The sequence below is a fragment of the Aquimarina macrocephali genome (assembly GCF_051627225.1).
GTDB lineage: Bacteria > Bacteroidota > Bacteroidia > Flavobacteriales > Flavobacteriaceae > Aquimarina > Aquimarina macrocephali.
Genome location: NZ_CP151795.1, coordinates 2,826,342 through 2,941,684, shown reverse-complemented (window position 1 = coordinate 2,941,684; position 115,343 = coordinate 2,826,342). Strand labels below are relative to the sequence as shown.

Annotated in this window: 99 protein-coding genes (1 of these 99 only partly in view); 33 read left to right on the top strand and 66 right to left on the bottom strand. The window is 33.6% G+C overall.

The genetic code is table 11. The annotated features are described in order from the left end of the window. Window positions 1-602 carry the 5' portion of a M12 family metallopeptidase gene (locus AAFU52_RS12705; RefSeq protein ID WP_024771548.1) on the bottom strand. It extends 244 nt beyond the left edge of the window, so the window shows 602 of its 846 coding nt (coding positions 1-602); the start codon lies at window positions 600-602; its stop codon lies beyond the left edge, outside the window. Window positions 603-1,333: 731 nt separating this feature from the next. On the opposite strand from AAFU52_RS12705, the gene AAFU52_RS12700 reads away from it, so the two are divergent. The 6 genes from AAFU52_RS12700 to AAFU52_RS12675 all read left to right on the top strand — a co-directional run bounded on the left by AAFU52_RS12700 (window position 1,334) and on the right by AAFU52_RS12675 (window position 7,660). Continuing rightward, window positions 1,334-2,602 carry a hypothetical protein gene (locus AAFU52_RS12700; RefSeq protein WP_438426604.1) on the top strand — a complete coding sequence of 423 codons (1,269 nt, stop codon included), beginning with the start codon at window positions 1,334-1,336 and terminating at the stop codon, window positions 2,600-2,602. A gap of 85 nt (window positions 2,603-2,687) precedes the next feature. After that, the gene (locus AAFU52_RS12695) at window positions 2,688-3,074 is read left to right on the top strand and encodes a hypothetical protein (RefSeq protein WP_438426603.1); all 387 of its coding nucleotides are present in this window, start codon (window positions 2,688-2,690) and stop codon (window positions 3,072-3,074) included. Window positions 3,075-3,568: 494 nt separating this feature from the next. Further along, a complete protein-coding gene (locus AAFU52_RS12690) occupies window positions 3,569-4,828 on the top strand; it encodes a hypothetical protein (protein ID WP_024771551.1) in 1,260 nt (419 codons plus the stop codon). Between the two features lie 66 nt (window positions 4,829-4,894). Further along, window positions 4,895-5,335: a hypothetical protein gene (locus AAFU52_RS12685; RefSeq protein WP_152538606.1), complete on the top strand. Its 441-nt coding sequence runs from the start codon at window positions 4,895-4,897 to the stop codon at window positions 5,333-5,335. Between the two features lie 118 nt (window positions 5,336-5,453). Next, window positions 5,454-6,092 carry a LysE family transporter gene (locus AAFU52_RS12680; protein ID WP_024771553.1) on the top strand — a complete coding sequence of 213 codons (639 nt, stop codon included), beginning with the start codon at window positions 5,454-5,456 and terminating at the stop codon, window positions 6,090-6,092. A gap of 137 nt (window positions 6,093-6,229) precedes the next feature. Then, window positions 6,230-7,660: a pyridoxal phosphate-dependent decarboxylase family protein gene (locus AAFU52_RS12675; RefSeq protein ID WP_035092644.1), complete on the top strand. Its 1,431-nt coding sequence runs from the start codon at window positions 6,230-6,232 to the stop codon at window positions 7,658-7,660. Here the strand turns inward: AAFU52_RS12675 and AAFU52_RS12670 are convergent. Beyond that, the gene (locus AAFU52_RS12670; RefSeq protein ID WP_024771555.1) at window positions 7,657-8,451 is read right to left on the bottom strand and encodes a DUF2797 domain-containing protein; all 795 of its coding nucleotides are present in this window, start codon (window positions 8,449-8,451) and stop codon (window positions 7,657-7,659) included. The genes AAFU52_RS12675 and AAFU52_RS12670 overlap by 4 nt on opposite strands. A 144-nt stretch (window positions 8,452-8,595) precedes the next feature. On the opposite strand from AAFU52_RS12670, the gene AAFU52_RS12665 reads away from it, so the two are divergent. Then, a complete protein-coding gene (locus AAFU52_RS12665) occupies window positions 8,596-10,128 on the top strand; it encodes a GH3 auxin-responsive promoter family protein (RefSeq protein ID WP_024771556.1) in 1,533 nt (510 codons plus the stop codon). Window positions 10,129-10,372: 244 nt separating this feature from the next. Further along, complete coding sequence (locus tag AAFU52_RS12660) at window positions 10,373-10,711, top strand: hypothetical protein (RefSeq protein ID WP_024771557.1); 339 nt, start codon at window positions 10,373-10,375, stop codon at window positions 10,709-10,711. Window positions 10,712-10,806: 95 nt separating this feature from the next. On the opposite strand, the gene clpX is transcribed toward AAFU52_RS12660, so the two are convergent. From clpX to AAFU52_RS12620, 8 genes are all read right to left on the bottom strand, one after another. Next, a complete protein-coding gene (gene clpX, locus AAFU52_RS12655) occupies window positions 10,807-12,039 on the bottom strand; it encodes an ATP-dependent Clp protease ATP-binding subunit ClpX (protein ID WP_438426602.1) in 1,233 nt (410 codons plus the stop codon). 95 nt (window positions 12,040-12,134) lie between these two features. Further along, window positions 12,135-12,809, bottom strand: coding sequence for an ATP-dependent Clp endopeptidase proteolytic subunit ClpP (gene clpP, locus AAFU52_RS12650; RefSeq protein WP_024771559.1), 675 nt, complete (start codon window positions 12,807-12,809; stop codon window positions 12,135-12,137). A gap of 101 nt (window positions 12,810-12,910) precedes the next feature. Further along, window positions 12,911-14,233, bottom strand: coding sequence for a trigger factor (gene tig / locus AAFU52_RS12645; protein WP_438426601.1), 1,323 nt, complete (start codon window positions 14,231-14,233; stop codon window positions 12,911-12,913). Window positions 14,234-14,329: 96 nt separating this feature from the next. After that, on the bottom strand, window positions 14,330-14,677 hold the full coding sequence (locus AAFU52_RS12640) for a phage holin family protein (protein ID WP_024771561.1): 348 nt from the start codon (window positions 14,675-14,677) through the stop codon (window positions 14,330-14,332). An 89-nt stretch (window positions 14,678-14,766) separates the two neighbouring features. Next, window positions 14,767-16,359, bottom strand: a complete 1,593-nt coding sequence (locus AAFU52_RS12635; RefSeq protein WP_438426600.1) for a G-D-S-L family lipolytic protein — start codon at window positions 16,357-16,359, stop codon at window positions 14,767-14,769. Between the two features lie 5 nt (window positions 16,360-16,364). After that, window positions 16,365-17,612: an OmpP1/FadL family transporter gene (locus AAFU52_RS12630; RefSeq protein ID WP_024771563.1), complete on the bottom strand. Its 1,248-nt coding sequence runs from the start codon at window positions 17,610-17,612 to the stop codon at window positions 16,365-16,367. Window positions 17,613-17,893: 281 nt separating this feature from the next. Beyond that, on the bottom strand, window positions 17,894-18,661 hold the full coding sequence (locus AAFU52_RS12625) for an alpha/beta fold hydrolase (protein WP_438426599.1): 768 nt from the start codon (window positions 18,659-18,661) through the stop codon (window positions 17,894-17,896). Window positions 18,662-18,670: 9 nt separating this feature from the next. Then, on the bottom strand, window positions 18,671-19,384 hold the full coding sequence (locus AAFU52_RS12620; RefSeq protein ID WP_024771565.1) for a pyridoxine 5'-phosphate synthase: 714 nt from the start codon (window positions 19,382-19,384) through the stop codon (window positions 18,671-18,673). Between the two features lie 100 nt (window positions 19,385-19,484). On the opposite strand from AAFU52_RS12620, the gene AAFU52_RS12615 reads away from it, so the two are divergent. The 8 genes from AAFU52_RS12615 to murI all read left to right on the top strand — a co-directional run bounded on the left by AAFU52_RS12615 (window position 19,485) and on the right by murI (window position 27,539). Next, a complete protein-coding gene (locus AAFU52_RS12615) occupies window positions 19,485-20,141 on the top strand; it encodes a CBS domain-containing protein (RefSeq protein ID WP_438426598.1) in 657 nt (218 codons plus the stop codon). 41 nt (window positions 20,142-20,182) lie between these two features. Continuing rightward, complete coding sequence (locus tag AAFU52_RS12610; RefSeq protein ID WP_024771567.1) at window positions 20,183-21,067, top strand: NAD kinase; 885 nt, start codon at window positions 20,183-20,185, stop codon at window positions 21,065-21,067. A gap of 99 nt (window positions 21,068-21,166) precedes the next feature. Further along, window positions 21,167-21,844, top strand: a complete 678-nt coding sequence (locus AAFU52_RS12605; protein WP_438426597.1) for a DUF6089 family protein — start codon at window positions 21,167-21,169, stop codon at window positions 21,842-21,844. Between the two features lie 2 nt (window positions 21,845-21,846). Then, window positions 21,847-22,584: an isoprenyl transferase gene (locus AAFU52_RS12600; RefSeq protein ID WP_024771569.1), complete on the top strand. Its 738-nt coding sequence runs from the start codon at window positions 21,847-21,849 to the stop codon at window positions 22,582-22,584. Window positions 22,585-22,588: 4 nt separating this feature from the next. After that, window positions 22,589-25,219 carry a BamA/OMP85 family outer membrane protein gene (locus AAFU52_RS12595; RefSeq protein ID WP_084050467.1) on the top strand — a complete coding sequence of 877 codons (2,631 nt, stop codon included), beginning with the start codon at window positions 22,589-22,591 and terminating at the stop codon, window positions 25,217-25,219. Window positions 25,220-25,254: 35 nt separating this feature from the next. Then, a complete protein-coding gene (locus tag AAFU52_RS12590; protein WP_024771571.1) occupies window positions 25,255-26,100 on the top strand; it encodes an OmpH family outer membrane protein in 846 nt (281 codons plus the stop codon). A 47-nt stretch (window positions 26,101-26,147) separates the two neighbouring features. Next, complete coding sequence (locus tag AAFU52_RS12585) at window positions 26,148-26,657, top strand: OmpH family outer membrane protein (protein ID WP_024771572.1); 510 nt, start codon at window positions 26,148-26,150, stop codon at window positions 26,655-26,657. Between the two features lie 90 nt (window positions 26,658-26,747). Continuing rightward, the gene (gene murI / locus AAFU52_RS12580; protein ID WP_438426636.1) at window positions 26,748-27,539 is read left to right on the top strand and encodes a glutamate racemase; all 792 of its coding nucleotides are present in this window, start codon (window positions 26,748-26,750) and stop codon (window positions 27,537-27,539) included. A 145-nt stretch (window positions 27,540-27,684) separates the two neighbouring features. Here the strand turns inward: murI and AAFU52_RS12575 are convergent, their stop codons facing one another. The 3 genes from AAFU52_RS12575 to AAFU52_RS12565 all read right to left on the bottom strand — a co-directional run bounded on the left by AAFU52_RS12575 (window position 27,685) and on the right by AAFU52_RS12565 (window position 30,961). Further along, window positions 27,685-27,903 (bottom strand): hypothetical protein, encoded by a 219-nt coding sequence (locus AAFU52_RS12575; RefSeq protein ID WP_024771574.1) that lies wholly within the window; start codon window positions 27,901-27,903, stop codon window positions 27,685-27,687. Window positions 27,904-28,018: 115 nt separating this feature from the next. Next, window positions 28,019-28,750 (bottom strand): LytR/AlgR family response regulator transcription factor, encoded by a 732-nt coding sequence (locus AAFU52_RS12570; protein WP_438426596.1) that lies wholly within the window; start codon window positions 28,748-28,750, stop codon window positions 28,019-28,021. Next, entirely contained in the window at window positions 28,751-30,961 is a 2,211-nt protein-coding gene (locus tag AAFU52_RS12565; protein ID WP_438426595.1) for a histidine kinase, read from the bottom strand. Between the two features lie 218 nt (window positions 30,962-31,179). Between AAFU52_RS12565 and AAFU52_RS12560 the strand changes: the two genes are divergently transcribed. Next, a complete protein-coding gene (locus AAFU52_RS12560; RefSeq protein ID WP_024771577.1) occupies window positions 31,180-32,352 on the top strand; it encodes a vWA domain-containing protein in 1,173 nt (390 codons plus the stop codon). Window positions 32,353-32,395: 43 nt separating this feature from the next. Then, complete coding sequence (locus AAFU52_RS12555; protein WP_035092652.1) at window positions 32,396-32,908, top strand: rhodanese-like domain-containing protein; 513 nt, start codon at window positions 32,396-32,398, stop codon at window positions 32,906-32,908. 62 nt (window positions 32,909-32,970) lie between these two features. Here AAFU52_RS12555 and AAFU52_RS12550 read toward each other — a convergent pair whose 3' ends face one another. After that, the gene (locus AAFU52_RS12550; protein ID WP_024771579.1) at window positions 32,971-33,993 is read right to left on the bottom strand and encodes a PorP/SprF family type IX secretion system membrane protein; all 1,023 of its coding nucleotides are present in this window, start codon (window positions 33,991-33,993) and stop codon (window positions 32,971-32,973) included. A gap of 504 nt (window positions 33,994-34,497) precedes the next feature. Between AAFU52_RS12550 and AAFU52_RS12545 the strand changes: the two genes are divergently transcribed. The 10 genes from AAFU52_RS12545 to AAFU52_RS12500 all read left to right on the top strand — a co-directional run bounded on the left by AAFU52_RS12545 (window position 34,498) and on the right by AAFU52_RS12500 (window position 46,846). Then, window positions 34,498-35,409, top strand: a complete 912-nt coding sequence (locus AAFU52_RS12545) for a NifU family protein (RefSeq protein ID WP_438426594.1) — start codon at window positions 34,498-34,500, stop codon at window positions 35,407-35,409. 266 nt (window positions 35,410-35,675) lie between these two features. Further along, window positions 35,676-36,509: an AraC family transcriptional regulator gene (locus AAFU52_RS12540; RefSeq protein ID WP_024771581.1), complete on the top strand. Its 834-nt coding sequence runs from the start codon at window positions 35,676-35,678 to the stop codon at window positions 36,507-36,509. Between the two features lie 200 nt (window positions 36,510-36,709). Then, window positions 36,710-38,008, top strand: a complete 1,299-nt coding sequence (gene glyA / locus AAFU52_RS12535; RefSeq protein ID WP_167549789.1) for a serine hydroxymethyltransferase — start codon at window positions 36,710-36,712, stop codon at window positions 38,006-38,008. A 25-nt stretch (window positions 38,009-38,033) separates the two neighbouring features. After that, window positions 38,034-40,937, top strand: a complete 2,904-nt coding sequence (gene gcvP / locus AAFU52_RS12530) for an aminomethyl-transferring glycine dehydrogenase (RefSeq protein ID WP_438426593.1) — start codon at window positions 38,034-38,036, stop codon at window positions 40,935-40,937. A 1-nt stretch (window position 40,938) separates the two neighbouring features. Continuing rightward, the gene (gene gcvT / locus AAFU52_RS12525; protein ID WP_438426592.1) at window positions 40,939-42,033 is read left to right on the top strand and encodes a glycine cleavage system aminomethyltransferase GcvT; all 1,095 of its coding nucleotides are present in this window, start codon (window positions 40,939-40,941) and stop codon (window positions 42,031-42,033) included. 4 nt (window positions 42,034-42,037) lie between these two features. Next, window positions 42,038-42,421: a glycine cleavage system protein GcvH gene (gcvH, locus tag AAFU52_RS12520; RefSeq protein WP_438426591.1), complete on the top strand. Its 384-nt coding sequence runs from the start codon at window positions 42,038-42,040 to the stop codon at window positions 42,419-42,421. 159 nt (window positions 42,422-42,580) lie between these two features. Next, window positions 42,581-42,781 (top strand): dodecin family protein, encoded by a 201-nt coding sequence (locus AAFU52_RS12515; protein WP_024771586.1) that lies wholly within the window; start codon window positions 42,581-42,583, stop codon window positions 42,779-42,781. A 153-nt stretch (window positions 42,782-42,934) separates the two neighbouring features. Next, window positions 42,935-44,971, top strand: coding sequence for a thioredoxin domain-containing protein (locus tag AAFU52_RS12510; protein ID WP_438426590.1), 2,037 nt, complete (start codon window positions 42,935-42,937; stop codon window positions 44,969-44,971). Between the two features lie 130 nt (window positions 44,972-45,101). Further along, the gene (locus AAFU52_RS12505; RefSeq protein WP_438426589.1) at window positions 45,102-45,809 is read left to right on the top strand and encodes a hypothetical protein; all 708 of its coding nucleotides are present in this window, start codon (window positions 45,102-45,104) and stop codon (window positions 45,807-45,809) included. Window positions 45,810-46,138: 329 nt separating this feature from the next. Continuing rightward, window positions 46,139-46,846, top strand: a complete 708-nt coding sequence (locus AAFU52_RS12500; RefSeq protein WP_438426588.1) for a hypothetical protein — start codon at window positions 46,139-46,141, stop codon at window positions 46,844-46,846. Here the strand turns inward: AAFU52_RS12500 and tsaB are convergent. From tsaB to cyoE, 15 genes are all read right to left on the bottom strand, one after another. Next, entirely contained in the window at window positions 46,800-47,462 is a 663-nt protein-coding gene (gene tsaB, locus AAFU52_RS12495) for a tRNA (adenosine(37)-N6)-threonylcarbamoyltransferase complex dimerization subunit type 1 TsaB (RefSeq protein ID WP_438426587.1), read from the bottom strand. The two genes, AAFU52_RS12500 and tsaB, sit on opposite strands and share 47 nt — an antisense overlap. A 134-nt stretch (window positions 47,463-47,596) precedes the next feature. Continuing rightward, window positions 47,597-48,874 (bottom strand): efflux RND transporter periplasmic adaptor subunit, encoded by a 1,278-nt coding sequence (locus tag AAFU52_RS12490; RefSeq protein ID WP_438426586.1) that lies wholly within the window; start codon window positions 48,872-48,874, stop codon window positions 47,597-47,599. An 80-nt stretch (window positions 48,875-48,954) separates the two neighbouring features. After that, window positions 48,955-50,469: a TolC family protein gene (locus AAFU52_RS12485; RefSeq protein ID WP_438426585.1), complete on the bottom strand. Its 1,515-nt coding sequence runs from the start codon at window positions 50,467-50,469 to the stop codon at window positions 48,955-48,957. Between the two features lie 106 nt (window positions 50,470-50,575). Next, on the bottom strand, window positions 50,576-51,694 hold the full coding sequence (locus AAFU52_RS12480) for an efflux RND transporter periplasmic adaptor subunit (protein ID WP_438426584.1): 1,119 nt from the start codon (window positions 51,692-51,694) through the stop codon (window positions 50,576-50,578). Between the two features lie 30 nt (window positions 51,695-51,724). Then, entirely contained in the window at window positions 51,725-52,987 is a 1,263-nt protein-coding gene (locus tag AAFU52_RS12475) for an ABC transporter permease (protein ID WP_438426583.1), read from the bottom strand. Window positions 52,988-53,004: 17 nt separating this feature from the next. Continuing rightward, window positions 53,005-54,234 carry an ABC transporter permease gene (locus tag AAFU52_RS12470; RefSeq protein ID WP_438426582.1) on the bottom strand — a complete coding sequence of 410 codons (1,230 nt, stop codon included), beginning with the start codon at window positions 54,232-54,234 and terminating at the stop codon, window positions 53,005-53,007. Continuing rightward, entirely contained in the window at window positions 54,227-54,928 is a 702-nt protein-coding gene (locus AAFU52_RS12465) for an ABC transporter ATP-binding protein (RefSeq protein WP_024771596.1), read from the bottom strand. The genes AAFU52_RS12470 and AAFU52_RS12465 overlap by 8 nt, the downstream gene beginning before the upstream one ends. Before the next feature lie 211 nt (window positions 54,929-55,139). Then, window positions 55,140-55,373 carry a hypothetical protein gene (locus AAFU52_RS12460; RefSeq protein ID WP_438426581.1) on the bottom strand — a complete coding sequence of 78 codons (234 nt, stop codon included), beginning with the start codon at window positions 55,371-55,373 and terminating at the stop codon, window positions 55,140-55,142. A 15-nt stretch (window positions 55,374-55,388) separates the two neighbouring features. Further along, window positions 55,389-55,937: a DUF420 domain-containing protein gene (locus tag AAFU52_RS12455; protein WP_438426580.1), complete on the bottom strand. Its 549-nt coding sequence runs from the start codon at window positions 55,935-55,937 to the stop codon at window positions 55,389-55,391. Then, on the bottom strand, window positions 55,930-56,664 hold the full coding sequence (locus tag AAFU52_RS12450; protein ID WP_438426579.1) for an SCO family protein: 735 nt from the start codon (window positions 56,662-56,664) through the stop codon (window positions 55,930-55,932). The genes AAFU52_RS12455 and AAFU52_RS12450 overlap by 8 nt, the downstream gene beginning before the upstream one ends. A gap of 11 nt (window positions 56,665-56,675) precedes the next feature. After that, window positions 56,676-57,329 (bottom strand): hypothetical protein, encoded by a 654-nt coding sequence (locus AAFU52_RS12445; protein ID WP_438426578.1) that lies wholly within the window; start codon window positions 57,327-57,329, stop codon window positions 56,676-56,678. Between the two features lie 190 nt (window positions 57,330-57,519). Beyond that, window positions 57,520-57,879: a cytochrome C oxidase subunit IV family protein gene (locus AAFU52_RS12440; protein ID WP_438426577.1), complete on the bottom strand. Its 360-nt coding sequence runs from the start codon at window positions 57,877-57,879 to the stop codon at window positions 57,520-57,522. Between the two features lie 23 nt (window positions 57,880-57,902). Further along, window positions 57,903-58,886 carry a cytochrome c oxidase subunit 3 gene (locus tag AAFU52_RS12435; RefSeq protein WP_438426576.1) on the bottom strand — a complete coding sequence of 328 codons (984 nt, stop codon included), beginning with the start codon at window positions 58,884-58,886 and terminating at the stop codon, window positions 57,903-57,905. 139 nt (window positions 58,887-59,025) lie between these two features. Next, on the bottom strand, window positions 59,026-59,607 hold the full coding sequence (locus tag AAFU52_RS12430) for a cytochrome c oxidase subunit 3 (RefSeq protein ID WP_438426575.1): 582 nt from the start codon (window positions 59,605-59,607) through the stop codon (window positions 59,026-59,028). Beyond that, a complete protein-coding gene (gene cyoE / locus AAFU52_RS12425; RefSeq protein ID WP_394331064.1) occupies window positions 59,598-60,434 on the bottom strand; it encodes a heme o synthase in 837 nt (278 codons plus the stop codon). The genes AAFU52_RS12430 and cyoE overlap by 10 nt, the downstream gene beginning before the upstream one ends. Window positions 60,435-60,748: 314 nt before the next feature. On the opposite strand from cyoE, the gene AAFU52_RS12420 reads away from it, so the two are divergent. After that, on the top strand, window positions 60,749-61,618 hold the full coding sequence (locus AAFU52_RS12420) for an MBL fold metallo-hydrolase (protein WP_438426574.1): 870 nt from the start codon (window positions 60,749-60,751) through the stop codon (window positions 61,616-61,618). Between the two features lie 50 nt (window positions 61,619-61,668). Here the strand turns inward: AAFU52_RS12420 and AAFU52_RS12415 are convergent, their stop codons facing one another. The 12 genes from AAFU52_RS12415 to AAFU52_RS12360 form a co-directional block, all read right to left on the bottom strand. Then, window positions 61,669-62,412: an energy transducer TonB gene (locus AAFU52_RS12415; RefSeq protein ID WP_024771606.1), complete on the bottom strand. Its 744-nt coding sequence runs from the start codon at window positions 62,410-62,412 to the stop codon at window positions 61,669-61,671. Between the two features lie 110 nt (window positions 62,413-62,522). Further along, window positions 62,523-63,248 (bottom strand): energy transducer TonB, encoded by a 726-nt coding sequence (locus tag AAFU52_RS12410; RefSeq protein WP_024771607.1) that lies wholly within the window; start codon window positions 63,246-63,248, stop codon window positions 62,523-62,525. Between the two features lie 135 nt (window positions 63,249-63,383). Beyond that, the gene (locus AAFU52_RS12405) at window positions 63,384-63,806 is read right to left on the bottom strand and encodes a VanZ family protein (RefSeq protein ID WP_161635309.1); all 423 of its coding nucleotides are present in this window, start codon (window positions 63,804-63,806) and stop codon (window positions 63,384-63,386) included. Continuing rightward, window positions 63,778-64,161 carry a glycine cleavage system protein GcvH gene (gene gcvH, locus AAFU52_RS12400; RefSeq protein WP_024771609.1) on the bottom strand — a complete coding sequence of 128 codons (384 nt, stop codon included), beginning with the start codon at window positions 64,159-64,161 and terminating at the stop codon, window positions 63,778-63,780. Before gcvH (AAFU52_RS12400) ends, AAFU52_RS12405 begins: the two co-directional genes overlap by 29 nt. Before the next feature lie 134 nt (window positions 64,162-64,295). After that, complete coding sequence (gene sprA, locus AAFU52_RS12395) at window positions 64,296-71,402, bottom strand: cell surface protein SprA (RefSeq protein WP_438426573.1); 7,107 nt, start codon at window positions 71,400-71,402, stop codon at window positions 64,296-64,298. A 55-nt stretch (window positions 71,403-71,457) separates the two neighbouring features. Beyond that, entirely contained in the window at window positions 71,458-72,039 is a 582-nt protein-coding gene (gene ruvA, locus AAFU52_RS12390; protein ID WP_024771611.1) for a Holliday junction branch migration protein RuvA, read from the bottom strand. A gap of 363 nt (window positions 72,040-72,402) precedes the next feature. Continuing rightward, on the bottom strand, window positions 72,403-72,840 hold the full coding sequence (locus AAFU52_RS12385) for a hypothetical protein (RefSeq protein ID WP_438426572.1): 438 nt from the start codon (window positions 72,838-72,840) through the stop codon (window positions 72,403-72,405). A 128-nt stretch (window positions 72,841-72,968) separates the two neighbouring features. Next, window positions 72,969-73,310: a hypothetical protein gene (locus tag AAFU52_RS12380; RefSeq protein ID WP_438426571.1), complete on the bottom strand. Its 342-nt coding sequence runs from the start codon at window positions 73,308-73,310 to the stop codon at window positions 72,969-72,971. 360 nt (window positions 73,311-73,670) lie between these two features. After that, on the bottom strand, window positions 73,671-75,980 hold the full coding sequence (locus tag AAFU52_RS12375; RefSeq protein WP_438426570.1) for an NADP-dependent malic enzyme: 2,310 nt from the start codon (window positions 75,978-75,980) through the stop codon (window positions 73,671-73,673). Window positions 75,981-76,185: 205 nt separating this feature from the next. Beyond that, entirely contained in the window at window positions 76,186-78,069 is a 1,884-nt protein-coding gene (locus tag AAFU52_RS12370; protein WP_438426569.1) for a trehalase family glycosidase, read from the bottom strand. Continuing rightward, window positions 78,059-79,279: an MFS transporter gene (locus AAFU52_RS12365; RefSeq protein ID WP_024771617.1), complete on the bottom strand. Its 1,221-nt coding sequence runs from the start codon at window positions 79,277-79,279 to the stop codon at window positions 78,059-78,061. Before AAFU52_RS12365 ends, AAFU52_RS12370 begins: the two co-directional genes overlap by 11 nt. Before the next feature lie 72 nt (window positions 79,280-79,351). Beyond that, entirely contained in the window at window positions 79,352-81,979 is a 2,628-nt protein-coding gene (locus AAFU52_RS12360; RefSeq protein WP_438426568.1) for a TonB-dependent receptor domain-containing protein, read from the bottom strand. 275 nt (window positions 81,980-82,254) lie between these two features. Here AAFU52_RS12360 and AAFU52_RS12355 point away from each other — a divergent pair, with 275 nt between their 5' ends. Continuing rightward, window positions 82,255-83,274 carry a LacI family DNA-binding transcriptional regulator gene (locus AAFU52_RS12355; protein WP_438426567.1) on the top strand — a complete coding sequence of 340 codons (1,020 nt, stop codon included), beginning with the start codon at window positions 82,255-82,257 and terminating at the stop codon, window positions 83,272-83,274. Window positions 83,275-83,281: 7 nt separating this feature from the next. Here the strand turns inward: AAFU52_RS12355 and queG are convergent, their stop codons facing one another. The 10 genes from queG to AAFU52_RS12305 all read right to left on the bottom strand — a co-directional run bounded on the left by queG (window position 83,282) and on the right by AAFU52_RS12305 (window position 88,870). Then, the gene (gene queG, locus AAFU52_RS12350; RefSeq protein WP_438426566.1) at window positions 83,282-84,211 is read right to left on the bottom strand and encodes a tRNA epoxyqueuosine(34) reductase QueG; all 930 of its coding nucleotides are present in this window, start codon (window positions 84,209-84,211) and stop codon (window positions 83,282-83,284) included. Then, entirely contained in the window at window positions 84,212-84,745 is a 534-nt protein-coding gene (locus AAFU52_RS12345) for a mechanosensitive ion channel domain-containing protein (protein ID WP_024771621.1), read from the bottom strand. It abuts the gene before it with no gap. A 66-nt stretch (window positions 84,746-84,811) separates the two neighbouring features. Further along, window positions 84,812-85,234, bottom strand: coding sequence for a hypothetical protein (locus AAFU52_RS12340; RefSeq protein WP_438426565.1), 423 nt, complete (start codon window positions 85,232-85,234; stop codon window positions 84,812-84,814). 169 nt (window positions 85,235-85,403) lie between these two features. Continuing rightward, the gene (locus AAFU52_RS12335) at window positions 85,404-85,553 is read right to left on the bottom strand and encodes a hypothetical protein (RefSeq protein WP_438426564.1); all 150 of its coding nucleotides are present in this window, start codon (window positions 85,551-85,553) and stop codon (window positions 85,404-85,406) included. A gap of 56 nt (window positions 85,554-85,609) precedes the next feature. Then, complete coding sequence (locus AAFU52_RS12330) at window positions 85,610-85,804, bottom strand: hypothetical protein (RefSeq protein WP_074409686.1); 195 nt, start codon at window positions 85,802-85,804, stop codon at window positions 85,610-85,612. A 194-nt stretch (window positions 85,805-85,998) separates the two neighbouring features. Further along, a complete protein-coding gene (locus tag AAFU52_RS12325; protein ID WP_438426563.1) occupies window positions 85,999-86,286 on the bottom strand; it encodes a hypothetical protein in 288 nt (95 codons plus the stop codon). A gap of 114 nt (window positions 86,287-86,400) precedes the next feature. Beyond that, window positions 86,401-86,712 (bottom strand): hypothetical protein, encoded by a 312-nt coding sequence (locus tag AAFU52_RS12320; RefSeq protein ID WP_024771625.1) that lies wholly within the window; start codon window positions 86,710-86,712, stop codon window positions 86,401-86,403. A 194-nt stretch (window positions 86,713-86,906) separates the two neighbouring features. After that, window positions 86,907-88,367, bottom strand: a complete 1,461-nt coding sequence (locus AAFU52_RS12315; RefSeq protein ID WP_438426562.1) for a hypothetical protein — start codon at window positions 88,365-88,367, stop codon at window positions 86,907-86,909. Window positions 88,368-88,377: 10 nt separating this feature from the next. After that, window positions 88,378-88,656 (bottom strand): hypothetical protein, encoded by a 279-nt coding sequence (locus AAFU52_RS12310; protein WP_024771627.1) that lies wholly within the window; start codon window positions 88,654-88,656, stop codon window positions 88,378-88,380. Window positions 88,657-88,660: 4 nt separating this feature from the next. Continuing rightward, window positions 88,661-88,870 (bottom strand): hypothetical protein, encoded by a 210-nt coding sequence (locus AAFU52_RS12305; protein ID WP_024771628.1) that lies wholly within the window; start codon window positions 88,868-88,870, stop codon window positions 88,661-88,663. Between the two features lie 113 nt (window positions 88,871-88,983). Between AAFU52_RS12305 and AAFU52_RS12300 the strand changes: the two genes are divergently transcribed. After that, window positions 88,984-89,535 (top strand): RNA polymerase sigma factor, encoded by a 552-nt coding sequence (locus tag AAFU52_RS12300; protein WP_024771629.1) that lies wholly within the window; start codon window positions 88,984-88,986, stop codon window positions 89,533-89,535. Beyond that, the gene (locus AAFU52_RS12295) at window positions 89,532-90,248 is read left to right on the top strand and encodes a tetratricopeptide repeat protein (protein WP_438426561.1); all 717 of its coding nucleotides are present in this window, start codon (window positions 89,532-89,534) and stop codon (window positions 90,246-90,248) included. The genes AAFU52_RS12300 and AAFU52_RS12295 overlap by 4 nt, the downstream gene beginning before the upstream one ends. Here the strand turns inward: AAFU52_RS12295 and AAFU52_RS12290 are convergent. The 12 genes from AAFU52_RS12290 to AAFU52_RS12235 all read right to left on the bottom strand — a co-directional run bounded on the left by AAFU52_RS12290 (window position 90,228) and on the right by AAFU52_RS12235 (window position 109,840). Next, window positions 90,228-93,293, bottom strand: coding sequence for a CHAT domain-containing protein (locus AAFU52_RS12290; RefSeq protein WP_438426560.1), 3,066 nt, complete (start codon window positions 93,291-93,293; stop codon window positions 90,228-90,230). The genes AAFU52_RS12295 and AAFU52_RS12290 overlap by 21 nt on opposite strands. 83 nt (window positions 93,294-93,376) lie before the next feature. After that, window positions 93,377-94,711 (bottom strand): cytochrome P450, encoded by a 1,335-nt coding sequence (locus AAFU52_RS12285; protein WP_438426559.1) that lies wholly within the window; start codon window positions 94,709-94,711, stop codon window positions 93,377-93,379. Between the two features lie 20 nt (window positions 94,712-94,731). Next, window positions 94,732-96,744, bottom strand: coding sequence for an amidohydrolase family protein (locus AAFU52_RS12280; RefSeq protein WP_438426558.1), 2,013 nt, complete (start codon window positions 96,742-96,744; stop codon window positions 94,732-94,734). 31 nt (window positions 96,745-96,775) lie between these two features. Beyond that, a complete protein-coding gene (gene ruvB / locus AAFU52_RS12275; protein WP_024771634.1) occupies window positions 96,776-97,798 on the bottom strand; it encodes a Holliday junction branch migration DNA helicase RuvB in 1,023 nt (340 codons plus the stop codon). Window positions 97,799-98,023: 225 nt separating this feature from the next. Next, complete coding sequence (locus AAFU52_RS12270) at window positions 98,024-99,841, bottom strand: cytochrome c oxidase subunit I (protein ID WP_024771635.1); 1,818 nt, start codon at window positions 99,839-99,841, stop codon at window positions 98,024-98,026. Between the two features lie 43 nt (window positions 99,842-99,884). Beyond that, the gene (locus AAFU52_RS12265; RefSeq protein ID WP_024771636.1) at window positions 99,885-100,958 is read right to left on the bottom strand and encodes a cytochrome c oxidase subunit II; all 1,074 of its coding nucleotides are present in this window, start codon (window positions 100,956-100,958) and stop codon (window positions 99,885-99,887) included. Between the two features lie 33 nt (window positions 100,959-100,991). Further along, window positions 100,992-102,323, bottom strand: a complete 1,332-nt coding sequence (locus tag AAFU52_RS12260) for a quinol:cytochrome C oxidoreductase (RefSeq protein WP_438426557.1) — start codon at window positions 102,321-102,323, stop codon at window positions 100,992-100,994. Window positions 102,324-102,364: 41 nt separating this feature from the next. Further along, on the bottom strand, window positions 102,365-103,018 hold the full coding sequence (locus AAFU52_RS12255; RefSeq protein WP_024771638.1) for a c-type cytochrome: 654 nt from the start codon (window positions 103,016-103,018) through the stop codon (window positions 102,365-102,367). 5 nt (window positions 103,019-103,023) lie between these two features. Next, window positions 103,024-103,563: a DUF3341 domain-containing protein gene (locus AAFU52_RS12250; RefSeq protein WP_024771639.1), complete on the bottom strand. Its 540-nt coding sequence runs from the start codon at window positions 103,561-103,563 to the stop codon at window positions 103,024-103,026. 4 nt (window positions 103,564-103,567) lie between these two features. Then, the gene (gene nrfD, locus AAFU52_RS12245; protein WP_024771640.1) at window positions 103,568-105,301 is read right to left on the bottom strand and encodes an NrfD/PsrC family molybdoenzyme membrane anchor subunit; all 1,734 of its coding nucleotides are present in this window, start codon (window positions 105,299-105,301) and stop codon (window positions 103,568-103,570) included. 34 nt (window positions 105,302-105,335) lie between these two features. Further along, a complete protein-coding gene (locus tag AAFU52_RS12240; protein ID WP_024771641.1) occupies window positions 105,336-108,461 on the bottom strand; it encodes a TAT-variant-translocated molybdopterin oxidoreductase in 3,126 nt (1,041 codons plus the stop codon). A 59-nt stretch (window positions 108,462-108,520) separates the two neighbouring features. After that, entirely contained in the window at window positions 108,521-109,840 is a 1,320-nt protein-coding gene (locus AAFU52_RS12235) for a c-type cytochrome (protein WP_024771642.1), read from the bottom strand. A 222-nt stretch (window positions 109,841-110,062) separates the two neighbouring features. On the opposite strand from AAFU52_RS12235, the gene AAFU52_RS12230 reads away from it, so the two are divergent. Beyond that, window positions 110,063-110,518 carry an SPOR domain-containing protein gene (locus AAFU52_RS12230; protein WP_241461427.1) on the top strand — a complete coding sequence of 152 codons (456 nt, stop codon included), beginning with the start codon at window positions 110,063-110,065 and terminating at the stop codon, window positions 110,516-110,518. Window positions 110,519-110,595: 77 nt separating this feature from the next. Here AAFU52_RS12230 and infB read toward each other — a convergent pair whose 3' ends face one another. The 3 genes from infB to rimP are packed head-to-tail and all read right to left on the bottom strand — an operon-like array spanning window position 110,596 to window position 115,207. Then, on the bottom strand, window positions 110,596-113,415 hold the full coding sequence (gene infB / locus AAFU52_RS12225; RefSeq protein WP_024771644.1) for a translation initiation factor IF-2: 2,820 nt from the start codon (window positions 113,413-113,415) through the stop codon (window positions 110,596-110,598). Between the two features lie 43 nt (window positions 113,416-113,458). Beyond that, window positions 113,459-114,691: a transcription termination factor NusA gene (nusA, locus tag AAFU52_RS12220; protein ID WP_024771645.1), complete on the bottom strand. Its 1,233-nt coding sequence runs from the start codon at window positions 114,689-114,691 to the stop codon at window positions 113,459-113,461. Window positions 114,692-114,706: 15 nt separating this feature from the next. Then, window positions 114,707-115,207, bottom strand: a complete 501-nt coding sequence (gene rimP, locus AAFU52_RS12215; protein ID WP_241461428.1) for a ribosome assembly cofactor RimP — start codon at window positions 115,205-115,207, stop codon at window positions 114,707-114,709. Window positions 115,208-115,343: the final 136 nt, after the last annotated feature.

Here is a 115,343-nt window from a genome sequence, read left to right as displayed (position 1 = left end):
TTGTCTCTTTCTTGTCTTGCTTGTTCATGAAGAAAACCAAGCGTATGACCTATTTCATGAGTAACAAGGTTGGCACCGACATTATGACCTAATTTTACAACTCCTCCACCTAAATTGAACCCAATAGATGCCGCACCGCAAGTTGAACATACATCCGAAGATTGTGTGAAAGTTACATAACCGAACAACTCATTGGTTCTTTTTTTAAACTTTATATTAGTTTTCCTACTCCATCTTTTCATCGCCGATAGTATATTAATACGTAACTTAAGACTTAAGTTACTACTTAGGGCAAAAACAACAGTGTTGTTTGGCCATTTTCTAACAGGATCTAGTAATGTTAATTTTTGATCCACAATTTGAGGAGTGTCTGATACGTGTTCTTCAGAAAGAATGATATCATCATGGTAAAGGTATTCTCCGTTACCCATGTCTTTGACAGTAACTAAATCTCCATCAAAATACTTTTCAATCAATTTTCTATTAGATGTTGTTACGTCTTCGGTTACACTTTCTTCTACGCTCTCTTTTTGACAAGAAGCGAAAAGTAAAACTGTGCTCAGTGCGAGAGTTTTAAATGACCTGATTTTTTTTGTGTTCATGATTGTGTGAAATTAAGTTTGTTTTAAAAAATTATTTAAACCCGGATTATTCAATAGGATTCAATTCATTAATGTAATTCATTGATTTTTAAATAGTTTTCTATTACATGAAACAGGTTGAAATACCATAAATACTGATGTTTTTTTAATTTCTGTATAGCATCATTATGGTAAAATTGAAAAGTATAGGGAAACGGTAGTATTCGCGATATTTCAAAGATGTAATAGATTTTTATTATAAAGCAACAGATACTAGAGTGAATAAAAAACCTCCCCCCTACTACCTTATTTACCCAACAGACCCGAAGGAAAACTTATCTTCCTCCCTTTCTGGCATTTTTGTAAAACTATAATACTATTGACACTATATTGTCCTGATTCTTTGAATAATCAAAAAATTAGGACAACCTTGTAACGGGTTCACGACAAGTTTCCCTTTAACCCGAATTATACATTAGAACTTCGTTATGAGATTTGAAAGTACCATAAAATATGACACATTTTCTTAGTCTTAGCATAGCATCCCTAGGGTTACACTGAAAAATGTAGTGCAATGGTATATTTTGAATACATTGCTACGAAACTTTTCAAAATAGAGTTTCACTGATAAAAACATAATCTTGGATGCAATACGCCTGTTAAAGATACGTTAACAATTTAGTAATCTTATACCTACAATATAAGTATACATATAGTTATAATTTTACTGTAAAACTAAATCCCCCATAGTTATGAAATTGAAGAGTATCCCCATAATTCTTTTTTGTTCCCTTTCCTTTTTATCATTCTCGCAAGCAGAAATTAATGACAATCAAATGCAATGGATTAAAGGGTGGACAAATTTTGAACCTAATCAAAGAGAGTACCCAGAACCAGATGAAATACTTCCTAATATTATTGATAGTAACTCTTATTTAAAAAATGATGTAACTTACCTAATGTCGGGAAATGTCTATGTAATTAATAATTCCACTTTAACGATACAAGAAGGAACCATAATCAGATGCGATGTCGAAAATGCTGCTAGCTTAGTAATAACCAAAGGTTCTAAATTAATTGCAAGAGGTTCAAAAGGGTTTCCAATTGTATTTACATCAAATAAAGCCCAAAAATCCAGAAAAGCCGGAGATTGGGGTGGTATTATAATTGCCGGATCCGGCACAATTAATTCTCCTGCTGTATCCAAAATGATAGAAGGAAATTTTCTACCTCAATATTCTTCATATGGAGGAACACAGGAAAATGAATTAACAACTATGATGTCTTATGTTCGAATTGAATATGCAGGAAAAAAAATTAATCAATCCAAGGAACTAAATGGATTATCACTTTATGCTTTAGGAAATGGTTCCATCATAAACAACGTCATGATTAGTTACTCGGCTGATGATTCTTTCGAATGTTTTGGAGGTAATGTGAACATGTCTAACCTAATCTCTTATAAAGCAAAAGATGATGATTATGATTTTACCTTAGGTTATACTGGTGAATTAAACAATATCCTTGCAATTAGACATCCCTATATTAGTGATATTAGTGGTTCTTATGTTATCGAAGCAGATGGATATGATAAAAAAGAAGGTTTCATCGACCTAGAAGCATTATCAAACATACATATCAAAAATGCAACTCTGGTAAACTTAGCTAACCAAAACAATTATCAGCATACTACAGCTGCAATTTCGTCTAAGAATTTAGCTAAACTGAACCTTACCGACATGCGTATATCTGGTTTTGCTAATGTTGTAAAATTTGATAAAACATACAAATCCTATTCAGATCTTCAAAAGTATTTCTCATTAGAAAATAGCATTTTTAATGTACATAGTAAATCAGTTCTCACACAATATGACTCTGCTATAAATACTGATCAATTGCTAAAATATAACATGTATACAAATCATTTTAAAAGTGCTGCTGATCTATTTACTGATCCTTTTGATGAAAAAAAACCAATATTTACATTAAAGGATTCAGAAAATTATACTGTAATGCAGTAAATTTGAATATATGCACTTAAAATCATCACAATAATGAAATTATTTAGTACCGCTTTCTTTGTATTTTTTATCATGAACCTTAATTATGCTCAAACAAGAAAGAATGTTTTTTTTTGAGCAAAAGGCACTAACCAAAAAATTCCACACTATAGATGAATTAGAAGACCTAAAAAAAGGTGAACTTGTTAAATTGTATACAGATCGTATTAATGAGATAATAACCGTTCTCCCCTATTTAGCCCTTACTAATGAGGCTGGTACTAAATTGTCTGATATTGGTATTAAAGAAAGTTCAGACCACTTAAAGTCACTTAATAAGCACCATACAATGACTACAGACATGATCGAAAGTAACCAAGGCTTAATTTCAGAATTTATCCCCTATGCAGATACAGAAAAGATTATTTGGGGTATTTTATATTTTGAAGAAGTAATTAAAAAAGTTAGAATAGGTGCTAATGGAAATTTTTAACCAAGTATATTAGTACATATCCCTATCCATATAATTAAATCAGCTTATTAGTTAATAATAAGCTGATTTTTTTACAAATAAGTAGGTTTTCAAAATGCTTTTTTACTTACAAATCATACTTATTACATGTAATATGTCGTCATTTTCCGTTCTTAAATATCACATTCTAGGGAAAAACAACTTACAAATAGTTCCCTAAAATGGGGGGAAATGCCCCTTTTTTAACAAAAAATGAATTTACCAAACAAAATTGTTTAATATTTACAAAAATCCAATAAACATTAGTTAATTTTTTGACTATCAACACGATAGAAAAATCATTATGTAGGAATTTTACTCATAATATTTTCATAATTTAAGTTAAAATAACGACTAACGTACAAAGTCTACGGTAAACACGTAACCAATTTTATTAAAACTCTTCTATCTTAGTAGTCCCAAAATCGGGAGAAAGAAATTTCTTCCAAAAAAGTTTAACCCCAAAATAAACTATTATGAAAAAAAGATGTTTTCTATTAACAGCTTTTATCCTACTATTAACTTCTAATCTAGCTATTGCACAAGATTTTAATGAAAATAATGACAGATGGACCAAAGGATGGACAAATTTTACACCAAATAAAACTGACTATCCAGAAGCTGAAGAGAAACTACCTAATATTATAATGGATCACACTTATTTAAGAAATGATATTGTTTATTCGATGTCTGGTGATGTATATGTAACGAATGGTGCATCTTTAACTATTCAAGAAGGAACAATTATACGGTGTGATCATGAAAACCCTGCAAACCTTATTATTTCTAAAGGGTCAAAATTGGTTGCAGCAGGATCCAAAGCTTATCCTATTGTTTTTACATCTAGCAAAGCTGCTAAATCCCGAAATAGCGGTGATTGGGGAGGTATAATTATTGCTGGATCAGGAAAAGTGAATACTGTTTCGGGTAACGGTATACTTGAAGGAGATTTCAACCCTCAGTATTCTGTTTATGGCGGAAATAACATAAATGAAGAAACAACAATACTAAGGTATGTAAGAATCGAATTTTCTGGAAACAAAGGATCTAATGGATTATCTCTATATGGACTAGGAACTTCTTCTATAGTAAAAGATATTATGGTGAGTTATTCTGGTCAGGATTCTTATAATATCCACGGAGGAAAAAATAATATTCAAAATCTGGTTTCTCTTAAGGCGCAAGACGATGATTATCAAATTTCTGAAGGTTTTAGAGGAACAATTAAGAATGTTCTTGCTATAAGACACCCGTACATTAACAGTCCACAAGGGTCATATGCTATCGAAATAGATGGATACAATAAAGAACTTGGATACATTAAACCAGACGCTATAACAGATGTTACTATTGCAAATGCAACTCTTGTTAATCTGTCTGACAAAACCAATTACCAGCATACAACTGCAGCTATTTCTACATCTAATTCGGCAATAACATATATACATAATTCTAAAATATCTGGTTTCTCTGATGTTGTTAAGTTTGATAAATCATATACATCTTTAGCTGTTATACAAAAAGCATTTATGATGGATAATAGTTTTTTCAACATTCATGGTAAAGGTATAACCACTGGCAATGCAACAATTAACGGAGCCTTAGATATTCTAAAGTACAATAGATTTACCGAAAGCTTTGTCGGTGTAAATGATTTATTTAGTGATCCAAAAAGCTCTATTGTGCCTAAATTTCAATTAAAAAAATCATTAAACAATTATATGGTGATGCAATAATAAAATAGCTTGCGCTTGATTTTACTATACAAGATCAATCCAAATCAAATGTATATCACAAACACTATGTCAAAAATATTAACAAGCTTAATCTTCTTTCTTGCAGCAAGTACAATTCTTGCACAACAAGCAAATGAAGCTATATTCTTTACACAAAGGAGTCAGACTAATAAATTTCACACTATTAGTGATCTGCAAGCTCTAAAGAAAGGTCAACTCGTAAAGTTATATCAAGATCGAGTCGAGGAAATCATAACCATACTCCCATTTCTATCACTTACCAATGAACCTGGTGTAAGACTAAGTGATATTGGTATTAAGGAAGATTCTCGACATCTCAAAATCCTCAGAAATAATAACGAGTCTACACGAAAAAACTTAGAAGTCACCAAAGAAACGATAGAAGAGTTGGTTCCGTATGCTGATACAGAAAAAATTATCTGGACAATCCTTTACTATGAAGAAGTCATAAAAAAAATGAGAATAGGAGTTAACGGAAATTTTTAAAAATTAAATTAGTAATGTGTTTAAATTATCATATTTACTTAGGGTTAGAAGCGACAATTGTCGCTTCTATTTTTTTATTTAATTGTAAGATTAACGGATTTATAACTACTAAGATTTTATGACATTATCTGTACTATATCTCTTATTAGGAACCGTTACAGCAGTAATAGGTGCACTTCCTCTTGGAGCTGTTAATCTGGCAGTTATTCATACCTCTGTAAAAGAGAATATTAAAAACGCATCCTACATAGCACTAGCTGCAGGGATTGGAGAAGTTTTACTAGCCCTTTTTGCGCTGCACTGCAGTATGGAATTATCCATTTTTTTTCAAGAAAATCAATGGATTCAAATCGTGTTCATTATACTCTTCTTCTCTATTGGAATGTATTTCTTACTTTTCAAGAAGAAAATAAATCCCAAACATAAATCTAACAAGCTAAAGCTATCCAATTCTAAATTCCTTACCGGTTTTTCTTTGGCAATATTAAATCCTCCAGTAATTATTTACTGGGTTTTAGCTATTTCACTGGTGAACAAATATATTTTCAAACTCACAGTTCAAAACCCACTCACCTCTCTTTTTCTTTTCTTTCTGGGAATCTACTTAGGGAAAATAGGAACATTATATTTTTATGGTCGATGGGGAAATAAAATTGCACAACAACCAGGAGATTCAAAAGCTAAGCTTTCTAGGATTATAGGCATAGTCTTGGTGGTTATTTCTATTTTCCAGGGCATCAATTTTTTGGCCGAATAAAGAAGTAACCTCCTATAGCAAAATACCATTTTTTAATCCATTTGTACAAGTAATTATCCATTAAGTGTTTTTATATTTGTCGGCAATTCTGATAAAATTATATTGCTGTGAATAAAGACGATTTCAACTCTAAATTAATGTTGCCAAAAGAAGAAATGCAACGTTATGGGTATAAGATTATAGATCATATTGTAGACCATTTTGAGACTCAAAACTCAAAAAAACCTGTAACCATTGCTTCAAGAGAAGAAATGGATTCGTTATTAACAGAAGATTTACCTGATCACCCCACTCCTGCAAATGAAGTTCTGGATTTTGTAATGGATCAAGTCATTCCAAACAGTAGTATTGTATCTCACCCAAAATCATACTCTTTTGTACCTGGACCAAGTAACTACATAAGTGCAATGGCTGATACTATTGCGACTGGTTTCAACATATTCTCTGGTGGTTGGGCAGCATCTCCGGCAGCAGCAGAATTAGAAATAGTAGTTATGAACTGGTTGCTTAAGATTTTTGGATTTCCAACAAAAAAGGGAGGGGGGATATTTACAAGTGGCGGTTCGATGGCAAATCTTACTGCATTGGTAACAGCCAGAAGGATAAAATGTGGTCAAGATTTTTCCAAAGCTATAATCTACTTATCAGATCAAGCTCACTCTTCAAATATAAAAGCGATTAAGGTAATTGGCTTTAAAAAGGAGCAGATCAGACTTATCCCTACTGATCTAGAATTTAAAGTTTCTTTAAACAAATTAAAAAATGTAATTGCCAAAGATCGTCTTGAAGGATATCAACCGTTTTGCATAATTGCTTCTGCAGGAACTACCAACACAGGAACTGTAGATCCTATGGATGAAATTGCAAATATCTGTGAGGAAGAAAATTTATGGATGCATGTCGATGGAGCTTATGGAGGTGCGGCAATTTTAGCTGATAAAGGAAAAAAACTTTTAAAAGGTATCGAAAGAGCAGACTCATTAACTGTAGATCCACATAAGTGGTTTTTTCAACCTTATGAGATGGGTTGTTTATTGGTTAAAGATCATAACTGGTTAAGCGGCACATTTAGTGAGAAACCAGAATACTTAAGAGATATAGAAGGTAATGAATCTGAAATTAATTTTTATGATCACGGTATTCAATTAACTCGACGTTTTCGTGCATTAAAATTTTATATGTCATTGAAGACATTTGGCCTAGAATCTTTTAGAAAAGCTATACAATACAACATAGACCTTGCAGAACAGACCGAGGATATCTTACGAAAAAGCACATATTGGGAAATTACATCACCAGCGACATTAGCCATAATTAACTTTAGATATCATCCTATTGGTCATCAGCTTTCTGAAGAAGAATTAGATCGTATCAATCAGAATATTTCTAAAAAAATAGTCGATTCCAGAGAGGCAATACTGGTAACTACAGTTTTACAAGGTCAGATCGTACTTAGAATGTGCCTCATAAATCCAAGAACAACTATTAATGATATTAAAAGTACGTTACAACAGTGTGAAATCTACGGAAAAGAAGAATTGGCTATAATTGCAAAAGAAACATGCTAGGCTATTGTTAAACTAACCACATACCCTTCGTTATTTCTCACATTAAAGACTGTATTATCTTCAAAAATAAGATATTGCCCTTTAATTCCTTTTAGCACACCAGAATATTCTGGTGTTTTCGTCAGGTTAAGGCTTTTTAATGCATTGGGATATTGAAGCACAGGAAAATGAAGTTGAGTTTCTTTTCCATTTTCAATAAAATACTCTTTTACTTCATCAGGGATAAAATCCTTTAGCTTGTCTTTAAAAGAGATCAAGTCTTCATCTGTTATTTCATTCTTAAGCATGGTACGCCAATTTGTTTTATCAGCAACCTTTTCTTTTAAAGCTACCTCGGTAATACCAGCCAAATACCGATTAGGAACCTCTACAATTTCTATAGCCTCATGCGCTCCCTGATCTATCCACCTTGTAGGTACCTGGGATTTTCTGGTTACTCCCACCTTAACATTACTAGAATTAGCCAGATACACAATATGTGGCTGAAGCTGTGCCTTTTTCTCAAATTCTAAATCTCTATCTTCAATATCTAAATGTGCAGTACTTAATTCTGGGCGCATTACCCAATCTCCGACTTGAGGTTGGTTATAAAAGTCATCATAACAATATCCTTGTCTAAATATTTTTTTATTTTCACCACAGGCAAGACATTGATATCTTACAAATTCTATTCGTATTTTTTTATCCAATAACTGATTCATATGGATAAAATCGGATTCGAAAACCAGATAATATTGAATAGGGTCATTAATTTCTGTTTGCATTTTTGTTAGTACTCCCTGATATTGCATAAAATTTCGTTATATAATAATCTAATAAGAAGAATGTGATTATTTTTATTATTTTAGTTTCTAATTGACAACAACAAAAATAATGTATTCCAATTTTATATCAGAATTGATGTACTTTATTTTTACCTAAATATACATTAAAAAATGCCAATCCCATTAGTTAATTCTATAGCCAGCTGGTTCTTAAAAAAGCGCTTTCATCAAATGGAGCTTTTTCTTAAGTACCCCAATGAGGTTCAGCTTGAGTTACTGCATGTGCTATTAGAAACAGCTAAGAATACAGAATTTGGGAAAAGCTATGATTTTGCAACCATAAGCAATTATGAAACTTTTAAAGAACGTGTACCTATACGATCTTATGAGGATTATGAATCAGTAATCGAAAGAAGTCGTTTGGGAGAACACAATATTTTTTGGCCTACTCCTATCAAGTGGTTTGCAAAATCTAGCGGTACTACCAGTTCAAAAAGTAAATTTATCCCTGTTAGTGAGGAATCACTAGAAGATTGTCATTTTGCAGCTGGTAAAGATCTCTTATGTATGTATCTTAATAATAATGAGGAATCAAAACTTTTTACCGGTAAAAGCCTTAGGTTAGGAGGTAGCAAAGAATTGTATAAAGAAAACGGAACTTCTTTTGGAGATTTATCCGCAATAATCATTGATAACATGCCCTTTTGGGCAGAGTTTAGCTCTACTCCTAGTAACGAAGTGTCATTAATGAGTGATTGGGAGTATAAAATGAAAGCTATTGTTAATGAGACTATTCAGGAAAATGTAACTAGCTTAGCAGGTGTTCCTTCGTGGATGTTGGTTTTACTTAATCAAGTGCTGGAAATTACAGGAAATGAGAATATCTTCGAAATCTGGAATAATCTCGAAGTGTATTTTCATGGTGGGGTAAGCTTTGAGCCATACAAAGATCAATACAGTAAAATTTTACCTAGAAACTCTTTTAAATATTATGAAATATATAATGCTTCTGAAGGCTTCTTTGCTATACAGGATCATAATAATTCTTCTGAGTTATTATTAATGTTAGATTATGGGATATTTTATGAATTCATACCTATGAATACATATGGTACCAAAACTGAAAAGGTGATCCCATTAAGCGAAGTAGAAGTTGGAAAAAATTATGCTATTATCATTACGACTAATGCTGGATTATGGCGTTATAAAATTGGAGATACTATTCGCTTTACCTCTATAGATCCATATAGAATTAAGGTATCAGGAAGAACCAAGCATCACATTAATGTCTTTGGAGAAGAGCTTATTATCGAAAATGCAGAAGAAGCTCTTAGAAAGACAACCAAAACCACTAATAGTGAGATTGTAGATTACACCGTGGCTCCAATTTTTATGAAAGGACGAGAAAAAGGCGCACATGAGTGGATCATTGAATTTAAAAAGCATCCCGAAGACATTAAAGAATTTATTCATATTCTAGATCAAAACCTGCAACAGGTAAACAGTGATTATGAAGCCAAGAGATACAACAATACAACTCTTAATATTCTTCATGTACGTATTGCAAGACAAAACCTATTCTATGATTGGCTGAAAAAGAATGACAAACTGGGAGGACAACATAAAATCCCAAGGTTATCCAATGAGCGAATCTATATTGAAGAATTAATTGCTTTAAATAGTGTAGGTTCTTATTCTCCCTGATTAAGAAACAGTTAAACCTATCAAAATCAGTCTTTTTTCTATGAAAACCTCAAATAAAAACGCAAATAATTACGGTTAAACCGTAAAATAACTATGTAAGAATTGTCGTTTTTAACAAAATTATCAGTATTTCATCGTCCAAAAAAAGCGTTTGATCTAAAAAATATCAAATCATTTTTTAGGCTCTTATTTTCATATTAAATTTGTCCTCAGATAGTTATTAAATATATCAAAGCCCCAAAATATGAAAACTACGATATCTTGCATTACTTTATTATTTCTGGCCATAGGAATTAACGCACAAGAAATCAAAACCAAAAATCATATTACTACAGCCAATGAAACGGCTGCTGTAACTTCAAAGGAGACTACTACAGATATTTCTTCTTCAACTAGGGCTTTAAAAACAGAAAACACATTAGAAGAAGACACATGTTACAGTGAAATTTCTAAAGCAACATTTTACGAAGCTTTAATTCGTCAAAATGGTTTAGAAATATATCTTAACAACAGTGATCTTGTATTAAAAAACACAGAAGATATTATTACTAATAATAAGGAACGAATATCATATTCAGAATAATTATATCATCAACTAATCAACCAACAAAAAACACCTTTATAAATTTATAAAGGTGTTTTTTATATATAAAAAGTTTTTCTATATTTTTCTTCTACTTAAGAGACTGCTTTAAGCTTTTTAATTGTAGATTTATTTAGCTTCTTTTCGGCATAATCTTTAGTTACTCTAAACTCTGTTTCTTCGCTTTCTGGCAGTTCGAACATTGCATCTGTTAAAATTGCTTCACAAAGTGATCTAAGACCTCTTGCTCCTAATCTGTATTCCAGAGCCTTTTCTACAATATACTCTAATGCACCATCAGTAATTGAAAAACCAATATTATCCATTTCAAACAACTTCTTATATTGCTTTATAATAGCATTTTTAGGAACTGTTAAAATAGACCTAAGGGTTTCTTCATCCAGAGGATTCATATAAGAAAGTACAGGAAGCCTACCAATAATCTCAGGAATCAATCCAAAATCTTTTAAATCTCTTGGAATAATATACTGTAACAGATTATCTTTCTCAATAGCGTCTTCACTTTTAGAAGCACTATATCCAACCGCTTGCATATTTAATCGTTTCTGGATCATTTTTTCGATCCCATCAAAGGCACCACCTGCAATAAAAAGAATATTTTCGGTATCTACTTCTATAAATTTTTGATCCGGATGTTTACGCCCACCTTTTGGCGGAACATTTACTACAGTACCTTCTAGCAACTTAAGTAAAGCTTGTTGAACTCCTTCTCCAGAAACATCTCTGGTAATACTAGGATTATCACTTTTACGAGCTATTTTATCAATCTCATCAATGAATACGATACCTCGCTGTGCTTTTTCAAGATTATAATCTGCAGCCTGAAGTAATCGTGTAAGAATACTTTCTACATCTTCACCCACATAACCTGCTTCGGTAAGTACAGTTGCATCTACAATAGCCAATGGAACGTTAAGCATTTTAGCAATGGTTTTAGCCATTAATGTTTTACCCGTACCCGTTTGACCCACCATAATGATATTACTCTTTTGAATCTCAATATCATCTTCTGTTTGTGGTTGCAATAAGCGCTTATAATGATTATATACTGCAACAGACATTACTTTTTTTGTAAACTCCTGTCCTATTACATATTCATCCAAAAAATTCTTGATAGCCATAGGCTTTCGTAACATTAATTCGTTACTAAGCTCACCTGTTTCTTCATCTTTAGCTTCTTCTACTACAATTCCATGTGCCTGAACAATACACCTATCGCAAATATGGGCATCTAACCCTGCAATAAGCAAATTGGTTTCGGGCTTCTTTCTTCCGCAAAAAGAGCATTCTAAGTCTTCCTTAGCCATAGTTATTTAATTTCATTTTCATAAAAACTTCTCTTGTTTTCGTATATGCATACAAGTATAAGGGAAAAATCCCCTTATTAACAAGAAAAATCACATCATTCTCTAGTCAAAATCTCATCAATCATTCCATACTCCAGAGCTTTATCTGCTTTCATCCAATAATCTCTATCGCTATCCTCATACACTTTATCGTAGGTTTGTCCGGAGTGTTTGGCAATAATTTTATATAATTCTTCTTTTAATATCAAAATCTCACGTGCAGTGATTTCTATATCACTTGCTTGTCCTTGGGCACCACCTAATGGCTGATGAATCATTACGCGACTATGAGGTAATCCAGAACGTTTTCCTTTTTGCCCTGCACATAATAACACAGCTCCCATAGATGCAGCCATACCTGTACATATAGTAGCTACGTCTGGCTTGATAAATTGCATTGTATCATAAATACCAAGGCCTGCATAGACACTTCCTCCTGGAGAGTTAATATAAATCTGAATATCTTTAGAAGAATCTACACTTTCGAGAAATAACAATTGAGCCTGAACAATATTAGCCACCTGATCATTAATCCCGGTTCCTAAAAATATAATACGATCCATCATTAACCTCGAAAAAACATCAAAAATAGCAATATTCATTTGACGTTCTTCTATGATATTAGGAGTCATCCCGTTTGGATACATACTACTAACGATCTGGCCATAATAGTTACTATTAATACCATGATGCTTTGTAGCGTATTTTTCGAATTCTTTTCCGTAATCCATATTTCTTTTTCTGAAATTTTTATTGATAAAAAGGGCGTTAACCTAAAGATAGTTTAACGCCCTAAATATAAGTATAATTCCTTAGTAAATTACAACATTAATTATTTGTAAACTTCTTTTATGAATTCATCAAAGCTAACCTCTTTTATCTTTAGCTTTGCATTTTCTTTATAATAATTAAGCAACTTTTTACTCATCAATTGCTCAGAGATTCTCTTAACCTCTTCTTGATTTGATAATATTCTTGCTGCAATATCCTCTAGCTCTTTATCTTCTGGAGAATTTTGCCCAAATTGAGCCATCTGACCTTTAATCAAATCTTTTGCAAAATCTTTTAATTCTTCAAAAGTTACCTGAAGGTTATTATCACTAATTATTTTACCTTCGATTAATTGATAACGTAATCCTTTTTCACTTTTTTCAAACTCATCCTTTGCTTCATCTTCTGTTAAAGGCTGCTCACCAGTTGCTCTAATCCATTTCTGTAAAAACGTATTAGGAAGGTCAAATGTAGTATTCTCTAAAACGTTTTCAGTAATAGCATTAAGCAGTTGTTGTTCTGATTGTTGCTCGAACTGGCGCTCGGCATCTTCTTTTATTTTTTCTCTCAGATCAGTAACCGATTTTATAACACCAGCGCCATATAGCTTATCAAACAACTCTTGGTCTAAATCTGCAAGCTCCTGAGTATTTATTTCTGAAACTGTAAAGGTTACTTCTATATTAAGATCATGTGCTTCATCATGATTTATTTTTAAAGCACTTATCAAATCATGATCATCGGCAAATAATCCTTTTGTTTTTAACTTGATAACATCACCTATCTTTGCTCCCATAAATTTATCAAGGTTCTTTTTACCTTTAATTTTATCTAGGGAAACAGTAAATGGATTATCTATTTCTTTTTCTTCATTAGCAAAAGAACCAGCTACCAAATCATCTTTCTCTACAGCATCCTTAGGTGTAAGTTTACCATATTGCTTTTGGATAGTTTTGATCTGATTATCGATCATCTCATCGTTTGCTACAATTTTGTAGTGAGTGATAGCTTTTTTGCCATTAAGGTTCACTTCGAATTTTGGAGCTAATCCAAGTTCGAATTCGAAAGAGTAATTATCAGTATCCCAGTCAAAATTTTCCTGTTCTTTAGGCAAAGGATTTCCTAATACATCAAGTTTTTCCTCTGTAAGATATTTATTTAATGCATCTTGTAACAGTTTATTTACCTCATCTACCAAAACTGCTTTTCCATATTGTTTTTTAACAAGCCCCATAGGAACGTGACCTTTTCTAAAACCAGGAATGTTAGCATTTTTACGATAATCACTAAGGATTTTTTCAACCTTATCACTATAATCTTCTTTAGCGATATCTACGGTTACCACTGCATTTAATTCGTCTAATTGCTCTTTTGAAATATTCATTATCTCTACGTTTACTACTAAAAATTGGCTTGCAAAAGTAATACTTTTTTACATCACAACAAACTTTTAACTCCTTGAAAAACAGTAAGCGTTACATTAATTCTTATCTTTCTTCAAAATAGAATGTAGTATTGATTGAAACACAGATAACAAGACACTAAAGATCAGTGCCCACAACCATCCATTTACACTAAAACCAGCTATAAAATAATCTGCCAATAAAATAATTGCTGCATTAATAACTAAAAGAAACAATCCCAAAGTAAGTATTGTGGCTGGTAGCGTTAAAATAACCAGTAAAGGCTTTACAATTGTATTTAAAATTGCCAAAACAACTGCAACTATTAATGCACTAACATAGTTATCGACTCCTACTCCCGGGAGGATTTTAGCTAAAACAAGTACCGCTAAAGCACTTAAAATAAGTTTAAGTAAAAAATTCATACCTCAAATATAAACTTTATCTTATTCAATAAAAAAAACCTGCTGAAAAAACAGCAGGCTTTTATCTAAACATTGTTTAGTATATTTTCTTAGTTAACATCATTGTTTAAGGTAACAGTACCATAATCCGCAGGATTAACCCTTGGCAAAGTAGAACCATAAGTAGCTTTAATAGCATCCAATGTCCCATTTGTTATCAAAGCATGAGCTCTTGGCGTTGGGTGCACCCCATCTAATGAGAACCCTCCTCCACTAACAAATTCTGATGTAATCACTCCTCCATCAATAGAAATACCTCCATTTGCAGCTTGCGCCAAATCGGCTGCTGCATCATAGAACGCCAACCCTTTTGCTGTTGCAAGACCTGCAATAGTAGCATTAAATCCAGTACGAGCATTTTCTATAGCTGTCTGTTCTGCTGGGATTAACACGTATTTATCTTCCAAAGGAAAACTAACACCATTAACCGATAATTGTCCTGCATCTTCTTGGGACAAACCTAAACCTACCAATTCTGCAAATCTGGCTTCATTAAGTTTCCCTATAATACTTGAACTGGTAAGCACTAACAAATCATCTGCAGTAGCTTGTCTTGCCTGACCGTACTGTGCTCCAAAAAGAGCTGCTTTTAACGCTCCAAATGTAGGAGTTAAAGCTGCAGTCAATTGTGCCGTTTTATCCTCGAGCGATTCATCTTTAATTACCACAGCACTTGCTCCGGTAGTAGAAAATTCTATTGCTCTTTCTGGAACACCAATACCTGCAAATGCAAGGTTTAATCCTGCATAGGTTGCATTAAGAGTAGGTATTTGTGGTCCGAAATCAGGATTCAAAGGACTTAATGGCGCATAAGGAACAGTTGTGAAAAATGGTATAGAAGTTACACTTGGTAAATTCAACAACACTCCTTTTGCTCCTTTTGCAGTAAGTGCATCAATTAATTGACTATATACACCTGCAAATACAGTAGTATTTGTAATATCATTTGAACCATATGAAGTTGGATCAAGATTAGGCACTTCATTATTATCTGCTCCTACACCACCAGAAGTAGCATAGCTAAGTATATCATTATTTCCGATCCATAAACTAAAAAACGTAGGATTCTGTGCTACAGCATCTCCTATTACTGTTGCTGTTGCCGAAGAAGCAAATCTTGCATAATAAGGATTTGCCAAACCACCTGCTACCCCAGCTACATTACCATATCCTGGTGCAGCCAAATGAAAACTTTTTGCTCCGGGAACTCCCATATTATTAAAAGAACCGTTTAAACTACTAGATATCTCGGTAGTAGGTGCGGCTCCTGTATACACAGAAGGACCAACAGGCTTACCATCTGCATCAAAAACTAGCACAAATCTATTGTCTAAAATCTGAGTTCCTCCTAGTAATGCTCCTCCTGTATTATCCGACATTAATGGTTGTGTAAAATCACCACCACCTGCAAATGCAAATTGCTTGGATAATATATTAGGATATGAATTTTCTTGTCCTGTTATATATAATGCTCCGTCGGCAAAACCAGCCGTAAGTGAATTTCCTAATGCCACATAAGTACTAAAATCAGCTTCTCCACTTTTATACGTTCCGGCTTCATCAATCGGATTATCAAATTCTGGCTCACATGCTATTATTCCTAATGCAAGAATTGCTAAGTATTTTATATTTTTCCTCATCATCTTTATTACATTTTATAAGTTAAACCAAGTCCAGGAGCAAATGCGCTGGATTTATATGTTCCTCCAAAAGATTCTCTACCACCAGTCGAGTTTGTACCAAAATCATAAGAAGCATCCACCTCTTCAAATCTTAAATAAAAGAATGAAGCATCAATAGCTAGCTTAGGTGTTACAGCAAAACTCAAACCACCAGTGAATCCATCAGAGTCATTACGAGGCGTTTCTGGAGCAAAATAACCTGGTTGCACTGGAGTTTCATCACGATAATACCCTGCTCTTAAGGTAATTTTATTAGTCGCCTGATACTGCAATCCAAGTCGGTATACTGAAGAATTTTTATAATTACGTGGGTTTACTGAATTAGAACCATTACCAAAAGTAAGATCTAATGATTCATATACATCCCAGAATTGTCTGTTATAATCAAATGCAAATACCCATTTCTCATATTCGTATGAAAGTCCTACAGTAAGCTCTGCTGGTAATGGTAGCTCTGCATTAAAAGTTGTAGTTCCATTAGCCGGTGCTGCAGGAGAATTTGGGAAATTCGAAAAAGTAGCTTCTCCTCCTTCAACTTCCATAATAATCTCACTACGATAGTTAAACCCTATATGAAAATCTTCGGTAGGATTAAACATTGCTCCTATACTCCATCCCCAATTAGTAACTCCAGAATCATCAACCGTAATATTGGAACGATTACCTTCTAAATCGGTTGTTGTTCTACTGGCATTACGATTAAAATTCACAGAACCCGTAACATAAATAGGTCCACCACCAATACTAAAATAATCAGAAATCTTAAACGATACTACTGGCTGTATATAGATTGCCGCTAATTCAATATTATTAACCAAATGAGAACCTGCCCAATCAGTCGGCCATTCTACTTCACTACCAAAAGGAGTATATACTCCCAAACCAATAGACATCCAATCATTTACCTTATAAGAACCATATAAATTAAGAGGAGTACCCACAGAACTATCAGTTTCTGAAGAAGTACCTAATCCTTGGTTTTGATATATTACATCTGTAAAAATCCCACTTACACCAACACTTACGTTTAATTTATTTTCTAAGTACACAAGACCCGCAGGATTAAAGAATACCAACTCAGCACTACTTACCACAGCTACACCAGTATGCCCCATGGCAATCGCTCTTTGTCCTTGCACACTAACTCTATATCCGCCTGCATACGTAACCAAAGTTACCGAGACGAACAGAATAAATAATAAAAGTTTTCTCATAATTAATTAGTATTGTTTGTTATGTTAGAATGAACTTGTCTACTTTTTTGTTTGTGAGTAAAAAATTTTGGCAGTTAATCTAGAACAAAAGGTTTTTTAAGGGCTTCACCAAGACATATTATGGTAAAGACACAAAAATTTAGAGGCCAAAATGTAAAATTCGTAGGTAAACAAAAAGTTTAGATAAGTTCTACATTAAAATTTGATTTTCCAAATTTAATAGAAAATACCAATTATCCAACGAAATCATCAAAATATTATGCATACATAGCATTTTTTCTCTATTTTTTAATGAATTCTAACACTTCTTCCAAAAAATTCGTCGGGTTTTCGGCATGTAACCAGTGACCTGCGTTTGAAATTTCCCCGATTACCGAATTAGGGAATTGTTTTTTTATTCTGGCTTCATCTTCTTCCAAAATATAATTAGATCTTTCTCCTCTAAGAAAAAGAGCACGTCCAGAATAACTATATTGTTCCGGAAGTTCTACTCCTATTTCATAAGCATTTTCAATCAATGCTTTTAAATTTATTCGCAATCCGAGCACCCCTTTATCTATCCAGTACAAATTTTTAAGAAGGAACATTCTTACTCCTGCATCAGGCACATATGCACTTAACTCCTGATCCACTTCTCCTCTGGATTTTAAAACTTCAAAATCTAAAGCACTTAATCCATCCAAAATATCCTGATGATGCAATGGATAATATTTTGGTCCTATATCGGCTATAATTAGATGATCAATCAAATCAGGATATTTTGATGCAAAAAGCATTACCGTCTTCCCTCCCATGGAGTGTCCCAAAACATTACAGTTTTGCAAATGATGTTCTTCACAATACGTTGCTAAATCATCTGCAAGTATATCATAACTAAACTCATTACTATGAGGACTTCTTCCATGGTTTCGTTGATCTACCAAATGAACCTGAAATCCTTGTTCAGAGATTTTCTTTCCGAGTGTTTTCCAATTATCTCCCATCCCTAAAAATCCATGAAGGATTATAAAAGGTTGCCCTTCTCCAAAAACATTTGCATGTAACTTCATATCTACAATTTATTTTAATCGATGCAAATACATATTAACTACATTTTCTAATCCCAGATATATAGATTCACTTATTAAAGCATGCCCAATAGAAACTTCAAGAAGTCCAGGGATATTTTCTTTAAAAAATTTGATGTTATCTAAAGAGAGGTCATGACCTGCATTTACTCCAACCCCAAGGTCTATTGCTTGTTGAGCACAAACCGAGTAAGGCTGTATCGCTTTCAAGTTTCCTTTAGCATATTCTGAAGCAAATTCTTCAGTATACAATTCAATTCTATCTGCTCCCGTAATTGCAGCACCTTCTATTATCTCAGAAACGGGGTCTACAAATATTGAGGTTCTAATATCATTACGTTTAAACTCAGATATTACTTCTTTTAAAAAACCTTCATGTTTTTTTGTATCCCAGCCCGCATTACTTGTTATAGCATCCACTGCATCAGGCACCAAAGTAACCTGTGTTGGTTTAACAGCCAATACTAACTCTATAAACTTAGGGATTGGGTTTCCTTCTATATTATACTCTGTACTTACAATTGGCTTCAGATCATATGCGTCCTGATATCGTATATGTCTCTCATCTGGTCTTGGATGTATTGTAATTCCTTCTCCCCCAAAATTCTGGATATCGGTAGCTACTTGTATTAAATTCGGAGTATTTCCTCCTCTTGAATTACGTAAAGTTGCAATTTTATTAACGTTAACACTTAACTTTGTCATAGTTTTTGATGTCTTTTACTAAAAAAGCAAAAATACAAAGTTGAGAACGCCTTGATTGTATATTTTTTGATTATTTTGCATAATATAGCCCCCAAAAGTTATGAAAACGAATTTATACATAGTTAATGAAATAGAACCTCTTGATGTATCTGTCAAAGTAACAGAGGCACAATTGCTATTCAATGAACTTACTTATACCCATTTTCCAGTTATAAAACAGAATATATATCTAGGATGTATCTCTGAAGCAGATATCCGATGTTTTGAAACCGACAAAACTTTGGATACATATCAATACGCCCTTGAAGGATTTTATGTAAGAAAAGATGATAACTGGTTGGATATTCTAGAATCTTTTGCACAGAATAATTCTAATATTATGCCAGTACTTGATGACAACAATAGTTATATAGGCTTTTTTGAACTTGGTGATATTATAAACCTTTTTAATGAAACCCCGTTTCTTAGTGAGCCTGGTAATATTTTAATAGTAGAAAAAGGTGTTCTGGATTATTCTTTTAGTGAAATTTCACAAATTGTAGAATCTAATAATGCCAAAGTGTTGGGGTTATTTATATCTAATATGGAAAATGATGTTGCACAGATAACATTAAAAATTAGTGATAGTGACATTAACAATATCGTACAAACATTTAGAAGATATAGCTATAATATTGTTTCAAAACATCAAGATGATACATTTTTGACAAACCTTAAAGAAAGATCCCAATATTTAGCAAAATACCTTAATATTTAGAACAGTTTACCTAATCCAATACTAACACAAATCAAATTATAATGAAGATCGGTATATACGGCCAGTTCTATCATAAAAATTCGGGAATCTACATCCAACAGTTATTAGAAACTCTTGACAAAAATGGTGTAGAAGTTGTAATTGAGAAAAATTTTCTCGAATTGATAAATCTTCATGATGAAATAGATAAAACATATTCTCATTTTAGCACTTTTGAGGAACTAGATACATCTTATGATCTTTTTTTTAGTATCGGAGGGGATGGTACTATTCTCAAAACGATCACCTATGTTCGAGATTTAGGAATCCCTATTGCGGGTATCAATACTGGAAGACTAGGTTTTTTGGCAACCATTCAAAAAGAAGAAATTAAAGATACTATAGCACTCATCCTTGACAAAAAATTTTATATTTCTTCAAGAAGTCTCGTAACGATAGAAACTTTACCAGCAACTGAAGAATTCGGAGTATTAAATTTTGCTATGAATGAGATCGCAGTAAGTCGAAGAAATACAACCTCTATGATTACTGTACATACAAGTCTTAACAATGAATTCCTTACTTCATATTGGGCAGATGGCTTAATTGTTTCTACCCCTACCGGCTCTACAGGATATTCATTAAGTTGCGGTGGCCCAGTAATGATGCCTGATGCAGAAAGCATGGTACTCACTCCTATTGCTCCGCATAATCTTAATGCAAGACCTCTTGTTATACCAGATAGTCAAGAAATCAAATTACAAGTTTCGGGAAGAGAAGACACCTATTTGATTTCTTTAGACTCAAGAATACATACACTACCAAATGAAGCTACAGTAGTTATTAAAAAAGCTCCTTTCAAAATCAACATGGTAGTTCTTCAAGATGATAGTTTTCTAAAAACGTTGCGTAAAAAGATGCTTTGGGGGGAAGATAAACGCAATTGAACAATAAAATGTGCTAAAAAGTGTTTTTTATTCATACTATTTTACTCAAATTCTTGTGTACTAAAGTTAATTGTTATATTTGCAAACTTTTGAAAATCTATGAGATACTTAGCATCACTTATAATTGTTGTATTTTTTATACAACCAATCGCATCACAAACTTACGAGGTAGGTTTGATGGCCGGAGGAGCTAACTATATAGGAGATGTAGGATCTACATACTATATTTCGCCTAATAATGTTGCTTTTGGAGCTATCGGAAAATGGAATCGAAGTAAACGACATGCTTTTAGAGCTTCATTTTTATATGCCAAACTCAATGCTAATGATGATAAAGGAGATGACAGAAGAAAACAAAGAGGATTAAGTTTTAGTAATTCTGTAAAAGAAATATCGCTAGGAATGGAATTTAATTTCTGGGATTGGTATCTTTACGACGGAGAATCCCAATTTACCCCTTATCTATATACAGGAATCACCACATTTAATTATGGTGCATTAGCTGTTGATGCGAATAATCAAATCGACGCGTATGCCGATAAATGGAGTTTCGCAATCCCTATGGTTTTAGGGATTAAAAAAACATTAGGTGAAAATTTTGTATTTGGCGCAGAAATAGGTGCTCGATACACGTTTACTGATAACCTTGATGGCAGTAATCCTGATGATAGATTTGGAACAGGATTTGGTAATTTAAATAACAATGACTGGTATGTATTTACAGGTATAACACTATCGTATACCTGGGGTAGAATACCGTGTTTTTGTGCTTTCTAAAAATGATTGATAAAAAACAATTAAACACTAATATCCCACAGCACGTTGCCATTATTATGGATGGTAATGGGCGATGGGCCAAAAAGAAAGGTCTATTTAGAGCCGTTGGTCACGAAAACGGAACTAAAGCTGTTAAAGAAGCTGTAGAAAGCAGTGCCGAAATAGGCATTAAGTATCTTACACTTTATGCTTTTTCTACAGAAAACTGGAATAGACCAAAACTTGAAGTAGATACCTTAATGAAACTTTTGGTAAGTTCATTAAAAAAGGAAATCAAAACACTTCAGGACAATAATATTAAACTTAATGCTATTGGAAATTTGCAGTCGCTTCCCAAAAAAGCGAGAGTAGAACTTTTAGAAGTTATCGAAAAGACCAAATCCAATACACATATGACGCTTACTCTGGCTCTGAGTTATGGAAGCAGAGAAGAGCTTATAAAAACTATCCAAGAAATAAGTATTAAAGTTAAAAATGGTGTAATTTCGCCACATCTTATAAATGAATCAGTCATTAATGAGCATTTGTACACAAAAGACCTGCCTGATGTGGACTTATTGATACGTACCAGTGGGGAACAACGTATCAGTAATTTTTTACTATGGCAAATTGCGTATGCAGAATTATATTTTACAGAAATTTTATGGCCAGACTTTAAAAAAGCCGATTTATTCGAGGCCATATTCAATTATCAAAAAAGAGAAAGAAGATTTGGAAAAACTAGTGAGCAGCTCAGTTAAAGAAATGACAAAAAAACTACCTATTACGTATTTTACGTTACTCGCCTTATTAATATCAACATCACTTTCTGCACAAAATTTACCTGGTGCTAACGGGAAAGAATACATTATTGGAGATATTAAAGTTACCGGGATTACCAGTTACAATGAAAACACAGTAATTACTTTTACTGGCCTTAGAAAAGGAGAGCGTGTTTTTCTTCCGGGAGATCGGATAAGTAAAGTCATTAAGAAATTGTGGGATCTCGAATTATTTAGCGATATTAACTTTTACATTAGTAATGTAGAAGGAGACGTTGCTGATCTCGAAATTAACATACAAGAAGTACCTGAGTTAAACGAAGCCCGTATTCAAGGAATTAAAAAGCGTAAATCCGAAGAGTTAATTAAAGACAATGGATTAACCAAAGGTGCAAAGGTTACAGAAAACCTCATAACTACAACTCGTAATTTTATTACTAATAAGTATAAAAAAGACGGATTCCTAAACACTAAAGTTGTTGTTAACACCATTCCTATTAAAGACACAGTTGCAAGCAACAAGGTAAATATGGTTGTTCTGATCGACAAAGGAGATCGGGTTAAGGTTGATAAAATCAATATAGAAGGAAACGAGCAACTTTCTGATGCTAAGGTGCGTAGAGCAATGAAAAACACCAAGCGTAAGAAATTTTTAAGATTCTGGAAACGATCAAAATATATCCGAGCAGATTACGAGGAGGATAAAGATAATATCATTACTAAATATAAAGAAAAAGGATATCGAGATGCTCGTATCACCTCTGATAGTTTGATTATAGAAGATGATAATAGTGTATCGCTTAACCTTAATCTTGAAGAAGGTAATAAGTATTATTTTGGTAATATTACATTTCTAGGTAATAGCGTATATACCGACAGAGAATTAGCTCGACAGCTCGTTATTAAAAAGGGAGATGTGTATAATGGCGTTCTTCTAGAAAAACAAATTGCAGATAATAGTAAGCCAGATGCAAATGATCTTACCAATTTATATCAAAATAATGGGTATTTATTTTCTTCTATTGATGCAGTAGAAACAAAAGTATACAATGACACTCTTGATTTTGAAATCAGAGTACGTGAAGGAAAATTAACCTATTTTGATCATATTACCGTTACCGGAAACGATAAAACAAATGATCATGTAATTTATAGAACACTTAGAACCAGACCAGGTCAACGTTACAGTAAGGATCTTGTAGTACGAACCGTTCGTGAATTGGGGCAATTAGGATTTTTTGATCCAGAACAACTAGAACCTCAATTTCAAAATGCAAATCCTCAAGCTGGAACTATAGATATTAATTATCCTGTAGTAGAAAAAGGATCCAGTCAAATTGAGCTTCAAGGTGGTTTTGGAGGAGGTGGTTTTGTAGGAACTCTGGGACTAGCTTTTAGTAACTTCTCAATACGTAATATTTTTAACAAAGAATCTTACAGTCCTCTACCAATGGGAGATGGTCAAACTCTTAGAATCAGAGCTCAGGCCAGTAGATTTTTTCAAACCTATAGCCTTTCTTTTGTAGAACCATGGCTGGGAGGAAAAAGACCATATCAGCTCTCTACATCATTCTCTCACACCATTCAGTTCTTGCTTAACAATAGAACGCGTAAAGTAGATAGAGACAGTAAATTCCTTATTACCGGTGGATCAATAGGAATAGCCAAAAGGTTAAATTGGCCCGATAATTACTTTACATTATCTCAAGCCATCAGTGTAAGACATTATAATCTTAAAAACTATAACACCCGATTATTTACTTTTGGTAATGGATCTTCTAATGATTTATCCTATACCATTGGTATCAATAGAAATAATACAACTGTAAACCCAATTTTTCCAACGGGTGGATCAGAATTTAATCTTGTTGCCAAACTTTCTGTACCCTACTCTCTTTTTGATGGGGTAGATTACGGTGAATTAGCAGATCGTAGAGATTCTTTAGAAGAAGAAAGAAGTAATCTCGATAACACAAATTCGAGAGATCTTGTAAGAAGTGCAGAAATAGGCACTGAGATTGGAGAAATCGATCAGGAGCGTTTTAAATGGCTAGAATACTATAAACTTAAATTTGATGGTACCTGGTATACAAGTTTAGTTAATATAGGGAAAAAACCCCTAGTTTTAAAGACAAAAGCAGAATATGGTTTTTTAGGTGCATATAATAATAATAGAGGTAATATTCCTTTTGAACGTTTTTTCCTGGGAGGAGATGGATTAGGGGCTACAAGTCTTGATGGTCGTGAAGTTGTTTCATTAAGAGGATACCCAAATCAATCTATTACACCTCAAAGTAGAACTAATAATCAAGATTTTGATGCCGATGGGGCAACAATTTATAACAAATATTCGTTAGAGCTTCGTTATCCTATAACACTAAAACCCGCAGCATCAATATATGTGCTAGGATTTTTGGAAGGTGGAGCTTCCTATGATAGCTTTAAAAGTTTCAACCCTTTCCAATTAAGTCGTTCTGCTGGAGCAGGTTTACGTATCTTTATGCCAGCATTTGGGTTATTAGGTATAGATTTTGGGTATGGTTTTGATCCTATTCCGGGAACAAATCAGGCTAATGGATGGGAAACCCATTTTATTATAGGACAACAATTTTAGTTTTGGCACGATTATTTCTATATACACACAAAGTTATGAAAACAAAGGGTCTTTTACTAGTTGCAGCAGTCAGTTGGCTATTTTTCACAAACGCAGTACATGCACAGAAAGGTATTAGGATTGGCTATATTGATATGGGCTATATTCTGGAAAACGTTCCAGAATACAACGAAGCTTCTTCTGAACTCGAAACCAAAGTACAAAAATGGAAAGTTGAAATAGAAGCTGAACTCAAAGAAGTTGAAGAAATGCGTAAAGATCTTAATAATGAAAGAGTCTTGCTTACCAAAGAACTAATTGAAGAAAGAGAGGAAGATATCTTTTTTAAAGAAAAAGAGATATTAGAATATCAACAAAAACGATTTGGTCCAAATGGAGATCTTTTTATTCAGAAAAAAAGATTAGTTCAACCAGTACAGGATCAAGTTTTTGTAGCTGTCCAGGAGATTGCAAAAAACAAAAAGTATGATTTTGTTTTTGATAAATCAGCAGATCTTGTGATGCTCTATTCTGCAGATCGATTCGATATAAGTGATCAGGTATTGCTAAGAATAAACAGAGCTTCAAAAAGAAAACAGCTCAATAGCAAAAAAGACAAGAAAGCTCTGGAAAGAGCCGAAAAAAGAAATGTAGAACAAGAAACAGAAATATCAGATAGAGACAGAGCAGCTCAAAAAAGATTATCAGAAAGAGAGCTACTTCTTAAAGAACGTAAAATCCAAAGAGATTCTATAAGAGCTGCAAAAAAGAAAGAGTTTGAAGCAAGAAGAGCAAGATTATTAGAACTACAAAAAAGAAAAAAAGATTCTATTAATGCTTTAAAAACTCAAAAAGAAAATCTGAAAAATAATGATTCATCGTCTGGTTCTGACAATGATTAAAAAATTAATTTTTATAAATTTATAACACCTTTTAATATTACTTACAAATGAAACAATTTAGAACATTACTAGTAGCTATTGCACTTATCATAGGAACCTCAAGTTTTATGAATGCTCAATCTAAAGTAGCGCATATCGCGTCGCAAGAGCTAGTAGAAGCAATGCCTGCTTTTAAAGCTGCAAAAAGTGAGATCGAAAAATTGAACAAGACCTATGATGCAGAAATTAGAAATATGGTGTTAGAATTACAAAACACTATCAAAAAATATTCTCAGGAAGCTGAAACTAAAACTGACGAGGAGAACTTAAAAAGACAGCAAGAAGTACAGGCTACAGAGAAAAGTATTAACGATTATAGAACAAATGCGCTTCAGGATCTTCAGAAAAAAGAAATCGAACTAATGAAGCCTATCTATGAACAAGCACGTACATCTATCCAAAAGGTAGCAAGAGCACAAGGTTTTCAATATGTATTAGATTCTACTACAGGAACCGGAGTAATTATGGCTGATGGTAAAAACCTAATGGCAGATGTAAAAAAAGACTTAGGTATCTAACAGTTTTACTTTAAACTTTAAATAAAAATAAAAAAAACAGTGAGATGTCATCTCACTGTTTTTTTTATTTTTGGGATAAACTATTATGTAATTATGCAAGATCAACCTATTGGCATATTTGACTCAGGTGTTGGTGGAACAACAATCTGGAAAGAAATCGCCTCTCTATTGCCTAATGAGGACACTATCTTTCTGGCTGATAGTAAATATGCTCCTTATGGTAAACGTAGTAAAGAAGAGATTACCGCATTAAGCATTAAAAACACCGAAAAACTCCTTGATTTAAATTGTAAGATCATTGTGGTTGCATGTAATACTGCGACTACAAATGCCATAAAAACGCTACGATCCACTTACAACATACCAATTATTGGTATTGAGCCAGCTATAAAACCGGCAGCTATTAATACCAAAACAAAAAAAGCAGGTGTACTTGCTACAAAAGGTACTTTATCTAGTGAGTTATTTGTCAAAACATCAGATCTGTACACTCAAAATATTGAAGTCATTGAAGTCATTGGCACTGGACTGGTGGAGCTTATTGAAAAGGGCAAGATAGATACGGATGAAATGTATTCATTGCTTCATTCTTATATTACCCCTATGCTTAACAAAAATATAGATCATTTAGTCCTTGGATGTACACATTACCCCTACTTAATCCCACTTCTAAAAAAAATGCTTTCCGACGAGATTATAATTATTGATTCGGGAGAAGCGGTTGCACGACAAACTAAAGCTGTATTGATTGCAAATAATCTTTTAAATCCAAACCCCAAAATAGGCAAACATACTTTATATACTAATGGTAATGTAGACATACTAAAGAATATATTGCATGAAAATACGATTACGTATACTGCTAAAACTTTAGACTTTTAATTTTTATAAGACATAAACTTAAAAAAGATTGTCTAAAAAATAATGTTCTTCATTTTTATAAGACATAAAGCAACAAATTAGTTCTCAAAAAGACAATAAATAGATTACTTCTAGACAATCTCCATTTCTTTAACTTAAAAGAGGATTAGCAGTAAATAGGTCCGCTAATTCCACCACCACCAGTACCGCCACCGCCAGTGCCTCCACAATTATTAGTGTAACACGTTTGCCCCGGTTGATTACCTTGTCCAGCACAACTGTGTAATGATGGATTACCTGTTCCTCCAATAATAGCTTTAGAGGCTAGGTTAGAAATTTTAATTTTTTCTAGAGACAGTTTTTTTAACGATTCTCTTTTTTTCATTATCTTAAGTTTTTGTAGTTAATAATACCGGATATTACAAATTACAACAACTAACGCTTGTTTTCTTAGCGTCTTTTAACAAAAAAAAAGAGAATTTCATAATTATGGACTATGATTATTTAAAATAATTCAATAATGTTCCTTTTTTAGAAGAAGACACAGCCAATTCTTTGCCCGAAGCAAGTACAACGCTCCCTCCTTTCCCCTTCCGATATCGCGTTATTTTACTCACATTCACCAAATAGCTTTTATGAGTTCTTACAAATCCGTGAGTATTTAGGGATTCTTCAAAATATTTCAGCGTTTTGCTTACTAGTTTCTGACCTTTATCCAAGTAAATTTTGGTATAGTTATCGTCAGCTTCGCAATATAGAATATCACAAATCTGTAGAACTTCAAAACCATCTTGCTGCGGGATCGTGATTTTACCTTCTACCGTAGTTACTTTAGGAACTAAAACAGTGTCCAAAAGAGCGGCTTCGCGTTGCTTGATATAGCTTACATGATCAACGGCTTTGATAAGGTTATCAATTGCAATAGGCTTTAACAGGTAATAGGTTGCCTGAGCATTTAAGGCATCTACCGCATAATGATCATAGGCAGTTACAAAAACAATTTCGAATGCGCGATCAGGCACTTGCTCCAATAAATCAAATGCATTACCGTAAGGCATTTCTACATCCAAAAACAACATATCAGGAGTATGAGATTCTAGCAGGACTAATGTTTCTTTTACACTGGCAGCTTCTCCCAAAATAGTAACCGAAGGGCAATATTTCCCTAAATAATTTCTAAGTATGGCTCGGCTATTAGCTTCATCATCTACTATGATTGCAGTTAAGTTCATTTACTTGTCTTTCTTAAGAATTAATTTTACCTGGGTTCCTTCTGTATTATCTTCTAGGTCTGATATAAAAACATCTACCTTATCTTTATACATTTTATTAAGGATTGCAATTCTCTTTTTGATATTGCCCATCCCTCTGGATTTTTGAAGTTTTTGATTTTGCGTTTTCAATTCTTTAGACTTTTTACGCCCTATTCCATCATCAGTAATTATAATTTCAATACTCTCTGATGTTTCTTTTTGAAAACGTATGGATAACAAGCCCTTTTCTGTTTTATATCGTAGCCCATGCCATACAGCATTTTCTACATATGGTTGCAATAACATAGGAGGAATCATATATTCATTAATGTCGATTTCTGGATCAACCTCAACCGTATATTCAAATTTATCCTGAAACCTAAAATGCTCTAACTGCACGTATAACCTTAAAAGTTCTATTTCTTTTTCTAGAGGAATAAAATCCTCTTCACTATTCTCTAAAACAGCTCTCATCAATAACGAAAAATCAGTAAGGTATCGATTTGCGGTTCTTTCATCACTCGTAGCTATAAATGTATTTACAGAATTTAAAGCATTAAAAATAAAATGAGGATTCATTTGGGAGCGTAGTGATTTTAATGCTAAAAGGTTATTTGCATACCGTTGTTGCTTCATATTACGATACATTAAATACGCAGCAAGAAGTAATAAAACTGTTAACCCTATTAAAAAATAGATTACAATTTGTTGTCGTATACTTTGTTGATTTGCTATTTCTTGAGAAGCAAATGCCAATTCATATTTTGCCTCATTTAGCTCTCTGTCTTTCTCTAGCGTGGTAATCCTATTTGCTCTCTGCGCTAACTCTCTACTAAAACGAGCTGCTTGTGATATCTCCTGATCTTTTTGTATATATAACTTATCGATGATGACTTCATATTCTTCAAAGGCATCTGAAGCTTTTTTTAATTCTCCTTTTTCCCGATAGACTTCTCCCAGTTTTCGGGTGGCATCTTTTTGAACAATTAGATCATTTTTTGATTCTGCTTCCTTAATACTTTCTTTCAGATATGGAATAGCTTCATCATATTCTTCTTGCGCAGCAAAGGCACTAGCAATTTTATAATTCTGTACCTGAGTAGTTAAAGAATTATCTTCTGCCGTTGGACCTTCATTTTCATTAGTTTCCTCGATCTCTTCGATATCCTCGAGTGCTTCTTTTCTTAATTGTATTTCTTTACCGTAGCTATTACTCTTATTATAAAAATCTGCTGCAGCCGATCTTTGCCGTGCCGATGTCTTTTTATCCTTTTGTTGTGCTAACTGTACCGAATTATCCAAATACTCCTCAGCATCTCTAATGTTTCCTTCCTCCTGTAACACTTCGGCTAGCTTAGAATTTAATAAGATCACTCTATCATCCAGTTTTTTTCTCTGGCTTATAGAAAGAGCTTTATTATAATTGGTAATAGCATCAGGGTAATTTTGTAGTCCTTTATAACTATCTCCTAAACCTTCATAGACAATAGCTCTTTGAGTATTATTTAATCTAGATTGCTGTAACTGGTCAAAAGTATTTAAAGCCGCCTGATAATTTTTACCTTCTAATCGTGCATTAGCCAATTTAATTTTTACATCAGTGCTATATTTATTTTTAAGACTCATGAGATAATTACTTTCAGCAAGATCGGGTTGTTTCCAATACTTATAAATATCTGCTAATGACTCAAACAATTCGGCTTTTTTATCATCTGACGAAGGATCATCATCTCGTATAGTCTCTAAAGCATTAGTGATATATTCTATACTTGTAGCAGCATCCTTTTTTAAAGTACTTTTTGCTGCTTTTAGATTTTTCTTATACCGAGACTCGCTTTTTTGTTTTGAAACCGATGGTGATTTAGCCTCCCGAGGATTATCATGTACTTCAATATCAATTTTTTGACCATCTTTGATCGTATATCGAATTGTATTAAAACTATCATGAGTAATTACAAGTTCGTCTCCAACACGGGCTTCTATTTTAAAATTACCAAAAATATCAGTTGTTACCGTTCCTTTCCCTAGTACAGTTACGTCTACATCTCTAACTGCTTTTCGAGTACTCTTTTCTTTCACAGAACCTTTGATACTCATTGATTCTGATCGCGCCCTTCTAGCACCATCTTGTCCCAAAACCAATACAGGCAGGAACCAAAGAAATACTATTATCAAACCAATCTTCTTCATTATATACTATTAAAACAAGGTAAACTTAATCCATTTAAGTGGGATAATAAAATTCGGATCTTTTGATTATACTGTTTTACAGCAGCTTTTTAGCAGAAAAAAGAAACTTCCCTAATTAAAAGGGTAAGTTCCCTCATTCACTTTCTCTAATCCCTCATTTTAGATTTTTAGTCAAAAAAGTTAGCTATAGTTTTATCCAAAATTAAAAAAGGGAAACTATGAAGACATTTTTTACATGGAGTATATTATGTTTACTTGTTACTATTTCTTGTAACGCAAATAATAAATCGAACTCCGATCTCGCATTTCAAAAAGAAAAAAACCACCTGATACAGACTACTAAAACTGATCCGAATACGCGTAACATACAAGTAGCTTTACTATTAGACACCAGTAATAGTATGGACGGTCTTATTGACCAGGCTAAGGCTCAATTATGGGAAATCGTAAACGAACTTTCGTATGCTAAATGCGGACATAACAAAATAAAGTTGGAAATAGCGTTATATGAATATGGTAATGATGGATTACCATCTCAAGAAGGTTTTATTAGACAGGTATTACCGTTTTCTGATGATTTGGATGAGATATCAAAAGAACTTTTTGCACTTACTACCAATGGAGGAAACGAATATTGTGGCAAGGTGATCAATACTTCAATTAACCAATTAGGTTGGAAAAAAAATAATGATCACTTAAAATTAATTTTCATAGCGGGTAATGAACCGTTTACTCAAGGTCCTGTGGATTATAAAGATGCAGCTACAGATGCATTAGAAAAAGACATTACAATTAACACTATTTTTTGTGGTAATTACCGACAAGGTATCGAGACGAGGTGGAAACACGGAGCAGATATCACAACCGGAGAATATAGCGCCATAGATCATAATCGTGAAACCATACATATTGCAACACCATATGATGATATTATTCTCGAGCTCAATCATAAACTAAATAGCACGTATATCTATTATGGCCATCAAGGAGCTCAAAAAAGACAATTGCAAGCCGAACAAGATAGTAACGCAAGATCTTATAGCTCTGCTAATGCTGTAAGCCGAACCGTTAGTAAGAGCTCTGGTTTCTATAAAAACAAAAGCTGGGATTTAATTGATGCTGCAGAAGACGAGGCTTTTGAAGTAGAAAAAGTAGCTAAGGACGAATTACCAAAAGAGCTTAAAGGAAAATCTAAAGCCGAGTTAAAGCAATATATCGCAGAAAAAAGTACAGCACGTAAAGAGATACAACAAAAGATTAAAGAGTTAAATAAAAAGCGTGTATTATATATTAAAGACAACAGTAAAAAAGATGATACAAATCTCGAAGCTGCTTTACTAAATGCAATCAAAAAGCAGGGAAGAAAAAAATCTTTCTCCTGGGAAGAATAAATTCTAAAATAATAATGCATTCAAAGAAAAATAAATATTCAAGATGAAAACAGTTATTAAAATAATCATACTAATTCTAATACCCATATCCATGCAGGCGCAGCAACAAAAGAAGTTATCAAAATCGAATGTTGATTATGAATCTTTTCTGGAAATATCTGAAGAAATTTTAGAATATAGGAAAGAACGATTAATCCCTCTGGAAACTTTTCTAAAGTATATGACAGATGAGAACACTATTTTATTAGATACTCGCTCTGAAAGTGCTTACAAACAAAAACATCTTAGAGGTGCTACCCACATCAATTTTTCTGATTTTACAGAAGGCAAACTGGCAAAGAAAATACCTTCTAAAGAAACTCGAATTTTGATTTACTGCAATAACAATATTGATGGAGATTCTATTAATTTTGCTTCTAAAAAGGCTCCTTTGGCATTAAACATCCCAACATTCATAAACCTCTATGGATATGGTTATAAAAATGTATACGAATTATCCTCTTTGGTTCCTATAAAAGATCAAAGACTACAATTCGATGGTACTTTTACCAAATAAAAATAGAAATGCCTGCAGATTTGCAGGCATTTCTATTTTAAGTAATATTTTTTATGCTTTGATTAGTTTTTTGAATTAACGGCAGGACAATTACAGTTCCATCTTTCTTTACGTTTTCCAAAATCGTATCCAAGAGTAATTTGGTGAAAACCTCCATTACTAACGACTACCGAGTTTAATTGATAACTATAGGTATACCCAGCCATCCATTTTTTATAATTAATTCCTAAAAATGGGGTTATGTATTGCAGTTGCTGGCTCTCTATCGAAGTACCATCCTGAGAAAACTCTGCTCCATCCAGACTACGTCTGTAAGATATCCCTCCCCATAAAGTACTGGAGCTAAAATCCCGGTACACTTTTAAATTAGCATCAATAGTACTTTCTTGAGTTTCATCTGTAGCTTGATACATGATAGATGGCTCTAAACTCCAAGGAGTAGCGCCAATGCCAAATAAATATCCTAAAGAAAAGATATATCTACGTTGATTATTAGATTCTCGTATTGGTGTATCATTATCAAAAATATCACGAACAGTTGGTAATATATTTTTAACAGTAATATGAGCATACCACTCTAAAAAGTTATAGGATAATCCTACATCTACATTATAATATACATCTTTTTGTACTCTATCCAGAATTACAGGATCAGGATCAAAAGGATCATCAAGACCTCTTAAATCTACATTAGATTGTATTAAGCCGGCACTAAGACCAAAAGATAACATGTTTAAATCTGTTCTATCTCTAGAAAACAAAAGATGGTAAGCATATGTTAAATACAGTCCTGTTTGAGAAAACCTTCCATTTTCATCCCTATATACAATTCCTCCTAAACCAGATTTCTCACCAGTTCTAAAATTAATATTTAAAGTCTGTAAATTAGGAGCATTATTCACATCAAACCATTGCTTTCTAGCGGTAAGTCTAATTTTATTAGCGTTTGATGCACCAGCCATTGCAGGATGTATCAAGTACAAATTATCAGAAAGATAATCAGAGTATACAGGAATACCTTCTTGCGAAAAGACAAATGGAGATACTAGTACAAATACTACTACATAGAATGTTTTTAAGTTCATTTGAGCACTATCATTTTAGGGGCTAAAATAGAATTTGTGAATTCAATCTAAACTATTAAAAACAGTTTATATTGTGAGGCTTCACCTTAATTTTTAAAATAAATCATTGTATTTCAATTGTTCCAAAGATATAAATTTTTGTCAGAATACAAGATTTATACTTTTTGATGCCAAAATAAATCAAAGAATTCACAATCTCTCGCACGTTGTTATTTTTAACTCATTGATAGACATTAGAAAAAATCTTTGACCATAATATTTTACACAAACACAATTACATTCATACAATATAACAATGTCTAACTTAGATTTTGTGATGAATTATTTTAGCAGGTAATTTTATCATTCTTTATATTTCTACAAGTATTACTAATGCAATAAAAAGAACCAAAATCATACACTTTCTTTATTTACATTTATTCAAGATTAGTTAAAAATTGTTAGCATTACAAATACACTACTAATATCGTGTTGCTTTTTAGTAAATTTGCAAAAAAATAGCGCATGGAAAAGAATTTTGAAATAAAAATAGAAACCACTTCAAATCCAGGTATTGTTAAGTTTGAAGCCAATTACTTTCTAACACAGCATACCAGTTATGAGTTTGAGAATATAGATCAAGCCAAAAATGCTCCTCTTGCACAACAGTTGTTTTATTTACCATTTGTAAAAAGAGTTTTTATTGCACAAAATTTTGTTGCTATAGATAAGTATGATATTGTAGAATGGTCCGATGTGCAAGAAGAAGTTGCCCAACAGATCAAAGATTATCTCAATAGCAGTCAGCCTATTGTTATTGAAACCGAAGATGAAACCACAAAAAAAGTCCCTATTACTATCTATGCAGAGAGCACACCTAATCCTGCTGTGTTAAAATTTGTAGCTAATAAAAAATTAGTTACTTCGGGACATGAATTTAAAAATATCGATGATGCCGGTGAAGCCCCTTTGGCACAAGAATTATTTCATTTTCCATTTGTTAAAGAAGTATACATTGATGAGAATTATATTTCTATAGGTAAATATGATATGGCAGACTGGAATGATATCACTACAGAGGTCAGAGATTTTATACGTAATTATCTGGAGCAAGGGAAAGAAGTTTTAACTGCCAATGCGGCTGCTACAAAAGGAGAAGTAGAAAAACAATCTGATTTAGATTTTGAAAACCTCGATGATGTTTCAAAAGATATTGTAAATATTATTGAAGAATACATAAAACCAGCTGTAGCCAGTGATGGAGGTAATATATTATTTGATTCTTATGATCCAAAGAGCAAAGGTGTAAAAGTTGTTTTACAAGGTGCTTGTAGTGGGTGCCCTTCTTCTACTTTTACATTAAAAAACGGAATCGAAAACATGTTGAAAGAAATGCTAAAAGATAAAGTAGAGTATGTAGAGGCTATAAATGGTTAATACTGTTCATAAAAAACCTTAAACATAGTCTTTTATCTATTCTCTATCATATTAAATTATCCATATACTAATACCAAAACACCTAATCATACACTTTTTAATACATTTCAAACTATTGATTATAGATAATTTATAAAACCGACATATATTAGCTACTTAAAAGAAGTACAAACTATTTTTATTAGTGTAAGTTAAGAATCATCCCACGAAAATATTTTTTGGGTTTTGAATGATGAAAAAATCACTCAAAGTCAATTATTGATATAATGTATGACAAAAACAAACATAATAATGTCCAGCATTTTATAAATAACGCTCTCGATAATTTAGAGTTATTTAAAGGATCATTTACATCTCATCAATTTAAACCTCATTTTCATGAAAGTTATACTATAATTTTTATGGATTACGGTATTGGTGATTATTCTAACGATTCTTCTAATTTCATTTTATCCACTGGCTCAATCCTTGTTTTCAATCCCTATGAAGTACACACAGGGAAACCCGTGAATAATTCTCCATGGAACTTTCTTACTATGTATGTTCCAATTGGAATCATGAAAAAGGCTATGGACACTCTAAATCTGCCTATAGAGTTACCTGTTTTCAAAGAAAACATTATAAACAATAAGGTATTATTCAAAAAAGGAAAAGCCGTATTTCCGAATTTGATTTACAATCAACATAATCCAAAGTCCGAATGTTTACTCATGGACTTTCTTAAAGAGCTTATCCAAAGGTATGCGTATACTGAAATAAATAATGAACCAATTTCAGAAAAACTTATTGTTGCACGGCAAATCAAAGAATATTTACACGACCATTATCTAGAAGAAGTTTCGACACATGATCTTTCTAACTTAACAGGCATTTCAGAATACGGATTGATCAAATCTTTTAAAAAACAATATCAGCTACCTCCGCATCAATATTTAGTAAATCTTAGAATAGAAAAAGCTAAAAAACTACTAACAGAAAGATTATCTGCAACAGAAGTTGCCTACCAGTCTGGTTTTTTTGACCAAAGCCATTTTACCAGGCATTTTAAAAAAATAATAGGTATTACCCCTAAACAATTTGCCAATAAGGTTATTACTTAAAACATTTCCTTACAGACTACAAAGCACCATTCTATCTCTGTTTTCACTTTATAAAATCGATACAAATATTCGGTTGCAATTTTGTACTATTTTTTCAATTTTATTCTTCACAATTTGCATCCGTAAATTTTTGATTCATAAAATCTTATACGTCAAAAAAATACAGTAACCAAAATCCGATGCTCAATATTGGATGTAATATGCTAAAAAAAGAAAATATGGTACAAGATATTCAGGACAATGAGATAAAAAACCTTATCGCAGAAGAAACAGAACGTCAAGAACATGGAATAGAACTAATTGCCTCAGAAAACTTTACATCTAAGCAGGTTATGGCGGCCATGGGTTCTTCTCTAACCAATAAATATGCAGAAGGGCTTCCTGGAAAAAGATATTATGGCGGTTGTGAAGTAGTCGATAAGGTAGAGACACTTGCCATAGATAGAGCTGCAAAACTCTTTGGAGCAGAATGGGTAAATGTACAACCGCATTCTGGAGCACAAGCAAACGCAGCTGTAATGCTAGGCTGTCTTAATCCTGGTGATAAAATACTAGGTTTTGATCTATCACATGGAGGTCATCTTACTCATGGATCACCGGTTAACTTTTCTGGTAAACTTTATCAACCAAGTTTCTATGGAGTAGAACAAGAAACAGGTCTTATCAACTGGGATACCGTTGCAGAAACAGCAGAAAGAGAAAAGCCTAAATTAATTGTTTGTGGAGCATCTGCCTATAGTCGTGATTGGGATTATGAAAGATTAAGAGCTATTGCAGATCAGACAGGAGCTTTATTATTGGCCGACATCTCTCATCCGGCAGGATTAATTGCTAAAGGTTTACTAAATGACCCTATAAAACATTGTCATATTGTAACAACCACAACACACAAAACATTGAGAGGCCCAAGAGGAGGAATGATCATGATGGGGCAAGATTTTGAAAATCCATGGGGTCACGCTACCAAAAAAGGAGTAATCAAAATGATGTCTAATGTTTTAGATATGGCTGTTTTCCCTGGAACTCAAGGAGGACCATTAGAACACGTAATCGCAGCAAAGGCAGTTGCATTTGGCGAAGCGCTTACAGATGACTACAAAGTATATGTAGAACAAGTAGCAAAAAATGCCAAAGCAATGTGTGCCGCTTTAATAGAAAGAGGGTATGATATTATCTCTAACGGAACCGATAACCATATGGCTCTTATTGATCTGCGATCAAAAGACATCACAGGAAAGTTAGCAGAAAACACTTTAATAAAAGCAGATATTACAATTAATAAAAACATGGTGCCTTTTGATGATAAATCACCATTTGTAACATCTGGTATGCGATTAGGAACATCAGCTATTACTACCAGAGGAATGAAAGAAAATGATATGTATACCATGGTTGGTTTTATAGATGAAGTATTATCAAACCATGATAATGATGCTAAGATTTCATCTATCAAAACAGAAGTAAATAACTGGATGAAAAAATTTCCATTGTATAAATAAAAACAATCTAGCGGATAGTTATATTATGAAAGATCTAAGTACACTTAAACAAGAATTCCTGCCAAGACATATAGGTCCGGGTAAAAAGGAAATTGATCAAATGCTAAACGTGATTGGTGTTTCATCATTAACACAGTTAATTGATGAAACGGTTCCAAAAAACATTCGTTCTACAAAACCATTAGCATTACCAACAGCTCAAACAGAATTGGAGTTCCTTACCAACTTCAAATCTATGATGGAAAACAATAAAGTATTCCGTTCATTTATAGGAATGGGATATCACGACTGTATTGTACCACCAGTTATTCAGCGAAATATTCTTGAGAATCCAGCTTGGTATACTGCGTACACACCGTATCAGGCAGAGATAGCACAAGGTAGATTAGAAGCCTTGATCAATTATCAAACCATGATTACAGATCTTACAGGAATGGAACTAGCCAATGCTTCTCTTTTGGATGAAGCTACGGCTGCAGCAGAAGCCATGACACTTCTATATCGTGTAAAAAGCAGAGCAAAAAAACAAGCCAGTACATTTTTTATTGATAAAAAAACATTTCCGCATACCATAGAGCTTATTATAGGTCGTGCAGAACCTATTGGTATTAATGTAATTGTTGGAGATATCGCTGAACTTGACATCTCAAATCCAGATCTTTTTGGACTTCTTATCCAATATCCAGATAGTGATGGCGCAATTACAGATCCAACGTCTTACATTACTGAAGCACAAAAGCATGAAGTAAAAATTGCTGTAGCATCAGATCTAATGGCATTAACACATATTACTGCACCAGGCGAAATGGGAGTAGATGTAGTTGTAGGTACTTCACAAAGATTTGGAGTACCCTTAGGATATGGAGGGCCACATGCTGCTTATTTTGCTACAAAAGAAATATATAAACGTCATATTCCTGGTAGGATTATTGGAGTAACAGAAGATAGCCATGGTCGTCCTGCATATCGAATGGCACTACAAACCAGAGAGCAACACATTAAACGAGAAAAAGCTACCTCAAATATCTGTACCGCACAGGTATTACTTGCTGTAATGGCTGGTATGTATGCTGTGTATCACGGGAAAGATGGTCTATCTCAGATCGCTAATAAAATCCATTTATCAACGGCTAAACTTAATCAGGAATTAGAAAAACTTGGATATACGCAAACTAACACTCATTTTTTTGACACTTTAAAGATTAAAGTTGAGGACAAAGAAAGTATTAAAAAATTAGCACTGGATAAAGAAATTAATTTCAGATATTTTGATGATAATCATATTGGGATATCACTACATGAGAAGACTACATTAGCAGATCTACAGGACATCATCGAAATCTTTGCTGCTGCAAAGAGTAAAGCTGTGAAAATAACAGATTGGAAAATTGATACAACTGTAATCCCTGCTTCTTTACAAAGAAAATCTTCTTATTTAGAACACCCTGTATTTAATTCTTACCAGGCAGAGCATGAAATGCTTAGATATCTAAAAAGGTTAGAAAATAAAGATCTCTCATTAGTACATTCTATGATTGCCTTAGGTTCATGTACCATGAAACTTAATGCAACTACAGAGATGATGCCTTTATCTTGGGGTGAATTAGCTAACATTCATCCTTTTGTACCTACAAATCAAGCAAAAGGGTATCATCAAATGTTTGAACATTTGGCCTCATGGTTGGCAGAAATCACTGGTTTATACACCACCTCTCTACAACCAAATAGTGGAGCCCAGGGAGAACTTGCTGGTTTAATGGTTATAAAAGCATATTATGCAGATAAAAACCAAACCCATAGAAATATAACTCTTATCCCATCCTCTGCACATGGTACCAATCCAGCAACAGCAACTATGGCGGGTCAACAAGTAGTTATTGTATCCTGTAGAAAAAATGGGGATATAGATATTGATGACTTGCGTGCTAAAGCCGAAAAGCATAAGGATAATTTAATGGCATTAATGGTTACCTACCCTTCTACTCATGGTGTTTTTGAAGAAAACATCAAAGAAGCTTGTGAGATTATTCATGATAATGGAGGAAAAGTATACCTGGATGGAGCAAATCTAAACGCTCAATTAGGATTAACAAGTCCTGGAATTATCGGTGGAGATGTATGTCACCTTAACCTTCATAAAACCTTTTGTATTCCACACGGTGGTGGTGGACCAGGAATGGGTCCAATTGCAGTAAGTAAAGAACTTGCTCCATTTATACCTGGTAACGCTGTGGTAAAAAACGCAGGAGGAGAAAAAGCTATCGCAGCTATCTCTGCAGCACCTTGGGGTAGTGCAAGTATTCTTTCTATCTCCTATGCATATATTGCATTAATGGGAGGCGAAGGATTGACCTCTGCGACAGAAATGGCAATTCTAAATGCTAACTACATAAAAGAAAAACTTGTTGATCATTACCCTATCCTATTTACCGGAGAAAACGGGCGTAATGCCCATGAGCTTATTATCGATTGTAGAGCATTTAAAGAAGAAGATATTGCCGTAACTGATATTGCAAAAAGACTTATGGATTATGGGTTTCATGCACCAACAGTATCTTTTCCTGTTGCGGGAACCATTATGATAGAGCCTACAGAAAGTGAAACTGTAGAAGAGCTCGATCGTTTTATTGATGCTATGATTAGTATCAGAAGTGAAATAAAAGAAATAGCAAACGGAACTGCCTCTAGAGAGCAAAATGTATTAAAAAATGCACCTCATACAATGGAGTTTATCGCTCAGGATAATTGGGATATGCCGTATTCCCGAACCAAAGCCGCTTTTCCGCTATCTCATATAAAAAGTAATAAATTCTGGCCTAGTGTAGGTCGTGTAAATGATGCTCATGGAGACAGAAATTTAATGTGCAGCTGTCTACCTGTTTCGGCTTTTGAAGAAGATACTAAGAATACAGAAATAACTATAAACTAATATGGAAACAGAACTAATAAGTATAGCTCTCGAAGCTAAACATCAGGAATTGGGAGCAAAAATGGTCCCATTTGCAGGATATTTAATGCCACTTCAATATACCTCTGTAGTACAAGAACACAAAACCGTAAGAGAAGGTGTTGGTATATTTGATGTATCGCATATGGGTGAATTTATCCTTAGAGGCCCTAAAGCGTTAGATTTAATTCAGAAAATAAGTAGTAATGATGCTACCAAATTAAATATTGGAAGTGCCCAGTATTCTTGTATGCCTAATGATAAAGGCGGTGTTGTTGATGATCTTATTATCTATAAACTAGACGATCAAGAATATCTATTGGTAGTTAATGCCTCTAACATTGATAAGGATTGGAACTGGATAAAAAGTCATAACACAGATAATGTAGAAATGATTGATCGTTCTAATGAGATGTCACTTTTTGCTGTACAAGGCCCACTTGCAAGTCAGGTATTACAAAAACTTACCAAAGTAACTCTTGCTGATATCCCATACTACACTTTTGTTATGGGCGAAATTGCAGGAATACAAGATGTAATTATTTCTGCTACAGGATATACAGGTGCAGGAGGTTTTGAGCTTTATGTGCCTAATTCTGGAGCCGAACAACTTTGGGATGCAATTCTCGAAACCGGAAAAGAAGATAACATTCAACCTATCGGACTTGGAGCAAGAGATACATTACGATTAGAAATGGGATTCTGTTTGTACGGAAACGATATTGATGATACCACCTCTCCATTAGAAGCAGGATTAGGTTGGATTACAAAATTTACTAAACCTTTTATCAATTCTGAAGCCTTACAACAACAAAAAACAGAAGGGATTACCAAAAGATTAGTTGGTTTTGAAATGATAGAAAAAGGTATCCCTAGAGCTGGATATACAATATATAATGAAAATGATGAACTTATCGGAAAAGTAACTTCCGGAAGTCAATCACCTATATTAGAAAAAGGAATAGGACTTGGCTATGTAACGGTTCCCCACGCTAAAGCAGACAGCCCTATTTTTATCGAAATTCGAAATAAGCGTATCAAAGCAGTAGTTAAAAAAACACCCTTCATAAAAAAATAAAACTATGAATATACCAGAAGAATTAAAGTATAGTAAAGATCACGAATGGATCAGAATAGAGAACAATATTGCACATATAGGTATTACCGATTTTGCACAAGGTGAGCTAGGAGATATCGTTTATGTAGAACTCGAATCTGTGGATGAAGAACTTAATGAAGGAGAAGTAATGGGATCTATTGAAGCGGTTAAGACTGTTTCTGATATTTTTATGCCCATTTCAGGTACTGTTATCGAAGTTAATGAAGAGCTGGAGTCAAATCCAGAAATGGTAAATTCTGATCCTTATACCAATGGCTGGCTTGCAAAAATAGAGATCTCTAATCCAAATGAAATTGATGCTTTACTAAATGCTGATGGATATAAAAAATTGATAGGTGCAGAATAATAGTCTTCTATCAAAAATTTAATTGGTATGCTTTTAAACGATAAATTGATAATTATATCGAAAAATCATATAAAAGAATACATGCTATTTTTTCCGAAAAGCAACTGTTTATTGTATCTTAGAGACTCTTTTAAAAAATTAATTTAAAAACTCATAAAAATGGCAATTATTAAAGTTATTGAAGTTCTAGCGAATTCTGAAAAAAGCTGGGAAGATGCAACCAAAAATGCAGTGAAACAAGCTAGCAAATCGGTAAAAAATATTAAATCGGCATATATAGTTGACCAAAGCGTAGTGGTCAAAAATGATGACGTATCCGAATTTAGAGTGAACTTAAAAATCTCTTTTGAAGTAAAATAATAATTTTATTTCTTCTTTATAAAAAGCATCCTGAATTATTCAGGATGCTTTTTATATTTTTATACATTACTAAAATCGACTCTGGTGAAATATTCATATCTCATTATACTATCGTTATTGTTCACAACGTGTACAAGTCAAAACAAATCTTCTATGGAACAACATGCCTATACTAATGACCTTATTCATGAAACCAGTCCATACCTCTTGCAACATGCACACAATCCCGTGAATTGGAAACCTTGGGGAGAAGAAGCACTACAACAAGCTAAAAAAGAAAACAAGCTTATCATTGTAAGTATAGGATACGCAGCTTGTCATTGGTGTCATGTTATGGAACATGAAAGTTTTGAAGACCCAAAAGTAGCAGAAGTCATGAATGCCAACTATATAAATATTAAAGTAGATCGTGAAGAACGACCAGACATAGACCAGGTATATATGAGTGCTGTGCAATTAATGACCGGTAGTGGTGGTTGGCCTCTTAATATGGTTATATTACCCGACGGAAGACCTGTTTGGGGAGGTACTTATTTCCCTAAAGGAAATTGGGTTGATGCATTAAAGCAAATTTCAAACTTATATGAAAAACAACCCGATAAGTTAATAGAATATGCCGAAAAACTGGAACAAGGAATTAAAGCTGTAGACCTCATCGAGGTAAATACTAATGCTCTTAATTTTGACAAAGAATTTATAGCATCTTCTGTAAAAGAATGGAGTTCTCATTTTGACCATCAAAAAGGGGGTACAAAACGAGTCCCAAAATTTATGATGCCAAATAATTATCATTTCCTTCTTCGATATGCCTATCAAACCAAAGACGAAACACTATTAGATTTTGTAAAAAACACCTTGATAAAAATATCATATGGCGGGGTATATGATCATGTTGGGGGAGGATTTTCCCGATACTCTACTGATGGGAAATGGCATGTTCCTCATTTCGAGAAAATGTTATATGATAATGCGCAATTGGTAAGTCTGTATTCTGACGCTTTTTTGGTCACCAACGATCCCTGGTTTAAGGATGTGGTATATGAAACTCTGGATTTTATATCAAGAGAACTCACCAATAAAGAAGGTGCCTTTTATTCATCTCTGGATGCAGATAGCAAAACTCTGGATGGAGAATTAGAAGAAGGAGCTTTTTATGTATGGACCAAAGAAGAACTAAAAAAAATAGTCCCAGATGGTGACTATCCTCTCTTTGCTGATTATTACAATATAAATTCATACGGTTTCTGGGAAAAAGAAAACTATGTTCTAATTAGAAAGGATACTCATCAAAAGTTTTGTGATAAAAATAATATCGACAGCAAAGTCTTGATTAAAAAGATCTCTCAATGGAAACAAATTTTACTTCATGAACGTGAAAAACGCTCTCGACCACGATTAGATGATAAAACCTTAACCTCCTGGAATGCTTTAATGTTAAAAGGTTACCTGGATGCTTATAGAGTTTTTGGAGAGAAAAAGTTTTTGGATGCTGCCTTAAAAAATGCAAATTTTATCAAAACTACTCAGTTAAAAACTGATACCTCTTTATTTCATAACTACAAAAACGGTAAAAGTACCATTAATGGGTATTTAGAAGATTATGCATTAGTTATTGAAGCCTTTATAGCTTTATACCAAAACACATTTGATCCCGAATGGCTAGAGATATCAGAACAACTTACACAATATACTTTAAGTCACTTTTTTAATGAAAATAAAAATATATTCTATTTCACTTCTGATCAAGATCCAAAACTCATTACGCGTACTATAGAGTATAGTGATAATGTAATCCCGGCATCCAATTCGATTATGGCTAAGAACTTGTTTCTACTATCTCATTATTATGATCGTTCTAATTACAAAGAAATAAGTGAACAAATGTTACATAATATTAAACCGCAAATCAAATCTTATGCATCAGGATACTCTAATTGGTTAGATCTTATGCTTAATTTTTCTTTTGACTTTTATGAATTGGTTATTATAGGTAAAGAAGCAAAAATCAAATTAAAAGAAGTAAATCAAATTTATATTCCGAATAAGCTAATGGCAGGGGGTACATCAGATTCTAATACAGCCTTATTAAAAAACAGATTTGTTAAAGACAAAACTTTGTTTTATTTATGCGTAAATAATTCATGTAAATATCCGGTTGAAGAATTTAAAAACATTTTACCTTTAGAGTAAATATCCTTGGAAGAAAACCCACAAGGGATTCAACTGAAATCAATACTGAATTTCAAAATTAAATTGGCGTGGTTTTTGAGCCAAATTTGTATAACATGATATTTCAACACTAATCCAAAATTCACATATTATGAAAAAAATAATCTTATTTTTTATAGCTTCCATATTTGTATTTACTGTTAATGCTCAAATAGGAACTGGTCATGGGGATTTCTTAACTCCTTTATTCGAAATACACAAGGGTATTAAAAACTCTAAAAACCCAAATGATATTCATAATAAAACAAAAGGATCTCCATATGAAAATGAAAAGTTTGAATTAGGAGAAATTGTACATACGAATTCTAAACAAAAAATTCAAAAATTATTTTTGCGATATAATGTATTTGATGATCAAATAGAAGTAAGTAAAACCTCAGAAGTTTCTGAATTACATGGTCTTCTTAAGAGTGAACATATATATGCTCGTATTAATAATAAAGAATATCATTATAAGAAGTACAAAGATTTAAACAACCAAACAAAGAAAGGGTATTTAGTCAAACTAAAAGGTAATGCCAAAATCAGTTTATACAAATTACTTGTAAAAAAATATACCAAAGCCAAAATTGCAAATACTTCATACCATAAAAATACTCCTGCAAAATTTACAGATCAACAGGCCTATTATATAGAAATAAACGAAAAATTATTCCCTGTTAGTTCAAGTAAAAAGAAAACGGCAAGTATCTTTCCTGAAAATCAAAAAGAAGTAAAAGATTTTATTAGTAAAGAAAATTTAAGTTTAAAGAAAGAAAAGGATTTGGCTAAATTAATAAGTTTCTATAGCACATTATAAAACCTTTTTTAAGTAATGTGTCCATAAAACACTTAATCATTTTTTCATTTTGAGTCATTCAATAAACGTCAAAAAAGTGTATTTCATAGATTTTTTAAACACATTAAACCATAGACGAACAACAAGTTAGTAATCTAAATCCTACAATTTTTACGGTTTTACCGTAAAAATTGTATGTGAATTATCTGTTAAAATTGCAATTTTATTCCTAATAATTTAATGCTTCATGTGTTTGAATTATGAAATTCGTAAAAATTTGATCAAAAAAGCTTAATATTTGTATTTAAAGTGTTATTTCTTTAAGTTTATCACACCTAAATCGAAAAACTATGAGAAGAATATTACTTTTTTTATGCTTAACAGCATCGTCGGCATTATTTGCTCAATTACCCCGAAATTTACTTACACCTACTACCAGAGTTTCTTTATATGATGAATATGATGGTAGTATTTATATGAAGAGTCGTTATAAAGAATCAAGTGTTATTGATGAAAAATCAGGAACTTTTGATGCTAAACTTAAGTATAACATTTATTCTGATGCTCTTGAATATAATTCACAATCTAAATTATACGAAGTGGTTAAAAGCCCAACTATTCATGCTCGAATTGATGGTGATTATTTCTATTACTGTGAATTCAAAAATCAACGAGGAAGCAATAGAGATGGCTACTATGTATTAGTAGAATTAACCGATAGGTATCGTATTTATAAAAAATTTACACTCAAGGTAAAAGATCCCGAAAAAACAGGTCCAATAATTAGTGGTCCTTCTGACCCAGGAACACTTAGAATGCTTACCTCCTATTATCTGGAAGAATCGGGTGTTATCATGGAATTACCTATGAACAAAAAAGAAATGCTTGCAGCATTTAATGATAAACAAAACGAGTTAAAAACGTATTTAAAAAAGGAAAAAATTCGTTTGAGAAAAGAAGAAGATTTAATTCGACTTGTTGCTAGATATAATGCTCTAAAAAGCTCTGACTCTAGCCCGTCACAAAGTCTTTTAAGTAATACGGATCGAGGTAACTAACATCTTCGAAATCTTTTTTCAAAAATTTAGGATAACTTAACATTGCCATCTCATTTGCAGATGGCAATTTGTTTTGTATAAATACAGCATTAACATCGCTACAAATAGCTGAAAATTTCTCAACACCATTACCTATAAAATATACTTTTTTCTCCTGCAAATACGCTTCAAAAGAGGTGTCAATAAGAATCTCTGCTTCTGTCTTTCTTATTTCTTCATAAGTATTAGTAAATACACCAGAATACACTTCCATTCTTCGAGCATCAAGCATAGGGATAATATAGCTGTCTTTTTCCTGTGATACCTGTAGTGCTAGCGAGTGAAGAGTAGGAACAGATAGTAATGGTATATCTAATGCATAGGACAAACCTTTTGCTGCAGACACCCCTATTCTTAATCCCGTATATGATCCAGGCCCCTTGCTAACTGAAACGGCAGAGAGGTCCTTTGGAGTCAATCCAGCTTCTTTGATAACTTTATCTATAAAATTATGCAATCGTTCTGCATGAGAATATGTACTATCATAATCCTCTATTAATCCAATCACCTCTTCGCCATTAGCTAAAGCTACAGAACAATTGGTTGTTGAAGTTTCTATACAAAGGATATAAGCCATTTATCAAAAATTTAGGCAAAGATAATCTAATTAGACAAAATTGTTTATCTAATTAGATGTGTCCTTTACTAAATATTATACTGAAGTTTTAACTGATAAATATTTTGATTAGTATCTAACTTTTGATGGTATTTTTATTTGGTAGATTTTTTCTCTTTCTCGGTAGTTACCTTATCTCCTGTTTTAAGTATTTTGGTAACTACATTATAAGGCCCTGTTATAACTTCATCTCCCTCTTTCAATCCGCTAGTTATTTCGATATTACTATCATCCTGGATACCCGTTTTTATCACTCTTAATTTTGCTGTTTCGCCATTCTTAACGAACACACATTCGAATTTTTTATTGGTATCTGATGAAATTTTATCCTTAGATGAAATTTCTTTTATAGCAGAAGTATCGTTTTTAATTACTATTGAGCTTATAGGAACTCCTATTACATCCTTTCTTTTATCGGTAATAACATCTACTGTAGCTGTCATACCCGGTCTAAACGGAGAATAGTTTTCGGGTTTACCTTCTGTTAAATCAGTATACGATTCTTCCAGAATTCGAACTTTCACTCTAAAATTAGTTACCTGATCTGCACTTACAGCATTTTCTGCAGAGTTAGCAATTTCTGTAACGATTCCTTTAAATTGTTTCTTTAGATAAGCATCTACTTCAACAATAGTAGAGTCTGCGATTGAAACTTTAACGATATCATTTTCATTCACATCTACTTCTACTTCCATATTACTAAGGTCAGCAACACGTACAATCTCTGTACCTGCCATTTGTTGAGTACCTACTACTCTTTCTCCAAGTTCTACAGACAACTTAGAAATTGTACCAGTCATCGGGGCATATATCGTAGTTCTGCTTAAATTATCTTTGGCTTCATTAACAGTCGCCTGAGCACTTCTTACATTATAATATGCCGATTGTTTAGCAGCTTCTGCTCCTTCATATGCCGAGATTGATCTATCCCAATCTGCTTTAGAAATCACTCCTTTATCAAACAATGCTTTATTACGATCATAGCTTAGTTTTGATTCCTTTAAACTAGCTTCAGCTTGTCTTAATCCTGCTCTTACATTTTCTAATGCCGCTTGAGATCTGTTTAATCCAGATTGAATAATATCTGGATTTATACGAACCAAAAGATCTCCTTTTTGAACTTGTTGACCTTCTTTGATTGGCAAGTCGATAATCTCTCCTGATACTTCTGAAGAAAGTTTAACCTCTACTTCGGGTTGTATTTTGCCAGTAGCTGAAACAGTTTCTACAATATCAATTTTCTCAATTTTGGTAACTGATACTTCTTTAAAGTTTCCGCTTTCGCCAAACCATCCTGCTTTTTTACCATAAACGAGTAGTATGATCACAACAGCAACTATACCTAAAATGAAGAGTAATTTTTTTTTATTCATGACGTACTTTAACGTTAATTCTATTCTATGAAAATACAATCTTTTTCTATATAGTAGCCAAAAAATCGAATGCTACTATTCTATAATTTTATATCAGCGATCTTTATTCCGAAATAAAGTTCTAGCACTTTTAATTTAAAAATATAATCAAATTTATTTTGTACTTCCTGGCTCTGTGCATTTTCTAACCTAAATTTTGATTGACTAAAATCAAATGCATTAGTTAGTCCTACATCATAACGATCTTTTGCATATTCATATGCTCTTTCCTGAGCCTTTACAGAAACCTGAGCAGCCTCATATGCCTCTGCAGCTCCTTTTGCATCAAGATATGCCTGGTATACGTTACTATCCAAATCCAATTCTGCCTGTTCTAATTGAAATTCTGTACGCTTTACATTAACCTTATTTCTTTTTACAGCATTCCTTGCAGAAAACCCATTGAAAATTGGTACTTGAAGAGATAATCCATAAGAAATCCCATCATTGGTATACAACTGATCAATATATGATGCAGCATTCTGTTCTACAAGAAGTAGATTAGGACTCTGAGTAATAACATTCTGCCCTGTTGCTTCTACAACACCAATACTCTGAGTTGATACAGGATTATTCTCATCCAAAATACGTGCAAAAGATTTAGCTCCTGATTCTCTTGTATTATAATTAAAAGAACCGTTTAATGTAGGATAGTATGCTCCTCTTGCAATTTCAAGGTCTTTTTCTGCTATAAGTTTATTCTGCTCGGCAATCTGTACTTCGTATCTTGATTCTCTGGCTTGAGCAATCACTTGATCAATAGGTTTATCTAACATCTCTGATCCGGGAACCAGATACTCTTGTTCTATAATATCAAAATCTTCGTAATTTTTAATTAGCAACCGTTGCGCTAATCCAATTAATGCAATCTGCACAGCATTTTCTGCCTGCACAATTCTAGTTAATTCATCTGCCGAAGTTGCTTCAATTTCGAGAAGATCACCCTGAGGCAACACTCCTGCTTCTACAAGATCTTTAGTACGTTGTAATTGTTCTAAGGTGATCTCGTGCTGTTTCTCTACTACTTTTAAAGATTCTTTGTTTAAAAGCACCTGTAAATAACTATTTGCAACAAATAACGCGATATCATCTTTAGATTTGCCAAGATTATATTGACTTAGTAGTTTATTAAGTTTAGCTCTTTGAAATCTTTTTATATTTCTTAAACCACCAAATATGGTTATTCCAGCACTTACATTATAATTAGAACTTCTAAATGTCTGTGTTTTATTTTCGTTTGTAATAGGATCTGTTGATAAACCAGAACTCCAAAAGTTAGAAGCAGATGCATTTAATGAAGGTAGAAAATTTCCTATAGCATCAATTCTATCAATTTCTGTTGCCTCTACATCTAATGCTGATTGCTTTATCGCAATATTATTTTCTAAAGCATATTCTACACATTCGCGTAATGTCCACTTCTTTTCTTGTGCCTGAGTTTCTAGCACTCCAAAAAACGTAATACATAAAATTAAAATTCTAACTCTCATAAGTTTAAAATCTATAGTGTTCTTTTGTGACGAGAACTTGCCTAAATCTTTTACTATTATTTTCATACTATGGTATAGGTATATATTTGATTGATGTTGTTACAGATTATTTAAAAAAATATTTTTAATTACCTAACTACTATCAAAAATACTATTTTAAAACATGCTGGTTTTAGCCTTTTTCATCTTCTTTTTTAATTGGCTCTGTTTTATTCCAAACTTTAATATCATCTTCTTCGGTTATTCCTGATAGGATTTCAACATTAATACCATCAGAAATACCAATCTCAACATCTTTTCTTTCAAACTTCTGATCTCCTGTTTGCACTTCTACATAAGGGTCTTCTGTTTCTTTATCAAATTGTAAAAGTGCTTCTTTTACAGCGAGAATATCATTCTTTGTTTCCAAAACAATTGAAGCATTTGCGCTATACCCTGCTCTTATAAAATATGACTTATCCAGAAAAACTTCACCTTCGATTTTAAACTGAACTGCTCCTTGTTCCTCATCTCCTTTTGGTGCAATGAATTTTAGTTTTGCATCAAATTCTTTATCTCGAATTGCTCCCAGACTAACTTTTAGAGGCATATCAATTTTTAACTTATTCACTTCTGCTTCATCTACTTTTCCTTCAAAAATCATTTTGTTCAAATCTGCAATTGTAGCAATTGTGGTTCCATCGTTAAAGTTATTACTTTCGATCACCTGATCTCCTTCTTTAACAGGAATCTCAAGGATTGTTCCTGATACAGTTGCACGTATATTAGTATTAGCTGTAGAAGAACCTCCTGCAGAACCCAATCGTATGATCTGAAGATCGCTCCGAGCATTTGAAAGGTCTTGTTTTGCCTGACTATACCTTAGATCTATATTGTTAAAATCCTGACTAGAGATTACTCCTTTATCAAAAAGTGCTTTATTTCTATCGTACTCTACCTTAGAGTTATTTAGAACAATTTGTGCATTTTTAACACGTCCTCTGGCACTGTTTAAGGATTGTTCATTAGGCACTACTTTTACTTTAGCTATTAAATCTCCGGTTTTTATTGCTGCTCCTTCTTCAACATAAATCTTTTCTATAATTCCAGAGATCTGGGGTTTGATTGCCACTTCATCCTCAGGAACTACTTTTCCTGTTGCTACTGTTTTTTCTTCAATAGAAGTTTTAAACGCTTTTTCTGTAGTAAATACAATCGGTGATTTGCTATTAGAATCTAGAAGGTACTTACCTGAAAAACCAAGTAAGGCCACGAAAATTACAACTAGTAAAATTTTAAAAAACTTTTTCATTTTGATTGATGATTATTCTGGTTATTTATTTTATTCTTCTCTTAATGCCTCTATTGGCTTTATGCTTACTGCTTTTTGCGCTGGAATAAGTCCTATTAGCGTTCCTAACAACACTATTGACAATAATGCTCCTGCTACCGCAAAGAAATCGACTGTAGGATTTAAAATGGGCACATTATCATTATTACCAATTGCAGTATTAATACCCCAAAGTAACAGTGTACCAAAAATAAAACCTAATAATCCTGCTATAAAAGTAAGCAATACAGACTCTAACATGATTTGCCCTCTTACTTCTGCTGGTGTCGCCCCCAATGCTCTACGCACTCCAATCTCTCTTGTACGCTCTTTAACTGTTATTAAAAGAACATTACCTATTGCAATTACTCCGGCAATAAGTGTAGCTATTCCTACTATATAAGTAATTAAACGCATGCCGGCCAGGAATCCATTAATTTTTGCCACTTCTTCGCCTAAATTAAAACTCCCAAAAGCCTGTGTATCATCTGGATGCACATTATGCATTCTCTTAAGCGTAGTTTTTATTGTAGCTTCTGTATTTACTATATTCTTATCTGGTTTGGCAGTAATCACCATCCAGGATATATTTTCACCTTGGTTAAAAATTGTTTGAAACGTTGTGAATGGCAGGAAAATAGAATCGTCTCCTTCAAATCCAGATTGAGTAGGTTTATACACTCCTATTACTTTGAAATAAATTCCATTTATTCTCACAAAATCCCCTACCGCTTCTTCATCTTTATCATAGAATTGCTTATAGATATCTTCACCAATAACACAGACTTTACGTTCATATTTTATATCTTCTTCATTAATAAATCTTCCACCATCAAATATTTTTTTCTTTGATACTTTGTCGATCGTTGGATAATCACCAAATACCTTAAATGCTCCCGACTTAGACCCTTTTACAAATTGCCCGGGTGGAGTTCCCCATTGACCAGTAACGTTACGAGGAGCGATATACTCAATATCATCAACCTGAGATTCTAATGTTTCTACATCATTTAATGTGAGTTGCATTCGTCTCCCTCTTTTAAAACCTTCGTTAGGTATACTGGTTTGTTGCCCCCAAACAAACATCGTGTTGGTTGCAAAATCATTAAACTGACTTCTAAAACTATTATCCAAGCCCTTAGCCATTCCCAAAAGAAACACAAATAAAAACACTCCCCAGGTTACCCCGATAACTGTGATTATGGTTCTTATTTTATTCTTACGAATAGCTCCATAAATTTCTTGCCAGGTATCTCTTTCAAATATAAATTTCATACCAATTCGATTTTTAGTTATTCATCTCTCAACGCAATTATAGGCTTTATTCTTGCTGCTCTTCTTGCTGGAATATATCCTGCTAAAAGACCAAAAAATATCAATATTATTGTTGCAATCATAATAATACCTGTGTCAACTTTAGGGTTAAGAATAAAGAACTCTTCCAGGTTATTACCTATAAGTTTTAATGCCAGAATCCCCAAAATTAATCCAAGATATCCTGCAACTGATGTTATCAGAACTGATTCTTGGAGTACCATAGCTATGATAGATTTTGGCGACGCTCCCAGTGCTTTTCTGATTCCTAATTCTTTGGTACGTTCTTTAACACTAAATGTCATGATATTACCGATACCAATAATCCCAGAGATTAGAGTACCTATACCCACAACAAATATGATCATATAAATACCTCCAAGAATAACCATGGTTTCTTTTATGTCTTCTGCAAAACTTCGCACCCTGATTGCGCTTTGATCGTCTGGTGCTACTTTAAATTTTTCTTTGAAATCTTCTTCAATTTTTTTAGAAAATGCAATAGCCTGCTCGGTACTCATAGCCATATTATAAGATAGGTTTATCTGGTTAATATGATCATTATTTCCATAGAGTAATTGAACAGTTTTATATGGCATATAGATTATTCGCTCTTCATTATCACCGCCACTATCTTGAAAAACTCCAATTATTTTATAGGCTATCCCATCTACATTTAGCATTTTACCTAAGGCCTTTTCATTTTTAAAAAGATCTTTCTCTACCAATCTACCAATAACAATGTTCTTGGTACGCTCATTAACATCTGATTCATTAAGATATCGTCCATTCATCATTATGGTTTTCTCAAGATATTGATGATCTGGGTGTACTGCTCTTATGCTATAGCTACCAGATTCTTTTTTATATTTTGCAGAACCATTTCTATATATTCTTGGGGTAGCAAACTCAACCTTGCCTATATAATTACTTTTTATAAATTCGAAATCTTCATTTTTAAACTGAATTCTTCTATTTTCCTGAAAGCCTTTATATGCTTTTGATGTGTTTCCTCCACGAATGAATATGATATTTTGAGCGTCATCGACAAAACTGCTTAAAAAACTATTGAGAAGACCATTACCCAGCCCTAATAGAATGGTAAAGATCAGGATTCCTAAAGCCACCGTAAACCCAGAAAGGAATGTACGTAGTTTATTTTTCCCTATGGCTTCAAATATTTCACCCCATCTATCTCTATCAAACATATTGAGATGCTCTAACTTGTTCTACTTCTTTATCTTCAACAATAACACCATCTTTAAGGTGTACTATACGTTTACACATATCAGCAATATCCGGCTCATGAGTCACTACTAATATTGTTTTACCTTCATCATTAATATTCTGAATGATATCCATTACTTCATAGGATGTCTTACTATCCAAAGCTCCTGTGGGCTCATCTGCCAATAACACTTTAGGATCTGCAGCTAATGCTCTGGCAATTGCTACACGTTGTTTTTGTCCTCCGGAAAGTTCACTTGGTAAGTGCGTTGCCCATTCTGCCAACCCTACTTTGCTAAGATAATCCATTGCTGTATCAATTCTTTCTTTTCGCTTTTTGCGTTGGTAGTACAATGGTAGAGCAACATTTTCTAAAGCTGTCTTGTAATTAATCAAATTAAAGGATTGAAAAACAAATCCTAAAAATTTGTTACGATACTGTGCTGCTTTAGTTTCGTTTAATCCTTTGATAGGAACCTCATCTAAAAAATAGCTTCCGCTATCGGCCTCATCTAACATTCCTAAGATATTTAACAATGTAGATTTTCCAGAACCCGAAGACCCCATTATAGCGACCAACTCGCCCTCTTTTACATTAAAATCTATTCCTTTGAGTACATGAAGCGAATTGCTTCCCATTTGGTAAGATTTATGTAAGTCTTTTATTTCAATCATAATACTGGATTAAGATTTGTAAGGCAAAATACCTTAGTAAAACTGAGACCACTAGCCTAAAAATACTATATAGTATTAGATCAATCTTACAGTTTTCCCCTGAAGACTTATTGATTGGTTAGTGTCGTCTTGTTACATAAGACTAACTAGATGGTATTTTTGTTACAGCTTTTCTTGTTATGAAAATGTTAAAAAATTAAGAACTCTTTAATTAAGGCTTCTTTGTAGTTGTCAATTTTCTTTTATTTCTATAAATAAAATACCCCACAACTCCTATTAAGATATATGGTACAACCATTAGATATACAATACCATTATTGATCCCTTTTGCTGTTTCCTGCCCTTCTTCGTTCTCCAAAACCGCTCTGCACATTGCACATTGTGCCTCTACCGGGGTGGTAAATATCAAAAAAAGAATTAGTATGTAAAAAACTTTTATTCGCATAAATATGTATTCAAACTAAACATAATATGGTGATATCATAAAATATACAATCACTCCTGTAACAGCTACATATAACCAAATCGGAAATGTAATTCTCGCAATTTTTTTATGCCTATCAAACTTTTTTGCCAATGCTCTTACATAAGCAATCAACACAAAAGGAATAACGACAACAGACAGGATTATATGAGTGATTAAAATAAAATAGTATATGTATCGTATCATCCCTTCTCCTCCAAATCGAGTAGAATCACTAGTCATATGATACGCGATATACATAAGTAAAAACAATACCGAGCATAAAATAGCTGTTTTCATGAGCTTCTCATGCAATGTAATATTCTTATTTTTTATTGCCCACAAAGCAGCTAGTAAAACCACAGCAGTTAAACCATTAATCGTAGCATATATTGGTGGTAAAAAAGTAAGAGGTTTCACATCAAATCCAAGTTTTCTCAGATTAACCCCAAATAATGCAGCTACTGCAAGAGGAATAAAAACCGATAAAACTACAATCCACTTATTGTATTTTTTTTCTACATCTGATTGGTTGTTGTTACTCATTCTTATTTAATAGTTTCTTTATATCTTCTAATAGAATAGTTATTTGCTCTTCTTCACCATTTTCATCTACTTTTTCCTTTACTCCAATTGTTCCTCTATAGTAAATAATTGGATTGCCTGCTGCATCGTACCTAGATCTTATATATCCTTCCTGATCAATTAAAGCAAAGTAGCCGTTATGTTCAAATCCACCCGGTACATCGGGATTCTCTGCTGCATAAATATTGAATCCAGCATTGGCCAACTCATAGATATCTTCTCTATCTCCTGTCAAAAAATGCCAGTCAGGATCTGTTACTTTATACTTCTCTGCATACTTCTTAAGTCTTTTTGGGGTATCAAACTTAGGATTGATCGTAAAAGAAGCTACTCCAAAGTTTTCATCGTCTTTTAATTTATTTTGCAGATACACCAAATTTTTATTCATCTTAGGACAAATAGTTGGGCAACTGGTAAAGAAAAATTCTGCTATATATACTTTACCCTTATAATCATGATTAGTAATTAGAATACTATCCTGATCTAAGAATGCAAACTCAGGAACTTTTTTTGGTGTTCCGTTAAGTTTTATATAACTAAGTTTTTCATTAGCAACAGGATTACTAGCACTCATCCTATCGTTTTTAACAATCGAAGTGCTTTTAATTCTATTTATAATCTTTGGTATAAAAATGATTCCAAAAATTAATATGATAAACGATATCCCGATGTATGAATTTTTTTTCATGGGTTTATTCTTTATTTCTCTTTACGATCTGCTTTATATTTTTTTAAAGCTAAACGATACTCTGCAAGAATCACTTTTACATCATCACTCATGACATTTGATAAATCCGCAACAGAACTTGCATCATAACCATATACTTTTGATTCGTTTTCTTTCAAATTACCGTCTCTCCCTCTTAGTCCTCCATTTTTGTCAATTATATACACATACTGCGTAGCGAAATTATCATCTAATTGATGTGGCACTTCTAAACTCTTAAACAAGGCTTTTATGCTTTCTGGGGTACCAAAAATAAAGTTCCACTCAGAAACATCGGTAATATCATCTAATTCATCCAACAGTTTCTTTGCAGCATTCTCGCTACCGTAAGGTAAAACCATCACAAATTGAAAGTCCCGAAATCCATAATTTTTTTTATAAATCTTTTGATTTAGGTTGAAGGCATTTCCCTGTTTGTTATGAATATCTTTACCCAAGAAACCCAGTACGGTAATCTTATCAGAAAAACTAACTTCTTTTTTGGATAAAGGCTCAAAATTTTTAAGATCCTCTATAGATTCATTAAGTACAGGGAGTTTAGCGAAATTATGTACTCCAGAAGCAAAAAATAAATAAGCCACAAGTGGTAATACAAATAAGATTCCTAAGACAAGAAATTTTTTCATTTGACAAGTATCAAATAGTTATAAAATCGATATCTAATACTGTTTATCATTTCAATTTACCAGAAAAGAAAATTCAAACAACAAATAGTATAAATTTTTGAAATAAGTTTAAAACAATTGTGCAAAAATAAAAAAAGACGGCTTAACAAACCGTCTTTTTACAATGCTTTTAACTTATATACCTAAAGGATTAAAAGTCCCAGCTTTTATGCCCTGCTTTAAAAACTTCATATACATAATCTCCTTCTGTAAGCAGGATAAATATTAAATAACAAATTAAGAAAATTCCTGTCCAAACTACTGCTCTTCTTAAGCCTTTAGTTTCACCCTCCATATGCATAAATGCCCAGGTGATATAATATGCTTTGTAAATTGTAAGAATAATAAAAATCCAATTTAATAGTTTCATACTAATTAAAGTGGTTTCTATTAAAAACGCAGGTTTTATAATCCCAAATATTACTTCTACTATTGTAACAACAGATAATAGAATAAATACTTTCCAGATTCTTCCTATATTCGATTCGTGATGTGCTGTATCGTGTGCCATGCTGTATAACTACTAAATTTTTATTAAACCAGGTAAAAGAATGTAAATACAAATACCCATACCAAATCTACAAAGTGCCAGTATAAACCAACCTTTTCTACCATTTCATAATTCTTTCTCCTTTCATAAGTACCAAGAATTACATTGATAAAAATAATGATATTAATAACGACTCCAGAAAACACGTGAAAACCGTGAAAACCAGTAATAAAGAAGAAGAAGTTAGCAAATAATGGAGTACCATATTCATTATGTACAAGATTTGCTCCTTCTACTATACCAATGGCATCTGCCTGTATTCTTTTTAAAGACTCTGTTCTTGATAAGATTGTTTTCTCTCCTTTTTCTGTTAGCGTTTGGGTTCTTACCAAAAGATCTTTTCTTTTTGCAAAACCTGTTCTTATTTCTTCGATAGTATAGGTAGGAAGAGTTCCTTCCTTTTTGTACCAGATTCCATTTTTTCGCTCATGCTGAGTCCTATCCTTATGGGTATCGATAATTGCGATATCTTTTAGACCTACTCTATGTCCTTCTCCATCCACAAATTGCAAAATTTGTCCTCCTTTGGTTTCTACTGCACCGTATTCTCCTTTGATAAAATTTTTCCACTCCCAGGCTTGTGACCCTACGAATATTGCTCCACCAATTATAGTCAGGAACATATAAAAAATCACCTTTTTCTTTTTCATATGATGTCCAGCATCTACGGCTAACACCATAGTTACCGAAGAAAAAATCAGAATAAAAGTCATCAAAGCCACATAATACATTGGAGCATCTACCCCATGTAAGAATGGAAAGTGATTAAATACTTGGTCAGCTATTGGCCATGAATCTATAAACTTAAATCTTGAAAAGCCATAAGAGGCTAAAAAACCAGAGAATGTAAGTGCATCCGAAAGGATAAAAAACCACATCATCATCTTACCATAACTTACCTTGAGTGGTTGATTGCCACCTCCCCAGGTTTTATCTTCAGTACCTGTTTTAGTAACAGTTGTTTCCATATAAAGAATTTGGTATTGTTAAATTTTCCACAAAAATAATCAATTTTATCATTTCACCTGCTCAAATTTATTTTTTAATTGTCACAGATGCTTTTCTTTAAAACAATCTCTTTTATAGTATTAAATCAATGATCTAAGATCATTTAACGAAATACAAAAACAAAAAGAGATAAACCCACAGGAAATCAACAAAATGCCAGTACATAGCACCTAGTTCTAAACCAAGAGTTTGACCTGTTTTATATTTTTGTTTAAAATGATTATAAATTACAACTAAAAGCACTAATATCCCTCCAATGATATGTGCTAGGTGTGTTACTACAATGATAAACATAAATGTAGTAACGATATTAGATGTCGGACCTGTAAAATGATATCCTTGTCTAATAATATCGCTAAACCCTTCAAACTGCAAGAATATAAATATAATTCCTAATGCAAGTGTAGAGAGTAGTAATAATGTAGCTAAGCCTCTATTATTTTTCTCAATCGCAGTTTTCACAAAGTAAAATGTAACGCTACTTGCTACTATTATCAATATACTATATATAAATGCATTTGGAAAAACAAGATCTATCCCCCAGTCTTTCCTACTTTTACTCACAACATAAGCACTAGTAAGTCCTGCAAACACCATTGCCATACTGATCATAGCAAACCACATCATGGTTTTTTTGGATCTATTAACTTTTTCTTGTGTTGTTCCTTGTGTTAAATCCATATTCTAACAAATTTATCTACTACATAAATGACTTGTAATAACGTTATATACAAAACACTCATTAGCATTAATTGTTTTGCTGTTTTAGCATCTCTAACCTTATATAATCGAACTGCAGATCTAATTAAAATTATTCCTAAAAACAGAATGATTACTCCTGACACCGGAGTAAGATAAAGTTTACCAGTAACTCCAAAAACAGGTATTAAAGAGGTTACCACAGTCCATAATGTATAAATAATAACCTGCACAGCAGTGCCTTGATCTCTTTTACCTGTCGGAAGCATAAAAAATCCTCCTTTTTTATAGTCATCAAACAAAAACCATCCTATAGCCCAAAAATGTGGAAACTGCCAAAAGAATTGAATCATAAACAATGTTCCTGGCTCTATTCCAAAATTATTTGTTGCTGCCACCCAGCCTAACATAAAAGGAATTGCTCCGGGAATAGCACCAACAAAAACAGACAATGGTGTTTTTGTTTTTAATGGAGTATATAAACTTACATATATAAATATAGAAATCGCTCCAAACATAGCCGTTTGAGGATTAATCGTATAAAGCACAGATATTCCTGCAATTGTAAAAAATGTAGCAATTGCAAAAGCCGTATTAACAGACATTCTTCCAGACGGAATCGGTCTATTTTTAGTACGATCCATCAGCTTATCTAAATTTCTTTCTATAATCTGATTATACGCGTTTGAGGCCCCTACCATAAAATAACCTCCTACAGCGAGAAGAATCAGAGTATTCCAGGAAACTGTTTCTACACCTAACAAATATCCGGCAACAGAAGAAAAAACCACACTTAATGCCAGACGCATCTTTGTAATTTCTTTAAAATCCTGAACAATCGAGGTTTTTATAGTATTCGTTTGGGTCACGCTCAAATTTTGCACGTTTTCTAAATAGCTTTTTTAAAAGTGGTGCAAAGATATATCTTAAAAGCATTTTAGACAACTTATAACTACTTATAATTCACCTTTTAACAACTTCCCTCACAACAAACAAACAATTCTAAGAGCTGATCAAAATTTCTTTTTACAGAACATTTTGATAATCACCCCAATAGCCAAGAGTAATTTTTGTGCTTTATTAACGACAAATCATCATAAAAAACCACATAAAATCATCTCTAATGAAAAAATTACTGATTCTCGCAGCCTTTACACTTTTCTTTGCAGCCAATGCACAAGATAAAGAAGTCAAAATCACGGTTGATCCATTGTCTGATAATATTTATATGCTAACTGGTCAGGGAGGTAATATTGGTGTTTTCAAAAACGAAAAAGGATTGTTTATCATTGATGATCAATTTGCAAGATTATCAGATAAAATTCTCACCAATCTAAAAACAATAAGCGACCAACCGGTTACTATGGTAATCAACACACATTATCATGGGGATCATACCGGCGGGAATGAAAATATGGCGAATAGAGGCGCTACGATCTTTGCTCAAAAAAATGTAAGATCCAGAATGGAAAAAGGACAAAAGGAAAAAGGAAGCATTGTTCCGCTATCGTTACCAGTAATTACATTTAACGAAGGGTTGCAATTATATTTCAAAGATGAAAACGTAAAAGCGTTTCATGTACACAATGCTCATACCGATGGAGATGCTCTTATCTATTTTGCAAATGGAAATGTACTACATATGGGAGATACCTTTTTTAATGGACGTTATCCCTATATAGATTTAAAATCTGGCGGAAGCATTAAGGGATACATAAAAGCATCAGAAAAGGCATTACTTATCGCAAACGATGCCACTAAAATCATTCCCGGACATGGGAAATTGGCAACGAAAAAAGATTTGGAAATGTTTTTGAAAATGCTAAAAGAAATCACCAGTACTATTCAAAAAGAAATCGATGCTGAGAAATCTGAAAAAGATATTACAAAGAACACCTCGCTTACGGCGACTTATGATGCAAAAGGATATGGTGATGGATTTATTAACTCAGAACGTATGCGAAAAACGATTTACACTAGTCTCACCAAATAAAAAGAATCCATTAAAAAAAGCCTGCTAATATAATCAGCAGGCTTTTATCTTTAGTTCTGTATTTTAAAAACAATCGGCAACTGATACTTCACAGTTACAGCTCTACCTCTTTGTTTACCAGGTGTCATCTGTGGGAACAAGTTAATCACTCTTTGCGCTTCTTTTTTTAATTTTGGATGCGCTGCTCTAACCCGGATGTTCTTAATCATCCCATCGTCATCAACATCAAACTGAGTATAGATTCGTTGCACTCCTGTTAAACCATATTTTTCTCCTAATTCTGTATTAAATTTTCTGGAAACGATTTTTCTAATTTTTTCAGAAAAACAAGCCGCCTTTTCTTTATTGGTCCCTAACATTTCACATCCAGGAAATACAGGAACAGATTCTACTTTTATAAAATCAAAAAACGGAGGATCTTCAACTACAGGCTCTACATCCTTAATTGTACTAGGATCAAATGGCTTAGATTCAATTGGTTCATTTTTGAACACCTTATCTGCATCTGTTATTTCAGTATCATTATCAATGACTTTAAATTCTTCTGGAACAACAGCTGGCTTTGTATACTTTCTGGCAACTTCTTTTGGCCTGGGCTCTTCATAAATTTTGTAAACCCCATCCCAATCTACATCGGGCTCTTCAATTGTAAGGTCAATATCGCTATCATTAACTATTGGTGTAGCGGTATACACCTCAAACATTACATAGGTAAATAAAAGACTTGCTATAAGTCCAATCTGAAAATTCACCAATGTACTTTTTCGTACATTAGCATCGTGCTTGTTACTCATAATATTTAGTTTTAACGTTACAATTAATCTAAATCAACAAGCATACCAAAAAAAAGAATCCCGTCTACATATTGTGACGGGATTCTGATATTTTATAAGGTATTTTCTTTTTAGTCCTGTACCTGAAAAACTATTGGTAGAGAATACAGTACACCTACTGCTTTTCCTCTTTGTTTTCCTGGAGTCATTTTAGGTAATAACTTAACAACTCTTTGTGCTTCTTTTTGTAATCTTGGGTGTGGAGCTCTTGCTTGAACACCAACAATATTACCACTTCTATCAATTTTAAATCTCACATAGATTCTATTAACACCCGAAAGACCTAATTCACTACCAATCTCTGTATTAAATTTACGGTTAATAAACTTCTTAACCTTATCACTCATACATTTCTTTTTAGCTGCATTATTTCCTGCTTTCTCACAACCAGGAAAAATCGGCACATTCTCGATAACTGCAAATGGTACATCAGCAATTACTTCTTCTTCATCTGCATCTTCAATTTCTTCTACCTCAACGATCTCTTCTTCCTGATTCGTTTCTGTAGACTCAATAATAGTCTCCTCTACTTCTTCTTCATCCTCTACTACATCAATAATTTCTGGTGCTGGTGGAGGTGGTGGAGGTGGTGGAGGTGTGTTCAGGTTTTGAGTAATTGGCACATCTTCTTCTTCCAATTCATCAAGATTAACCTGGCCTATATCTATATTGGTTCTATCGTAGGTTTTCCACTCTATTCCCTGCCATGTTATAAAAAGAACTAAAATAAGTCCTAATTGAAGGAATAAGATACTTTTCTTAGTTAAATCTGATTTTGGATTTTTCTTTGGTTCCATATTATATAATCGTTATAGGATTGCTAAAATAGCTAATTTCTTTTGTAATTTCCAACTAAAGATCAAAATGTAAAACAAAAAATAAGTTTTTTAACTTTTATGTTATCTACTTTTCAGTGATAACACAGCTGTTATCTATCTGATTTCCTGTTTATTTTGTTTAAATCTTAGTAATTTACTTTTAAACACTACAAAAACAAATACTGCAAAAATTGTACCACTTGTGTTTGCAACTACATCATACCAATCAGAACTACGATATGTTGTTAAAAGTGCTTGTAATACTTCCATCAGGACACCATATAGGATACATATAACCGAAGTAATAATTAAACTCTGTTTTAAATTTTTATTCAATTTTTCAGAAAAAAAGAAAAACAAAGCCCATGCTATAGTTAAGGTAAAATATGCAATAAAATGACCTATTTTATCACTCCCTTCTATCGTAAATGCAACTGGATTAATAAATTTTGCCAGTGACGCCCACGTCACCAGAGAGGTTAATACTACAACCAGGACAAAAAGGGTCTTATGCCCCAACAACCTCTTTATATTCATCTGCAGACAGCAATAGATCGTCAATTTGAGAAACATCAGATATTTTAACCTTTACCATCCAACCCGCTCCATATGGGTCACTATTTACCAATTCTGGTTCACTTTCTAAAGCTTCATTAAATTCGATAATTTCGCCTGCCATTGGTAAGAATAGATCTGATACCGTTTTTACTGCCTCTACGGTACCAAAAACTTCTTGCTCTTCTAATTCTTCGCCAACTGTTTCTACTTCTACATAAACAATATCACCTAATTCGCTTTGCGCAAAATCAGTAATACCAATAGTTGCAATATCGCCTTCAATTTTGATCCATTCGTGATCTTTGGTATATTTTAAATCTACAGGAGTATTCATTTCAAAAAAATTTATGAGTTGTTAATATTATGATGACGAAAATAAATCTATTTTATTAAATTTTGAGAAAACCTGATAAAAAATTATCAAAAAACAATAATACACCACTTTAAACAAAAAGTAATTGGAAAATCTTAATTACCAAAATTATATCTTAATGTAAATCCTCCTCGAATTGTTGTCTGAGGAAATGCGGTAGAAATAGAATACTTAGAAAAGGTGTGATCATAAAATAATAACGCTGTTAAGTTTTTACTTAACGCATAATCTGTAGTAAACTTTATTCCATAAATATCTTGTCCTGCCGTTACCTGGGTATTCTCTAAGTCAAGATATCTAATCAGTGTTTCATTTTGACGTAGTGATAAATCAGCCCTTAGATTAAGGTCACTTTTTATTACTTTTTTTCTTCCTGCTATTTTAGTAGCAAACGTAATGTCTTTTACCCTATACCCAAGCCCAATGATATATTCATTTCCTTGAATTTCGGTAAGTAGATTGTTGTCAAAGCTTAATGACAACGCTCTATCTTTTTTCCATTCTGCAAGGATTTTGATCGAGTTTCTCATTTCCATATCCAATCGAACAAGTGGACTAAACTGTTCGGTTAAATTAACATTAGAATACAATTCTGGGTTTCTATAGTTATCTGCCTCATCAAATTCATTGCCTCCTCTAAATTCTAGATTGGTTTGAAATTGATTAATAGTATAATTAGCTCGATACCCATGGGCTACAGAAAATCTTTTAAAGCGTTTCTTAAACCATTTTAAGTTCATTAAACCTGTATATTTTATATCCCAATTAGGTAATGGAATATCTCTAAAAGCTCCTTTTTTAACTTTTTCTGGATTCCCTCCTGTATAAGCAGCCAAGAATGCCGGTAGTAAAACTGCTTGATTTGTTCTTCCGTAGCCATCAGGAAAGCCATCTCCATCACTATCAACATTTGGATTATTTCCTCTCTCTACTGCTAATCGTCTGGCAATAATCAATCTGTTTTCTCTAAACTTATCAAATGCCTCTGATGAAAACTCATCGCTCTTCTTAAATGCAGTCCTGATCAATACTGTCGAAATTGTAAAATTACCAAAGGTATTTCCGGTAAGAGATTGATACGGATTATCATCAAAAATACTACCATCAGAATTTGTGTTTACCCGATAATTTTCGGTAAAGGTTTCAGAAGAATTTCTATTGGCACTAATATCAATTTTAAGCCCTTTTAACAATCCCAGAGAAGCTTGTATATTAAGTTGCTGTCCTTCTACCTCCTGATATTGTTGGTTAAATTCTTGATATAACGTAAGCCACCCATTACGTGCAGCAAGGTCCCGAATATCAGATTGGCTACCAAAAGTAAATCCAACCGTAGGCTTAAGAGTACCTACAAACCCTGGAGATCTGGTATAACCGGGCAGGAAAATACCATTATCTTGTTGGTAATTCACATTTATTTTTTTCACTGCAGTAACTAATCCAATAAGTGTATTATATGCCTTATCACCTACGCTTAATTTACTTCTACCTCTTTTGGGTTTATTTTTTTGTGGACTCTCTGGTGCTCGAGCTCCTTCCTTTTTATCTTTCGAATCTTTATCGTTCTTTTTTACACTTTTTCTTCCGGGTTTCACTTTGGTTAATCCTGCATATTTATACAATGTATTCATATCCAATGAACCGTTTAACGTATGCACATTAGCATTCTGAACTGTATTTCCTAAATCCGGAATACCTTCTAAAGTTTTTAAAGCTTCACTTCCTTTCACCCATTGGAAATCTGCATTATAGGCATATGTTGCGCGTATAAATTTTAACACTGGTATTTTCTTAAAAGGAACTTCATAATTAACCTGAAGTTGTTGACTATGAGTATTAGGATCTCCTATATCAAAAAAGCCACTCCATACATCTATAGTATTATCAACTTCATTATTTTCATCAATAAAGTTTTTAACAATACGATTATTAGCAGAAGTGAAATTAAAATTCAAAGACTTAGTCAAATTATAGTTGACTCCATATTGCCAATCAAACAGGAAATTACGTTGATATAATGTCGGCAACCTGATATCGTCTGGTCCTAAAGTAATATCTCTAAAAACCTGTTCATTATATTGTCTATTGATATTAGAGTTTACCGAGATACTCGTAGGAAGTAAGTTTACATTAAAATCCTTAATCAAGTCAAAATATTTACTCTTGCCTAAGAACTTAACTTTCTTAAAAGGCTCTACCTCTTTTGGCTGAAAACTAAAATCATAGGTTCCTCCTAGTCTTACATTTTGATCTAGTGATTTTTCTATCTCAAAATCACGATGATCTGTTTGATTATATGTCCCTGAGAATGCAAAGTTTTCTACATCATAAGGCATTGGTTTACCATCCCCTGTTCTCTCTTTACGTAATCCGATAACATTAAAACTTTGCCTTTTTGTATACTCTGTTGATTGTTTTTCTATACGTTCTTTCTCGGCAGGATCAGTTTCGCGATCTAATCGATCCTGAAGTTCTATATCCTGAAATTCGGGATCAAACTGCGGAGTAATTAACTCTTCTCCACGGCTATAATTAAATGGCACTTGCATTCCCCATTTTTTGGGTAATAATTGCCCTAAATTAACATTGGTAGTTACATCATATTGCTTAAGATCCTCTCTACTTCGCTCATTAGGTCCTTGTTCAATCCCTCCGAATCCAATAGTACTAATTCTTCCTGAGGCACTAACATTTGCAAAATCTGCAATATTAGCATCCAAGCTACCTACAGCAGCCCAACCACCTCTATTTTTAAGATCACTTAGGCGCATTTCATTATACCAAACTGTTCCCGATTGATCACTACCACTATCATTTTTGATACCCACCATCATCACTCGTACATCTCCAAAATTAGGATTACCCTTAATTCCTACTCTAAGATTATTAGGACCTGTAAAGAAATTAAGATCATTTGCACTAAGAGCATCATCTCCTAATACATTAGATTTTATTTGCTGAAGAAATTCTAAAGGAAGGCTTAATCGATTATTTTCTGGCCACGCTCCATTCTGACTACTATCGTTTCGATCAGAAACGGTTAAAGGTAATTCGATCTCGTAGAAATTATTGGTAAAATCATTACCCATTCTAATAAAAGCTTTTAGATCTCCATCCTGAATTGGGATTGCCGGTTCAGGAAGCGACTCTGCATGCAAAAACATTTCAAGATTCTCATATTGACGCATATCAACATTGAAGTTCTTATACACTCCACGGGCATCACCAGATTGCAGGTCATTTACTGTAAGCGCCAATGATCGCTCATCGTCTCTTATAATATTATTATTGTTATTTAACTGCTCTCTCACAACTCCGGGTGGCGTCACATAATTTGCGGTCTCCTCAGAACTTACCGAGGTCACAATTACATCACTGTTACCTGTTACATTAAGACCACTTGTTGGGTCATTTACAGTATTACCTTCTACAACATATCTTCTATAATCACCTCTTACCAAATCAAGACTACCAAATCGTAACAAAGTTGGTTCTGCAAAACCAGTAAGATACATCCTCATAAATCGAATAGATCTAAAATCACTAATATTTATAGCTCTATCTGGATTATAAATAGGCACCTTAAAGCGTACCCATCTAGTATTTATTTGACCTCCCAGTACATTAACCGGAATATCTCTAACATCAGATATGTAACCAGTCCCATTATCATTACCCACTCCCATACCTCTAAAAATTGGAATCTCATACTCAAAATAACTATTAATCGTATTCATCGTATTATCCCTATTTACATCTTCTGCTGTAGGGAAAGTGGTATTTCCTCGATCATCATTAGACACATTGGTAGGTGAATTACCTTCTGTACCATTATAACCGTCATATCGTTGTTGAATAGTTCCTCCTGCCTGAAGGAAATAGGTATAATTATCTCCTGAAGGATCATCTAAAGATTGGAATGCGGCATATTCTGGTTTTTGTTTTTCATCCTGATCTCCCAAACCATCAAATCCAGCATCCTGATCTATTCTGTCCGGACCATCAGAATCAAAAGCATAGATCAAGGATTGATTTACAGGAACTCTAGCATAGTCTGTATCTACTGCACTGCCAATACCTCCTTTAGGCAATCCATTTTCATATTGCTTTCTACCATCTTTAAGTACATCTTCACTAATATTACCTAAATTAAATACAATGGTACCTCCTGGGTTATCTACATCATCATATTCGAAAGGATCCATTAACCAAAACTCAATAAACTCTACATTAGACTGTTCAAAATTAGTAGATGTTAATTGCCTGGTAATTCCTCCAAAATTATTTCTGGAATCAGGTTGCGGTAACGAACTCCCGGGAGCATATGCAGGATTAAAATTATATTGTCCTCTTTGTCCTGGTCTATAATTAAGATCCAGTGTAAACAATGCCAAGGTTTGCCCTTGTGAGATATCTGTCTCTGGAAAAATTTCATTAATAAATACTCTTCTGGTAGCATTAGAAGCCAAATCTTGCTCAGATACTCCACTTGGTCTTCCATTACTGTAAAAGATCGGGTCAATAGAATACCAAGACAATTTTGCTCTTTGATATCCCGATTGTATACCATCAACAACAATATCACTAGCAGGATTACTAGGGTCACCAAAACCAACAGGTATACTAGAGAGTTCCCACGACAATGGTGAACTTACATCTATTCTGGTTTGTGCTCCTTCAAAATCATCTATATATGTGGTTACTTTACCGTCAAAATTAGCTCCTCTTGGCGCCCCTGCAATCAGGTAGGCCCCTTCTGCTCTAACAGAAACATTCGAGGGTACATCTGTATCGATATTAGGGAGTTTATTCACCATCCTGGTTAAGAAAGGAACTTCTGTAGAATATGCTACATTAAACCCTAATATTGTATTATTAATAGGCTCAAAATCATAATTAGATTTTTGAGTAATTGGTCTTTCATTCAGATTTAAATAGGTTCCTCCTATAATAAAGTCGTCACTAAATTTATGTTCTATATTTAGTCCTGTAAAACGTTTTGTTTGTTGACCAAAGACAGCATTATTCTCGGTAGAAACCTGAATAGGTGTATTCGAAGACAGTAATGCTTCATCCAGAATATTTACTCTTCCCAATTGATAATTCACTGTATAATCCACTCCTTCCTGCAAAGTTCTTCCTCCCGCAGTAACAGTTACAGAACCTTGAGGAACATTAAATGCTCCCAGAGGAATTCCATCCTGACCAGAAGATTTGTATCTTCCTTTTAATTGAAAGTAATTTTTATCAGCAGATTGCTGTCCCGCAACAATCTTAGTCTGTGTATATAAATCGCGAAATACGTATTGCGCCTGATTTGGGTTATACGAATTAGGATTAGTATAATCTGCTCCAACGGGTCCATTATCAAGTTTATCGAAGAGATGCTCTCCAAATGGTTCTATAGTAGTAAAAATAATACGGCCATTTTGTGAATCAATAGTGACCCCTGGCACATAATCGAAAAAACCATCTCCTCCTTGCACCGGATCATTATTAGGATTAAGACGATCCAGATTAAAAACTTTGAGCAGTGTTGTCTGCTCTACATCACTCGGTAATGCAACCGACGATCCTTCTGCTGCAGTAATATAATTTACCGGAGAAGGATTTGAGTATAAAATATTTAATCTAAAATCATTTTGTTCTAGTCTAAATGCTCCTGTACTATAGATGTTCTTCATCATCAGGTCCCATATTGGTAATGTCACATTAACAATAGGACTTTTAAGCATCTTAACGACTAAACTTTGACTTGAACCTGCGTCTACAGTACCCCCGGTATTATCACCTACAGTTGCATCTACTCCATCATTTGCAAATTCACCAACCTGAAAAACTTCTCCATTTCTGGTATATTGATATGCAATTGCCAAAACCTCATCATTATTCAGCTTTTGATTTAAAGAGATATATCCTAATTGGGGATTAAGCGTATATTCACTTTGATTTAATTTTCTTGCATTTTCTAAAATTGCGTAATCAAATCCTTCATTAAAACTGGCTATCGCACCAACAAATCCTTGTTGCACAGTAGATACTTGTCGTACTGCTTCGGTAACCGGTCCTCCCGGACCAATAGTTGTTGGATCCAGATCGTTATTACCGTTATCAGGAAAAGCTCCTGCACCTGTATTAAATAAAGAAGCTGGTATTGTAAAATTACCGGTATCTGGTGCTTCCCCTATATCCTGAAGCGCAACAATATTACGCGCATTGGTCAAGGTTTGTGCACTTGTTGCTCTATTCGTTACCCATACTTCGATCCTTGTTATCTGTATATTATTATTAATAAAAGGATAACTAGCCAAAGAATTATTATATGTATCTCTAAAATAATGTGATAAAAAGAAATGTCGATTTTCGTCATAATCCAACGCAAAAAGCTCAAAGTCTTCTACCGTTCCTCCTCCTTCTACATTTACAGATCTTGTCTCAGAACGTTGTTCAGAATACACTCCAGTAACAGTGGTTCGCCCAAATTGCAATCCCATTTTAACTCCAAAAAGACTTTGTGCTCCCTGTATCAATGTACTATTTAATGGCATGCTCACATTACCTACCTCGATACTTTGGATAATATCATCTTCTGTAGGCGTGTATTCTAATTTTAATTGATTCTGAAAATCGAAAGTAGATTCTGTATCATAATTGGCTGTTACCTGTAGCCTTGTTCCTATTTTACCCAGTAAACTTAAACTGATTCTTTGATCAAAGTCGAATGTAAAATTACTTCGGTTACGAGGAGAAAAAGCAGGATTATCTTGTTTTGTATAGAGTAATCCTAAATCTATTTCTACAGATCCCTGTGGAACAATTTCAATTTCATTTCCGCCGAAAATAGATTCGAAGAAATTAGAATTGACATAAAAAATAGGAAGTAAATTCTTTCGTTTCTCTTCACTACCGTCTTTTTTACCACTGAAAGCTTCAATCTTTTCTTTAAAATAAGCTCTTCGTTGTTCTTCCTCTACTAAAGCTTCATATTCTGATGGAGTTAAGAAAAGAGGATATCGTACATTAAAGTCCCCGAGTTTCTCCCGATAGATATATCGATTCGTAATCGGATCGTATTCATACTTGGTTACAATACTATTTGGATCTGGTAAAGATAATGCTCCCAAAGAAAATGTAGTACTTGTAGAGTCTCGAACGGTTTGATTGTCCTGCCCCTGTAACACCCCACTATAAAGTGCTATCAAACATACTAATATCCTAAAAAAATCAACGCGTAAGTAATTCGAAAAACTCAATGTTTTATAAATTTTTTAGTGCCTGTTTAATAATATTTTCAACTGTTTCTTTGGGGCTTTGTTTTAGAACTTTATCAATAGCTTTTTCTGCAATTTTTCGATTAAATCCTAGGGTTTCTAATGCAGATAACGCTTCATCTTTATTAGTATTGCTTTGTGACACTGAAACTTCGTCTATATTATATACTTTAAGGATTTTATCCTTTAGATCTATAATAACACGTTGGGCAGTTTTGGCTCCGATTCCTTTAATAGATTGAATTGTAGCTACGTCATTAGAAGCTATTGCTTCTTTAATTTGATCGGGGTGTAATGAGGATAACATGGTTCTGGCTGTACTTGCTCCTATTCCCGAAACCGAGATTAAAAGCCTGAAAATTTCTCTTTCTGATTTTTCGGCAAAACCAAATAAGGTATGAGAATCTTCTTTTACCTGCAGATGTGTATATAACTGTAGCACTTCTCCTTCGGGAATTAAAGAAAAAGTATGTAATGAAATATGTAATAAATACCCTACTCCACCACAATCTATTACTACATCAGTTGGATTTTTTTCAACAAGCCTCCCCTTGATATGTGTGATCATTTGTTAAGTTAATGTACTCTTTTTGAGTTTTTATACTGCAAAAATAAATCCTGATCTTCATCAGGGGTCAGTTTTTTCTCTAATCTTATTTTTTTAGTAGCATTGTTAGTGCTATCAAAAAAAAACACTTTATCAGAGCATAAAATCATAATTATTATTGCTTGAATATTAAAATTCAAGAAGAGCTGAGTGTTAAGCAACCAAATGTAATAAAATTCTGCTACATACACGGGATAAAAAAGGCCCTTTAAAAATGGTATCCTTTTTATTACACTTACCACTTACTCTACTCTGCATAGAAAACATTTCTGCTGTATTATAGCTCGATAATTAGGATTTAAGGTGCAAATCCGAACCATCAGGTTAATTTAAAGGCTCACCGCACCATATAGCTTTTGGATATTTTTCTTCAATATTTATGCAATAAAAAGAGTTCCTATTATCCATTAAAATAAAGTCTTTTTCCTTTCGATTAACTGCTTTTAGAAACATAAAGGATGTTTTTATTTGTTTATTTTCTAAAATAATATCTTCTAACCTAACTAAATTAAATTCCTCATTTTCAAGAACTATGGTTTTTATTTCTTCCAAGCTAAGGTAAATTATTTTTACACCTTCAATTGTTAAGTCATTTCCGCTTCCCCAAATTAATAATTGATTTTTAACTATCATTACATCATTGTCTTTATTCTTTTGAACAAAGCTTTTAATAAAGGCTTTTTCAATTGATAAACGTTCTTGAGCACCGCAGCTATTTATATTAATAAATATTAAAATCATTGTGAATGATAAAATTTTCATGAACATTATTTTTTAGGTAGTTTAACAAAATTTGATTGTGGAATAATTGCTTGGACACCCGATGGCACGGATTTTGGTAATTAAACTTTGTAATGCTTTTTCTCAAAAGCACTAGCAGCTACATTACCTTACCCTAGTAATCTTTCCGCCTCTTTTATATTGGGTTCATTTGCTAATTTTAGAACACTAGCCATCACCTCTAACCAATGCCCTTTATCATGACTATTATGAAATGAAGCTCCATAAAGTGAAGCAATAGGAGGACAAGAAGGGATTTCTTTTGCTTTTGCAATTTCAGAAAAAATTATTGCTAAATTTTCCTTATTCAACTCTAAAGATTGAAACTTTTCTGGTAAAATACCTATAGTACAAAATAGGGTTAAGCATAAATTTGACAATGCTCTATAGTCAATATTGCTTGGTAGAGATTGATTTAAATAAGAAAAAAAAGCTTTTAAATCATCGTCCATAATTATATTTAACAAGTTGTTTATTTACCCCGCTAGTGGCATCAATGTTTTATTAACCCAAATAAATATCCATCGCTATCAATCTCTAACTCGATGGCGCAGATTTGCAATCCGTGCTTTTAAAACTTCAGAATAAATTTAAAACAACAATTTCTAATTCACGATCTAAATCTGCATAATTTCTTGCAGAACTAAAAATATAATCCTCTGGATTTAAAACAATCTTATCTATAACTGGTTATTAATAATTTACGATATCAAAAAACAGCCACATTATAAGTGGCTGTTTTCATATTTTGGTATGTTTCACGGATTACAAATCCGCGCCATCGGGTTTACTTGGTGTTACCAATCAACCGTTTAAACAACATCGGGCATTAATGATAATTGCAAATCTCTTTTTTCTTTCTGCTGAGCATCAATAACAGCAACTGCTGCCATATTAATCATTTCTTCTACACTTGCTCCTAACTGAAGGATATGAACTGGTTTATTCATCCCCATCATAATGGGTCCTATAGATTCTGCATTATTAATTTCACTTAATAATTTGTAATTACTATTGGCCGAATCTAAATTAGGGAACACCAATGTATTCACTTTTTGCCCATTAAGCTTAGAGAATGGAAATTTGTCCTTTCTCATTTTTCTGTTTAATGCAAAGTTCATTTGCAGTCCGCCATCTACAACAAGATTAGGATAATACCTATGCAAATATGCTACTGCATCCTGCACTTTTGAAGCGGTAGGGTGTTTTGATGATCCAAAATTAGAATATGAAACCATCGCAATCACAGGCTTAACTCCAAACATCTCTACTGTTCTTGCGGTCATTTGCGCTATTTTTGCCAATTCTTTTGAAGAAGGCTCGATATTAATAGAGGTATCACTTATAAACAATGGACCTTTATCGGTCATCATTACATTCATGGTTGCAATACGAGTTGCTCCTTTGGCAAGTCCTATCAAATCCATCATGGGTTTAACTACAGTTGGATAACTTCTGGAATATCCAGAAAGCAATGCATCAGCATCTCCTTCATTAACCATCATTGCAGCAAAATAGTTACGCTCCCGCATTAATTTTTCTGCATCATAGAGGGTAATTCCTTTACGTTTATTGGTTTCCCAATATTGTTTGGCATATCTGTTTTTACGATCACACTCTTCATCTGCCTTAGGATCAATGATATCAATACCTGTAGGATCAAAATCAATCTCTTTCATCAATTCGAGTATGATATCTTTACGTCCTAATAAAATCGGAAAAGCAATACGTTCTTCTTTAACTGTCTGAGCGGCTTTTAATACATCCAGATGATCTGCCTCTGCAAAAACAACACGTTTAGGGTTTGTTTTTGCTCTGTCTAGTAATAATCGTACTAATTTATTATCATTACCCATTCGCTCCAGTAGTTCATCTTCATACTTTTCCCAATCGGTAATGACTTCTGTTGCTACACCACTCTCGATAGCTGCTTTGGCTACCGCAGGAGGCACTTTTGCAATAAGTCTTGGATCAAAAGGTTTAGGGATGATATAGTCTTTACCAAAATTAAGACGTGTTTCTCCATATGCTATATTTACTTGCTCTGGAACAGGTTCTTTGGCTAACTCGGCTAATGCTTTTACAGCGGCCATTTTCATTTCTTCATTAATAGCTGTAGCTCTTACATCCAGCGCTCCTCTAAAAATAAAAGGAAATCCCAATACATTATTTACCTGATTAGGATGATCACTTCTTCCTGTAGCCATGATCACATCTTTACGAGCTTTAATTGCCAGATCATATTTTATTTCGGGATCAGGATTTGCCATTGCAAAAACAACAGGGTTATCTGCCATAGTTACCAACATATCCGGAGTTACCAAATTAGCCATCGACAAACCTATAAATACATCTGCATCTCGCATTGCATCTTCTAAGTCATTTAGATCACGATCTGTGGCAAATTCTGCTTTTTCGGGAGTAAGACTCTCCCGGTCTTTACGAATTACACCTTTACTATCGGTCATGACGATATTTTCGGCTTTGGCACCAAAAGCTTTATACAATCTTGTACAAGATACTGCTGCAGCACCGGCACCACTAACCACAATTCTTACTTCTTCAATGTTTTTATTTGCAATTTCTAATGCATTTAATAACGCAGCGGCAGAAATTATGGCTGTACCATGTTGATCATCATGCATTACCGGGATATCCAGTTCTTCTTTTAATCGTCTTTCGATCTCGAAGGCTTCTGGAGCTTTAATATCTTCAAGGTTTATTCCCCCAAATGTTGGAGCAATATTTTTAACTGTTTCGATAAAAGCATCTACATCTTTGGTATCTACTTCGATATCAAACACATCAATATCGGCAAATATCTTAAACAATAACCCTTTTCCTTCCATTACAGGTTTTGAAGCTTCTGGACCAATATCTCCTAATCCTAATACCGCAGTACCATTTGATATTACAGCAACCAGATTTCCTTTTGCTGTATATTTATAAACATCTGCTTTATTTTTTTCGATTTCCAAACAAGGCTCTGCAACACCAGGAGAATATGCTAAAGACAAATCTCTTTGAGTTGCATATTTTTTAGTAGGAACGACTTTAATTTTACCCGGGGTAGGCTTGGCATGATATACTAATGCCTCTCTTCTTTTACTTTCGATACTCATACTAAATCAAGATATATGTGCTAATAAAAATAAAGATCAAAATACCATAACTACGTAATTTGCGGTTATGGTATTTTGATACTAATATATATACAAAGGTACAAGTCTGTATGAGATGCGGAAATTAATATAAAGGAATCTTTGCGAAAAATCAGAATTGAGAAAAAACACCCTGCATTTAACAATCTTATTAAAGATTTATCAATTAATTATTGATTTTACTGAATATTTCATCAGGATCCACAAGTTGATTTAATTTATACTTATATTCAATAGGCAAAAGGCTTAACCCTAGTTGATAGGAAGCATTCATCCATCCAAAACCACCATCGGGAACATATTTAAAATCAGACCCTACATTACCATACTCTACATTTACCTTATAAGTACCATTAACAACATCAAACTTTTCAGGAATAATACCATTATAATCTGCTGCATTTTTAGTGATCATCCATAGCCATCGATATATAAGCTCTTCTGCCAGATCCTGATACCCATAATTAAGTAATCCTTTCCAGATTATCATTTGATGTGGTGCCCACCCAAACGGGTAGTCCCATTGTCGTTGTGGTGCATCTTCTGGAACATCATGAAGTGAAGCTTTAGAGCTTCCGGTAATCCCGAATTTATATTTTAGCTTAGGTAATAAGTACGCTATGATACTTTTTGCCTGATCAGCTGTACATATTTTTGCCCATAATGGATAAAACCCGGTTGCTGATTCAAAATGGGTTTTCTTTTTTTCTAACAGATTATAATCAAAATAACTTCCTGTTTCTTCATCCCACAGGTATTGATTCATTAGTGCTATTCGTTTGGATGCAACATCATCCCAATACTCTGATCGCAATTTTCTGTCTTCATATACAAATACATTATTAAAAAAATTCTTGATGATATATGCCAGATCTTTTTCATACTTATATACTAATGTATTAAGATCTACAGTAGTTAGATCGGCACATATCCCCTCTAATCTATATGTGGTATCATGACCACTTTCTCTTACACTTCGATCATGCAAAAAATATTGATCAAGTTCTTCACTATCAATCTCTCTTTGCAGGTATTTTTTTCTAAATTCTTCGATGGATTGCGAATCGTCATTCTTATATTTATGTAATATGTAATCATAATGTCCCTCTTCTACTTCTGCTGTTATACCTATCCCCTCTGCATAAAACCTGTTCAATCCATTTGACGCTAATCTTTTTCCTGATTGCATCCAAACAGTTTCATATTCATAAATAGCTGTCCTTACACATTCCTCTAGCCAGGAGATGGGTGTTTGATCTCTATATTTTTCATAATATTCTACAACCATAGATGTATAAAAGGGAGGTTGAGTTCTTGTTAGATAATAACTTCTATTGGCATTTAGAATTTTACCATAATTCTTGATTTGATATGTGAAATTATCTATCATTCCTTTAGAAAGTTCTTTTCTGGCATCCAGCAAAAGACCTATATTTATAAAATAGCTATCCCATCCATACATTTCATTAAATCTTCCTCCCGGAACCAAAAACGGAACAGCTTCTTTTTTATGATTAGTAGTGGTTAATGCTAATCCTAAAATCCCAGGCTTATCATTTATGGATCGCACAAATTCTGGCGTTATTTTTTCGGGAAGAGTCTCCAGTATAATATGATCTATTTCTTTTGTAACTTCTTGATAATAAGAATAGGCTTCTTTATCATAAAAAGGAACATATAACCGTTTCTCTTTTATATCACGTTTATCATCAGACAGAATTTTTTCAATACCACTTCGATCCAGTTTTCTGGTCAACCGATCCCAATAGTGCTCTTTTATCATTTTAGAGATTCTAATGCTTGGTTGCTGTTTTATCTCTGTTAAAGAAATTTCTATAATCCCTTCCTGGTTTTCTTTTGCCAACTCTAATTCCTGAAGCAAATTAGACAGGTGATAGGTTCCCCGAATAGTATAAACTTCGTTACTAATGGTATGTATTTTAAATTCTTTTGGACCCTGATCATCAATGGTAATCTTCTTGTCTTTATCGGTATCTTCTTGTTGAAGTAAACTGTGTAAGACATCTTTTTTATATATTTTAATCAACATTATTTCTTGTTAATTTGTGTAATACCAGCAATGTCAATAACAGTAAAATCATTGGTATTATCGTATAATAAAATGCTTGTTGGGCACCAACATTTTTAAATAACCAGCCTACTATTGTAGATCCTGTAGTGCCTCCTAAAGCAGAAAAAACTACAATAAGACCAGTCATAGAACTATGCAGTTTTTTGGGTAAAGCACTTAATACAGCAGAGTTTATTAAAGGATATATAGGAGCAATACATAATCCAATAAGTGGAAACGCATATCCAATCCATGGTATGTCTGTAATCTTCTGGATCTCTTGCACCTCAACATTAAGGGTTTTTGGTAAAATAAAAACTACCATAAGTATTGCTAATCCTATACATACGGTAAGAATATAAACCCAAGGTATTCGTTTTGATAAAATTCCTGCACCTATCCTTCCTATAGCCAGTGATATTGCAAAAACGCTAGACATCATAATGCTTACATTAGGAGGAAGTTGTAACACCCTTTTATAAAATGTAGGTAACCATGTCATCACTCCTTGTTCTACCATCACAAATAGAAAGGCACTACCAACAAATACGATGACCAGCATTTTGGTACATAAAAGCATCATTTGCCTGATATCGTCTAATAGATTTACACCCGGAATTTCATTTCCTTCCTCAAATCTGGTAAAGAACAGCAATAGAAATGACACAAAAATCAATGCTGCCAAAAGCCAATACACCCGTAACCATGCATCTGGATCATTATCATTATTAAATCCGGGAAACAGAAAATAAGCCGTAGCGATCCCTATCATAAAAACCCCTTCTATAGTACTCATTAAACTATTGTGGGCTCTTTTGGTTTCTGTAATTATCCCTATTAATGTATATACCGAAACTTTAACTAAGGCAAAGGATACTCCTATTGCAGCAAAAAGAAGTTTTGCAGACCAGAAAGAATTACCATAGTACATCCCCAAACACCCAATAAAAGAAATCAGTAACCCTGATAATATTGCTTTCTTATATCCTATTCTTGGTAAAAAAGAAGCTATTAAAAATGAAACCAATGCTATCGGTAAATCTTTAAACCATTCTAAAGTACTTGCCTCGATCTCATCAACATGGTAATTTTCCAGAGATTTTAAGATCACTATTCCTACGCTATTAAGGAGAATAGCAAAAATAAAATAGTTGATAAACAAGGATATTTTTATAGATATATTCTTCATTAAAAATAGTCGTGACTGGTTATTAATTTAAAACTGCCCGAGCAATACGAGCAGTTTTTTGGCTCCAAACAATTAAAAATCTATTGCTACAGATAATCTATACGCTCGACCCAAAATTGGCCGCGCCAGAAACACATCATCATTAGCATTAGTTGTTCCTCTTGGGTTACCTTCTGTTAATCCTATTTCATTAAACAGATTAGAAGCATCAAACCCAAAACGTAAGTTTTTTATCTTGTAATACGCTCCAGCATTAAAAACATTAAAAGCAGGAAGTTCTGTGGTATTAGCTTCATCCTGATATTTTTTTCCAAAATAAGACCATTGCGTATATAACCCCAGGTCTTTAATAATTTCTACCTGTGGTCTCAATGTAAAATATACATTAGGGATTCTTCTGGCACTGTTTCCTTCATAATTAAAAGTTGTACCATCTGCATTAGCTCCAGAAAAATTATCATACTCTGGTTTTTGAACTGTAATATTAGCTTCTACTGCAAAAGCTTTGTATTTAGCATTAGCTTCAAGCTCTACTCCTATATTATTTACATCGGCAAATTTATTTTCTGAAGTACCATCTGCCAAAATATCTGTAAAGGCAATATTATCCATATTCATATAGAAAAAGTTAGCATAAATACCTATGTTAGAAGAAGAATACTTAAATCCTAATTCTGACTGATCGACCTCGGTAACTTCGATAGCACTAAGATCAGATGCATTGTCATAGTAAGATTCTTCTATTGGTGATCTAAATCCATGACTATGTCTTGCGTAGATTGCCATGTTATCACTAAGCTTGTAATTTAATGCGGTAGTATATGATAATTCGTCTACATCATAATTCCAATATGTATATGGATTACCATCTACAACAGTAAGGGCATCATCGGCAGTATTATCAGGCAGTAAGCCTAAATCTGTCGAAAAAAAACGTGCATTATCACGATATCCAGAATATTTATCATCGTCGTAGCGAAGTCCAAAATTAGCAGTTAGATTATCCGTAAAATTAACTTCTGCATCTATATAAAGAGCATTTAATCTTCCTTTGGTTTGTGCATCTCTTTCTAACCAGGTAATTCTTTCTATTCCGTTATAGGTTCTGGAAATTCCTGTACTGGTATCTACCAAGTTTACCAATCTTGGATTATCCGATACATCAACCAGATAATTACTCCAGTTCCAATATTGGTTTGATTTCCAATTAGAATAATAATATCCCAGGGTGACATTTATTTTTTCGAAATTAAATGAAAATGCCAGATTGTTTGCAAAGTTAGACATGTCTTTATCGATTGCCCAGTGATCTGCACGCATTACCAATGTATTTGGGTTCAAAGCTGCGCCTGTATCTACATATGTGTACTCGGCATTTGCTGCATCGGTGAGTGGAAACTGAGTTGTTCCTGTAGCAAAATCGGCTTGTGTATTTGGCCCTCCGGTACTAAAAATTGCATTATAATTTAGATCAATGCTTGTATTTCTAAATGTATTTTTTACCGAAACCACATCAGAAATATGATATTTAAGCTCTCCTCCTATGGCATCTACATTGGGGTGGACACCATCTTCTAAATCTCTTTCAAAAAAACCTCCTCCTATTTGGGGCACTCGAAGTCTGCTAAAATTTCTTGATGCTAATGTTCCGTAATTAGCATCGAAACCTTCGAATTCTTCTGGATTTCCATTGCTGTCTCCACGTAGTGGTATTGGTAGTAAGAATAGGTTTCTATCATCCAGTTTTTTATAATGTATTCTGGCATAACCTCCATCAAATTTATAGGTAAGATTAAATTTCATCTGCCCTCCTTTGTTCGCTTCAAATCCCGGGTCCCTAATTCCCTGATCTACTCTATAAAATCCTCCTATATTAAAAAGCAATTTATCCTCGATAATTGCTCCTCCAATATTGAGATCAGTTCTAAAAAGCCCATAATCTCCTACAGTCATTTTGGCTCTTCCTATTAGTTCATTTTGACCTGTTTTAGAGATAAAATTGATAATTCCACCAGGTGAATTTGTAGCAAAAACAGAGGCAGATCCTCCTCGAATAGCTTCCATTCTTTTAACAGTTTCATCTAACCTATACCAGTTATCTGCATTGGCAAATTGTAAAGCTCCATCTTCAAAAACGGGAAGTCCATCTTCCTGAATCTGAACAAATTCATATGCTCCAGCGGATGGAATCCCTCTGGCAAAAAGATTATTTCCTACCTCTCCTCCTGAAGTTTCGACAACAAACCCAGGGACTGATTGTAGTAGATCGGCAGTACTCTGCGGAGCTTTTTGCTCTATTTCTTTGACTCCCATTGTGGTTATTGCTACACTGGATTCTAATTTTGTTCGTGGATTAGAAGATCCGGTTACTACAATCTCATCTAATGAAAGTAGATCTTCTTCTAAAACAATATCTCTAACGATGTTATCTGCCATAACAATCTCCTCTCTTACGGTCTTAAATCCCACCGAAGAAATTATCAAAACATAAGTAGCATTGGTTTCTAGATTATTAATTATATATTCTCCATCAAAATCTGATGTTGCTCCTCTATTGGTTCCTTCCAGCACTATATTAACCCCAATTACCGGAATGCCCTTATTATCTTTAATTGTTCCTGATACGCTTTTTCCTCCTTGAGCAATGGAATCCCCTATCCCGAAAACTAAGAAGAGAATAATACATAGTCTTGTTCTCATAATTTTTTAAGTATTTAGTTCCCTGCAATTTCATAAAACCTTAATGATAATTTACTTTTTCTTTAAGGTTCATGGGCTTCGAAATCGTTTTCGACACAATCGAAAACGATTTCGAAAGAACTATTCATTTAGGGTAAAAAGCCCATCTAAAAGTACTTTTCTCATTCATTTTGTCCTTTTTCACTAACAAGAGAGGCTTTTCAAATTTTTATATTTTATTAATCTAATTGTATTTTAGCTTAAATTGTATATTTAATAAATATAACATTTAGTCTATGAAAGTTACTACTCTAAAAGATATTGCTAATGAATTAGGAATTTCTGTAGCAACTGTATCTAAGGCTCTAAAAGATTATACAGATGTAAATAAAGACACTAAGAAAAAGGTTCTTCGGACTGCCAGAAAATTGAATTACTCACCTAATCAATTAGCTGTAAACCTAAGAACTAAGCAAACAAAAACAATTGGTGTTATCATCCCGACCACAGTACATCATTTTTTTTCTAAAGTAATAGATGGTATCATTGAAGAAGCAGAAAAAAAAGGGTATCTGGTTATCATTCTCCAATCTAGTGAGAAGCTATTTCTTGAAAAACTACAAGTAAATTTATTAATTGATAAACGAGTAGATGGTATTTTAATGTCTTTATCTAATAAGACTAACGAATTCGTTCATTTAAAAAAAGTACTGAGTCGAAATATTCCTTTGGTCCTTTTTGATAAAATAGAACCTTCTATATCTTGTTCTAAAGTGCGGATCGACGATAAAAAAGCTGCATACGAGGCTGTTTCATATCTTATTTCCAAAGGATATAAAAAGATTTCACATTTCAGAGGGGATCTTAATCCAAAAATTTCTAACGATCGTTTTGAGGGGTATAAAGAAGCATTAGAAGATCATGGGATCACATATGATGCTTCATTGGTATATCTGTGTAATAACAATACAGATTTTGAAGATGGATATAACAATGCAAAGAAGCTAATACAGGAAAATCCCGAGGTCGATTCTATCTTTACAATAACCGATCTTGTGGCAATTGGTGCAATAAAATATTTTAATGAGAATAACATCAAAATCCCCAGTGATATAGCGGTTTTTGGATTTAGTAACTGGTTTATGTCTTCTGTCGTTTCTCCTACATTAACAACAGTACATCAACCTGCACATCAAATGGGAGTAGTTGCCACCGAGATTTTGTTAAATGAAATTGAACTAAACAAAGAGAATATTCCTAGTCTTCATAAAGAAGTCATTCTACCTACCAAGCTTATTTTTAGAGAGTCGTGTTAACCGTTTTTTAATCCCCAAATAAAAAATCAATATTTCTTTTCAACCCCGAGAATTTGGTTCTTTTTACTGCAGATTTCTGAAACACTTTTGAAAATACTTCTTGTGTAATTTCTTCCCAATCTTTTTTTGACATCTCTAACAGTTCTGGTTTCGGGTTAAAAAGTGGTTCATTATGTGGTTTAGAAAAACGGTTCCACGGGCATACATCCTGACACACATCGCAACCAAACATCCAATCATCAAATTGATTTTTATAGCTATTAGGAATCTCTTCCTTAAGCTCTATCGTAAAATAAGATATACATTTACTGCCGTCTACCACATAAGGTTCTACAATTGCCTGTGTAGGACAAGCATCGATACATGCTGTACACGTACCACAGTGGTCTGTAACAGGAGTATCGTATTCTAAATCAAGATCTATGATTAGCTCTGCAATAAAATAAAAAGAACCTACTTGCTGTGTCAACAAGTTACTATTTTTACCAATCCAACCCAATCCACTTTTTGCTGCCCAGGCTTTATCTAATACTGGTGCAGAATCTACAAAAGCTCGTCCTTGTACATCACCAATTTCTTCCTCAATAAAATGTAATAACTGCTTCAGTTTATCTTTAATCACAAAATGATAATCAGTACCATAAGCATATTTAGATAGCTTAGGAGCTTCTGAATCTTTTTGTTTTTCTGAAGGAAAATAATTGAGCAGTAATGATATTACACTTTTTGAATCATCAACCAATTTAGTGGGGTCCAGACGTTTATCAAAATGATTTTCCATATACTGCATTTCGCCGTGCATATTCTGGTTGAGCCATTTTTCTAAACGCGGAGCTTCCTGTTCCAGAAATTCTGCTTTAGAAATTCCGCACGACAGAAAACCCAAGCGTTTTGCCTCGGATTTGATACATTGAGTGTATTTGGTTTTAGAATTCAATTACACTTCTTCTTTATGGTCAATTTGTTTTTCTGGGTACTTATTCATGATTTGGATTCCTTTCTGTATCACAAGAGATGTAGGCAAAGTTATGTTTTCGCCTCGATCTGTAACCATAAAAAGATAAAATCCTGTAATATCTTTCACTTCTCCGGTCCAATCAAAATCTTTATCCAAAACCCGTATCCTATCTCCTATCCTAACCGGGTGACTAAAAAATAAAATAATGCTTGCGGTAAGATTAGATAAGATTGACCATTGTGCAAAAAAAGCAATCCCCAATACTGCTAAAACCGAAGAAATAAAAACACTAAATTGTTTAAGTTCTACTCCCCAGATAATCACTAAAGCTGTCCCTGCAATAAGGTAATGAAGTAGGTTAGACAGGTTACGTATTAGTTTTCTTCTATCGGCATTTATAGATTTTAATTTTGCGAACTTTTTGATTACTCTTTTTGTAATTAATAACACAAAAAATAATAGTATCAATACTATTATGGACAATAAAATTTCATTTCTAAAAGCGATCATCATTTAGTTTATTAGCGTATTGCATATTTGTTCTAGCAAAAATACGCAAAGAAGTTGTTTAAACTTTTTTCAATTTGCTCTTTTAAATACAAAATCATCATTTCCTCCATCAGTAAGTGTAAGTATATCACCTTGTAATTTATATGAAAATATATCCTTTGGGGGAGGAAAAGTTCCTTTTATTAATTTTATGGTGTCATCTGTAATTTCTTCACTGCCTCCACTTACACATAATTTAGTCCCGTTTTGAACAACTACCATCGAATTTATATTCACAGTGGTCTCTTTATCAAATTTTAGCGTTGTTGCACTTGTATCGCAACCTATCAGAACACCCTCTATGTTTTGATTATAGCCTTGTTCTGTTGTACTTTCTAAAATCCATGTACCAATAATAGTATTATTATTTGGATTTGGATTTGGATCATCATCGTCTGAGCACGATGATATCACAATTGCCAATATGGCAAGTACAAAAATCTGTTTTCTCATAATTAATTATATATTAAATAGTTATCCTATTTCTACTAACATTTTAATACTAAAAAAAGTATTAGCTAGCACGTTTATTATTATTTATCTCAAAAAACCAGAATACCTATTTTGGCAATCTGGTTTTCTTTGATCTATGACTTAGTAATATTTATAATTTTAGCATGGTCTAATATGGGTTTCTACAAATCTCTGCACATTCTCTTGCCGATAAACCGGCGCACAGTATTTGTTTACAGTTATTGATCCTTCCTGCAAAGATTGTTTTTTGAGCAATTTTACTAAGAACCATAACCCCATTTAGTTTAAGAATTTTCATGATTTTTATTATTTTAAATTAGTATTCTATGAACATTTAAAGACATCCAGGGACAACTACCTGCATGGCACTTGTACTTTAACCCATCTACAATATCTTCCGGTTAATGGCGGAAAGCCAACTGTATCACATAACCATTTCCATTGCCAACACGTAAGTATGGGATCAGGAAGGTTTATGTCTCCGCCACCTATTGATTTTTGTGCAGTTTTGCTTAGGGTTTTAATTCCTTCTATTTTTAAATTTTTCATATCGTTATTTTAAAAATTTAATCTACCAGTTCCTCTTTCTCCTGCAGAATACGTATCCCATCCCCAGAAAAATGTGTTATCCAACCATCGATTTGGGTAGGATCTTAAATAAGTACTTCCTGTAGCAGAAACTGTTTGATATGATGGGTACGCATAGATATCATAATTTGTTATAAACCATCCATCTGTTCCTTTTAATGAAATTTTGGCGGATTCTTATTCATATATTCTGCAACTTCTTCTTCAAATCTTGCATCAGCATCTTCTCTACTTATATCGGCGCTATAACTTCGATGCAATATTGGAATTACAACTTCCGCATTTTCTTCAATTCTAGTATCACTTTTACCTGTTTTGCTCATAAAGCCTTCGGTATTATTTGAAATTTCGGGAACAACCTCTTGTTCCTTCTCACAAGAAGCAATTGCTACTATGCAAAATACCCCTACTACATACATTTTTAGATTTGTTAGTCTTTTCATTTTATTTAATAATTAGTTTTTTGCCTACTCTATTCACTTTTCGGCTACCGTGTTTACTTAAATCCAGATTATGCTACTCAAAAAATGGTTTTAGAAAGTATACTTCAGTTGTATTCAGAATCTAATTTCAGGAGAGTTTTGGGCCACTCCTCCTCCATCAACATAATAGGTCACATTAGTATCCTTTTTTACTTTTATTTGCATTCTTGCCCTAGTCAATGACCATTTACCAACTTGAAGTTTTTTGTAGGTTCTTCCGTCTAACTTTTGTTTCTGTCTATCTTTTCCAAACCAGCCAACACCATATCTAACTTTAATTGAAGCATCGTTTGGGGCTTTAAAAAAAGCAACTCCATTGGCATTAAAAAAGCTTTCCATAGTTTTCCATTTCCCCTTTTTTACAAATTTTTCCCTAATCGTGGCCATAACTTATTATATATTTTATTTTCTTGCTTACTCTATACACTTTTCAGCTTACGTGTTATCTAATACCAATTATTTTAAAGCTTTAATTCTGAGCTATTAATAGTTCTATTTTTATATTGCATAAGGGCATATATCTCCATATCCATAAGAATATGGGATCATTGATTACGTTAAATTTTATGTGAGAAGTTAGGTTATGCAATATTCACGGTAATTTGATAATCTTCTAGATTCGAAGTGACAACACTATTAGTACTTCTTTTACCTGAAGGAAATGTAGCATTTACAATCCCAATCTTATCATTCTCAATATCACCTCCTTCTAACAAATCTGTTCCTAGCTTTAAAAACCCTTTTCTAATCCCTTCTCCTGCTGTTTTTCTTTCCTGAGAATTTAAGCTAGACGAACTCGCTACTTTTGAAGACAATCCTACAGATTTACCAAGAATATCATGAATAGGATCAGCTTCATATCCATTAGTTGATATTTTAACTTGTTGTGTTTTGTGTAAATGAAGAACTACCTTGTGATTTAATGTGCGTTTTCCTTTATCCATACTTTCAAACAATCTCCATCGCCCATTAATACCAACATACAGATACCATTCATCCTTCTTTTTAAAAATTATTCCATCAGGATCTTTATCCTTCTTAAAAACAGCTTCTGGTACTGCAACAGTTACTTTTTTAATATTCTTAGCATCTATTCCTTTGGGATCCGACCATCCTCCACTAATTATTACTCCGTAATTTTCTGATGGAATATTTTTTCCTTTCAGTGGAATCGTCACTCTTAACAATTTTGGATCATCACTTGGAAAAGGAGTAATTATTGGATTAATAGCACTAGCAATCATTTTCTTTACTTTGAATTTTGGGATTGAAGAATCTGATGGTTTTGGCGGCAGGTAGAGATCAAAAGTATAATTTTGATCATTAATCTTTTGGTTGATATATCCCCCCTTTTTATTTATGTAAACGATTGCTTGATTAGCTCTGGACAATCCTTTATTTCCCGAAAAAAGATCCGTCTCTTCCCGAAAAGAAACTACTGCTTTTGGAGGGTGAATTTCGGACCTGTGTTTTCCATTTTTAGGATGCCCACAGTCATAGATCCATCTCCCAGTAATTTGTATACGATCACCAGGCATGGGTAGTGACCATAACGGAACAAATTTAGAATCCCATTCACATTCCATTACGGCAATCTGATCTTTAGCATTATACTTACCATTTGCCGGGCTATTCAGATAAAAAAACTGCTTATCAGTTTTTACAAAATAATTCCAGTCATAACTATGATGCCATGGTTTAAGAGGAAAATCTGTACCTGATATTCTGCTCTGTGTCAAAACACCTTTTATCGTTCGTATTTGGGCACCGGTTCTCGAGTCTCTTTTAGCTGCAGAAACCCAAGAAGGAACAACTTCTCCAAATTCTTTTGTTAAGATCTTTGGTAATATCACAAGCTTTAACGAATTGCTCTTCCTACACCCACAACCAAACCCATTTCCATCATTCTTTGAAGAAAATACCGAATGTGCTTTTTTTATAGATGTTGGTAAGCCAAAATGCATTTCATGATTTTGTTTTATACTAATCACAGGAAATGAAATGCCTTGCTCTCGGTAAATATTTCTTATACTTAATGTCATAATCTATCTTTTAAGGTTCTAGGTTTTTCACTCTTGTTTCCAGATCTTTTAATTTATCCAACACATCAAGGTTTCCAATCATCAGCCTTTTGTGTACTATAAAACTTGATGTTTTAGAATCGAAAGTGGCGAGCAGATTGTTTGCAGACCCAAAGATTTCTATTTTTGTCCCTTGCAATTTTACTTTACTATTCGTTAAAACAATATCTGCCGGTTGTTGAATTGGTTGAAATACTTCACCTACTACTACCGGATTGATTTTTATCGCAGGTTTTGTCACTTTTGCCATAATGCTAATTGTTTTTGGTTATTGCGTTACTAATTATTTTTACTTTATTGATTACATATCCCACAAAATACCAGGTTGCCAAAAATGCAATACACTCAAAAGCAAAGCTTCCTAATTTGTAAAAAGATTCTGCTATTAATAGTGATATCCCAAGTGAGGGAATGAATTCAAGAGTAATTTCCTTAAGCGTTAGTTTTTTTAAAATGCGATTCATAATTCTTAACTTTTATATGTTTTATACTCTTTATGGAAGAAAAAAACCGAATCTTAACATCTATAGGAAGAAAAATGTTTTTTTATACCTTAGAGGAATAGAAATCATACCCGGTGGATCAATCCCTTATTGACATTTTAATTCATAGTAATCCTAAGGAAATAAGTAAATTATATTATTTACACAGGAGCGCTTTTTTTAATTTTGGAAAAAAATATGGTGTAGACCAAGACTCCATGGCCGATATCTATCAAGATGCATTTGTAGTACTTAGAAAGCAAGCAATACAAGGAAAATTGGAGGTTGTGAACAGCTCTTTAAAAACCTATTTATTTGGTATCGGTAAACGAATGATTTTCAACCATTATAAACAGCATAAAAATACAGTTTCATTAGAACCAAAACTTCATATTACCAACGATAACATCGAAAAAATCACATTTGATGAACCTGTCGAGCTTTCTGTAGAGCAAAGACTTTTACAGACTTTTTTTAATAAATTAGGAAAACGATGCAAAGAGATGTTAATATTATTCTATTATCGAGGACTAACAGTAGAGGAGATTGCCGAAAAAGAAGGATATGATAATACTAATGTAGTGAGTAGTCAAAAATCCCGATGTATTAAGCAATTAAGAGCAATGATTAATCCCCCTAAACAATGAAACCCCAGGATCTCATATCAAAATACATTCAAGGTACCTTAACAATTGAGGAACAACAGGAATTTGACACACTATTAAGTGTTGATCAAAATTTCAGAGATGAAGTACTGTTTCATACTAATCTTAAAAAAGTAGTAGAACATAAGGATGATGATGATTTTAGACATTTGCTTTCTGGCCTTGAGTCTAATGTTAAGAAAAAAAATAAATTAAAATGGTGGTCTATAGCAGCTTCCATTCTTGTACTATTAGGAACAGTCTATTTTTGGAACACCCAAAAACCAGTGTCAAATGAAGAGTTGTTTGCTACTTATTTTGAGCCGTATAGAAATATTCTTCAACCTGTAGTAAGAGGTGATGATCACAAAAACATAACATCTCTAGCTTTTAATGCTTATGAAAATGGTAATTTTAAAAAAGCTCTTGACGCATTCAATACAATATTAGAAACTGAAGAAAATGACACTCTTCAATTTTATAAAGCAAATACCTTGTTAAAACTAAATGAGACTAAAAAAGCAATTATAATTTTGGAAGAACGAAGTGAAATTAAAAACTCGTTTAGCGAAAAAAACCATTGGTATCTGGCCATGGCATATCTAAAAGTTGATCAACTTAACAAAGTCAAAGAACAATTAGAATTATTAATAAAGATTCCTGACAGTGAATATAAAAAGGAAGAAGCTAAAGAACTACTCAAAAAACTTAATTAGTTTTTTTCTAAAAATAAAAACCGGAACCAAGACCAATATCGTCATCCACCAGCGTAAAAAACCTTGCTCCAAAGATTCTGTATTACCCGAAACCACAAATCCGGCCCAATAAAAAGGGTGTTTTAATGCGTTATCTCTTACACTACCGAGATACTGAAGTTTTGCTCGTTGCAATGCTCTGTCTTTAGCATATCCTTTTTTTAAATTTTTATAAAAATAGTTCATTATCACCGAGGTTTCTTTATCCGGCACTTTCCATAAGCTCATTACTGTGCTTTTTGCTCCTGCATAATGAAAAGCTCTTGACATACTCATCACGCCTTCACCTTTTTCCAATTTTCCGAATCCTGTATTACAAGCACTAAGCACAATCATTTCTGAAGGAATTGATAATCCATAAATATCAGATGCCATTAAAATATTCTTATTACCATTTTCAGAAAATATAAGCTTATTCAACATTGCATTTTTTTTATCAATCTCTGCATGAGTGGCCAAATGTATTATTGAAGAATTAGTAGCATTAGCAACAAAATTTTTAACAGAAGCCTCTTCGCCCAAAAATGCTTTACCTTTCATGATTTTCGAAATACTTCTAACTTCGGTATCGCTTGAGGCAAAGGAATTATTATTTTTATATTTCGGTGCAAAACCACTCCATTTCATTTCTTTTGTAGTTTTTAATGACCTCTCGGTTAATGCTTTCAATACTGTTGCAGAACCTGCATAACTTATAGCATACTCTTCAAGCATATATCCTTTTCCATTATGCAAAACCTCAAATGGAACATAATTAAGTATGTTATCTGTTACCAGTATCAGAGTTTCTTTCAGATTCAAATTTTTCAGCAAAGCTGTAAATATTCGTTCAGAATTTTCTTTGACGTTTTGTTGGTTAAGTATTTGCTTTCTAAATTCCGTAATTGATTTAGTCAAGCCTTTTATTATTGGTAACTTCTTAAAGTCAATAGTATCATCATTTATGATAAAAATGTATAGGTTTTTCTCTCCAGCAAAATACTCAATCAAAGTTGTATTTGTATCCAAATATTCCTTTTGTAACTGCGAGACTTTGATCGTGTGATCAGCATATTTTAGCTGATAATATCTAGGATATTCTCTTTCAATTTTATGCAATAAATCCTCAAGCTTCATACTATACTTCAATCGTAAACTCATAGTAGAATCTATCTCGAATGAATGTGTTTGAGTATGTAGTGCTGTTCTAATAGAGGACAATTTTCTTTTCAACATATTCTCCCGTTGTAATAGTGAATCAGGGACTCCAGCAATTTTTTTAAACTGTTTATCTTTTATTCCTGTTACCAATGCACTATTTCTATTAATTTCTGAAAATTGGAATGCTTTTTCCAAATATTTCTTTTGTTGAGTATTTTGAAACAAAACATAGCAAATCTCGATTGCTTTATCAAAATAATCTGGATTTTTACGTCCTACATTTATCAAGGATCTATCAGTAGTATATTGCTTTTTGATTTTACGAATATTTTGGATCATCAAATCCATGTTTTTATACGATTGCTGAACTGATGTTATTGTTTTTGAATTCGTATATTGGGTTAAAGCAATGCAATTATTAAGATGTATCGCTTCTACTATCAATAAAGGAAAATCATGCTCTCCTTTAGTATACAAGGCAAGATGTTTTTGAATTATTGCAAAGGCTTTTTTATGATTTCCTTGTTTAAACAAAGCTTCTGCTAATAATAGTTCACTTTTTAAGACATACCTATGATTTTTATAAAAGTGATTCGAAAAATTAATGAATGTCTTTCCGTAGAAATCTATTGCTTTTCTGTAATTCTTTTGCTTCATATGCATATCGCCCAAACCCTGGTAACACTCTGCTTCCTGAAACTTAGAATCCATTTTTTCACTTCTCCGTAATGCTTCTTTATAATATTTTTCGGCTTCTACATACTCAGCAAGCTTCACGTAAGTATCAGCAATTGATGTTAGATTCTGTATTGGAAACCAATTATATACTCCATAAGATTTTTCTCTAATTTGTAATGCTTTCTTATCAAAATCTAAAGATATTCTATACTCTCCTTTTAACTTTAAATATCTAACATACCAAGCTTGTATATTTGCAGTATTAAGATGATTCTCTCCATAAATGATCATTGCCTTTTTTAAAGCTTTATCGATATACTCTTCTGCTTTTTCTAAATCATTTTTCTTAGAATAAATACCACTAATAGCGGTATAAATATCTGTAATAAAACCTACTTCTTCGCCTTGGTTTCTAAGATCATATGCAGCTGATTTTTGATAAAACTCTATAGCTTTATCGTAATCTCCCAAGGCCTCATTTACAACCCCTATATTAAACGTTGTTATTGCCAGGTCATATAAATTAGCCTTGTTTTCTAACTTAAGCTGATATGCTTTATTATAATAATTATATGCTTTACTAAAATCTCCTTTCAATAAATAGGCACTTCCCAAATTATTCAATAATTCTGCTCTATTTAGACCTGAAATCGAATACTCAGAAAAACTTAATGTTTTCTTTATCAATTGTACCGCTTCATCAAATCGACCAATAGTCCATAAAATGTTACTTCGTACAGTATATGTTCTTACAAGATTATATTTAGGTAAAGTTGATTTCTTTAATTGGTCCTTTAAAATTTCATCACTTATCTGTAATGCTTTTGTAGTCAAACCATCTTTTCTATACACTACAGCCTTTGTGTTCATTAACTCACCCCATAGACTGTCGTTTTTTATTGTTGAAGATGTATAGTTTTGAATAGAAACATTAATTGTTTTTAATGCTGAAGAAAAATTGTTTTTATAAATTTCAATATTAGAAATATACAATTGTGATTTTAGATAGTTTTTAATATCATCTTTCTCTAAAAAATAGCTTGAAGCAAGCTTAAAATGAAGTAATGCTTCTTTATAATTATAATGAGTATAAGCCGCAACTCCTTTTTGATATGCTCCATCTTCTTGTAGCGAAAAGGCGGATGAGCTTATCAAAAAACATAAATGAAAGATCAGTAATTTCTTCATTTAATACGTCATTAAATAATCAAATTGGTATAAAGTAAAAGTTTAGCTTAAATATAAAACTAAAGATGTAAACTACAATATACTTATCTGTCGACAAATGTAAGCATTGCGTTTTCGGGCTTTAAGGTAATCAATGGTTTAATATCGACTTTATGAAGATCAGTACTTATTTTATACTTCCTTACCAAAGTACTTATAGCCAAAATCATTTCATACATCGCAAAATTGTTACCAATACACATTCTGGGTCCTGATCCAAAAGGGAAATACCAATCAGAATATTCTTTTTTATCTATGTCGGGATGAAATCGATCGGGGTCAAATGCAGAAGGGTTTTTCCAAAAACTTTTATGTCTGTGGATTTCAAAAAAGGAAACCAAGATAGTCGTTCCTTTTTTTAGTTTTAAATCCTGATAATTATCATCTTCTATAGCCACACGATCCGAAAAATAAGCTGGTGGGTATAACCGCATTGCTTCTTCAATACACTGTTTTGTATATCGAAATTTTGCTATCTGTTCCATTGGTTGTAAATCATCTGGAGTTTCAGAAACCTCTTTATACACTTGTTCCTGAATCTCGGGATGAAGTGCCAGCAATACAGCAGTAAAGGTTAAAGCGTTAGATGTAGTTTCATGACCCGCCACAAACAGAATTAGAATTTCATCTATCAACTGTTCATTACCCATCACACTACCATCATCATATTTGGATGTTAATAACATATCCAACAGATCATTATATACTTTATCCGAGTTTCTTCTTTCTTCTATAATCGTATTAAGAATATCTCTGGCTTCCTGGGTCAATTTAAAGGTATTCTTAATTTTTCCACTCAGGTAAAACCACCATCTTTTATAGGGTTGCCGTATTTCTTTAACCAAAGATTTCTGGGCTGCTTCAGTTATATATTGCAATCGTGAAATGGTATCCCCCTGGGTATCTGTATAACCAAATAATGATTTTGCAACTACTTTAAAGGCCAAATCACTCATTACAGGAAAAATATCAATCTCTTTGTTAGAGGGTATCCTCAAGAATTCTTCTTGAATTACTTCTTTGATTGTGTTTATCAAGGATTCCAGCCTTTTTTTATGAAAAGCAGGTTGAATTAAACGTCTTTGTTTTAACCATTTTTCTCCTGTAGAAGTTAATAATCCTTCTCCTACATATTTGGCCAGATCTTTTGTTTGTAATGCAGATTTAGTGTATCGTCTATGTTGTTTTTGCAGCATATGTTTGGCAAAACCAGCATCGCGAGTAAAAATAACAGTTTTACCAAGTCCTAATTGGACTTTAAAAGCGTCTCCATGTTTTTCAAAATTTTCATGATGAAAAGGAAGTGGATTTTTAAGAATACGACTTGCATTATTAAGGACTCTAAAAAAAGAAACTATGGGAATTCGTCTATCTAGCATGTGAATTTTTTACCTCTTATTTATTTAAAATGTTTCACTCCAATAGCTTTATATAATTTTGCAGGATTATAAATATTTCCATTTTTTATGGTAAGCTCTACCTTTCTGATATCACTAATATCATTAACTGGATTGCCATCGACCAATATTAGATCAGCTAATTTACCTTCTTCAATCGATCCTAAATTATCATTTACTCCTGCTATTTTTGCAGAATTCAAAGTTGCTATTTTTAAAACTTCAGAGGTTGGAATTCCTGCTTTTACATAATTTTCCATTTCAGCATGAAGTCCAAATCCAGCCATTGAATCTGTTCCTGGCACAATCGTAACTCCATTATCATAAAGTTGTTTTACAATGCCTAGTAATTTATCATAAGAAGCCTTATATTGATCTTTTTTCCCATCAGGAATAGGAAGTCCTCCAGAATAATATCCTCTTTGAACACTTAGTGGTAATCTGTCCAAAATTTTAGCAAAAGAAGGATCTGCTTCTCCTGCTTTTACGGTAAACATGCCATCAAAAATAGAAACTGTTGGGTCTATCACTATATTTTTTTCTTTAAGTAACCTTATAAAATCCTTAAACTTTTTTGATTCAAAATCTAATTTATAATTATGCTCTGCTACCATTGAAAATCGAAGCGGTTGTCTAGTATCAATCGTATCTGAAAGAAAATTCAAAGCCAACATATTGACATGTTGAATTTCATCATACCCACTCTTTATAGCCTGCTCCGCAATCATAAAAGCCGGAATATGTCCACTCACTCTCATCCCCAGTTCATGTGCTTTATCAGCCAATGGTTTTACCCATTCTGGGGGGATAGAGCTATATAATTTAATTTGTGCATACCCTTTGTCATGGTAGTCAGAAATTGCTTGTATTCCTTCTTCAAGAGTATTTATAATTGAGCCTGTAGGTCCTGCATATGGTCCTGCTTTATCAATAAACCCGCTCATCACTAATATTCTTGGACCAACCAATTTATTTACATCAAAATTTTCCTTTAACTCTGGTAAATCCGAAGAATTGCCTAAATCTCTAACCGAAGTTACTCCTGCTGCCAATTGCATCACCCCATCAGTCTCACTAATATGTGTATGCATATCAAACAATCCTGGTAATAACGTTTTATTAGTTCCATCAATAACCATTGTATCATCTCTTTCTGTAATTACGGTAGTTGAAACTTGTTCAATTTTGTTTCCGTTAACCACAATAAATCGATTAGGTTCTATTTTTCCGGTTTTAGAATTAAACACCCCTACATTTTTGATCAATATTTTTTTGGAAGGAGTTTCAAATAATGATGGAGATAAGTTTTTTAAATATTCTTCTTCTTTTTGTTTTTGAATTGGTTGTAATTGCTTTGCAATACTGTCATATCCTTTTTGAATACACGTAAACCAAGGTGAAACATATCCAAAAAATCTGTCGTTTTTATCAATCCAGGTGTATGAAGGTGTAAAAGATTGCCCTGTAAATTCTACCAACCTAAGTTCTGTTGAATCATTTATTTTGTGGTTATCAATATTGGTTATTTTTATTGAACCACTTGGTAATAGATTTACTTCTTTATTTTCTGAAGAAAGTAACTTTTTGATAAGTAAATCTGTTATTCCGAAAGAACCATTTATTGCTGAAAAGAACGAGTTATTATCAAATCTGGCTTCACCTTGCTCTGAACTACTTTTCCATTTTGCAGTTCCTTCTTTAACTTCAAAAATCTCCGAAACAGTATCTTTTAGATAATTATGTCCATAAATCTCATGATTTATTATTACATCATTATCATTAAGAATAACTTTTTCATTAATATGAGGTCCTCTTCCCCTGTCATTAAATTCATATACATAATGGTATACTCCATCTTTTCCTTGAAAACTTTTTTGATATCCCGCAAGTTTATCACCCATGTAGATATTATATTCTAAGCTCTCATATACTTTTACAGTTTTTTTTGTTTCTTTTTGACACGAAATTATGGCCATCGATAAAACAACTATTACAAATTTTAATGAAGTGTTCATTACTAATGCGTTTATGTTCGATAAAAAATTATTAAAATAACCCTCCTTGAATTCCTCCTTTTACTCTTCCCAGGTGTTTATATGCTGCTTCTGTTACTTCTCTACCTCGTGGTGTACGCATAATAAATCCTTGCTGAATCAGGAAGGGCTCGTATACTTCTTCTATAGTCTCTGGGCTTTCACTAACTGCAGTTGCTATAGTAGTTAATCCTACCGGGCCTCCTTTAAATTTATCAATCAAAGTCAATAAAATTTTATTATCCATCTCATCCAAACCGTGAGCGTCTACATTGAGTGCTTTTAAGGCAAATTTTGAGATTTCAATATCTATCTTTCCGTTTCCTTTAATTTGTGCAAAATCACGCACTCTACGCAATAAAGCATTAGCTATTCTAGGTGTTCCTCTACTCCTACCTGCTATTTCGATAGCAGCTTCCATAGAAATGGGTACATTAAGTATATGGGCACTACGCTGCACTATGGTAGACAAGAGTTCTGTCGTATAATATTGTAATCGCGACTGAATCCCAAAACGAGCTCTCATAGGTGCCGTTAATAATCCTGAACGTGTTGTTGCTCCAACCAGAGTAAATGGATTCAAATTAATTTGAACTGTACGTGCATTAGGACCACTCTCGATCATAATATCGATCTTATAGTCTTCCATTGCAGAATACAAATATTCTTCTACTATAGGGCTTAATCTGTGAATTTCGTCTATAAACAATACATCTCTATCGTCAAGATTCGTTAATAACCCCGCCAGATCTCCGGGTTTATCCAAAACCGGGCCCGAAGTAACTTTAATTCCTACTCCTAATTCATTGGCAAGAATATGGGCTAATGTGGTTTTACCTAAACCAGGAGGGCCATGAAAAAGGGTATGATCAAGAGCTTCATCTCTTAAATTTGCTGCTTGAACAAAAATCTTTAAATTTTCAAGAACCTGATCCTGACCAGCAAAATCATCAAAGGCAAGAGGTCTTAATGCTCTTTCTATATCCAGGTCTTCGCTAGAAAAGTTTTCGTTTGTTGGATCAAGGTTTTCGTTCATTTATAAAGTCTCTTTATCATTGATCCGATAGCTTTATATCGGTATTAATTATACTACGACTATTTAATCCGGGTTTAATTGATAACACCAGAGTGTCATTAACAAATATAGTAAAAAGAGCTCCCGATTAACTTCGAATATCCGTTAATTAATAGGAATAGATCAGAAAAGAAAAAGCCTTTTCACAAAAATGAAAAGGCTCGTTATATCTTTTAAACATACATATTAATGATGCATTTCTTCTTCTCCTTCTTGTAATGGAATAGTCTGAGAAACAAAATCTTGTCCTGCAATTACATATTCACCATTTTCATTTGTCTTACTATAATCATAAGGCCATCTGTGTACATGAGGAATATCTCCTGGCCAGTTACCATGCATATGCTCCACTGGTGTAGTCCATTCTAAAGTATTCGATTTCCATGGATTCTGAACTGCTTTCTTTCCGTAGAAAATAGAACTGATAAAATTATATAAGAACACTAATTGTCCTACAGCTGCTAAAAAAGCAAAAATTGTAATCAATACATTAGTATCTGTTAAGTCATCAAAATATGGAAAATTAGAATTGGTATAGTAACGTCTTGGTAATCCAGCCATTCCTACAAAGTGCATTGGAAAAAATACTCCATATGCTCCGATAGCAGTGATCCAGAAATGCACATATCCTAAGTTCTTATTCATCATCTTACCATACATCTTAGGGAACCAATGGTATACTCCTGCGAATAATCCATATAGTGCTGAAATACCCATCACCAGGTGAAAGTGTGCTACTACAAAATAAGTATCATGAACATTAATATCTAATGTACTATCTCCAAGGATAATTCCTGTAAGACCTCCTGTAATAAATGTTGATACTAATCCTATTGAGAATAACATTGCGGGATTAAACTGCAGGTTACCTTTCCATAGGGTGGTAATATAATTAAATGCTTTTACTGCTGAAGGGATAGCAATCAATAAGGTTGTAAATGTAAATACAGAGCCTAAGAAAGGATTCATACCAGATACAAACATATGGTGACCCCAAACAATTGTAGATAGGAATGCAATTGCTAAAATAGAAGCAACCATCGCACGATATCCAAATATAGGTTTACGGGCATTTGTAGCTATAATCTCTGAGGTAATACCTAAAGCAGGTAGTAATACAATATATACTTCTGGATGTCCTAAGAACCAGAATAAATGTTCAAAAAGAACCGGAGAACCTCCTTGGTTATGTAGTACTTCTCCTTGTATATATATATCACTTAAATAGAAAGAAGTACCAAAACTTCTATCCATAATTAACAATAATGCTGCTGATAATAATACCGGAAACGAAACAATACCAATAATAGCTGTTACAAAGAACGCCCAGATTGTCAAAGGCAAACGTGTCATTGACATTCCTTTGGTTCGTAAGTTGATTACCGTTACTACATAATTCAAAGAACCAAGTAAAGAAGAAGCAATGAATATCGCCATAGAAACTAACCATAGTGTCATCCCTGTTCCAGAACCTCCTATAGCTTGTGGCAATGCACTTAAAGGAGGATAAATTGTCCATCCTGCTGATGCGGGTCCTGCTTCTGCAAATAATGACAATACCATGATAACACTACTTAGAAAGAATAACCAGTATGATATCATATTTAAGAATCCAGAAGCCATATCACGAGCTCCAATCTGTAATGGAATAAGAAGGTTACTAAATGTACCACTCAATCCTGCTGTTAGTACAAAAAATACCATTATAGTACCATGTATTGTAACCAAAGCCAGATAAATCCCCGGATCCATAACTCCATCCTCGCCAAATTTACCTAATAGAATTTCATAAATGGTAAACTGGTGGTCTGGCCATGCCAATTGCATTCTAAATAATAAAGACATTGCAATACCAATAATACCCATAATCAAACCAGTAATCAAGTACTGCTTAGAGATCATCTTGTGATCCTGACTAAAAATATATTTGGTAATAAATGTTTCTTTATGATGTCCGTGATCGTCGTGATCGTGATCGTGGTTATCTCCTTGAGTTACTGACATAACGCTATTTCTTTTTAATATAATATATTAATTTTCTTCTTTCTTAGTTGCTTGCTTGAGCTGATAATTGCTCTCCAAAGGTAGGTTGTGTTTTTAACCATGCCTTATAATCTTCTTCGGATTCTACTATAATCTTCATTTGCATATTATAATGTGATACTCCACATATCTTATTACACAACAGGTAGTATTCGAATGTATATTCTTCTAAAGCTTCATCTCCAGCAGCTACTAATTTCTTGCTTTTTTCTCTTCTTATTTTATTAATTGTAGCTACTTTTTCTACCATAAACTCGCTATCTCTCATTTCGTCAGAAGTAACCGTTGGTGTATAAGCAAACTCTGTTATCATACCTGGCACAACATTCATCTGCGCTCTAAAAAATGGCATGTAAGCAGAATGCAATACATCCTGGGAACGCATTTTAAAAATAACCTTTCTATTTACAGGTAAATGTAATTCGTTAGTTATTTTATCATCCTTTCCGTAGGTATCAGAAACATCAAGACCCAAGGTATTAATTCCTTCTATATAACGAACATTAGCTTTACCTAATTCGTTATCCTCACCAGAATATCGAGCACGCCAGTCAAATTGATATGCATACAGCTCAACTATTAATGGGTCTCCATCTTCTTCATCAATATTCATGATATCGGTCCATGTAAACAGTCCATATATAATTAGTCCTGCAAGTACAATAACTGGTATAATAGTCCAGATAAATTCTAATTTATCATTATCTGCAAAGAATAATGCTTTATTTTCTTTTTTACCTCGATACTTATAAGAAAAGAAATGTAACAATCCTTGTGTAAGAATCTGTACAATCATGATCAATACCATCGAGATTAACATCAATCTATCATAATCAACACCGTGCTCAGAAGCTGATTCTGGCAGGAAGTATGAGTCATATTGCACAAAACAATATATGGTAAGCAGGTAAAGGAATATTACAAATGCAAGCATAAGCTTACCTTGCAAATTATTGTCTTTGTCGTTGGCTACTTGAGAATTATCAGTTTTAGCTTGAGACAACTTCAATATCTTTGACATTTGCCACAACGTGATTCCAAAAAGTGCTATAACTACTAAGGTTAAGAATACAGTCATTTTTATCTATCTTCTTTTTTTACAATTCAAATTTTAATAATGGAAATGTTTACTTTCCTCTATATAAGGGTTTCCTTTAGGCAATAATGGTGCTTTGGTTAATGCTCTAAACACTACGAATAAGAATAGCCCTAAAAACAATAACACAGCACTTATTTCACTAATACCTATAAACCAGGATTCGCCAACTGTTGCAGGCATTACCATATTATAAACATCAATATAGTGACCACAAAGAATAACGATACCTGCCATTACTACAAACCAGTTTACTCGTTTAAAATCACTATTCATTAATACCAATATTGGGAAAATAAAGTTCATTACTAACATCCCAAAAAACGGAAGGTTATAATCTTCTATACGAGTAATAAAATACGTTACCTCTTCTGGTATATTAGAGTACCATATCAACATAAACTGAGAGAACCAAAGGTATGTCCAGAAAATACTGATACCAAACATAAACTTAGCTAAATCATGAATATGACTATTATTTACAAATTCTAAATACCCTTTAGATTTTAAGTAAATACTTATTAAAGCGATCGTAGTAATACCCGAAACAAATAAACTTGCAAATACATACCATCCAAATAAGGTACTGAACCAGTGTGGATCAAAACTCATAATCCAATCCCAAGATGCCATAGATTCTGTATAGATAAAAAATACTAAGAAACCTGCAGATATCTTAAAGCTCTTTTTATACCACTTATTTCCTTCTGTATCTTCATCCTGCTTTCTTGAATATTTAACAGCAAAATGACGATATAATAACCAACCTCCCATAAAGATAGCAGCTCTGATAATGAATCCCCAACCATTCAACCAGCTAGATTTTCCTTGAATTAATGCATCATGAGCTACAACTTCTGGATCTGCCCATACAAACAAATGATTAATATGGAATCCTGATAATGCTAAGATTATGAAAAGGATAATTCCTCCTGGCACCAAATATGCTGTTATCGCTTCCATTACTCTAAAAAGTACTGGGGACCATCCCGATTGAGATGCAAATTGTATTGCATAAAATGCTAATACTCCCAGTGCAATCATAAAAAAGAAAAATGCTGCTACATATAATGAAGCCCAGGGTTTATTTTGTAATTGATGTAATATATGTTCATAATGTGCATCTCCACCATGAGCATCTTCTTCTCCGTGTCCTTGATTACCATGACCACTCTCTGCTACTTGGGATTCACCATGACCACCTCCATGAGCGTCGTGCGCTGCCATCATTTCTTTTACCTCTTCTACAGATCCAGGTCTTTGTCCAAATCCAACAATAAGACCTACAAGACCTACAACCATAAGGATGACAGAAAATAATCTTAATCTATTTGATAGCGTATACATATCTTTATAATATCGTTATTCTTAACTTTTTTACTAATGCACTAGTGTGCGTTACTATGATCTTCTGCTGATTCTTGATGTTCTTCTACTTTTGTTTCTACAACAGTAGTAGTAGCATCTGTATCTATTCGAGGCGTTTTCCCTTCCAGGTCTGCCTTTAATTTCTGTACATATTGAACAATCTGCCAACGTTCATGCTCATTGGTTTGGGAGGCATACGATCCCATAGAGTTGATTCCGTAATACATTACATGATAAATACTTCCTTCAGTAATTGCTCTACCAATATCATCATAACTAGGAACTCCTAAAATCTTTTCTCTTTGTACCAAAGGTCCTTTTCCATCTCCTTTTCCCCCATGGCATATTGCGCAATAGATGTCATACAATTCTTTTCCGGCATCTTCATTTTCTTTTGTATATCGGATAGGATTTTTTAATGTATCCTTAGCAAGTAAGTAGCCTTCTTGTGAATTCTTAAAATCATATGGCATCCATCCTCTAGGTATTGAGCCTTCGGCAGGTAACATAGCTTCCTGGCCACCAGGAAAAACACCATATTCACCGTAAGTTTCATAACTTAAAGGTTCATACATATTAGGCATAAATTGATAATTAGGTTTTGAATCTTTTTTACAAGAAACAACGCAAATCATCACTACTGCCGCTGCTAATATTTTTATAGTATTCTTCATTATTACTAATGGTTATCTTCTTCCTTATCTATTACTTTAATTTCTACTGCTCCGGTATCACCCAAAAAGCTAGCAAGTTGATCAACATCGTGATTTCCAGCATCTACTTCCATTAAGAAATGATCATCTGTAGTTCTTACATCAGGATTTTCGGCTTTTTTAAATGGCCATAGCTTACTTCTCATATAAAAAGTAATCACCATTAAATGGGCTGCAAAAAACACTGTAAGTTCGAACATAATCGGAACGAATGCTGGCATGTTTTCGATATAGCTAAAACTAGGCTTACCCCCTATATCTTGTGGCCAATCTTCGATCATGATATAGTTCATCATCAAAATTGATACTACTAACCCAACACAACCATACATAAAGGATGTAATTGCTAATCGTGTATGAGGTAATCCCATCGCTTTATCTAGTCCATGAACCGGAAAAGGAGTATATACCTCTTCGATATGATAATGCTCTGCACGAACTTTCTTGACAGCATCCATCAGGATGTCGTCGTCTATATATAATGCATGTATAACTTTTGATGCCATACTTCTAGTTATTTTTAAGTTTTTCTGCCTGGCCAGCCCAATCATCGCGTTGTGCTCTACCAGGGAAAGATCCAGTGATATTATCTAATAAATCGTATTCAGTTTCGGTCATTTTACTTACTTGATCAAAAGTAAATATTCCGATCTCGTTAAGTTTCTTTTCCATTACTGGTCCGATACCATTAACCTTTTTAAGATCATCAGCCGTTTGTGTTGATGGATCAAATGTCCCTAGGTTACCCAATAGACTATTGATGTCTTCTTCACTTACTTCTTTGGTTTCGGTTTTTTTCTTTGTTGGTTTTTCTTTAACCACTTCTGCTTTACCTTTAGGAAGCTCATCTCTATGATCTTTTCCTGCTTCTCTTAGTTTCTTATATTTTTCTCCAGAAGATTTCAAAATTGATTTTACTTCTGCTTGTGCTATTACAGGGAACGTACGTGAGTACAATAAGAATAAGACAAAGAAGAAACCAATTGTTCCTATAAATATTCCTATATCAACAAAAGTAGGAGAGAACATTGTCCATGATGATGGTAAATAATCTCTGTGAAGTGATGTTACAATGATCACAAAACGCTCAAACCACATTCCTATGTTTACCACAATAGAGATAAAGAAAGAAAACATTATACTTCTTCTTAATTTTGGGAACCACATAAATTGCGGTGAGAATACGTTACATGTCATCATCGCCCAATATGCCCACCAATATGGTCCTGTTGCCCTATTAAGGAATGCATATTGTTCGTATTCAACTCCAGAATACCATGCTACAAACAGCTCTGTTATATAGGCGACACCTACAATAGAACCTGTAATCATAATTACAATATTCATCAATTCTATATGTAAAACGGTAATGTAGTTTTCTAGGTTTGATACTTTTCTCATTATAATAAGAAGCGTATTCACCATAGCAAATCCTGAAAAAACCGCCCCAGCCACAAAATATGGTGGAAATATCGTAGTATGCCATCCAGGAATCACCGAAGTAGCAAAATCAAATGATACAATGGTATGTACAGAAAGTACTAATGGTGTAGCTAAACCTGCAAGTACTAAAGATACTTCTTCAAAACGTTGCCAGTCTTTTGCTCTACCACTCCATCCAAAAGATAGAAGGCCGTATATTTTTTTTGTAAATGGAGTTATTGCTCGGTCTCTAATCATTGCAAAATCAGGCAGCAATCCTGTCCACCAGAATACTAGTGATACAGAAAGATATGTAGAGATTGCAAATACATCCCATAGCAATGGCGAATTAAAATTCACCCATAGCGATCCAAACTGGTTTGGTATTGGTAATACCCAATATGCCAGCCAAGGACGCCCCATGTGAATAATTGGGAATAATCCTGCTTGAATAACTGCAAAAATAGTCATCGCTTCTGCAGAACGGTTAATTGCCATTCTCCATTTCTGACGAAATAACAGTAGTACTGCTGAAATCAAGGTTCCGGCGTGACCAATACCTACCCACCAAACAAAGTTGGTGATATCCCAGGCCCATCCTACTGTTTTGTTTAATCCCCAGGTTCCTATCCCAGTAGATATTGTGTAAATAATACACCCTATCCCCCAAAGGAAAGCAAGCAGTGCAATTGAAAAGACAATCCACCAAGATTTATTTGCTTTTCCTTCTACCGCTGCTGCTACATCCAAAGTTACATCATGGTATGTTTTATCACCGGTTACTAAAGGTTTTCTTATAGGTGCTTCGTAATGAGACATAATCCTTTATAATTGAATTGATTCTTTAATTAGTTAATTAAGCTTCTGTAGTATTTCTTACTTTGGTATGGTACATAACGTTAGGCTTAGTCCCAACATGTTCCAGTAAGTGATACATACGATCATCCTCTTTAAGTTTAGCTACTTCACTATCCTTATCATTGATATCACCAAATACCATAGCACCTGATGAACAAGCTGCAGAACAAGCTGTCTGGAATTCTCCATCCTTAACTTCTCTACCATCTCGTTTTGCATCCAAAATAGTTTTTTGCGTCATTTGAATACACATAGAACATTTTTCCATAACCCCTCTGGAACGTACAGTTACATCAGGATTAAGTACCATTCTACCTAAATCATTATTCATGTAATAATCAAACTCATCATTGTTGTTATACAAGAACCAGTTAAACCTACGTACTTTATATGGACAGTTATTAGCACAATATCTTGTACCTACACAACGGTTATATGCCATATGGTTTTGTCCTTGTCTACCATGTGATGTAGCAGCAACAGGACAAACAGTCTCACATGGAGCATGGTTACAGTGCTGACACATTACTGGCTGGAATACTACCTGAGGATTATCTGACGGATTTTCCATCTCACCAAACTCTGATAAGGAACTTCCTAAACCTGCTATTGCATCTTTCTTATTATTATCTCCTTCAAAACTATCTTGTGAAGAATAATAACGGTCAATACGTAACCAGTGCATATCACGAGATCTACGTATTTCTGATTTACCAACCACAGGTACATTATTCTCTGCATGACAAGCGATCACACAAGCACCACATCCTGTACATGCATTTAAATCTATTGAAAGATTAAAATGATGCCCAATAGAACGATCAAATTCATCCCAAAGATCAACTTCTGGTGAAGTAACCTCATATTCTATATGATTTTTACTCACTTCAGGAATTACGTTCCAATCGTGCTTATCTTTTGTATTGAATATTTCAAGAGTCGTTTCTTTTACAATATCTCCACGACCCATTAATGTATTATGTAATTGCACACAAGCAAACTCATGTACTCCTTCTGCAGCCTTAATCGAAACATTCTGTACTGCATTAAGGTTTTGATATAAAGAATAGGCATTTACTCCTACTATCATATCTTTTTTAAGTCCTTTAGACTTACCATATCCTAAAGCTAAACCAACAGAGCCTTTAGCCTGTCCTGGTTGAATAATTACCGGAACAACGACTTCAGTTTCTCCTACCGTTACTTTTGCATAACTACCATTTAGAGCTCCATTTGCTACATTTTCATTGGTTAACCCTAACTCAGCAGCATCTGCTCTAGAAACCGTTAAGTAGTTATCCCAAGACGCTCTGGTAATAGGATCGGGCATTTCTTGTAGCCAAGGGTTATTAGCCTGTTGACCATCCCCTAATGCCGTTTTAGTATATAATGTAAGTTCTATTCCACTTGATTTCGCTACAGAAAGTCTTCTTGACGCAGCACTAACATCTGGTCCAGCCGAAGTTGGCACCGGAACAGCTTCTATATCAGCCACATCTCCTTCTGGTGCTTCAAGTGCTTCTACCAATTCTTGTTTTGGAAGTACTGGTTTTACTAATATTCCATCATGCAAGGCTTGATTCCATGAAGTACCTCCAAGAATACCTGTCCATGCACTTTTTATATAATCGTGATATGTAGATGAATTACCTGTCCACTTTAATAAAGTTTCCTGGAATTGTCTTGCATCAAATAATGGTCGAATAGTTGGTTGCATCAAACTGTAGCTCCCTTTTTTCAACTCAACATCTCCCCAAGATTCTAAATAGTGAGGCGTTGTTGCAACGTAGTTACACAACTCAGCCGTAGCATCGTTATGCATGCTAAATGCAACTGATATATCTACTTTTTCAAGACCACTTTTAAATTCATCTGCATTTGGCAATGAATACATTGGATTAACACCAGCAATTAGCAAACCACCAACATGCCCTGCATTCATATCTTTTACCAATTGAGCAACTGCTTTAGCGTCTCCCTGACGGATAGTACGTGGAGTAGTTTTACTAAAAGCTTTACTATGTATTGCTTTATTAATTTCTAAAACTACTAACTGTGCATCCACATCCTGAATCCCAGTAACTACTACAGCATTACTTCCTGCTTTTTGAATCTGCTTAGCTGCTTTAACTACTTCTGCATCCAGTTTAGAATCCAAAGCTCCTTTAGAACCAGATCCTGTTACATATTTATATAGTGCAGCAAGCACTTGTTTTTGTTCTGATGGAGTAGCTTGTATTCTTCTATCGGCATTAGCCCCTGTTAAAGACATATTTGCCTCAAACTGGACATGCTTAGACATTTTTCCATTTTTCGGGATACGTCCTTTGGCATAACCACTATCATATCCTCCTCCTTGCCAATCTCCCAAAAAATCTGCACCAATACTGACTACAGTATTTGCTTTAGAAAAATCATAATCTGCAAGTGCTCTTTCGCCATACATCATTTGGTATGCATCCAAAGCCTCACTATTAGAAATAGCATCGTATACTACGTGTTTAACGTTTTGATATTTTGCTTTAAATTCTGAAATCAATTTCGATGTAGATGGACTGGCATATGTTTGAGTTAACAAAACAATTTGCTTACCGCCAAGACTATTTAACTTAGCTGCTACTTCTTTATCAAGCTCATCCCAACTGATATCTTCGGTTCCTTTTTTAGGCCCTTGAAGACGAGAACTATCATATAATGACAATACCGAAGCATGAACTCTGGCGTTTGCATCACCATTAGATGTTGCAAGATTATTATTTTCTACTTTTATAGGTCGACCTTCTCTAGTTTTAATTAAAACACTAGCAAAATCATACCCATCTGCTATTGTAGTAGCATAATAGTTAGCAACACCAGGTACTATTCTATCTGGTTGAACTACGTAAGGTATTGATTTTTTAACAGGACCTTCACATGCTGCTAAAGAAGCAGCTGCTGTACTAAAACCTACATATTTAAGAAAATCACGACGAGAAGTCGATGAATTTTCTAATGATGACTTATCACCTAAAAACTCATCCGTAGGAATCTCCTTAACGAACTCATTTTGTTGTAGCGTCTCAACAATAGAGCTATTTTCGTTTAGCTCTTCAACACTTTTCCAGTATTTCTTGTTTGATGACATATATAATTGATATTAGCTTCTTACTATTCTTCCGTTTACGGAAAACAATTGTTTTATTATTAATAATGGCATTTACCACATTCCAGACCACCCATTTGAGCAGCTGTCAATTGATCAACACCATATTTCTTAGAAAGTTCTTTATGAATTTTCTCGTAATATTTATTATCAGCAACTTTCACATTGGTTTCCCTGTGACAGTTGATACACCATCCCATAGTAAGTGGAGCATGCTGATACATAATTTCCATTTCTTCTACCGGACCGTGACATGTCTGGCACTCTACCCCAGCAACACTTACGTGCTGAGAGTGATTAAAGTATGCAAAATCAGGAAGATTATGAATACGAACCCATTTTACTGGTTGTTCATCACCAGTATATGCTTGTGTATCTGTATCCCAACCTACTGCTTTATATAATTTTTGGATTTCACCATCGTAGAATTCTTTAGAGTATTCTTCTGTTGCAGTAGCATCAGCCACTTCACTAATGGATTTATGACAGTTCATACAAACATTAAGAGAAGGAATTCCTGATGTCTTACTAACTCTTGCAGAAGAGTGACAATACTTACATTCTATCTTATTATCTCCAGCATGAATCTTATGAGAATAGTGTATTGGCTGAACAGGTTGATATCCTTGATCAACCCCTACTTGCATAAAATATCCATATACAAAGTAACCACTAGCCAGTAACAAGAAAATAGCTGTAACCATAACCAAGAATTGGTTTTGGATAAATGCTTTCCATATTGGAGTCCTCTTTTCTGCCTGTGGCAATTCTACATTATTAGCTTCTGCAAAGCTTCTTAGCGTTTTATTCACCAGAAATAAAACCACTAGTAGCATTAGAAATACTAACGCCAATATTGCTAAAATCACATTAGCAGAAACCCCAGAGTTTTCACCTCCTGAAGCAGTATCACTTCCTGGCACAGGTGCCGGTGGATCAGCTTTAGGCTCCATCGCATAAGCTATGATATTATCAATATCTGCATTGGACAACTGCGGAAAAGCATTCATTGCAGTCTTATTATACTCTTCAAAAACAGCAACAGCTTGCGCGTCGCCAGAAGCGACCATAGCAGCACTATTTTTTACCCATGAATAAATCCATTCTTTGTCATACTTGTCAGCTACTCCAAAAAGAGCAGGACCAACCGCTTTTTTATAACGCTTATGACAAGCCGCACAAAGTGATTTAAACAACTCTTCCCCTTTAGCTACATCTCCTCCAGACGAAGCTTCAGTTACAGCAGCGTTATCAACAGCCGCATCATCCTGTGCAAAGACAGGGTTAAAAAAAGTAAATAAAAAAACAGTTCCTAGGATTAGGATTTTAGAGGCTGAATTTCGGTGTTTCACCTGTTTCATATTATCAAGTAGAATTATCGTCTTATTTTTGGTATGGTTTTTTCATTAATCTCTTAAAAAAGATATAAAACCAGCACTTTTAATTCGACGACAAAAGTACTATAATTAGTCGATTTTGGAAATGTTAGAGAACCGTTAACTGTTAATTTATAACAATTCTAAATAATATTTTTTAATGATTTTGAGTTATTATACTTTACCTTTGCACCAAATCAATTTGTAATGAGAATGTTAAACACCACAAACCATATTTTTCTATTTGGTTTTTACCTTATAATTACCAGCACTTTAACTGCTCAGGATACCACAAATAACACTCCTGATACTCCAAATTTTGTGCCCGTAAACATATTACCACAACCAGAAGCGTCTGTTACCATCAATCAAGATCCAAGAATAAAAATGCTTCTTGATATAAAATCTAAAATGGAAAAAGATGGAGAATTTAGTGATCGTTACAAGATTCAACTGTATTATGGGAACCTAAATAAGGCAAATGAGATCATAAGAGCATCAAAAGATGCTTTTCCAAAGTGGAGTTCATCGATCCAATGGGAAACACCTAATTACAAAGTATGGATGGGAAATTATCGCACAAGACTTGAAGCTGACAGAGCATTAAAAGAAGTGCACACTAAATTCCCTAATGCATTCATATTTAGACCCGAAAAAAAATAAACATTCTTTTTTATTCATAAAAAACAAAACCCGATGTTTTCACATCGGGTTTTATTATTTATTATATATTCTAAGCATTATAGCTTCTTCTTCACCGCTACTTCTTGGTAAGCCTCTACTATATCACCTTCTTTAATATCATTATAGTTCTTAATCTGCAGACCACAATCATATCCTTTCGCCACTTCTTTTACGTCATCTTTAAATCTTTTTAAAGAAGCAAACTCACCAGTATACACTACAACACCTTCTCGAATCAAGCGTATGCCAGAATTTCGGAAAAGTTTACCTGTAAGAACCATACATCCTGCAATTGTACCGACTTTAGAAATCTTAAATGTTTCTCTAATTTCTGCAGTTCCTGTAATCTCTTCCTTCATTACTGGAGAAAGCATACCTTCCATTGCATCTTTAAGATCATTGATAGCATCATAAATAATCGAATATGTTCTGATATCGATTTCTTCCTTATCAGCAACTTGTCTCGCATTACCTGCTGGTCTTACATTAAATCCAATAATAATAGCATCAGATGCAGATGCAAGTAACACATCACTTTCTGTGATCGCCCCCACTGCTTTATGAATGATATTTACATGAATCTCTTCTGTGGATAGTTTCTGGAATGAATCTGTTAATGCTTCTACAGAACCATCAACATCTCCTTTAAGAATAATATTAAGTTCTTTAAAGTCTCCTAAGGCAATTCGACGTCCGATCTCATCTAGTGTAATATGTCGTTGTGTACGTACAGATTGTTCTCTATGTAATTGTGCTCGTTTTGAGGCGATATCTTTAGCCTCTCGTTCATCTTCTAATACACTAAACTTATCTCCTGCTTGTGGAGCCCCGTCTAATCCAAGAATTGAAACTGGCGTAGAAGGCCCTGCTTCTTTCACACTATTTCCTCGTTCATCCTGCATTGCCTTAATCTTACCGCTATTTTTACCGGCAAGAACATAATCTCCTATTTTAAGTGTACCCGTTTGTACTAAAATAGTAGAAACATAACCACGTCCTTTATCCAAAAACGCCTCGACAACTGTACCAGATGCCAGTCGATTTGGATTTGCTTTAAGCTCTAATATTTCAGCTTCAAGAAGTACTTTTTCAAGTAATTCTTTAACTCCTAATCCAGTTTTAGCAGAAATATCATGGGATTGGATTTTTCCTCCCCAATCTTCTACTAATAAATTCATAGAAGCTAGTTTTTCTTTTATCTTTTCAGGATTTGCTTCTTGTCTATCTACCTTATTAATTGCAAATACAATTGGAACTCCTGCTGCCTGAGCATGACTAATCGCTTCTTTAGTCTGTGGCATCACATCATCATCTGCAGCAATTACAATAATAGCTAAATCTGTTACTTGTGCACCACGCGCACGCATCGCAGTAAACGCTTCGTGACCTGGTGTATCTAAAAATGCTATTTTTTGTCCACTTTCTAACTGCACTCCATAAGCTCCGATATGCTGGGTAATCCCACCACTCTCTCCGGCTATTACATTTTCTTCTCGAATATAATCAAGTAAAGAAGTTTTACCATGATCAACATGTCCCATTACAGTTACAATAGGAGCTCTTTCTGTTAAATCTTCGGGAGCATCTACAATTTCTTCTATTGATTCCTCAATATCCGCAGTTACAAAATTAACTTCATAACCAAATTCATCTGCAACGATAGAAAGGGTCTCTGCATCTAAACGCTGATTCATTGTCACCATTATTCCTAATGACATACAAGCCGAAATAATATCAGTAGTCGCCACATTCATCATCGTAGCAACTTCAGAAGCTGTAACAAATTCTGTTACTTTAAGCACTTTGCTTTCTTGCTCTTGTTGTGCTACATCATCTTCTGCTTTCTGACGGTGTTGATCTCTCTTATCCCTACGATACTTTGCCGCTTTTGATTTATTAGATTTCCCTTGTAACTTCTCAAGAGTCTCTCGTACTTGTTTTTGTACTTCTTCTTCGCTTGGCTCTTCTTTTACAATAGCAGGTCGTTTTCCTTTTGCCGGACCTCTTCCTCTATTTCCACCTCCTCGGTTACCACCACCAGACTGACCTCCTGGCCTACCCCCACCAGATCCTTGAGCACCGCCTCCTTCTTTACTAATTCTTCTTCGGCGTTTTTTTGCTGCATCTCCTGCGTTTGAAGATTTCTTATCGGATTTATCTTCTTTCTTTTTCGCTGGTTTTTTAAACTGAGTTAAGTCAATTTTCTGACCTGTAAAATTAGGACCATCCAATTTTTTATACTGAGTTTTAACCTTTTCTGGTTCTACAGAAACTTCAGCTTCCACTTCTGGCGCTGGAGTTTTAGGCTTATCTTTGCTCACAACGGGCTCTACAGGTTTTTCTTCTTTTATTTCTTTTGGCGCTTGTCGCGTAATTTTAATTCCTTTTTTCTGAGGTCTATTTGAAACTACTTCAGGAGTTTTGCTTTTTACATCTTCCTTTTCTTTTTCTTTTACCTCTTCCTTCTTAGGAGCTTCAACTGCCTTTTCTTCGGGTTTTGCAGTATTATCCTCTTGTTTCTCACCTTCTAATTCAATCTTACCAACTTGCTTAGGTCCGCTTAATTGAGCTTTGGCTTTTACAACTTCTCGAGCTTCTGAACGTTTACGCTTTTCTTCCTGCTCATTTTCGATCTGCACTCGCAACGCTTCTTTTTCTTTCTTCTTTTCTTCTCCAACTTCTTTTGAAGCTACTTTTTTACTTTTATCCGTTTGAAATTCATCAAACAAGAGCTGATAAATCTCTGAAGAAATTTTTGTAGTAGGACGCGCATCTATCTCGTGACCTTTTGAATTCAAAAAGTCAACAGCCCGATCTAGCGAGATATTGAATTCGCGTAATACTTTATTTAGTCTCATTGTTCCTGCTTCAGCCATAAATGCCTTTTATTTAATGCTCAAATATAATTAATTGTGATTATTAATCTTCAAATTCAGATTTTAATATTCTAATCACTTCGCCTACTGTCTCTTCCTCAAGGTCAGTTCGCTTTACTAAATCACTAATATCTTGTTCTAAAATACTCTTTGCAGTATCTAAACCAATTTTAGAAAATTCTTCAATAATCCATGAATCGATTTCATCAGAAAATTCTGTAAGTTCTACATCTTCTTCTACTCCTTCTCTAAACACATCTATCTCATAGCCTGTTAGTTGCCCTGCTAATCTAATATTGTGACCTCCTCGACCAATAGCTTTAGAGACTTCTTCTGGTCTTAGCATTACTTCTGCCCGACTGGTCTCTTCATTAATCTTTATAGAAGTTACTTTTGCCGGACTTAATGCTCTAGTAATAAATAATTGTAAATTATTTGTATAATTAATAACATCAATATTTTCATTACCTAATTCTCTTACGATACCATGTATACGAGAACCTTTCATCCCTACACATGCTCCTACAGGATCAATCCTATCATCATACGAATCTACTGCAACTTTTGCTTTTTCTCCAGGAATTCTAACTACTTTTTTAACTGTAATTAACCCATCAAATACTTCTGGTATTTCTGATTCGAACAATTTCTCTAAAAACAGAGGCGATGTTCTAGACATAACTATGGATGGTTTATTACCCTTAAGCTCAACAGATTCGATTACTCCTCGTACATTTTCTCCTTTTCTGAAAAAATCAGAAGGTATTTGCCTATCCTTAGGTAATATAATCTCATTACCTTCATCATCTAACATGATAATCGCTCTATGACGAATATGATGAACTTCAGCAGTATATATCTCTCCTTCTAATTCTTTAAACTGTTTATAAATATTAGTATTGTCATGTTCATGAATTTTAGAAATCAAATTCTGACGTAGCGCTAATATAGAACGTCTTCCTAAATCTATGAGTTTAACTTCTTCTGATACGTCTTCACCTACCTCAAAATCAGGCTCTATTTTTTGTGCTTCAGTTAGTGATATCTCTTGATTACCGTCTTCAACTTCACCATCTCCTACTACAATACGGTTTCTCCAAATTTCTAAATCTCCTTTATCAGGATTTATAATGATATCGAAATTGTCATCACTACCAAACTTCTTCTTTAGAGCATTCCTAAATACATCTTCTAAGATCGACATTAAAGTAACACGATCTATAAATTTATCATCTTTGAATTCTGAAAATGATTCTATTAATGCGATATTTTCCATATCAATATATTATAATTAAAATGTTATCATAACTTTAGCTTCTACAATATTTTCATAAGCTATATTAGCTTCTTTAGTAACAGTCACTTTACCTTTACCTACAGGCTTTGGCTCTCGTGTTTTCCACGTTAAGACAATTGCATCTTCGGTCACTGAGATCAACTCTCCTTCGATTGTTTCTTCGGTTGTTTTTATCTTAAGTTTTCTGCCCACATTCTTTTTATACTGTCGAATATGTTTCAGACCTTCAGAAACACCTGAAGACATTACCTGAAGAGAGAAGTCTTCTTCTTCTCTATCTAAATTGTGTTCAATTGCCCTGCTTACCGCAATGCAATCTTCTACTTTCACACCATCATCTCCATCAATAATAATTTCAATACTATTATCGGGATGAATTTTACTTTCAATTAGAAATAGGGACGGATTTTCTCGAAGTGCCCCCTCTAATAAATTCTGAACTTTGTCTTTTAATGACATAAATAGATAAAAAGAGGGGACTTTTCGTCCCCTCATCCTGGTTTTTTAATTTCAACGGTGCAAAGATAGTAATAATATCTTATATACAAAATATCGCTAAGAATGAATTTATTCGTAAATTTAAGATATACTATATAAGTAGCTTCTTACTTTAAGCATATAACTACCAATA

Bases quoted from the DNA above. Each gene is read 5' to 3' on its own strand.
- AAFU52_RS12700 (WP_438426604.1), top strand. From the start codon at position 1,334: ATGAAATTGAAGAGTATCCCCATAATTCTTTTTTGTTCCCTTTCCTTT.
- AAFU52_RS12695 (WP_438426603.1), top strand. From the start codon at position 2,688: ATGCTCAAACAAGAAAGAATGTTTTTTTTTGAGCAAAAGGCACTAACC.
- AAFU52_RS12690 (WP_024771551.1), top strand. From the start codon at position 3,569: ATGAAAAAAAGATGTTTTCTATTAACAGCTTTTATCCTACTATTAACT.
- AAFU52_RS12685 (WP_152538606.1), top strand. From the start codon at position 4,895: ATGTCAAAAATATTAACAAGCTTAATCTTCTTTCTTGCAGCAAGTACA.
- AAFU52_RS12680 (WP_024771553.1), top strand. From the start codon at position 5,454: ATGACATTATCTGTACTATATCTCTTATTAGGAACCGTTACAGCAGTA.
- AAFU52_RS12675 (WP_035092644.1), top strand. From the start codon at position 6,230: ATGTTGCCAAAAGAAGAAATGCAACGTTATGGGTATAAGATTATAGAT.
- AAFU52_RS12670 (WP_024771555.1), bottom strand. From the start codon at position 8,451: ATGCAATATCAGGGAGTACTAACAAAAATGCAAACAGAAATTAATGAC.
- AAFU52_RS12665 (WP_024771556.1), top strand. From the start codon at position 8,596: ATGCCAATCCCATTAGTTAATTCTATAGCCAGCTGGTTCTTAAAAAAG.
- AAFU52_RS12660 (WP_024771557.1), top strand. From the start codon at position 10,373: ATGAAAACTACGATATCTTGCATTACTTTATTATTTCTGGCCATAGGA.
- clpX (WP_438426602.1), bottom strand. From the start codon at position 12,039: ATGGCTAAGGAAGACTTAGAATGCTCTTTTTGCGGAAGAAAGAAGCCC.
- clpP (WP_024771559.1), bottom strand. From the start codon at position 12,809: ATGGATTACGGAAAAGAATTCGAAAAATACGCTACAAAGCATCATGGT.
- tig (WP_438426601.1), bottom strand. From the start codon at position 14,233: ATGAATATTTCAAAAGAGCAATTAGACGAATTAAATGCAGTGGTAACC.
- AAFU52_RS12640 (WP_024771561.1), bottom strand. From the start codon at position 14,677: ATGAATTTTTTACTTAAACTTATTTTAAGTGCTTTAGCGGTACTTGTT.
- AAFU52_RS12635 (WP_438426600.1), bottom strand. From the start codon at position 16,359: ATGATGAGGAAAAATATAAAATACTTAGCAATTCTTGCATTAGGAATA.
- AAFU52_RS12630 (WP_024771563.1), bottom strand. From the start codon at position 17,612: ATGAGAAAACTTTTATTATTTATTCTGTTCGTCTCGGTAACTTTGGTT.
- AAFU52_RS12625 (WP_438426599.1), bottom strand. From the start codon at position 18,661: ATGAAGTTACATGCAAATGTTTTTGGAGAAGGGCAACCTTTTATAATC.
- AAFU52_RS12620 (WP_024771565.1), bottom strand. From the start codon at position 19,384: ATGACAAAGTTAAGTGTTAACGTTAATAAAATTGCAACTTTACGTAAT.
- AAFU52_RS12615 (WP_438426598.1), top strand. From the start codon at position 19,485: ATGAAAACGAATTTATACATAGTTAATGAAATAGAACCTCTTGATGTA.
- AAFU52_RS12610 (WP_024771567.1), top strand. From the start codon at position 20,183: ATGAAGATCGGTATATACGGCCAGTTCTATCATAAAAATTCGGGAATC.
- AAFU52_RS12605 (WP_438426597.1), top strand. From the start codon at position 21,167: ATGAGATACTTAGCATCACTTATAATTGTTGTATTTTTTATACAACCA.
- AAFU52_RS12600 (WP_024771569.1), top strand. From the start codon at position 21,847: ATGATTGATAAAAAACAATTAAACACTAATATCCCACAGCACGTTGCC.
- AAFU52_RS12595 (WP_084050467.1), top strand. From the start codon at position 22,589: ATGACAAAAAAACTACCTATTACGTATTTTACGTTACTCGCCTTATTA.
- AAFU52_RS12590 (WP_024771571.1), top strand. From the start codon at position 25,255: ATGAAAACAAAGGGTCTTTTACTAGTTGCAGCAGTCAGTTGGCTATTT.
- AAFU52_RS12585 (WP_024771572.1), top strand. From the start codon at position 26,148: ATGAAACAATTTAGAACATTACTAGTAGCTATTGCACTTATCATAGGA.
- AAFU52_RS12575 (WP_024771574.1), bottom strand. From the start codon at position 27,903: ATGAAAAAAAGAGAATCGTTAAAAAAACTGTCTCTAGAAAAAATTAAA.
- AAFU52_RS12570 (WP_438426596.1), bottom strand. From the start codon at position 28,750: ATGAACTTAACTGCAATCATAGTAGATGATGAAGCTAATAGCCGAGCC.
- AAFU52_RS12565 (WP_438426595.1), bottom strand. From the start codon at position 30,961: ATGAAGAAGATTGGTTTGATAATAGTATTTCTTTGGTTCCTGCCTGTA.
- AAFU52_RS12560 (WP_024771577.1), top strand. From the start codon at position 31,180: ATGAAGACATTTTTTACATGGAGTATATTATGTTTACTTGTTACTATT.
- AAFU52_RS12555 (WP_035092652.1), top strand. From the start codon at position 32,396: ATGAAAACAGTTATTAAAATAATCATACTAATTCTAATACCCATATCC.
- AAFU52_RS12550 (WP_024771579.1), bottom strand. From the start codon at position 33,993: ATGAACTTAAAAACATTCTATGTAGTAGTATTTGTACTAGTATCTCCA.
- AAFU52_RS12545 (WP_438426594.1), top strand. From the start codon at position 34,498: ATGGAAAAGAATTTTGAAATAAAAATAGAAACCACTTCAAATCCAGGT.
- AAFU52_RS12540 (WP_024771581.1), top strand. From the start codon at position 35,676: ATGTATGACAAAAACAAACATAATAATGTCCAGCATTTTATAAATAAC.
- glyA (WP_167549789.1), top strand. From the start codon at position 36,710: ATGCTAAAAAAAGAAAATATGGTACAAGATATTCAGGACAATGAGATA.
- gcvP (WP_438426593.1), top strand. From the start codon at position 38,034: ATGAAAGATCTAAGTACACTTAAACAAGAATTCCTGCCAAGACATATA.
- gcvT (WP_438426592.1), top strand. From the start codon at position 40,939: ATGGAAACAGAACTAATAAGTATAGCTCTCGAAGCTAAACATCAGGAA.
- gcvH (WP_438426591.1), top strand. From the start codon at position 42,038: ATGAATATACCAGAAGAATTAAAGTATAGTAAAGATCACGAATGGATC.
- AAFU52_RS12515 (WP_024771586.1), top strand. From the start codon at position 42,581: ATGGCAATTATTAAAGTTATTGAAGTTCTAGCGAATTCTGAAAAAAGC.
- AAFU52_RS12510 (WP_438426590.1), top strand. From the start codon at position 42,935: ATGGAACAACATGCCTATACTAATGACCTTATTCATGAAACCAGTCCA.
- AAFU52_RS12505 (WP_438426589.1), top strand. From the start codon at position 45,102: ATGAAAAAAATAATCTTATTTTTTATAGCTTCCATATTTGTATTTACT.
- AAFU52_RS12500 (WP_438426588.1), top strand. From the start codon at position 46,139: ATGAGAAGAATATTACTTTTTTTATGCTTAACAGCATCGTCGGCATTA.
- tsaB (WP_438426587.1), bottom strand. From the start codon at position 47,462: ATGGCTTATATCCTTTGTATAGAAACTTCAACAACCAATTGTTCTGTA.
- AAFU52_RS12490 (WP_438426586.1), bottom strand. From the start codon at position 48,874: ATGAATAAAAAAAAATTACTCTTCATTTTAGGTATAGTTGCTGTTGTG.
- AAFU52_RS12485 (WP_438426585.1), bottom strand. From the start codon at position 50,469: ATGAAAATAATAGTAAAAGATTTAGGCAAGTTCTCGTCACAAAAGAAC.
- AAFU52_RS12480 (WP_438426584.1), bottom strand. From the start codon at position 51,694: ATGAAAAAGTTTTTTAAAATTTTACTAGTTGTAATTTTCGTGGCCTTA.
- AAFU52_RS12475 (WP_438426583.1), bottom strand. From the start codon at position 52,987: ATGAAATTTATATTTGAAAGAGATACCTGGCAAGAAATTTATGGAGCT.
- AAFU52_RS12470 (WP_438426582.1), bottom strand. From the start codon at position 54,234: ATGTTTGATAGAGATAGATGGGGTGAAATATTTGAAGCCATAGGGAAA.
- AAFU52_RS12465 (WP_024771596.1), bottom strand. From the start codon at position 54,928: ATGATTGAAATAAAAGACTTACATAAATCTTACCAAATGGGAAGCAAT.
- AAFU52_RS12460 (WP_438426581.1), bottom strand. From the start codon at position 55,373: ATGCGAATAAAAGTTTTTTACATACTAATTCTTTTTTTGATATTTACC.
- AAFU52_RS12455 (WP_438426580.1), bottom strand. From the start codon at position 55,937: ATGAGTAACAACAACCAATCAGATGTAGAAAAAAAATACAATAAGTGG.
- AAFU52_RS12450 (WP_438426579.1), bottom strand. From the start codon at position 56,664: ATGAAAAAAAATTCATACATCGGGATATCGTTTATCATATTAATTTTT.
- AAFU52_RS12445 (WP_438426578.1), bottom strand. From the start codon at position 57,329: ATGAAAAAATTTCTTGTCTTAGGAATCTTATTTGTATTACCACTTGTG.
- AAFU52_RS12440 (WP_438426577.1), bottom strand. From the start codon at position 57,879: ATGGCACACGATACAGCACATCACGAATCGAATATAGGAAGAATCTGG.
- AAFU52_RS12435 (WP_438426576.1), bottom strand. From the start codon at position 58,886: ATGGAAACAACTGTTACTAAAACAGGTACTGAAGATAAAACCTGGGGA.
- AAFU52_RS12430 (WP_438426575.1), bottom strand. From the start codon at position 59,607: ATGGATTTAACACAAGGAACAACACAAGAAAAAGTTAATAGATCCAAA.
- cyoE (WP_394331064.1), bottom strand. From the start codon at position 60,434: ATGCGTCTGGCATTAAGTGTGGTTTTTTCTTCTGTTGCCGGATATTTG.
- AAFU52_RS12420 (WP_438426574.1), top strand. From the start codon at position 60,749: ATGAAAAAATTACTGATTCTCGCAGCCTTTACACTTTTCTTTGCAGCC.
- AAFU52_RS12415 (WP_024771606.1), bottom strand. From the start codon at position 62,412: ATGAGTAACAAGCACGATGCTAATGTACGAAAAAGTACATTGGTGAAT.
- AAFU52_RS12410 (WP_024771607.1), bottom strand. From the start codon at position 63,248: ATGGAACCAAAGAAAAATCCAAAATCAGATTTAACTAAGAAAAGTATC.
- AAFU52_RS12405 (WP_161635309.1), bottom strand. From the start codon at position 63,806: ATGAATATAAAGAGGTTGTTGGGGCATAAGACCCTTTTTGTCCTGGTT.
- gcvH (WP_024771609.1), bottom strand. From the start codon at position 64,161: ATGAATACTCCTGTAGATTTAAAATATACCAAAGATCACGAATGGATC.
- ruvA (WP_024771611.1), bottom strand. From the start codon at position 72,039: ATGATCACACATATCAAGGGGAGGCTTGTTGAAAAAAATCCAACTGAT.
- AAFU52_RS12385 (WP_438426572.1), bottom strand. From the start codon at position 72,840: ATGAAAATTTTATCATTCACAATGATTTTAATATTTATTAATATAAAT.
- AAFU52_RS12380 (WP_438426571.1), bottom strand. From the start codon at position 73,310: ATGGACGATGATTTAAAAGCTTTTTTTTCTTATTTAAATCAATCTCTA.
- AAFU52_RS12375 (WP_438426570.1), bottom strand. From the start codon at position 75,980: ATGAGTATCGAAAGTAAAAGAAGAGAGGCATTAGTATATCATGCCAAG.
- AAFU52_RS12370 (WP_438426569.1), bottom strand. From the start codon at position 78,069: ATGTTGATTAAAATATATAAAAAAGATGTCTTACACAGTTTACTTCAA.
- AAFU52_RS12365 (WP_024771617.1), bottom strand. From the start codon at position 79,279: ATGAAGAATATATCTATAAAAATATCCTTGTTTATCAACTATTTTATT.
- AAFU52_RS12360 (WP_438426568.1), bottom strand. From the start codon at position 81,979: ATGAGAACAAGACTATGTATTATTCTCTTCTTAGTTTTCGGGATAGGG.
- AAFU52_RS12355 (WP_438426567.1), top strand. From the start codon at position 82,255: ATGAAAGTTACTACTCTAAAAGATATTGCTAATGAATTAGGAATTTCT.
- AAFU52_RS12345 (WP_024771621.1), bottom strand. From the start codon at position 84,745: ATGATGATCGCTTTTAGAAATGAAATTTTATTGTCCATAATAGTATTG.
- AAFU52_RS12340 (WP_438426565.1), bottom strand. From the start codon at position 85,234: ATGAGAAAACAGATTTTTGTACTTGCCATATTGGCAATTGTGATATCA.
- AAFU52_RS12335 (WP_438426564.1), bottom strand. From the start codon at position 85,553: ATGAAAATTCTTAAACTAAATGGGGTTATGGTTCTTAGTAAAATTGCT.
- AAFU52_RS12330 (WP_074409686.1), bottom strand. From the start codon at position 85,804: ATGAAAAATTTAAAAATAGAAGGAATTAAAACCCTAAGCAAAACTGCA.
- AAFU52_RS12325 (WP_438426563.1), bottom strand. From the start codon at position 86,286: ATGAAAAGACTAACAAATCTAAAAATGTATGTAGTAGGGGTATTTTGC.
- AAFU52_RS12320 (WP_024771625.1), bottom strand. From the start codon at position 86,712: ATGGCCACGATTAGGGAAAAATTTGTAAAAAAGGGGAAATGGAAAACT.
- AAFU52_RS12315 (WP_438426562.1), bottom strand. From the start codon at position 88,367: ATGACATTAAGTATAAGAAATATTTACCGAGAGCAAGGCATTTCATTT.
- AAFU52_RS12310 (WP_024771627.1), bottom strand. From the start codon at position 88,656: ATGGCAAAAGTGACAAAACCTGCGATAAAAATCAATCCGGTAGTAGTA.
- AAFU52_RS12305 (WP_024771628.1), bottom strand. From the start codon at position 88,870: ATGAATCGCATTTTAAAAAAACTAACGCTTAAGGAAATTACTCTTGAA.
- AAFU52_RS12295 (WP_438426561.1), top strand. From the start codon at position 89,532: ATGAAACCCCAGGATCTCATATCAAAATACATTCAAGGTACCTTAACA.
- AAFU52_RS12290 (WP_438426560.1), bottom strand. From the start codon at position 93,293: ATGAAGAAATTACTGATCTTTCATTTATGTTTTTTGATAAGCTCATCC.
- AAFU52_RS12285 (WP_438426559.1), bottom strand. From the start codon at position 94,711: ATGCTAGATAGACGAATTCCCATAGTTTCTTTTTTTAGAGTCCTTAAT.
- AAFU52_RS12280 (WP_438426558.1), bottom strand. From the start codon at position 96,744: ATGAACACTTCATTAAAATTTGTAATAGTTGTTTTATCGATGGCCATA.
- ruvB (WP_024771634.1), bottom strand. From the start codon at position 97,798: ATGAACGAAAACCTTGATCCAACAAACGAAAACTTTTCTAGCGAAGAC.
- AAFU52_RS12270 (WP_024771635.1), bottom strand. From the start codon at position 99,841: ATGTCAGTAACTCAAGGAGATAACCACGATCACGATCACGACGATCAC.
- AAFU52_RS12265 (WP_024771636.1), bottom strand. From the start codon at position 100,958: ATGACTGTATTCTTAACCTTAGTAGTTATAGCACTTTTTGGAATCACG.
- AAFU52_RS12260 (WP_438426557.1), bottom strand. From the start codon at position 102,323: ATGTATACGCTATCAAATAGATTAAGATTATTTTCTGTCATCCTTATG.
- AAFU52_RS12255 (WP_024771638.1), bottom strand. From the start codon at position 103,018: ATGAAGAATACTATAAAAATATTAGCAGCGGCAGTAGTGATGATTTGC.
- AAFU52_RS12250 (WP_024771639.1), bottom strand. From the start codon at position 103,563: ATGGCATCAAAAGTTATACATGCATTATATATAGACGACGACATCCTG.
- AAFU52_RS12240 (WP_024771641.1), bottom strand. From the start codon at position 108,461: ATGTCATCAAACAAGAAATACTGGAAAAGTGTTGAAGAGCTAAACGAA.
- AAFU52_RS12235 (WP_024771642.1), bottom strand. From the start codon at position 109,840: ATGAAACAGGTGAAACACCGAAATTCAGCCTCTAAAATCCTAATCCTA.
- AAFU52_RS12230 (WP_241461427.1), top strand. From the start codon at position 110,063: ATGAGAATGTTAAACACCACAAACCATATTTTTCTATTTGGTTTTTAC.
- infB (WP_024771644.1), bottom strand. From the start codon at position 113,415: ATGGCTGAAGCAGGAACAATGAGACTAAATAAAGTATTACGCGAATTC.
- nusA (WP_024771645.1), bottom strand. From the start codon at position 114,691: ATGGAAAATATCGCATTAATAGAATCATTTTCAGAATTCAAAGATGAT.
- rimP (WP_241461428.1), bottom strand. From the start codon at position 115,207: ATGAGGGGACGAAAAGTCCCCTCTTTTTATCTATTTATGTCATTAAAA.